We start from the raw sequence: 112995 nt of genomic DNA on the forward strand, positions 1-112995 counted from the left end.
GTGGTCGCGTGGCACGGCAACTACGCTCCGGTGAAGTACGATCTGCGCACCTACTGCCCGGTCGGCGCGATCCTTTTCGACCACCCGGACCCATCAATCTTCACCGTTCTCACCGCGCCCTCTGGCACGCCCGGTACAGCCAATATCGACTTCGTCCTGTTCCGCGAGCGCTGGATGGTGGCGGAGGATACGTTCCGCCCGCCCTGGTACCACAAGAACGTCATGTCCGAGCTGATGGGAAACATCTATGGCCAGTACGATGCCAAGCCGCAGGGATTCGTCCCGGGTGGCATGAGTCTGCACAACATGATGCTGCCGCACGGACCGGACCGGAACGCCTTTGAAGGCGCGTCCAATGCGGACCTGAAGGCCGAGAAGCTCGACAACACCATGTCCTTCATGTTCGAGACGCGGTTCCCGCAGCACCTGACGGCATTTGCCGGCAAGGAGGCACCGCTTCAGGACGACTACATAGACTGCTGGACGTCACTGGAGAAAAAGTTCGACGGGACGCCGGGCAAGAAGTGAAGACCGCCATCGTCCTCGCGCTTGGCATCCTGATTGCCGGGATGATCGTCTACGGGGTGTTGCTTTACCGCGACGCCCCGTGGGACGAAGCGGGCGACGAAAGTGCTGACTGACAGGGAATCGCGATGCTTCTGAAATCCTGGATCGCCTCGGCGAATTCGGCCGAAACCGAATTTCCGCTGAACAACCTGCCTTACGGCGTATTTTCCGTAGGCGACGGCGACCTGCGCTGCGGTGTGGCTATCGGGGACCGGATCCTCGACGTCACCGGGCTGGAAGAATCCGGCACGCTTCGCTCCGACCCGGACGTTGACGTGCTGGACGTACCCTTCTGGAACGACTTCATGGAAATGGGCCCGAAGGTCTGGACGGAGTATCGCGCCAAGCTTCAGGCGTTGCTGGCCGTGGGAGCGGAAGAACAGACCCAGGAAACCTGTACCTTCTATTCCGTCCCGATGTCCGAGGCGACGCTCCACATGCCATTCCGGGTTGCGGAATACACCGATTTCTATGCCGGCAGGAACCACGCCTTCAACGTCGGCACCATGTTCCGCGGGCCGGAGAATGCATTGCCGCCGAACTGGCTGCATATTCCCATCGGCTATAATGGGCGTGCTTCGTCTGTTACGGTCTCGGGAACCGATGTGCGGCGGCCATGGGGGCAACTGAAAGCGCCGGATCAGGAGATGCCGGTTTTCGGACCGTGCAAGCGGTTCGATATCGAACTGGAGATGGGCGCCATAGTCGGCCAGCCCTCCGACGCACCGGTCACGGTGCAGGAAGCCGACGATATGATCTTTGGCTACGTCCTGCTCAACGACTGGTCGGCGCGCGATATCCAGGCTTGGGAATACCAGCCACTGGGTCCGTTCCAGGCGAAAGCAACGGCGACGTCGATCAGCCCGTGGATTGTGACCAAAGCAGCGCTGGAGCCGTTCCGCTGTTCCACGCCGGAACGTGAGAAGGAGTTGCTGCCTTACCTGAGCGAACCCGGGCCAATGCTGTACGACATCCCCCTTTCAGTCTCTATCAAGACGGAAAAGGCCGAGGTGCCGGAGGTTCTGTCGCGGACGAACTATCGCGAGATGTACTATTCCGCGGCCCAGCAGCTGGCGCATCACACCACGGCGGGGTCGCCGATGAATGTGGGCGATCTGCTGGGATCCGGAACGATTTCCGGCGCCACGAAGACGGAGCGCGGCTCGCTGCTGGAGCTTAGCTGGGGCGGCAAGGAACCGATTGAACTGGCATCGGGCGAGACCCGCAGCTTCATCGAGGATGGAGATATGCTTACGCTTTCGGGCGCCGCGCAGGGTGACGGTTACAGGGTTGGTTTCGGCGATTGCACCGGGAGAGTGATCCCGGCGCTGGACGATCCCTACGCGAGGGGCAAATGACCCTAGCCGCCCTGCTGCCATTGCAAGACGCTGTCGAGCGGCCAGACCAGCATAAGGATGTTGAGCGCCAGCCCGTCGCGGATCAGGTACATCGTCAGCACCTCGAAGCCGATCACGATAGCGACGCTGGCCCAGACCGGAATGCGGCTTGCAAGGAAGAAGCCGAGCACCATCGCCAGAACATCGACCAACGAATTGATGATGCTGTCACCGTTGTAATCGAACGACACCGTGTGTGTGCGATAGCGCTCGATCACCCAGGCGGAATTCTCGACGATTTCCCAGGCGACCTCGACCGCAACAGCGATGGCGAGACGCGTGCCGAAGGGCAGGCGGCGGGCAAAAAGCCAGAGAATTCCGTAGAACAGGATGCCGTGCAGCAGGTGGCTGGGTGTGTACCAGTCAATCAGATGCTGGCTGCTCTGTTCGGTCGGGACATTCCCGCCCCAGAGCTGCACGTATCCGCAGGGGCAGATCAGGTTGCGGCCGTTCAGGTACAGAATGACAACCATGGCCATCAGGATGGCCAACGATATCCAGTAGGGCAGCGCGCGTTTCGTCATTCGCGCGAGGCAAGCATATGGGCGCAGCGGCGTCCAGAGAGTTGAAAGGACCACAGGCATGGCCAAGGCATTCGCGTCGCAAGGCGACATGGCGGAGAAGGACATCAGCTTTACCGAGATCGGTGACGGGCTTTATGCCTTTACCGCGCAGGGCGATCCCAACTCCGGCGTGATCATCGGCGACGAGTCGGTGATGATCGTCGAAGCGCAGGCGACCCCGCGGCTGGCACGGAAGGTGATCGAGTGCGTGCGGACCGTGACGGACAAGCCGATCTCTCACCTCGTTCTGACCCACTACCACGCCGTCCGGGTACTCGGTGCCTCCGCCTTCATGGCGCCTCAGGTCATCATGTCGGAAAACGCCCGCGCGCAGGTAGTCGAACGAGGGCAGGAGGATTGGGACAGCGAATTCGCCCGGTTCCCGCGGCTTTTCCAGGGGCACGAGGAGATCCCCGGCCTGACCTGGCCGACGACCACGTTCAACGGGCGAATGAGTGTCTATCTCGGGCAAAGGCGCATCGACATCATGCAGGTGGGTCGCGCGCATACTGCCGGGGATTCGGTAATCTATGTACCGGATCAGAACGTGATGTTTACCGGCGATATCGTCGAATACAAATCGGCCTGCTATTGCGGCGACGGGCATTTCCACGACTGGCCCGGTACCGTTGAGAACATCCGGGCCTGGGATCTGGACGCCATCGCACCGGGCCGCGGCGATGCTCTGGTCGGGCGCGACATGGTCAACGCGGCGCTCGATTCCACGACCGATTTCGTTCGCTCCACCTATCGCCCCGCCGCGAAGGTCGCGCTTGCGGGCGGGTCATTGAAAGACGCATGGGACGCGGTGCGCGCGGAATGCGATCCGAAGTTCAGCGACTATGCAATCTATGAACATTGCCTGCCGTTCAATGTTGCCCGTGCCTACGACGAAGCCCGTGACATCGACACGCCGCGCATCTGGACCGCCGAGCGCGACAAGGAGATGTGGGACGCATTGCAGGGATAGGGATGCATGGAACCGTACCGGACAATGGCGCTGAACAACGCCTGGGCGAATTCGACATTTTACAGTGCGATGGCGGGACTGTCGGAGGCCGAGTTCACGGCACCGCGTCCGGGGTTCTTTCCGTCGATCTGCAAGACGATGAACCATATCTATGAGGTCGATCTCTTCTACGTCGACGCCTTGGTCGAGGGCGGTCTGGGCCGGTCGGTCTATGACCGCGACCCGGTCACGGAAATCGGCTTGCTTGGAGAGCTTCAGGCAGATGTCGACATGCGCCTCGCCGTGTTCTGCTCAGGGCTAAACGAAGATGACCTTTCACGGCGTGTACTGACGGAGCGGGGCCACGACCCGAACGTGACCGAAGAGATTGGCGCACTCCTGCTGCATCTGTTCCAGCATCAGATCCACCATCGTGGCCAAGCGCATGTGCAGCTTCAGGACGCGGGGGTCGCGCCACCGCAGCTGGACGATTTTCATCTGGAGGACGGACGCGTGCCGTCGGCAATGGCGTACTTCGGTTAAATTAGGGACTGTCGGAGAGGGGTAGGTGCCGTGCATCGGGCGTTGACCCTAATGATCCGAAATCTTGGGAGGACCATCGATGCCCTACGACTACCAACCCTTTCCCTATGTCGCTCCACCGGGTTTGAGCCGCCCGGAACCGCGGCATCGTGTCGTGATTGTCGGCGCTGGTCCTATCGGACTCGCCATGGCACTTGAGTTGGCGAACCACGGCGTGGAGAGTGTCATCATCGATGACAATGACGTCGTCTCCGTTGGCAGCCGCGCGATTTGCTGGTCGAAGCGCAGCCTCGAGATTCTCGACAGGCTGGGTGTCGGAGAGCGTGCCGTCGAAAAAGGAGTTACCTGGAAGGTCGGCCGGACATTCCATCGGGATGCGGAAGTCTTCAATTTCGACCTGTTGCCGGAAGAGGGCCACAAGATGCCGGCCTTCGTGAATCTGCAGCAGTATTACGTCGAGCAGTATCTGGTGGAGGCGGTGCAAGCCAATGATCTGATCGACCTGCGCTTCAAAAACAAGGTTACGGGTATCGAGCAAAATGCCGACTTCGCGCGCGTAGAGGTCGAGACACCGGATGGCACCTATTCGCTGGAGGCCGAATACCTGATCGCATGCGACGGTGCGCGCTCTCCCGTCCGCGGAATGATGGGGTTGGAATTCGATGGCGAGTTGTTCGAAGAACGGTTCCTGATCGCGGATATCGAGATGAAAGCCGACACGCCCCCGGAACGCTGGTTCTGGTTCGAACCGACATTTCATACGGGTCAGTCGGCTCTGCTGCACAAGCAGCCGGACAACATCTATCGCATCGACCTGCAGCTTGGATGGGATGCCGATCCGGAAGAAGAGCGGAAGCCCGAGCACGTGATCCCGAGGATCGAAAAAGTCGTCGGACATTCCGATTTCAAGCTCGACTGGGTCAGCGTCTACACGTTCCAGTGCCGTCGGCTGCAGCGTTTCGTGCATGACCGAGTGATCTTTGTCGGCGACAGTGCTCATGTCGTCTCCCCCTTCGGGGCGCGGGGCGGCAATGGAGGCCTGCAGGATGTCGACAACCTGGGCTGGAAGCTGGCGGCTGTGCTGGAGGGGAGTGCCGAAACAGTTTTGTTAGAGACTTATGACACCGAGCGCATTCATGGCACTGACGAGAACATCATGAATTCGTCGCGGTCGACCAAATTCATGACTCCCGCGGACGGTGCGGAGCGGCTGTTTCGTGATCAGGTGCTCGCGCTGGCGGCCAAAGCGCCCTTTGCCCGGAGTTGGGTCAACTCCGGCCGCCTGTCGATTCCCTGCGTCTACCCCAGCCACGGAAATGACGATCCCGCAATGCCAAGAGCCTCACGACCGGGCACTGTGGCGCCAGATGCGCCGTTGGGCAACGACTGGCTGCTCAGCCAGTTGGGCGGCCGGCTGGTATTGCTGGTCCTCGGCGCCGAACTCGACAACATCGATGGTGCGGAGATCATTCGCCCCGAAGTCACCGACACGATCCGCAGACGCTACCTTGGTAGCGAACAGCGTGCCATCTACCTGATCCGCCCGGATCAGGTCGTGGCTGCACGCTGGCCCTATACCGACAAGACGGCGATTGAGCGCGCCATTGCAGATATCTGGAGAGGCGCATGAGCCATCTGCTCGATACACCAAACCTCACCGATCATGACGGGTTCTACGCCGAGTTGCTCGCGGCGCATAAGGGGCTGAGCGAACCTGAAAGCCACGCATTGAATGCACAGCTTGTGCTGATCCTTGCCAACCATATTGGCGACCGTCAAGTATTGAGCGAGGCCCTGGTGCTGGCCAGAAAGGTCTAAAGGACCACGCGGCCCGAGTTCGTCAGCACCCAGGCATCGCGGCCCTCGAAAACCGCGGCTGTCATCGGCCGGCCGTATCCCGCACCAGTGTCGAGATTCACGCGATTCCCGTGATGCTCTGGCTGTTCCGCCGGGGTGTGACCGTGGATGATCAGCTTTCCGTGGTCGCGGCTGTCGTCGAGAAACTCGTACCGAATCCAGATCAGATCATCCTTTGCCTGCTCATGAAGCGGTACACCGGGGCGAATGCCGGCGTGGACACAGAACAGGTCCTCGGTCTCGTAGTACAATGGCAGGCTGTTCAGGAACGAGATGTGCTCTCCGGGGATAGCCTTCAGCGCCTCTTCCTGAACAGCCTTCGGATCGGCGTTATCGCCCATCTCCACGCCGTAGGACGCAAGCGTCGCGGGACCGCCAAGGTTAGGGCGAAGCCAGAACTCTGCCATGTCGAAGAGCGGGTCGTCATGGTCTTCGAAATTCAGGAAGTCGAGAAACATCTGGTCGTGATTGCCGCGGATCACCTCCCACGGTTCGCCTCGTTCGACACCTGCTATCAGGTCGGTGATGACACCCGCCGAGTCGGGCCCGCGATCAGTCAGATCGCCCAAATGGACCAGCGGCGCATCCATATCGCCGAGCACATCACGATCCGCCGCAACGCGGGCATGGGCAGCGCGAAGCATTTCTCGCTGCCCATGAATGTCGCCAATGGCATATAGCCGCATTCGGTGTCCTCTCAGGGTCTAGTCGACATCGAACCGCAACGGACGAACCTGCTGGAACAGCCCGGTTTCATTGAGCGCCTTGATCGCCTGCTCCGACGGTTGCTCGTCAAGATAGAGCAGCGCGATGGCATTCTTACCGCGCTCGGACCGGCCCAGAGTGAAGTTCGCGATATTCACACCGTTGGTTCCGAGGGTCCCGCCCAGCGTACCGATTATTCCCGGAACGTCCTTGTTCGTGGTGTAGAGCATATGCTCACCGACTTCGGCATCGATATTGATACCCTTGATCTGGATGAAGCGTGGCTTGTGATCTGAGAACACGGTGCCTGCGATGGAGCGTTCGCGCGTGGGGGTGACCACCGTCAACTTCATGTAGCCGTCAAAAACACCGGATTTTGTCTGCGTGGTCGTGGCGATGTCGATGCCGCGTTCTTTGGCGACGACGGGGGCCGAGACCATGTTCGCATCCGGGTTGGTGGCCTTCATGATCCCCGCCAGCGCGGCCGAGGTCAGTGCGGCGACGTTCATGTCGGCCGCGTGGCCGTCGTAGAGGATGTTGATAGCCTCGATCGGTTCATCGGTCAGCTGTCCGGCGAAGCCGCCAAGGTGACCCGCAAGCTTGATCCACGGCCCCATCACCTTGGCCTCTTCGGCGGTGACGGAGGGCATGTTCAGCGCGTTCTGAACCGCACCGGTCAGCAGGTAATCCGACATCTGCTCGGCGATCTGCAGGGCGACGTTTTCCTGCGCCTCGGTTGTGGACGCACCGAGGTGCGGAGTGCAGACGACATTCGGCAGGTCGAACAGCGGGTTCTCGACGGCGGGTTCCTCCGCGAAAACATCGAACGCTGCGCCAGCGACATGGCCGGATTTCAGCAGTTCAGCCATCGCCTCCTCATCCACCAATCCGCCACGAGCGCAGTTGATGATGCGCACACCTTTCTTGGTTTTCGCCAAGTTCTCGCGCGAAAGGATGTTCCGGGTCGAGTCTGTCAGCGGCACATGTAGCGTTATGAAATCGGCGCGCTTCAGAAGCTCGTCGAGTTCCACCTTCTCGACGCCCATGTTGTCGGCCTTCTCCTGACCGAGATAGGGGTCATACGCGACGACCTTCATTTTCAGGCCCAGCGCCCGGGCGCAGACGATGCCGCCGATGTTCCCGGCGCCGATCACGCCAAGGGTCTTGCCGGTCAGCTCGACTCCCATGAACTTCGACTTTTCCCATTTGCCGGCATGGGTCGATGCGGATGCCTCGGGGATCTGCCGGGCCACCGCAAACATCAGTGCGATGGCGTGTTCCGCCGTGGTGATCATGTTCCCGAAAGGCGTGTTCATGACGATCACGCCTTTTTTAGAAGCTGCTTCCTTGTCGATGTTGTCCGTGCCGATCCCGGCACGGCCCACGACCTTCAGCTTGTCCGCCTTTTCCAGGATGGTCGGCGTGACTTTGGTGGCCGAGCGGATCGCGAGGCCATCATACTGCCCGATGATTTCGGCCAGTTTTTCTTTGTCCTTACCCACGTCGGGCAGGAAATCCACGTCAATCCCGCGGTCGCGGAAGATCTGAACGGCGGTTTCCGACAGCTTGTCGGAGACGAGTACTTTGGGAGCCATATTCGATGGTCCTTTGAAACAATTATCCGGGGGAGGAAGGTGCGCCGGTCCGGCGCACCTGAATTTGTAAGTTGGAATACTGACGCGTCAGGCCGACGCTGTCTGATCCTCGAGCACCTGTTCGAAGGCCCATTTGAGCCAGAGCGTCAGCTTCTCGATATCCGCCGATTCGATCGTGCCGCCGCACCAGATCCGCAGGCCCGGAGGCGCATCGCGGTAGGCGCCGATGTCGTAGGCGGCGTTGTAGTCGTCCAGCTTCTTGGCGACCGCCTTGGCGAAAGCCGCCCCGTCCTTGATCCGGTCGTCAGTGAACTTGAGGCAGACACTTGTGTTCGACCGCGTTGCAGGATCGACGGCGAGGTTCGAGAGCCAATCGTTCCGGTCGCAGAAATCCCAAAGCACTTTGGCGTTGGTATCTGCACGTTCGATCAGCTTCGGAAGGCCGCCAATCGATTTCGCCCAATCCAGAGACTGCAAATAGTCTTCAACAGCCAGCATCGACGGTGTGTTGATCGTCTCTCCGACGAACACTCCTTCGATCAGCTTACCGCCCTTGGTCAGGCGGAAAATCTTCGGCAGCGGCCAGGCGGGTGTATAGCTTTCCAGCCGCTCTACGGCACGCGGGCTGAGGATCAGCATGCCATGCGCCGCCTCACCACCCAGCACCTTCTGCCAAGAGAAGGTAACGACATCCAGCTTTTCCCACGGCAGGTCCTGCGCGAAAGCAGCCGAGGTCGCGTCGCAGATCGTCAGACCGGCACGGTCGGCCGGGATCCCATCGCCGTTCGGAACGCGCACGCCAGAGGTGGTTCCATTCCAGGTAAAGACGACATCGGTATCGAAATCGACGGTAGCGAGGTCGACGATCTCGCCATAGTCGGCGGTCTTGACCTCGGCATCCAGCTTCAGCTGCTTGACCACGTCGGTCACCCAGCCGGCGCCGAAGCTCTCCCAGGCCAGCATCGTGGCCTTGCGCTCGCCCAGCAGCGACCACATCGCCATTTCCATCGCGCCAGTATCGGAAGCAGGAACGATGCCGACGCGGTAGTCATCCGGTATACCAAGGATTTCGCGCGTACCGTCGATGGCAGCCTTCAGCTTGGCCTTGCCGACTGCGGCGCGATGCGAACGGCCAAGTGCGGCGTCCGACAGCTTATCCAGGGAAAAATGCGGGGGTTTGGCACAGGGGCCAGAGGAGAACCGCGGATTTGCCGGCCGCGATGCCGGTTTTCTCGTATCCATCTATGGATATCCTTCCAGATATACGCCCCTCGTTGGGGAGGGGTGTCCCGCCGCCGCACATACGCCCGCGACACGTGTCTGGCAAGATGGCTCGTGCTGTCGCGTTTCGGAAAAGTTTTCACGATCATCATTAGGCGCAACAATTATGCCCCGGCTGCAGACGGGACAGGCGCTCGACTGCCAATGCGTTGGCCATGGCGGGAAACCGGAAAAACCACCATGTTCGCCTTACCGTCGTGTCCGGTTGACATGCCGCCAGGGGCTTGGTGATGAAACGTACGAAGCAAGAGACGCGTTCCGAGCGCGTTTACCAGTAAGGACCGGACCCACTTTTACCCTTTGTTAATCGCGGCTATAGGCCGTGCGGTCTTCTGCAGCAGCTACACCTACGGCAAACCGCGTATGTTCATCGTTTCCCTGATATCCGGCACCAACAGTCCCGGCCTCGACCCCGCACTTTGCAGTTCGCTTCGCAATGCGTGGGGCGGTGGCGATCTTGTCTGGCTTTCGCGCGGCGAGGCGGCCGAGTTTCCGGTAGAAGAAGTGCCGGAGAACCGCTGGGATGTCTGGAAAGATTGCCAGGCGCTGGGCGTGGACCTGAACGTCCTGCCGGCGGTTGGTCGGCGCAAGAAAATGCTGCTGGCAGATATGGATTCGACACTGATACAGCAGGAATGCGTCGATGAACTCGCCGAGGAGGCCGGTGTCGGCGAGCGCGTGGCGGATATCACCGCGCGAGCCATGAACGGCGAACTGGAATTCGAGGCGGCGTTACGCGAGCGTGTGGGCCTTTTGAAGGATCTGCCAGTCGCCGTCATTGGCAAGGTTCTGGCCGAGAGGATCACTTATACGCCCGGCGGCAAGGCGCTGGTCGCGACGATGAAAGCGAACGGCGCATTCGCGATTCTGGTCTCTGGCGGTTTCACCGCGTTCACCGAGGACGTCGCAGCAACCCTGGGATTCGACAAGCACCGCGCTAACACACTGCTTGTCGAGAACGGCAAACTGACCGGCGAAGTGGCGGAGCCAATCCTTGGCCGTGACGCGAAGATAGCATCACTCCGGGAGCAGGCGCAGAGGCTGCAAATGGCGGAAACCGACGTGGTCGCGGTGGGCGATGGAGCGAACGATCTGGGGATGCTGGGCCTCGCCGGACTGGGGGTTGCGCTTCACGCGAAGCCGTCCGTGCAGGAGCAGTGCGACATTCGGGTCAACCACGGTGACTTGTCTGCGCTGCTCTACCTGCAGGGCTATTCCAAGGACGAATTCGTCACTGACTAAGGTCAGAATAGTCCCGAAACTGGCCGGATCTCTCCAACAGAAAGACCACGCCGGTTCGGAATCGGTGGGTTGCGCCGCGCAATTGTTGCTGGATGGTTTGGATCCAGTACCCCAAGGCGCACGAGAATCGCGGCGATCACACATTCACTCGCACGCGTCGTGCCGTCCGAAATCTTCACCGCGACGCCCATCTTCCGTTCTGGGATGATCGCGATAAAGACCGCTTCAGCACCGGTCTTGATTGGAACCCGGCCACCCATCGCACGCATCAGTTCCGTGCAGGCCCTGCCTTCGCCGGCCACGAGACTTGGATGCAGACCCATTGCGTCGCGAAGCCGTACAGCGGCCCTTTCTCGCACCGAGCCATCGGGATTTGCCGATGCAAAGAAGGCCATCGCCCGCGCCATTCCGTGGACCGTGGTCGCAAAGTTGGGGGCAGAACAGCCGTCAATTCCATATCCCGGCGAGGCTGCCCCGGTCACATCCTCGAACGCTTCCCGCACGGCGAGCTGTACCGGATGCTCGGGGAACGTGTACTCCGGGCCGGCCCCAAGGTGCTGCGTCAGCGTCAGAAAGCCGGTGTGTTTTCCCGAGCAGTTATTGTGCCACTGGCATGCGCTGCCGTAGGCGCGGATCATCTGGTTCGCGGTTTCCGTATCGCGCGGAAACTCCGGGCCGCAGCGCAGCGCGTCATCGTTCAATCCGAGGTCTGACAGCCATGTCTGCACGCGTTCCGTATGTTCCGCGGCCCCATTGTGCGAAGCACAGGCCAAAGCCAGATGCTCTGTGACAAGTCCCCGTGCATCGGCCGCACCGCTCTCTATCAACGGCAGAGCTTGTATCATCTTGGCGGACGAGCGCGGCAAAATGACCTGATCGGGATCGCCCCAGGATTCAACGATATCTCCACGTGAATCACATACAACGGCATGTCCCGTATGAATCGATTCAAGGAACTGTCCGCGCCAAACCTCTACCAACGGCACCGCGTTACTCATGAATTCTCCTTCAACCCTGCGCGATTTTTCGCTGCCAGCCCTTTTAAATATCAGCAACAATCCGTTAAAGTCTGGCCAGATGAGGAAAAACATCGCATGTCCGCTCGGGAAGGTCACGAAAGATAGATCGCCGAGGGCAGCGAGAGGCAGAATTGGCTGGAGGCTGTGAGACGAATGCATTCACGTCTTGTCCGCGGTTTAATGTACGCCGCCGTGGTGGCATTGCCCGCGATGGCGGGCGCACAGGAGGAGTCGCGCAATCGTGTCGCGGCGCATACCGACTGGAGCGTATTCGAAAAGCCCGAGAGCTGCAGCACGGACGTCGGTGATGGCGGCGAATGCCCCGCGGATTCGGTGCTGCCGCATCAGTGCTGGAGCGTAAGCGCGCCTGAAGAGACGGTGAACACTCGCGATGGCCGCGTCGTGGCAGTTCGTCGCGGCGATATCCTGCTGTTCGTGTCGTTCGTGCCGAATTCCAACGTGGCCGGGCAAATTTCCTTTACCGGCGGGTATCCTTTCGACGACGGATCCACAGTGACGCTGACTGTTGGCGACAACAGTTTTGACCTGTTCACTCAAGGCGAGATGGCCTGGGCGCAGGACGAATCGGACGATGCGCGCATCATCGAAGCCATGAAGGCCGGTGCGGAAGCGGTGCTGGTCGGTGAGTCGTCTCGCGGGACGAAAACCGAGGACACGTTCTCGCTGTTCGGCTTCACGGCCGCGGTGGACGAGGCTGCCGAGCGCTGCAGCAGTTAGGTTGCGCGGATTGCCGCGCTTGGCCAGACTGCGGCCATGAACGCTTCGTTGACATTCCAGTCTCCTGAAGAGACCGCCGCATTCGCGGCGGCCCTCGCGCCTCTACTGAAGCCAGGAGACGCGATCTTGCTTCAAGGCGGTCTGGGTAGCGGCAAGACGCATTTCGCGAGGTCTTTGATCCAGGCTCGACTGTCGGCAGCCGGGTTGGCCGAGGATGTTCCGTCGCCAACTTACACGCTTGTACAGGTCTACGATGACGGCCTGTCCGAGATCTGGCATTGCGATCTCTACCGACTGAGCGGGCCGCATGATGTCGTGGAACTGGGACTGGAAGAAGCGTTCTCTTCGGCGATCTGTCTCATCGAGTGGCCTGACAGGCTGGACGATTTTGCGCCCAGGAGCGCGTTGACCCTGGAACTGTCGATGACTGACGCGCCGGGCAAACGTACCTCTCACTTCACATCGGACTCGCCGAGATGGCGGGAGTTAATGACCCGAGTTTTACCGGACACCGTCAATGGCTGACCGCATGTTCCTGATTCTGGATTTTTTGACGCGCGAGGGATGGAGGGACGCGTTGCGAACGCCGTTGGCCGGAGATGCATCTGCGCGCCGTTACGAACGGCTGCAAGGGGCGAAAGGTCCCGCGATCCTGATGGACGCGCCGCCGGATAACGGGCAGGACGTGAGCCTATTCATCAGGGTTGCCACGCATTTGCGCCGCTCCGGTTTCAGTGCCCCGGAGATCTATGCCGCCGACGAGGAAGCCGGCCTGATACTGCTTGAGGATCTGGGCAACGAGGTTTTTGCCAAACTTGTCGCCGACGACCCCTCGCGGGAGGCCGATTTGTATCGGGCCGCGACCGACATGCTCCTGTCGGTACGCAATGTCGAGATCCTGCCGGAGCTACACGTGTTCACGCCAGCCCGGCTTTCCGAGATGCTCGACCCGTTCTTCGACTGGTATGTGGATCCACAGGGTTGCAATGTCTCCGTTGCCGCGCGAAGCGACATCACCGGCATGTTAGAGAAGCTTTTTTCCGAATTCCTCTCTGATGAGGTCGTCTTCTGCCTGCGCGATTGCCATGCCGAAAACCTTATGTGGCTTGGCGATCGGGCAGGGTTGGCTCGCGTCGGACTGCTCGACTTTCAGGATGCTGTGGCGGCCCATCCTGCCTATGATGTCGTGTCAATGCTTCAGGACGCACGGCGGGACGTTTCGCCGAACGTGAGCGAGGCGGTCCTTGATCGTTTCATCCGGGAAAGCGGTGCGGACGCAGAACGGTTTCGGACCGCATTCGCACTGCTCGGCCTGCAGCGGAACCTCCGAATACTCGGCATATTTGGCCGGCTTTCCTTGCAACTTGGCAAACCGGGATATGTCCGGCTGATCCCGCGAGTCTGGAACCATGTACAGACAAATCTTGCGCATCCAGTCTTGTTGCAGCTCGCCGATCGACTGGCCGGGGCGCTTTCAGAACCGACAGACACCAGTCTGCAAAGGTTAACGCCTCATGTCCCGGCCTGACGCCGCGTTGCTTTTTGCCGCAGGTCTCGGCACACGAATGGCGCCCCTGACCGACCGTTTGCCCAAACCTCTGGTAAAGGTGGCCGGACTGGCGCTGTTTGATCACGCACTGACGCTTCTGCAACAGGCAGGTATCTCCCGCATCGCTGCGAATACACATTATCTCGCCGACCAGATGTCTGCTCACCTGCGCGCAAAAAGTATCGTGGAAAGCCATGAGCCAGACCTGCTGGATACTGGTGGCGGTCTGAAAGCGGCAATGCCCCTGCTCGGAGGCGACTCTGTCATTACCTTGAACACCGATGCGATCTGGACCGGGCCGAATCCTGTGCCGGCGTTGCTGGATGCCTGGGATCCGGACGAGATGGACGGGCTTTTGGTAATAGTTCCCAGAAACAACGCGACGGCGCATCCGGGTAAGGGCGATTTTCTGATCGCGGATGACGGGCGCCTGACGCCCGGGCCGGGGCCTGTTTACACCGGTTTGCAGATCATCAAGACGAAGCCGTTTGCCGATGCTACGGCAGCCGCATTCGGCATGTACAGTGTCTGGACTGACATGCTGGCAGCAGGACGTCTGTACGGCGTCGTCCACACCGGCGGCTGGTGCGATGTAGGGCGGCCGGAAAATATCCCGATGGCCGAAGCACTTTTGGAACAGGCGCATGTTTGAACCCGGGGACAGCCCGCGTTTGTTCGGCCTGCCCCCCGGCGCCGACTTTCCAAAAGCTGTCGTCAATGGCGTCCTGCGCCGGATGGAGGGCAAGCCGCCAGACGCGCTCGCCCGTATCGAGATCTTCGTAAACACCCGCCGGATGCAGCGCAGGATGAAGGCGCTGTTCGACGCGGGACCTGCCCGGCTCTTGCCCCGCATCCGACTTGTCACCGACCTCGCGACCGAAGCCGCGTTGGCCGAGATTCCGCCACCGGTTTCGCCGCTACGTCGTCGGTTGGAATTGACCCAGCTCGTCGCGAAGCTGCTAGAGAGACAGCCGGACCTTGCCCCGCGTTCTGCGCTTTTCGATCTGGCCGACAGCCTCGCCGACCTGATGGCGGAAATGCAGGGCGAGGGCGTGCCGCCGGGAACGCTTGCTAATCTGGATTTGACCGACCAGTCCGGACACTGGCAGCGCAGCCTGCAATTCGTCACACTGGTCGAAGCCTTTCTTGATCGTTCGCATGATGCTCCTGATAGTGAAGCCAGGCAACGCATGGTGGTCGAGCAGCTATCGGACCGCTGGCGCAGCGATCCACTGCAGCATCCCGTGATTGTCGCCGGCTCCACAGGTTCCCGCGGAACCACCGCAGCGTTCATGCGGGCCGTGGCAAGGCTACCACAGGGCGCGCTGATCCTGCCGGGATACGACTTCGATCTGCCACGCGATGTCTGGGAACGGCTGGACGATGCGATGAGTTTCGAAGATCATCCGCAATTCCGTTTTGCGCGGCTGGCGCACGATTTAGAGACCGATTTTCGGGTCGACCGGTGGGATACTGCACTGCCCGAGCCAAGCCCCGCGCGCAATCGGCTGGTTTCTCTGGCGCTGCGACCGGCCCCGGTCACCGACCAGTGGATGGAAGAGGGATCCGCGCTGACCGGCTTAGCCGACGCGACCAGCGACATGACGCTGATCGAAGCGCCATCGTCCCGCGAGGAAGCTGGTGCAATCGCATTGGTCCTCCGCGAAGCGGCAGAGCGGGGCAAGATAGCTGCGCTGATCACGCCCGACCGGACGCTGACCCGCCAGGTCGCCGCTGCACTGGACCGATGGGGCATCGTGCCAGATGACAGCGCGGGGCGCCCACTTCCGCTGACGGCACCGGGACGGTTCCTGCGCCATGTCGCCGGGCTGTTCGGGGAAAAGCTGACGGCTGAAGCGCTGCTGACCCTGCTAAAACACCCGCTCACCAATACCGGATCTGCTGAACGCGGGCCGCACCTGCTGCACACCCGGGAGCTGGAACTGTCGCTTCGCCGAAACGGGCCGCCATTCCCTTCGCCGGCGGACCTATTGAATTGGGCCGGGGCCGATAACCCGGCGAGGCAGGCCTGGGCGGCATGGCTGGCCGGATTGATGGTCGGATTACAGGATATTGGCGCGCAACCACTTACGAAGCATCTGGAGCAGCACATCCGGCTTGCTGAAAGACTTGCCGGTGGTCCGGAAACGGACGGCAGCGGTGAGTTATGGGAAAAGGAGGCCGGCCGCGAGGCCTTGCGATGGGTGGAAGCCTTGAGTCGTGAGGCGGAGCACGGCAGTGTCCTCGACGTTTCCGACTATCGGTCTCTGTTCCAGTCGGTTTTGCAGCGCGGTGAAGTGCGTGAAGCGGTTGGCACACATCCCGGCGTCATGATCTGGGGCACGCTAGAAGCGCGTGTGCAGGGGGCCGACCTCATAGTTCTGGGCGGGCTGAACGAAGGCGTCTGGCCCGAAGCCGCCAAGGCCGATCCATGGCTCAATCGCCGGATGCGGCATGATGCCGGGCTCTTGCTGCCGGAGCGGCGCATTGGTCTGTCAGCGCATGACTTTCAGCAGGCGATTGCAGCGGCGGAGGTCGTCCTGAGCCGGTCCGTCCGCGATGCCGAGGCACAGACGGTTCCGTCGCGCTGGCTGAACCGACTGACCAACCTGCTGGATGGCCTGTCGGATGAGAGCCGTGTGTCGCTTGGCGAAATGCGAGCGCGAGGCAACACGTGGCTCACGCTGGCTAACCGGCTCCAAGCGCCGGCCGTCATCGAAGCTCCCGCCCCGCGGCCTTCGCCGCGGCCGCCACTTGCAGCACGTCCGAAGTCGCTGTCGATCACCGAGATCCAGACACTTATCCGCGATCCCTATGCGATCTATGCCCGGCATGTACTTCGCCTGCGCCCGCTCGATCCCCTGCGTCAGACGCCCGATGCGCCGTTGCGTGGCACGATCCTTCACAAGATTTTGGAACGGTTCGTCAAAGATGCCGAGTTTGATGACGCCGACACCGCAATGGCAAGACTGCGTGCAATAACTGACACGGTGCTCGCCGAGGATGCTCCCTGGCCTGCAGCACGGCGGATGTGGCGGGCAAGGCTGATGCGGGTGGCCGACTGGTTTGTAGCTGGTGAAATTGCGCGTCAGGCGGACCGCGATGTGCTGGCACTGGAACGGCGTGGTCAGCTGGAATTCCCCGAACTGAAGATGGAACTGCGAGGCAAGATCGACCGGATCGACCGCCTGCCAGACGGACGCGTGGCAATTTACGACTACAAGACCGGTAATCCGCCCAGCAAAGATCAGCAGGAACATTTCGACAAGCAACTCGGGCTTGCCGCGTTGATGGCGGAACGCGGCGCACTTTTGGATCTGGATCCCGCACAGGTGGCCGAGACTGTCTATATCGGGCTCGGTTCCTCGCCAAAAGTCGAATCCAAGCTGTGGGACGCGGCAGAAACGGCTGCCGTTGCCGATGGGTTCATCCAACTCATCGCCGCATATCGCGATCCGGCGCGCGGATACACGTCGCGCCGCGCGGTCGACCTGCAAAGCTTCGGCGGCGATTACGATCACCTTGCCCGTTATGGCGAGTGGGACGAAAGCTGCGACCCCGAGGGTGAGGCGGTCGGCGAATGAAGCTCGACGCCGCCACGATCAGCCAGAACCGCGCCGCGGAGCCGGGAAACTCGACCTGGCTATCGGCCAACGCCGGCTCCGGCAAGACCCGGGTTCTGACGGATCGTGTGGCGCGGCTTTTGCTCGACAAGGTGCCGCCGCAGAACATCCTGTGCCTGACCTATACCAAAGCCGCCGCGTCCGAGATGCAGAACCGCCTGTTCCGCCGCCTCGGTGACTGGGCCATGAAGCCCGACGGCGCGCTGGCCGAAGAACTCCAGCGCATGGGCGAAACAGAGGTCTTCGCGCCGGAGCGGCTTGCCGAGGCGCGGCGGCTTTTCGCCCGCGCAATAGAAACGCCCGGCGGTCTGCGGATACAGACGATCCATTCATTCTGTTCCTCGCTGCTGCGGCGCTTTCCGCTCGAGGCCCGGGTGTCGCCAGCATTCGTGGAAATGGACGACCGCGCCGCTGACCGGCTGAGAGAACAGGTCGTCGAAGACCTCGCGAGTGGTCCTCATGTGGCGGCCATCGACGCCGTGGCGGCGCAATTCACAGGGGAAGACCTTGGCGCTCTGAGCGCCGCGGTAGTCGGTGCGAGGGCACAGTTCGCCGGAGAAATCGAGGTGGCGGAGGTGCTCGGCTGGTTTGGGCAGCCAGCGGAACTTTCTCTGTCGCGCATTCTCGCAGAAGCGTTCGATGGATCCGAGGCGGCGCTGGTGAAGATGCTGGTGCCTGTGCTCCAGCAAAGCAGCAAAGTTACGGACGCACGCACTGCGGAAAAGCTGGAGGGGCTGAACTGGTCCGATCCGGGTATTGCTGAATTAGAGACCGCAATCTCCACATTCCTCACCGGTGCCGGCGCTAATGAACCATTCTCGGCAAAAACCGGGAAGTTGCCAACAAAAGACTGCCGTCAGGCCCTTGGCGCCCTGGCTGATGAGCTCGACGACCTGATGCTGCGAGTGGCCGATGCAAGGCCAAAACTGGTTGCACTGCGCGCTGCGGAAAAGACGGCGGCACTGCACCAGTTCGCCGAGGCTTTCCTGCCCGCATACGAAAGAAGGAAGCAACTCCACGGTTGGCTCGATTTCGACGACCTGATCCTCAAGACTCTGGAACTGCTCTCCGATCCCGCCGTCGCCGACTGGGTTCTTTATAGGCTGGATGGTGGCCTAGACCACATCCTGGTGGATGAGGCGCAGGATACCAGCCCGGTGCAGTGGCAGGTAATCCAGCGTCTGGCGCAGGAATTCACATCTGGTCGCGGCGCGCGGGACGACAGGGTGCGAACAATCTTTGTCGTCGGCGACAAGAAGCAGTCGATCTATTCCTTTCAGGGGGCAGACCCGGAAGAGTTCGACCGTATGCGCGACCATTTCCGTGAGCGACTCGAGTGGGTCGGGCAGGCACTGCAACGACGCGAGCTGGAGTATTCGTTCCGCTCGTCCGACGCGATCCTGCGTCTGGTCGATACGATCTTTGGCGATATCCCTGAGGCCCGTCTGGACATGGATACGTGGCACCGGGCCTTTCGCGATGAACTGCCGGGGCGCGTTGATTTGTGGCCAGTCGTGGCGCCGGCCGAAAAGCAGGACAAGCTTCCCTGGTACGAACCAATGGACCGCATGGGCGAAGACCATCACGAGGTCCGGCTGGCCCGGGAGATCGCCGGTCACATCGCTCGAACCATTGGAACAGAGACAATTCCAACCCCGGATGGCACGCGACGGAAGGTGCGTGCCGGGGATTTCCTGATCCTTGTGCGCCGACGCTCCGGACTGTTCGCCGAGATCATTCGGGCCTGCAAGGCCGCAGGAATGCCGGTCGCCGGCGCCGACCGCCTGAAACTGGGCGGGGAACTGGCGGTTAAGGACCTTGCCGCCGTTCTGAGTTTCCTCGCCACGCCGGAGGATGACCTTTCGCTCGCCGCAGCGCTGCGTTCACCGCTCTTTGGCTGGACAGAGGCACAGCTCTACCAACTCGCGGCGGGCCGGGAAGAAACCTATCTCTGGACTGCGCTTCGCAAGCGCACCGACTGCCCGGAAACACTGGCGATCCTGGACGATCTGCGAAAACAGGCGGATTTTCTGCGGCCCTACGACCTGATCGAACGCATATTGTCGCGTCACGATGGACGCCGGCGACTGCTGGCCCAGCTGGGAGCCGAGGCCGAGGACGGAATCGACTCGCTGCTGAACCAGGCGCTTTCCTACGAGCGGATGGACGTACCAAGTCTCACCGGCTTCCTCACCTGGCTCGAAACTGACGATGTCGAGGTGAAACGGCAGATGGACAATGCCGGTGACCAGATCCGGGTGATGACAGTACACGGCGCCAAGGGCCTGGAATCGCCCATCGTGATCCTGCCCGATACCGCCAAGCGACAGCTTCGGATGCGTGACGAGATCGTCATCGGCGAAGACGGCGCACCGATGTGGAAGACGCCTTCGGGCTGGCAACCGGACGAGATGGTGCGCGCGCTTGATAGCCAGCGAGCCGCGCAGGAAGCGGAGGCGTTGCGTCTCTATTACGTGGCAATTACGCGCGCGGAGACATGGCTGATCGTCGCTGCAGCGGGAGACACAGGCAATTCCGGCGAAAGCTGGCACGATCTGGCACGGCAAGGGCTGGAGCGGCTGGGGGCCTTGCCGCTGGACACTCCGGTGGGTGAGGGGCTGCGTTATGCCCATCTCGATTGGGATGCAGGCCCGCTGGAAGACGTTCATTTCACGGAGCCGCCCGACGTCGAGCTTCCGGAGTGGATTACCACGCATTTGTCGCTGCCGCCCAAGCTCCAGATTCTCAGCCCAAGCGATCTTGGTGGCGCGAAGGCACTCGGGATGGAAGGTGAGGAGTTCGACCTTGACGCATCGCTCCGCCGCGGCCGGCAGGTTCATCTGTTGCTGGAACATCTTCCCGGTGTGCCCGCAGAGCGTTGGAACAGCGTCGCCGCATCTCTTCTGGCCCAGGGCAAAGACGCGGCCGAGGGATCAGAGCTTGAGTCGCTGATCGCCGAGGCCCGGGGTGTTTTAATCGCCCCGGATCTCGACTGGCTCTTCGCTCCGGACGTCCTTTCCGAAGTCGATGTTTCCGCCGCCCTCACGGAAACAGGTCTGCGGATCCACGGCACGATCGATAAGCTGATTGTTTCCGATACCCAAGTTCTGGCCGTGGACTTCAAGACCAACCGCATCGTACCGAACCGGGCAGAGGACGTCCCAGACGGCATCCTCCGGCAGATGGCGGCCTATGAGGACGCGCTGCGGCAAATATTTCCGGACCGGGCTGTTGAGTCGGCCATTTTATGGACAAACGTCCCACGACTGATGCGATTGCCCCACGAGATCGTGAGGGCAGCGATGCATATGACGACCACATCTTGACGGTATGGCAGTGCCTGCCTACCTTCCCAACCCGACTCATATGGCGCAGAGGAGAACTCGCATGGCCACCGTCGCAGTCACAGACGACACCTTCGAATCAGAGGTGGTGAATTCCGAGGTCCCCGTCGTGGTGGACTTCTGGGCCGAATGGTGCGGCCCCTGTAAGCAGATCGGCCCGGCGCTCGAAGAGCTGGCGGTCGAGTATGATGGCAAGATCAAGATCGCCAAGGTGAACGTGGACGAAAACCCGTCGATGCCGGCCCAGCTGGGCGTTCGCGGCATTCCGGCGCTGTTCCTGTTCAAGGGCGGTCAGGTTGTTTCGAACAAGACCGGCGCCGCGCCGAAGGCCGCTCTGAAAGGCTGGATCGACGAAGCCGTCTGATCCACCACCGGATTTGCAAAAGGGGCGTCCTTCTCGGGCGCCCTTTTTCTATTCGTCAAAGACCCGGTCGATCAGCGGCTTCAGCCCCTGCATCCGCCGCTTCTGCGCCGGGCGCCTGTCCTGCGGTCGCGCGGGCAGGGCGATCCAATCGGTCAGAATACGCATCGGTATCAGGAACCCTACGCTTGGGTCGTCGGGCCCGACCAGGTCATAACCTTCGAAGAACCCCGCATTCGTATCAGCCGACAGGATCACACCCTTGGGCGCGTCTGCACCGAACAAGGTGGCATAGTCGACCAGCAGGCGCGAAAGATCGTGGCCCACCGGCGCGCTGTTTCCGCCTGCAAAGTCGATGCCGGATACCGAGCCGGGCGCAATCACTATATTGCGCAGATGAAGGTCGCCGTGGGTCATCGACGAGACGGTCTCTCGACCTTCAAACTCAGGCGCCAGCTGGTGCAAGCGGTTTACGCATTTCAGAAAGCGGTTCGGCCGGCTCACCTGTCGCGCGCCTGACCGAACTTCGGTCGCCAATTCGTCAAGATAGGCAAGGCTGTACCTTGGCTGGAAGGCACGGCGTTCGCGAAAAAGCGATCGATGAAAGGTCGATGCCCATCGTCCCGTCCGGCGCAGCAGGTCCCGATGATCGGCATCCGGCCGGGACAGCGCTTCCGTCAGGATTTCTCCCGTCTCCCACGTCGTCAGGCTGGCCTGCGTATCTCGATCAAAGGCCAGTACCCGCGCCAGCCGCAGATCATCGGACTGGGGAAACACATCCTGCGCCGCCAATTGCGAAGTTATGGCTTTCTCAACGACATCCGCCTCGCTCGGATGAATTTGCCGTTTCAGAACAACCCGAAACTCCCCACGCTCCATCAGAAGAACGATACGCCGGTAACGTCGCCCGTGCTGCCGCGACAGAACCTGTGGCGACCAGCCGTCTTCCGGCAATCCGGCTCGCTCACGTAACCCCGGCCAAACCGCCATAGCGCCATCAAACAGATCGTCTTCGCTCATGTCCCGGGCACTCTACCGCCTGTCCCATAGGGCGCCACGGCAAAGGTTAAACCCTTGCCCTCTCATTTCCGGGCTTCCATATACGGCCGGACCTGAACAGGAGGCCCGAATGGCAAGCGAAGAGTTTCCCGGCTGGCACGGCACGACGATCATCGGCGTCAAGAAAGGCGGCGAGGTGGTGATTGCGGGCGACGGGCAGGTGAGCCTGGGCAACACGGTGATCAAGGGAACCGCGCGCAAGGTACGGCGGCTTTCGCCGGGCGGTTATGACATCGTGGCCGGATTCGCGGGATCGACCGCAGATGCCTTTGCGCTGCTGGAACGGCTGGAAGCGAAACTCGAGGCGACGCCGGGCCAGTTGCAGCGCGCCGCTGTGGAACTGGCCAAGGACTGGCGCACCGACAAGTACTTGCAGAAACTGGAAGCGATGCTGATCGTGTCGGATGGCAAGGAAATGTACGTCATCACAGGTGCTGGTGACGTGCTGGAACCTGAGCACGACGTGACCGCAATCGGATCCGGCGGCAACTACGCGCTGGCGGCGGGCAGGGCGCTGATGGACAGCGACCTCTCGGCCGAGGAAATCGCACGCCGCGCCATGGCCATCGCTTCGGATATCTGCGTCTTCACCAACGGCAGCCTGACGGTGGAAACCATCCGTTGATCCAAACCGACGACATCCGCGCCGCTGTCGGCGCCGGCATCCTGTCGGAGCGGCAAGCAGCACAGCTGACCGCGCTGTCGGACAGTCGCCGCGGTGCGCGCGAGGACCTGTCTGCCGGCGATGAACCGTTCGAACTGTTCCGCGGCTTCAACGAGATTTTCATCATGGTCGGCCTCGGGATCCTGTCCGCGGGATACGTGGCCGTCGTCGGCTGGTACGTCGCCGGCCGGATCGAGACCTGGCATACCGCACTTCTTTGGATCAGCGTGGCCACAGCGGCTCTGGTCTGGCTGTTCTCCGAATACTTCATCCGCCGCCGCCGGATGGTCGGCCCGGCAATCCTGTTGACCATCATGTTCGCGGCAGTCGCGGCGTTCGGCTTCGGCAACTGGCTGGCGCAGGTCTTCATGATTGCGCAGGAGGATTACGGCAGCCTGATTGGACCCGGCCTGCTGTCGGTCGCCGCTGTTCTGGTATTCTGGCTGCGCTTCAAGGTGCCCTTCGCGCTGGCCGTCGTGGCGCTCGGACTCTTCGCCACCGCGCTGCTCACCGCCGCGACACAGTCCGGCAATCCCGAGAACCTGAACGACATCTTCGTTCTGTCCGAGGAAAGCGGCTTTGCCTGGATCACGCTGGCCCTCGGCCTTGCCACCTTCGCCGCGGCGATGGCATTCGATGCCAGCGATCCGCATCGTGTGACACGCCGTGCTTCACAGGGGTTCTGGCTGCACCTCGTCGCAGCGCCGATGATCATCAACACTATCGCGCTGTCGGTGCTTTCGAATGAAACCGACAATGCCCGGCTTGCGCTGATCGCAGTGATGGGCATTTTCGCGCTGGTCGCCGTGATCATCGACCGGCGATCTTTTCTGCTCGCCGCGATTGCCTATGTCGTTGGCGTCATCACCACGCTGTATCCGGTGACCGAGGGCGGCAACTTCGGTTGGCTGATCCTGTCGCTTGGTCTCTTCCTCGTCGCGCTCGGAGCGTTCTGGGCACGAATCCGGGCAGTTCTTCTTGGCATCCTGCCGCTCGGCGGGTTGCGCAAATACCTTCCACCCGCTCACTGAACAGGGCCCCGTATGACTGACCTGACACCCCGCGAGATCGTCTCGGAACTCGACCGCTTCATCATCGGCCAGAAGGATGCCAAGCGCGCCGTCGCCGTGGCGCTTCGCAACCGCTGGCGGCGCAAGCAGCTTGATGCCGAGCTGCGGGACGAGGTCTATCCGAAGAACATCCTGATGATCGGGCCCACCGGGGTCGGCAAGACGGAGATTTCCCGCCGGCTGGCAAAGCTGGCGCGGGCGCCGTTCATCAAGGTCGAGGCGACAAAGTTCACCGAGGTCGGCTATGTCGGGCGGGACGTTGAGCAGATCGTGCGTGATCTGATGGACACGGCCATTGCCATGACTCGCGAGTACATGCGGGAAGAGGTGAAGGCTTCGGCACATCAGCAGGCGGAAGACCGGGTGATCGAGGCGATTGCCGGTGAGAATGCGCGCGAGCAGACGCGGGAGATGTTCCGGCAGAAGCTGAAGAAGGGCGAACTGGACGATACGGTCATCGAGCTGGACCTGGCCGACACGTCCAACCCGATGAGCCAGTTCGAGATCCCGGGGCAGCCGGGGCAGAATGTCGGGATGATGAACCTGGGCGATATCTTCGGGAAGGCGTTCGGCGGGCGGACGGTCCGGAAGAAGATGACCGTGGCGGAGAGCTACGAGATCCTGATCGGAGAAGAGGCCGACAAGCTGCTGGACGACGAGGTCGTGAAGAATGCGGCGCTGCAGGCGGTGGAGCAGAACGGGATCGTCTTTCTCGACGAGATCGACAAGGTCTGCGCCCGGCAGGAGGCGCGGGGCGGGGATGTCAGCCGCGAGGGCGTGCAGCGGGACCTGCTGCCGCTGATCGAGGGGACGACGGTTTCGACGAAGCATGGGCCGGTGAAGACGGACCATATCCTGTTCATCGCCTCGGGGGCGTTCCACATCGCGAAGCCTTCGGACCTGCTGCCGGAGCTGCAGGGGCGGCTGCCGATCCGGGTGGAGCTGCGGGCGCTGACCGAGGAGGATTTCGTACGGATCCTGACCGAGACGGACAATGCCCTGACCCGGCAGTATACGGCTCTGATGGGGACCGAGGAGGTGACGGTCGACTTCACCGAGGATGGGATCAAGGCGCTGGCGAAGATCGCGGCGGATGTGAACCAGTCGGTCGAGAATATCGGGGCGCGGCGGCTTTATACTGTGATGGAGCGGGTGTTCGAGGAGCTGAGCTTTACGGCGCCGGACCGGGGCGGGGAGAGCGTTACGGTGGATGCCGAGTTCGTCGAGAAGAACCTGGGCGAGCTGACGCGGTCGGTGGATGTGAGCCGGTACGTTCTGTAGGCTCGAAACCGGGCGTCCCCATGGGGACGGGGGGTCAAGTGATTGATTTCAGGCGTGTTAGCGCTAACCTCGGTATGGGGACGGCCTGATTACAGGACGTGACGGGACGGCGCGCCAACGATCTGGCGCCTCCGGAGGCATCGCGTTATCTAGGGGCGGAATTCAATTGGGAATTGCGCCGGTGACCAGATTTCTTGCGTTATTGTCGCTGGCTGTTTTGACCAGCTGCACCCCGCGCGCGGAGTTGATCTTTCGTCCTGACCTTGCAGCGGACATCGAGACACGCACGATCTTCATCGCCTCGACCCGGCAGGTCGAGAACGGACGGCTGGGTCGCGGGCGGTCGCCCGACACGACATTCCTGACCTTCGACATGACCGTACCCCCGGCGCGGCAACCCGGAACAATCCCGTCGTTCCGAAGGGACGTCCGGCCGGACGAACAGTTCATCGTCGGAAACCATGCCACGCTCGCCGGGGCCGCGGGATTCCGTGCCGCCCTTGCAGCGGAGCTGGCGGAATCCCCGGCCGGCCGACGCGAAGCGATCATCTATGTCCACGGATTCAACAACACCTTCGACGAAGGCGTTCTGCGGCTGGCACAGCTTGCCGACGATTTCGGGTTTGAAGGGTCCGCGATCCATTATTCGTGGCCAAGTGCCGGGCAGGTGTTCGGATATGTTTACGACCGGGACAGCGTGCTGTTTGCCCGAGACGGGCTGGACAACCTGATCACAGACATCAAGCGTGCCGGTGCCGACACGATCATCCTCGTCGCCCACTCCGTCGGTTCGCATCTGGTGATGGAAACCCTGCGGCAACGGGACATCGCCCATCCCGGTTCCGTCGCCCGCGACCTGGCGGGCGTGATGCTGATCTCTCCCGATATCGACGTGTCGCTGTTCCGGTCCCAGGCCAAGCGCATCGAAAAGCTTCCCGACCCGTTCGGCATCTTCGTGTCCGACCGGGACCGGGCCCTGCGCCTGTCTGCAAGGCTGACGGGGCAGAAGGACCGGCTGGGCAGTGCTTCAGCGCAGGAAGTCGCCGATCTGAATGTAACGCTTGTCGATGTCACCGAGTTCTCCGAAGGTACCGGTCACTTCACCACAGCGGAGTCTCCGGCCCTGATCAGCATGTTCAACAACGCAGGCAATCTTGAAGCCGCGTTCCAGGGTGACAGCGCCGGTCGCGCCGGTCTGCTGCCCGGAACAATCCTGACGGTTCAGGAAGCGACCGAAATCATCCTGTCGCCCGCGGAGTTGCTGCTTTCGCCGGACGGTGCGTTCGAATGACGTCATGAGCATTCTCCAGTTCATTCGGGCGAACGCGCCGTTCCTTGCGACGGGCGCGATCCTCACCTTTTGCTCCAGCTTCGGGCAGACCTTTTTCATCTCTGTCTTCGCCGGTGAGATCCGCGCGGATTACGGGCTTAGCGATGGCCAGTGGGGCGCGATCTATTCGGTTTCCACCATGGTATCCGCAGCGGTCATGCTCTGGGCCGGTGTTCTGACGGACAAGCTGCGCGTTCGGGTTCTGGGCCCCTCGATGCTGGTGTTGCTGGCTGCCGCCTGTCTTGGCATGGCGTTCTCGCCCGCCGTCTGGACGCTGGCCGTCGTCATCTTCCTGCTGCGGTTCCTTGGCCAGGGGATGATGAGCCATATCGCCTTTGTCGCAATGGCCCGATGGTTCGTGGCGACACGGGGGCGCGCGATCGCGCTTGCCGCGATGGGTTTTTCGCTGGGCGAGGCGGTGTTGCCGGTATCCTTCGTGGCGATGATGGGCGTTGTCGACTGGCGCTGGCTATGGGTTCTTGCCGCCGTTCTGCCGCTGCTGATGGTGCCGGTCGTCCGGCATCTGCTGAAACTGGAACGAACGCCGCAGAGCATCGCCGCCGAGGATCCGTCACCGGGAATGGGCGGACGTTACTGGACCCGAGGCGAAGCACTGCGCCATCCGCTGTTCTGGATGATGGTGCCGGCGCTGATCGGACCACCCGCCTTTGTCACGGCCTTCTTCTTTCAACAGGTGCATATCGCGTCGGTGAAAGGCTGGGAGCATGTGGAACTGGTGGCGATGTTCCCGGTCTATACCCTGACCGCCGTCTTCGCCGTTTTCGGTACCGGCGCACTGATGGACAGGGTCGGTTCGGGCAGGCTGCTGCCGTTCTACCAGTTGCCGCTGGCCGCCTTTTTCCTGATCGTCCCGATGGTCGACTCTCCGATCTGGCTGATCGGGCCGCTGATCCTGTTCGGTATATCGCAGGGCGCACAGGGGCCGGTCGTTACCGGATTCGGCGCCGAGTTCTATGGAACGCGGCACCTTGGCGCGATCAAGTCGGCGGTGACGGCGGTGCTGGTGCTTGGCTCGGCGCTGGGGCCGGGTCTGTCGGGGATGCTGATCGACCTTGGCATCGATTTCGTCGAGCAGATGCCGTGGATCGCGGCGTATCACATCGCGTCGTCGGTGCTGGTGTGGTTCGCTGTGCGCGGGGTGCGCCGGGAATCAGCGGCGCCGGCGTAGATAGACGTAATACGCGCCGGTTCCGCCGTGTTTCAGGTGCGCTTCACTGACCTGAAGCACGGCCTGATTCAGTGGCGGCGTGTTCAGCCAGTGTGGTACCTGATGTTTCAGGATGCCGCGCCGCTGCGGGATCGGGCCATCATCCTCTCCGCTTCGTCCCTTGCCGGTGATCACCAGCACAAGACGCCGGTCCTTTGCCTGGCTGTCGAAGATGAAGCGGGTCAGCGCGGGATGCGCCTGTGCAAGGGTCATGCCGTGCAGGTCGATCTTTCCTTCCGGCGTCAGCTTGCCGCGCTTCATCCGGGTGTGCGCCTTGCGGTCCATTCGGACCGGGCCGGCATTCAGGCTTTCGCCGATGCCGGGGGACAGATCGTGGGGGAGCGCCGTGTCGGTGCGTTTCTCGCCGACGCGGAAGGGTTCGATCTCCTGTTTCGGTTTCGGTTCGGGCGCCGGTTTCTGCAGAACCGGGGCGGCGTCTGCCGGATGTTTGCGTTTGGGGTGCAGCGGGGCGGTCTGGCCGGCGATCTTGTTCCAGAGGGCTTCTTCTTCCGGCGTCAGGCGCCGGCGTCGTGTCATATGCTGCCCTCGGGGGCGAATGCATAGGCGTGCTGGATCGGCATCAGGACGACCATGCGGCCGGGGTCACGGACCTTGCCCGCCTCTCGCCCCGCGTCGTCGCCGGTTCCGAAGAAGATGTCGGCGCGCTGGGCGCCCTTGATGGCCGATCCGGTGTCCTGAGCGATCATCAGGCGCCGCATCGGCATCTCGCCGCCCTTTTCGATCCAGACCGGCGCGCCGAGGGGGACGTATTCGGGATCGACGGCGATGGATCGCAGGGTGGTGATCGAGCGGTTCATCGCGCCGAGCGGGCCACGGCTGGGCGGAACCTGCGAAACCTCGCGGAAGAAGACATAGGACGGGTTGCGGCGGAGAAGATCGGCGCCTTCGGTGGGGTGGCGGCGGACCCAGTTGGCGATGACCTGCGCCGAAACCTGGTGCGCGTTGTAGATGCCGCGGCGGACGAGGATCTGGCCGACGGACTGGTAGTTGTGGCCGTTCTTGGCGGCGTAGCCCACGCGCATCAGGCTGCCATCCTCGAACCGGACGCGGCCGGAGCCCTGCACGTGGAGGAAGAAGACCTCGACCGGGTCGTCGATCCAGGCGAGTTCGAGGCCGCGGTTGTCGAGGATTCCGTCTTCCTCGATCTCGCGCCGGGTGTAGAAAAGCTGACCGTTGAGTTCGGGGGGTTTGCGGTAGATCGGGTAGCGGTACTTGTCGGTTTTCACGCGGGAGCCGCGGAGTTCCGGTTCGAAGTAGCCGGTGAAGAGGGCCGGCTCGCCGTTCTCGATCAGGACGGGGCGGAAGAACAGTTCGAAGAAGGTGCGCGGGTTCTTCTGGTTGGTGGCCAGCGCGCAGAGCGACAGCCAGTCGGGATCGCGCATGTCCGGGCAGGTTTCCTTGAAGACCTCGAGCGCGGCGGCGTGATTGTCGTTTTCCCAGCCCTTCAGCTCGTCGAAATCGAGGACGGTATAAGACGGTTCCGCCGCGCTGGCCGGGCCCGTCACGGCGAGACCCGCGACAAGCAGCAGAGCCCGGCCAAATCCGGTCATTCCCCGGTGGCGACCAGTTTCCAGTTGGGATCGTCCGCGCCCATGATGCGGGCAAACGTCCAGCTGTCCTTCTGGCGCTTGATCTGGTTGGGGTCGCCTTCGACGATCTCGCCGGCCTGGTTGCGGACGCAGGAGGTCAGCTCGCCCACGAAGCGGACGGTTATCTCCGCCTCCTGGCTGTCGCGGTCGAAGCTGGCATTGGTCAGCGCCACTTCGCGGACGCCGACGAAGTTCGCCTCGATGATCAGGCCCTGATCCTCGCGCTCGCCGACGACATCGACGAAGGTCTGGTGCACCTCGTCGCCGAGGAAGGGGGCGATCTGGTCGATCTCTCCTTTTTCGAAGCCCATCAGGATCATCTCGTAGGCGCCGCGGGCGCCCTGCAGGAATTCGGTGACCGAGAAACCGGGTTCCACCAGTTTCATCGCCGCCAGCGCGTGCGCCGCGTCGGAGCCATCATCGACGTGGTCGGTGATGTCGCGGTCGGGGCCGCCTTCGATGACTTCGAGGTTCGGACCCTTCCGCCGCTGCTGATCCTGGACCGGCACCGGCGGTTTCTCGAATCCTTCCCGCGTACCGAGCACGCTGCGGAGACGCAGAATCAGGAAAACCGCAATCCCAGCCAAAACCAGAAGTTGTATAATAGCGGAACTCATCGGACCTCTTTCTTGGGGGCGTCAGTGGCAATCGGCGCCTTCCGTCCATATGTAGGCATAGGCGGTTGGCAAGTCCACCGCCGCCAAGAGGAGATACACGAGGATTTCATGGGCCTTTTCGCGTTATTTGTCGCAGTTCCCCTGATCGAAATCGCCCTGTTCATTCAGGTCGGCGGATTGATCGGGCTGTGGCCGACCCTTGCGATCGTGGTTATCACGGCCGTCGCAGGTACCTGGCTGATGAAACAGCAGGGGCTGCGCGCGATGAATGATCTGCGCCGTTCGATGAACGAGTTGCAGGATCCGTCCGAACCTCTGGCAAATGGCGCCATGATCCTGTTTTCCGGTGCGCTTTTGCTGACGCCGGGCTTTTTTACCGACACTGTCGGATTCCTGCTGCTGATCCCGCAGGTGCGCCACGCGCTGTTCAACTATCTTCGCAAGCGCATTCACGTCCAGCAATTCGAGATGGGCGGTGCCACCCGGCCCCGGCAACCGCGCGGTCCCGGTGTGATCGACGGCGACTATACGGATGTGACGCCGCCGAGCGGCGGGACTCCGGGAAATTCCGGCTGGACTCGGCATTGAGGCCCGGCAGGGTTGCTGCTAGAGCCCTGCCAACGGTTTTCAGCCAAGGAGAGACGTGATGGCGGAGAATGGCGAAAGCGCACCCGCTGCGAACGGCGAAGCGACCAACCCGCAGCAGACCCAGGTTCAGATGCGCATCCTCGCGCAGTTCATCCGGGATCTGTCTTTCGAGAACATCCTGTCGCAGAAGGGTATCACCGGCGAGGTGAAACCCCAGATCCAGGTTCAGGTTGCCCTGGACGCCAAGAAACGCGGCGCGCCCAACAATTACGAAGTCTCCACCAAGTACACGGTGACCTCGAAGAACCAGGGCGGCGACGATACGCTGTTCATGCTTGAACTGGACTATGCCGGCCTGTTCCACATCGAGGGCGTGCCGGAAGAACAGCTGCATCCGTTCCTGATGATCGAATGCCCGCGCATGCTGTTCCCGTTTGCCCGGCGCATCGTGTCCGACATGACCCGCGACGGGGGTTTCCCGCCGGTCAACCTCGACACCGTCGATTTCGTCACGCTGTACCGTCAGCAGCTTGCGCTTCGCGCGCAGCAGCAGCAGCCGGAACAGCAGCCCTCCTGATCAGGAGAGCTTCGTCCACAGAGCGTCGGGGCCCAGTGCCTCGACGAATTTCGTGTGGGCGGCGCGTTCTTCTTCGGTGACCAGAGACGGCAATGGCTGAGGCCGCTTGCCCGGCCGCCATTCCGCGTCTCCGGTCGCGGTGCCGCCCTGACCCATGGCCGCTGCCAGCGTCAGCCCGGGCTGGCGGCCACCGATCAGCTCCAGATACACATCCGCGAGAATTTCGCTGTCGAGCAGGGCGCCGTGCAGCGTTCGCGCGGTGTTGTCGATGTTGAAGCGGCGGCACAAGGCGTCCAGCGACGCGGGCGAGCCGGGAAATTTTCTGCGCGCGATCAGCAGCGTGTCGAGCGCGCGTTCCATCGGCAGCACCGCCCGGCCCATCCAGCCCAGTTCCGCATTCAGGAATTTCATGTCGAAGGCGGCGTTGTGGATCACCAGTTTCGCGTCACCGATGAATTCGAGAAAGGCATCGCCGATCTCTGCAAACTTAGGCTTGTCGGACAGGAATTCATCGCCCAGCCCGTGCACCTCGAACGCTTCCTGCGGCATGGACCGTTCGGGGTTGATGTACTGGTGATAGGTCGCGCCGGTCGGCACGTGGTTCCACAGTTCGACCGCACCTATTTCGACGATCCGGTCGCCGGCCTCGGGTTCAAACCCCGTCGTCTCGGTATCGAGAACGATTTCCCGCATTTAACCTGTCCCTGATGTCCCGCAGGCAGGTTTGCACCTGCTGGCGGGCAGCTTCAAGAGTCAGGGTCTCTATGACGTAATCTGCCTGGGCGCGTTTTTCGGCGTCGGGCACCTGCTTATCCAGGATCGACTGGAACTGCGTATCTGACATGGTGCCGCGTGACAGGACCCGTTCGCGCTGTACCTCTGCCGGGGCGGAGACGACGACGATCGTATCGACGCGCGCCTGACCGCCGGTTTCGAACAGCAGGGGAATGTCGAGCAGAACGATGTCGGCCTCGGTCGTCTCGAGGAATTTCTGCCGGTCCTGTGCGACGAGCGGGTGAACGACGGCTTCGATCTGCTTCAGCGCCTGCGAATCCCCGGCTATCCAGTCTTTCAGCGCGTCACGGCTGACGGTGTCGTCGATCACGGCCTGCGGGCGCAGGGCACGCATCGGTTCGACCGACGCGCCGCCCTTTGTGTAAAGCCGGTGCACGGCATCATCCGCATCCCAGATGGGAATGCCTTCATCGGCAAACATCTTTGCGGTCGTGCTCTTGCCCATGCCTATGGAGCCGGTGAGCCCGATCACGAAGGGCCGTGTCACGACAGGACGACCCGGCGCGTTTCATCGTCGATCTCGGGCCGGACACCGAACCAGCGTTCAAAGGCCGGCGCGGCCTGGTGCAACAGCATGCCAAGGCCATCGACCGTTGTGCAGCCAATCTCTGCCGCGCGGCGCAGGAATCCGGTTTGCAGTGGGTTATAGACGAGGTCGTTGACCACGGCGTGGGGCGACAGCGCATCGAGGGGAACGCGGAATTCCGGCTTGCCCGCCATGCCCAGCGCGGTGGTGTTCACTACCGTCACCGCATCTTCCATCATGTTGGCCGCCTGCACCCATTCGAACACGGTGACCTTATTGCCGAAATCGCTGCGCAGAGCATCGGCGCGGGCTCGGGTGCGGTTGGACAGGCGGATTTCGGGAACGCCGGCCTCTATCAGCGAGGCGACGACGGCGCGGGCCGCACCGCCGGCGCCGATCACGGCGGCGGGGCCGGCGGACGGTTCCCAGTAGGGCGCGCGCTGGCGCAGGTTTTCCATGAAACCGTAGCCATCCGTGTTGTCCGCGTGGATCTTACCGTCCTGACGGAAGATCAGCGTGTTCGCCGCCCCGATCAGCGCGGCGCGGTCGGTGACCAGATCCGCCAGCGTCAGCATCGTTTCCTTGTGCGGGATAGTGACGTTGACGCCGACGAAGCCCATCTTCGGCAGCAGGCGGATCGCCTCTGCCAGATCGGTATGGGCGATATCCATCGGTATGTAATAGCCGGGCAGGCCATAGCGCCGCAGCCAGTATTCATGCAGAAGCGGCGACCGGCTGTGTGCGATCGGCGAGCCGATGACCCCGGCCAGCGGAATTTTCGGCAGTTCGTTCATCCAGGCAAAGCCTCCCTCGCCATCAGATATCCCAGGATTTCGAGAAGCGGCAGCCCCAGAACGGTGAAATAGTCGCCATCGATGCGCTGGAACAAGCGGGCGCCTTCCTCTTCGAGTTTGTAGCCGCCCACCGCGTGGCGGATGCTGTCCCAGTTCCGTGCGACATAGTCGTCCAGGTACGTGTCGGTGGCGTGACGCATCTGCATTCGGACCGTTCCGATATGGCGCCATTGCGGTTCGCCGTCCTTGTAGATCACGGCGGCGGAGATCAGCTGATGCCGCTTGCCGTTCAGCTCGGCCAGCTGCGCGCGGACATGGTTTTCGCTGTCGGCCTTGGCGAGGACCCGGCCTTCGAATTCCAGAACCTGATCGCAGCCGATGACCAGCGCGCCGGGATGACGGGCGCTGCCGCGGCGCGCCTTGGCCTCTGCCAGGGCATCGGCGATTTCGCGGGGCGATGCGCCATCCGCCAGCATCGAGTCGCGGATGGTTTCCTCGTCGACGCGGACCGGATCGGTGGTGATGGAAACGCCGGCATTTTCGAGGAGCTGGCGACGGATTTCCGAGCCCGAGGCAAGGACGATTGGGGGGGTCATGTCGATAAAGGTGTGGATGAAGCCTGTACCAGGCAAGGGACTGGCCTCGGGTAACAGGGCTATGACGGACTGTCACGGGGCTGCGCACATTTCACGCCCAGATTCGGCGGATTTCGTCCTTCGTGGACGGGCGGAGGCGATGCGATGGGGACTGTCGGTCTGCCCGAAAATCTTACCACCAGTTTTCCACAGGCCGTCAACAGGCGATTTTTCCGTTAAATATTTGTTTTTGATATGAAAACTTGTATATCAAAATGATTATGCGCGGTCATCTGCGCATTCTTTTCCCCGCTGGATAACTCGCTGGACGAAATGCCAATCCACAGTATCCACAGGGTCTACAGAACCATCATCTTTTCTTTCTAATATAATTCTTTTTTAAGAGGGCCGGACGGGACGGGAGCGCTGCCATGATCCGGGATTTCCTGCTTGAAGCCTATCCCTGGGCCAAGAGCCTGCATGTGATATCGGTCATCGCCTGGATGGCCGGGATCTTCTATCTGCCGAGGCTGTTCGTCTATCACGTGGAACAGGTCGAGACGGGTTCCAAGACCGACGAGATGTTCCAGGTGATGGAGCGGCGACTGCTGAAAGCGATCATGAACCCGGCGATGATCGGGACGTGGATCTTCGGGCTGATGCTGGTCTTTACACCGGGGATCATAGACTGGTCTGCGGTCTGGCCGTGGACGAAAGCCGCGGCCGTGATCGCGATGACGTGGTTTCACCACTGGCTGGGCTTGCGGCGAAAGGACTTTGTTGGCGGCACCAACAGCCGCACCGGCCGGACCTATCGGATGATGAACGAAGTTCCGACTCTGCTGATGATTGTCATTGTTATCTCTGTGATTGCACGACCGTTCTGAGAAGCAATTGACTTAATGCGCGCTCATGCTTATGTGAGCGCCACCGCGGCCGTCCGGCCGTAGAGGTTTCCCATTCGAGACACCATCGAGCGGCCCGGCTTGGGTCGCCTATTCGGATATATCCCAAATGAACTTAGAACGTCTTAACCTGTCCGACCTGAAGGCGAAGAGCCCCAAGGATCTTCTGTCTATGGCGGAGGAACTGGAGATCGAGAACGCCTCGACCATGCGGAAGGGCGACATGATGTTCCAGATCCTGCGCGAGCAGGCGGAAGACGGTTGGGAGATCGGCGGCGATGGCGTGCTTGAGGTTCTGCAGGATGGCTTCGGCTTCCTGCGCTCGCCCGAAGCGAACTATCTGCCCGGTCCCGACGACATCTACGTGTCGCCCGACATGATCCGGCAGTATTCGCTGCGCACCGGCGATACCGTTTCCGGCGTGATCCGCGCGCCGTCCGAGACGGAACGGTATTTCGCGCTGACCAAGGCCGAGTCGATCAACTTCGAAGAACCCGAGCGCGCGCGCCACAAGGTTGCCTTTGACAACCTGACGCCGTTGTATCCCGACGAACGCCTGAAGATGGAGATCGAAGATCCCACCATCAAGGACAAGTCGGCCCGCATCATCGATCTGGTCGCCCCCATCGGGAAAGGCCAGCGGTCGCTGATCGTGGCACCGCCGCGGACGGGTAAAACCGTCCTGCTGCAGAACATCGCCCACTCGATCGAGGCGAACCACCCCGAGTGCTACCTGATCGTCCTGCTGATCGACGAACGTCCCGAAGAGGTGACGGACATGCAGCGGTCGGTGAAGGGGGAGGTTATCTCCTCTACCTTCGACGAACCCGCCACCCGCCACGTCGCCGTGTCGGACATGGTGATCGAAAAGGCCAAGCGGCTGGTCGAGCACAAGCGCGACGTCGTCATCCTGCTGGATTCGATCACCCGCCTTGGCCGCGCCTTCAACACCGTGGTTCCGTCCTCGGGCAAGGTGCTGACCGGCGGTGTTGACGCCAACGCGCTGCAGCGTCCGAAGCGGTTCTTTGGCGCCGCGCGGAACATCGAGGAAGGCGGGTCGCTGACCATCATCGCCACCGCGCTGATCGATACCGGCAGCCGGATGGACGAAGTCATCTTCGAGGAATTCAAAGGTACGGGTAACAGCGAGATCGTGCTCGACCGCAAGGTCGCCGACAAGCGCGTCTACCCCGCGATGGACATCCTCAAGTCCGGCACCCGGAAAGAGGACCTGCTGGTCGATGCCAAGGACCTGCAGAAGACCTTTGTCCTGCGCCGGATCCTGAACCCGATGGGCACAACGGATGCCATCGAGTTCCTGCTGTCCAAACTGAAGCAAACCAAGACCAATGGCGAGTTCTTCGAGTCGATGAACACGTAACTTATTGTTTAAAAACAATGAGTTGATCCTATGGACACCATTTTTGCCCTTGCCAGCGCCCGCGGAAAAGCGGGCGTTGCCGTTATACGGGTCTCGGGTCCGCTGGCGCATGAGGCGGTGCAGATTCTGTGCGGCGATCTGCCGGTGGACCGGCGCGCCTCTGTCCGGGAGATCCGGGATGGCGAGGGTGCGCTGATCGACCAGGCCCTGGTACTGGTCTTTGGCGAGGGTCACAGTTTCACCGGAGAGAAATCGGCAGAGTTTCAGCTGCACGGCAGCCCGGCGATTGTCGGGGCTGTCCTGCGGCTGCTTGGCGACATGGATGGGTTGCGCATGGCGGAGCCCGGCGAGTTCACGCGCCGTGCGCTTGAGAACGAGCGGATGGACGTGGCCGAGGTCGAGGGGCTTGCGGATCTGATCGAAGCCGAGACGGAAGCGCAGCGCATCCAGGCGGTGCGCGTTTTTTCCGGTGCGCTAGGCGAGAAGGTCGAGAGCTGGCGTGTCCGGCTGATCCGTGCTGCCGCGCTGATCGAGGCGACCATCGACTTTGCGGATGAAGAGGTGCCCGAGGATGTGACGCCAGAGGTGGCGTCGCTGCTGTCCGGGGTTCTGAATGAGCTGCGGGCAGAGGCGGAAGGGACGCGTGTGGCGGAGCGTCTGAGGGAAGGTTTTGAGGTTGCTATCGTCGGACCTACTAATGCTGGTAAGTCGACGCTGCTTAATCGGCTCGCCGGGCGCGATGCTGCGATTACTTCCGAGATCGCCGGGACGACGCGCGACGTGATCGAGGTTCGTATGGACCTGCGGGGAATTCCGGTGACGGTGCTGGATACCGCCGGCCTTCGCGAAACTCAGGATGTTGTCGAAGGTCTGGGTATCCGCCGCGCTCGGGAACGGGCGGAGCAGGCGGACCTGCGGGTGTTCCTGCTGGCCGGTCCTGACGACACGCCGCAGCTTGAGGTCGGCGCCGAGGATATCGTCGTCACCGGAAAGGCTGATCTTGGGATTGGCGAAATCTCGGGGAAAACCGGGCAGGGCGTCGACGACCTAGTTGACCGAATCGCCGGAGTGCTGGAGAAGCGGGTCTCCTCTGCGGGGATCGCCTCGCGGGAACGTCACCGTGTTGCCATCGTCGAGGCGGTTGGTTTCATCGAGGCGGCGATGCGCCAGTTGGAGGCCGGCCTGGAATTGCCGGAACTGGCGGCGGATCAGCTGCGCCGGGGAATTGCTGCGCTCGACGCCCTTGTCGGACGCGTGGATGTTGAACATATACTCGACGAGATTTTCGCGAGTTTCTGTCTGGGAAAGTGAGGAGTGTTTCACGTGAAACATTCTGATGTCGATGTCGCCGTGATCGGCGGCGGTCATGCCGGTGTCGAGGCTGCCATTGCCGCGGCCCGTATGGGCGTGCGTACCGTCCTGATCTCGCTGACCCGCGAAGGGATCGGCGTGATGTCCTGCAACCCGGCGATTGGCGGGCTGGGCAAGGGGCATCTCGTGCGCGAGATCGACGCGATGGACGGGGTGATGGGCCGTGCCGCCGATGCGGCGGGGATCCAGTTCCGTCTGCTGAACCGGCGCAAGGGGCCGGCGGTGCAGGGGCCGCGGGCGCAGGCGGACCGGAAGCTGTATCGCGAAGCGATTCAGCGCGAGGTCGATGCGACGCCGAACCTGACGGCGGTGTATTCCGAGGCGATGGATTTCCTGGTGGACGGCGGCCGTGTCTGCGGTGTCGTGCTGGCGGACGAGTCGGAGATCCGTGCCGGGGCGGTGATCCTGACCACGGGGACCTTCCTGCGCGGCGTGATCCATATCGGGGACGTGTCGCGGCCGGGCGGGCGTATGGGCGACAAGCCGTCCGTCGCGCTGGCGGAACGGATCGACAGCTTCGGCCTGCCGCTTGGGCGTCTGAAGACCGGCACGCCACCGCGTCTGGACGGGCGCACGATTGACTGGGATGCGCTGGAAATGCAGCCGGGGGACGAGGATCCGGTTGTTTTCTCGTTTCTTTCCAAGGGGCCGCAGGTGCGGCAGGTGTCCTGCGGGATCACCCATACGAATGAGAAGACGCATGAGGTCATTCGGGAGAACCTGACGCGGTCCGCGATGTATGGAGGGCATATCGAAGGCGTTGGCCCGCGCTATTGCCCGTCTATCGAGGACAAGGTGGTGCGGTTCGCCGACAAGACGTCGCACCAGATCTTCCTGGAGCCGGAGGGGCTGGACGATCACACGGTGTATCCGAACGGGATCTCCACGTCGCTGCCGGCGGATGTGCAGGAGGATTACGTACATTCGATTGCGGGGCTGGAGCAGGCGAAGATCCTGCAGCCGGGATATGCGATTGAATATGATTACGTCGATCCGCGTGCTTTGAAGTCCTCGCTTGAACTGCATGATGTGGCCGGGCTGTTCCTGGCCGGGCAGATCAACGGGACGACCGGGTACGAGGAAGCGGCGGCGCAGGGGCTGGTTGCCGGGATCAATGCGGCGCGGCTGGTGCGGGGCGAGGATGCGGTGCAGTTCACCCGTGACCGGTCTTACATCGGTGTGATGATCGACGATCTGGTGACGCGCGGGGTGTCGGAGCCTTATCGCATGTTCACGTCGCGGGCCGAGTTCCGGCTGTCGCTGCGTGCGGATAATGCGGACCAGCGTTTGACGCCCTTAGCGATGGAACTTGGCTGTGTGTCCGATACTCGGCGTGCGGCATTTGACCACAAGATGGAGGCGTTGGAGCGGGGACGGGCACAACTGGATGGGTTCAGTCTGTCGCCGCGGGAGGCTGGTACGCATGGTCTGCCGGTCAGCCAGGACGGGCGGCGGCGGTCGGGGCTGGCGCTTCTTTCGTTCCCGGACATCACCTTCGTGAATCTGGCGGAGATTGATCCGGCGCTGAATGACATCGAGCCGGAGATCCGGGCGCAGCTTTCGCGGGACGCGCTTTACGCGAACTACATCCAGCGGCAGGCGCAGGACGTTCAGGCGATGAAGCGTGATGAGGAAACCGTTATTCCGGTGGCGTTCAGCTATGACGACCTGCAGGGGCTGTCGAACGAGCTGAAAGCCAAGCTTAAGGCGAGCCGCCCGGAAACGCTTGGGCAGGCGGGGCGTGTCGAGGGGATGACGCCAGCGGGGCTGACGCTGATCCTTGCCAAGATCCGGCAGGCAAGCCGCAAGAAATCCGCATGAGTGCTGGCGCAGAGGCGTTCGCGGCGCAGGTAAATGTTTCACGTGAAACACTCGAGCGGCTCGAAACCTACGATTCCCTGATCCGCAAGTGGAACAAGGCCATCAACCTGGTGGCCAATTCCACACTGGATGACCTCTGGAACCGCCATTTCCTCGATTCCGCTGCGGCCTTCTCTGCCGTGCCCACCCCAAGCGGCCGCTGGGTGGACCTCGGTTCCGGCGGCGGTTTCCCCGGGGCTGTGGTGGCGATCATGGCTGCGGAAGTTGCGCCGGATCTGAGCGTGACCTGTATCGAAGCAGATATCCGCAAGGCGTCGTTCCTGCGAACACTGTCGGTTGAAACCGGAGTGCCGATCAACGTGCTGTCGCGCCGGATCGAGCAGGCGCCGCCGCAGAATGCGCAATACCTTTCGGCCCGCGCGCTGGCTCCGCTGACCCAGCTTCTGGCCCATGCCGAGCAGCATCTGGACCCCACAGGAACCGCGATCTTCCTGAAAGGCGAAAGTTGGCGGCAGGAGGTCGAAACAGCGCTTGAAACGTACCGGTTCTCGGTCGAAAACATCCCAAGCCCCACACAGCACGGGGCCGCGATTCTCGTTATCGGAGGCATCTCGCGTGCTTGACGCTCTTCGTCAAAACACCCCTCGAATCATCGCCATCGCCAACCAGAAGGGCGGCGTGGGCAAGACCACGACCGCGATCAACCTTGGCGCGGCGCTGGTGGAAGAGGGATTCAACGTCCTGTTGGTGGATCTAGATCCGCAGGGCAACGCCTCGACCGGCCTTGGGATCGATGCCGAAGACCGCTCCCTGACCACCTATGACTTGTTGCTGGAAGACGCCGACATACGAGAGGTTGTGCGTCCGACCGGAATCGACGGGCTCTGGATCACGCCGGCGACGACCGACCTCAGCTCTGCAGACATCGAAATGGTGTCGAACGAAAAACGCAGCTTTCTGCTGCACGACGCGCTGCGCCAGCCGTCCATCGACAAGTTCGACCTCGACTACATCCTCATCGACTGTCCGCCGGCGCTGTCGCTGCTGACGGTCAACGCCATGGTCGCGGCGGATTCCGTGCTGGTGCCGCTGCAGTCCGAATTCTTCGCGCTGGAAGGCCTGTCGCAGCTGATGCTGACGATCCGGGACGTGCGTGCCTCGGCGAACCCGAATCTGCGGATCGAGGGCGTGGTGCTGACCATGTATGACGGTCGGAACAACCTGTCGCAGCAGGTCGAGGCCGACGCGCGCGACAACCTGGGCGACCTGGTGTTCAAGACCATCGTCCCGCGCAACGTCCGGGTCAGCGAGGCGCCGTCTTTTGCCATCCCGGTTCTGGACTACGATCCGCTGTCCAAAGGCAGCTTCGCCTATCGCGCGCTGGCACAAGAACTGGTATCAAGGCACCAGGTAACTACGAAATAAAGGGCGGAACCATGGCGGAGAAGAAAGCGGAACGGCGTGGGCTGGGGCGCGGTCTGTCGGCTTTGATGGCGGATGTGCCGCCGTCACCGCCCGCCGGTGCGGGGCCGGTGCGCACGGCTGCGCCTGAGCGGTCGATCCCGGTGGAGCAGATCCGGCCCAATCCGGACCAGCCGAGGCGGCGGTTCACCGAGGATCAGCTGACCGAGCTGGCGAAGTCGATCGAGGAAAAGGGGATCATCCAGCCGCTGATCCTGCGTCCGGTTGGCGATGCCTCCTACGAGATCGTTGCGGGGGAGCGGCGGTGGCGGGCGGCGCAGCTTGCACGGCTGCACGAAGTGCCGGCGATCGTGCGCGACTATGACGACACCGAGGTGCTGGAGGTGGCGATCATCGAGAACATCCAGCGGGCCGACCTGAACCCGGTGGAGGAGGCGGCGGGGTACCGCGCGCTGATGGATCGCTTCGGGCATACGCAGGAGAAGATCGCCGAGGCGCTGGGCAAAAGCCGGAGCCATATCGCCAACTCGATGCGGCTGCTGACCCTGCCGCGCGAGGTGCGGGAGATGATGGAAGAGGGGCAGCTGAGCGCGGGGCATGCGCGGGCGCTGATCACCTCGGAGGATCCGCTGGGGCTGGCGAAGCGGGTGGTGGCCAAGGGGCTGTCGGTTCGGGAGACCGAGAAGCTGGTGAAGAAGCCCGCGGCAGCGGAGAGGAAGCCCCGGGCCGGGGGCGATGCGGGCGAGAAGGATGCCGATACGAAGGCGCTGGAGGGGGATCTTTCGGCGGCCATCGGGATGACGACCCGGATCGATCACAAGGCTGGCGGGGAGAGCGGCGTGGTGACCATCGCGTACAAGTCGCTGGATGAGCTGGACGAGATCTGCCGGATCCTGTCGAGAGGGTGATTTCCGGGTGTCCGCGTGCGGACACCTTGTAAGTCTTTGAAAATTATAAACTAAAGTGTGAGCGCGATGTTAACCCGCGAGAAGATCGCGGAGGATCGCGTTCAGAAGCGGGCGGCCGGCGCGGGTGACGCGCAGGGTGTCGCCGTCGATCTCCAGAAGATCCAGGTCCTGCAGGCGGGTGAGGCCGTCTTCGTCCAGCGCAGCGGGGTCGTAGCCGTGCAGGCGGGGCAGGTCGATGCCTTCGGCGAGGCGTAAACCCATCAGCGCGTATTCGACGGCCTGCTCCTGCGGCGGGACGGGAACGCGCGTGCGTTCACCGCTGCCGGTCTGTTCGACCTGCCGCAGCCATGCCTCTGGGCCAAGCTCGGTGTCGGTGCCATAGCGGGCGCCGTCGAAGCTCAGCCGTCCATGCGCGCCGGGGCCGATGCCGATCCAGTCGCCGCCGCGCCAGTAGATCAGGTTGTGCCGGGATTCGGCGCCGGGGCGGGCGTGGTTGGAGGTTTCATAGGCGGGCAGGCCGTGCGCCTCGGCGATCTCCTGCGTGGCGAAGTACATGTCGGCGGCGGAGTCGTCGTCTGGCAGACCGCGCAGCAGGCCGCGCGCGTGACGGGCACCGAAGACTGTGCCGTCCTCGATGGTGAGCTGGTAGAGCGACAGGTGATCCACGGCCATCGACAGGGCTTCGGTCAGTTCGGCACGCCAGGTGTCCAGGGTCTGGTTCTGGCGGGCATAGATCAGGTCGAAACTGACACGGTCGAAGGTGTCGCGGGCGATGCCGAAAGCGGCGCGCGCCTCTGCCACGGAATGCAGGCGGCCGAGCGCCTTCAGGTCGGCGTCGTTCAGCGACTGGAGACCCATCGAGACGCGGTTGACGCCGGCCTCGCGGTAGCCGCGAAAGCGGCCGGCCTCGACGGAGCCGGGGTTCGCTTCGAGCGTGACCTCGAAATCGTTGGCGATTGTCCAGCTGTCAGAAACAGTCTCTAACAAAGCGGAAACAAGTTCAGGCAGCATCAGGCTGGGAGTGCCGCCGCCGAAGAAGACGGTGGACAGGATGCGGCCTTCGGTTTCGGCGGCGTAACGGCGGATCTCGGAAAGATAGGCGGTTTCCCATCGCTGCTGGTCGACGGAATCCGAGACGTGCGAATTGAAATCGCAGTAGGGGCATTTCGACTGGCAGAAGGGCCAGTGGATGTAGAGGCCGAAGCCTCCGACCTGCCAGTTGTCAGGCAAAGCAGCCCGCGACGAGCTTGCGGAAGGCGACGGCGCGGTGGGACATCGGCGCTTTCTTTGCCGGGTCCATTTCGCCGAAGGTCTCTGTCTCGCCATCCGGCAGGAAGACGGGATCGAAACCAAACCCGTTCGTTCCGCGCATCGGCCAGACGACCTGGCCGTCGACCTTGCCTTCGAAGATCTCGTCATGCCCGTCGGGCCAGGCGAGGCACAGCGTGGCGCAGAAGCGGGCGGTGCGCGGCGCGGGGGCGTCCTTTTCCTCGAGCAGTTCCCAGACCTTGGTCATCGCGATCGGGAAATCGCGGCCATTGCCGGTTTCAGCCCAGTCGGCGGTGTGGACGCCGGGCTTGCCGCCCAGCGCGTCAACCTCGATGCCGCTGTCGTCGGAGAGGGCGGGCAGGCCGGTTTCCCTGGCGGTGTAATGCGCCTTGATCCGGGCATTGCCGACAAAAGTTTCCTCTGTCTCGTCGGGTTCGGTCAGGCCGTAGTCGGCGGAAGAGGTCACTTCGATTCCAAACGGTTCAAGCAACGCCCCGATTTCGCGGATCTTGCCCGCGTTATGCGAGGCGATGATCAGCTTGTCGCCGTCGAAACGCCGCATCAGGCCACCGCCGCGTTCTGGGCTCCGACCAGAGCCGAGACGCCGTTTTCGGCAAGCGCCAGCAATTCGCCCATTTCTCCGACGGTGAATGTCGCGCCCTCGGCAGACATCTGCACCTCGATCAGGCGACCGGCACCGGTGAGGACGAAATTGCCGTCAACGCCAGCCTCGCTGTCTTCGGGGTAATCGAGGTCGAGCACCGGCTGGCCGGCATAGATGCCGCAGGACACCGCGGCGACATTGTCGGTCAGCGGGTCGGAGATGATGTCGCCCGCCTTCATCAGCTTGTTCACCGCGAGGCGCAGCGCAACCCAGCCACCGGTGATCGAGGCACAGCGGGTGCCGCCATCGGCCTGAATCACGTCGCAGTCGATGGTGATCTGGCGTTCGCCCATCGCGACACGGTCGACGCCGGCGCGCAGCGCGCGGCCGATAAGCCGTTGAATTTCCTGCGTACGGCCGGACTGGCCGTTTTTGGCCTCGCGGCGCATCCGGGTGTTGGTTGCGCGCGGCAGCATGCCGTATTCGGCCGTGACCCAGCCCAAACCGGTATTCTTGAGAAACGGCGGCACGCGTTCCTCGAGCGAGGCGGTGCACAGCACATGCGTGTCGCCGCACCTGATCAGGCAGGAGCCTTCGGCGTGGCGGGTCACATCGGTCTCGATGGAAATCTCGCGCATCTGATCGAGCGCACGGCCAGAGGGTCGCATTGTGGGGGATCCTTCCTATCCGGGTGGGCGATGCTTACCTGTGGCCTACATCCCAGCGCAACCCCGATTGACGGCAGGGGGACATGGTCTTTAATACGCGTTGCTTGCGAATATGGCCGATATGACGGACACAGCGAAACTCCTGGCCGAAATGAACGACCGCAGCCGAGAGGTGTTCCGGCGGGTCGTCGAGGGCTACCTGGAAAGCGGCGAGCCGGTCGGATCGCGCACGCTGACGCGCACCCTGTCCGAGAAAGTGTCTGCCGCGACGATTCGCAACGTCATGCAGGATCTGGAATACCTCGGGCTGCTGGACAGCCCGCATGTGTCCGCCGGGCGGGTTCCGACCCAGCAGGGATTGCGGATGTTCGTCGACGGTCTGCTGGAGGTCGGCGAACTGGATGCGCTGGACCGCGAGAAGATCGACGCGACCATGATATCCAACAACAACGACGTCGCCGACCTTCTGGACAAGGTCGGGTCGGCGCTTTCTGGCGTGACCGCAGGGGCGAGCCTTGTCCTGGCGCCGAAACACGAAGCGCCTATCAAACATATCGAGTTCGTTTCGTTGTCGCCGGACCGGGCGCTGGCGGTGCTGGTCTTTGCCGATGGCCACGTGGAGAACCGCGTGTTCCATCCGCCGGTGGGGCAGACGCCGTCCTCTCTGCGCGAGGCGGCGAATTTCCTGAACGCGATCGCCGAGGGGCGGACACTGTCCGACCTGCGGGTGCGATTCGACGCCGAGATTGCGAAGCGGCGGCAGGAGCTGAACGACCTTGCGCGCGAACTGGTGCAGGATGGGCTTGCGATCTGGGAGAACGAAGGCGAGCGCTATGAGCGGCTGATCGTGCGGGGGCGGGCGAATCTTCTGGGTCCGGAACGCGAGGCGGAGGACCTGGAACGCATCCGAAACCTGTTCGACGACCTGGAACGTAAACGCGATATTGCCGAATTTCTGGAACTGACCGAGGAAGGCGAGGGAGTCCGCATTTTTATTGGCTCCGAGAACAAGCTTTTCTCACTTTCGGGTTCCTCTTTGGTGGTGTCTCCATATATGAACGCTGACCGAAAGATCGTCGGCGCCGTTGGTGTGATCGGACCGACGCGGCTGAACTACGGGCGCATCGTGCCGATCGTGGATTATACGGCGCAACTGGTCGGGCGGCTGATTTCCGACCGAGGCTAAGAGGGTAAGGATGGCAGAGCAGAAACGCGACGAGATGCCGGAAGAGCTGAGCACGCTGGAAGAGCTGGCGGCGGAAGAGCCGAGCGAAGAGGCGCTGGCATCGGACGAAGCAATGGACGCGCTGCGGGCGGAACGCGACGACATGCGCGACCGTTTCATGCGGGCGCTGGCCGATGCGGAGAACGCACGGAAACGCGGTGATCGAGACCGGCGCGAGGCGGAGAAATACGGCGGGTCGAAGCTGGCCCGTGACATGCTTCCGGTTTACGACAACCTGGCTCGGGCCCTGGAAGCCGCGGACGAGGAGACGCGGGCGGCGAAGGCGGCGCTGATCGAAGGTATCGAGCTGACGATGCGGGAGCTTCTAAACGTGTTCTCGAAGCACGGGATCGAGGTGGTGAAGCCGGAAGTCGGCGACAAGTTCGATCCGCAGCATCACCAGGCAATGTTCGAGGCGCCGGTGCCGGGCACCAAGGCGGGCGAGATCATACAGGTGAGCCAGGTCGGGTTCATGATCCACGACCGGCTGCTGCGGCCGGCGCAGGTTGGGGTGAGTTCTACTCCGGCGTCCTGATCTGCGGTGAGGCGGGGGGCCAGCCCCGTCGCCATTGGGCATTCGGACCATTGGCACGCCACGGGATATTTTCGGCCAGAAGAAGCAAGGGAGGCTCGCCGGTGGCGGGCCTTAATGCTTTCTGGCGAGGTCCTTCAGCTCATAGATGAGGTTCAGCGCCTCTTTCGGGGTCAGTTCGTCGGGGTGAACCTGTGCGAGTTTTTCGTCGAGCGGTGAGGGGCCGGCGGGTTTCGGGGGCGGTGCGGCCGGGGCGGCGGAGAAGAGGGGGAGGTCGTCGAGGAGCTGCTTGGCGCCGGATTTGCCGGAGCGGGCGCCTTCCTCCAGCTGCGAGAGGACGTCGCGGGCGCGGTCGACGACGGAGGCCGGAAGACCGGCGAGGCGGGCGACCTGCACGCCGTAGCTGCGGTCGGCGGCGCCCTTGTGGACCTCGTGCAGGAAGATCACGTCGCCCTCGTATTCCTTGACCGCGACCGTGGCGTTTTCGACGCCGGAGAGGCGGTCGGCGAGCTGGGTCAGCTCGTGGTAATGGGTGGCGAACAGCGCGCGGCAGCGGTTGACGTCGTGCAGGTGTTCCAGCGTGGCCCAGGCGATCGAAAGGCCGTCATAGGTGGCTGTGCCGCGGCCGATTTCATCGAGGATGACGAGCGCGCGGTCGTCGGCCTGGTTCAGGATCGCGGCGGTTTCGACCATCTCGACCATGAAGGTTGAGCGGCCTCGGGCAAGGTCGTCGGAGGCGCCGACGCGGGAGAAAAGCTGGCTGACGACGCCGATATGCGCGGCGCGGGCGGGGACGAAGCTGCCCATCTGCGCCAGCAGCGCGATCAGGGCGTTCTGGCGCAGGAAGGTGGATTTGCCCGCCATGTTGGGGCCGGTCAGCAGCCAGACGGCGCTGTGATCCTCGCCGCCGGACAGGTCGCAGTCGTTGGCGATGAACGGTGCGCCGCCCTGCGCGCGGAGCGCGCGTTCCACGACAGGGTGGCGGCCGCTGTCGATCTCGAAACCGCGGCTGTCGTCGACGGTGGGGCGGCACCAGTTTTCGGCCTGCGCCAGATCGGCGAGGGCGGTGGCGAGGTCTATTTCCGCAAGCGCGCGGGCGAGGGCGCCGAGAGGGCCCGCGTTGTCCAGAACTTTTGCACGAAGCCCTTCGTAGAGACGCTTTTCGATCTCGTCGGCGCGGCCGGCGGCGTTGAGGATTTTCGTCTCCATCTCGCTTAATTCCACCGTCGTGAAGCGCACGGCGTTGGCGGTGGTCTGGCGATGGATGAAGCGGTCGGAATGCGGCGGCGACAGCATCTTTTCCGCGTGGGTCGCGGTGCATTCGATGAAGTAGCCCAGCACGTTGTTGTGCCGGATCTTCAGCGACGTGATGCCGGTGGCCTGTGCGAATTCCGCCTGCATTCCGGCGATGACGCCGCGGCCCTCGTCGCGGAGCTTGCGGGTGTCGTCCAGTTCCTCGTCATAATCTTCGGCGATGAAGCCGCCGTCGCGGACAAGGAGCGGCGGTTCGGCGACAAGGGCCTGATCGAGGCCGTCGAGCAGTTCGTCATGGCCGGTCAGGTCGGTGGCGGCCCTGGCGATCAGATCGGGCAGGTCGCGGCCCGAGAGTTTTCCGGCGATGCCCAGCGCCTGACCCAGCCCGTTGCGGATCGCGGCGAGGTCGCGGGGGCCGGCGCGGTCGAGGGCGAGGCGGGACAGGGCGCGGTCGATGTCGGGGACCTTGCGGAGGTCGTCGCGCAGGCCGTCGGCGAGGCGGCGGTCCTCGGTGAAAAGCGTGACGGCGTCGAGCCGCGCGCGGATCGTGTCGAGCTGGCGTGACGGGCTGGACAGACGGCGTTCCAGCAGGCGGGCGCCGCCGGCGGTGACGGTGCGGTCGATGGCATGCAGCAGCGAGCCGTCGCGGCCGCCGGACAGGGAATGCGTGAGTTCGAGGTTGCGGCGCGTGGCGGCGTCGATCTGGACGGTCTGGCTGGCGGCCTCGCGCACCGGGGCGCGCAGCAGCGGCAGTTTGCCCTTCTGGGTGATGTCGAGGTAATCGACGATGGCGCCCATCGCGGCGACCTCGGCGCGGGTGAAGCTGCCGAAGGCGTCGAGGGAGCCAACCTGAAACAGCTCTGTCAGGCGCCTTTCGCCATTGGTGCTGTCGAAACTGGCACGGGAGAGCGGGGTAGAGACACCGCCGAGATCAGAAACTAACCCGGCCAGTTCCGTTTCGTTCGTCTCGGACAGCACGACCTCTCGCGGGGTGATCCGGGCGAGTTCCGGCGACAGGCGGCTGCGGGCGCAGGGCATGACGCGGAAAGCGCCGGTGGAGATGTCGACCCATGCCAGCGCGCCCTCATCCCGGACCTCTGCATAGGCGGCGAGGAAGTTGTGGCGGCGCGCCTCGAGCAGCGATTCCTCGGTCAACGTGCCCGGGGTGACAAGGCGCACCACGTCGCGTTTGACCACGGATTTGGAACCGCGTTTCTTCGCCTCCGCCGGATCCTCAAGCTGTTCGCAGACGCCGACGCGGAACCCCTTGCGGATCAGGGTCAGCAGGTAGCCCTCGGCCGAATGGACCGGCACGCCGCACATCGGGATGTCTTCGCCCAGATGCTTGCCGCGCTTGGTAAGCGCAATGTCCAGCGCCGCCGCGGCCTGGACCGCGTCATCAAAGAACATCTCGTAGAAATCGCCCATCCGGTAGAACAGCAGCGCGTCGGGGTTCTTCCCCTTGATCTCGAGATACTGCGCCATCATCGGCGTCATCGCGGCTGTCACGCCTTTTCCCCCTGCTCGGATTTCGCAGGACCTTACAAATCCGGGCTGTGACCCGCAATTCGAGTTTCGGTTGAGCGCGCGGGGCGGTGGCGCTAACACTATCCGTCTACGAGGGAGGAGACAGGCCATGGCGATGCAGAAGCATACGCGCCAGGAAGCTTTGACATTTCATCTTGAACCGACGCCCGGCAAGCTGGGCATCCACGCGACCGTACCGATGGCGACGCAGCGCGACCTGTCGCTGGCTTACTCGCCCGGCGTGGCCGTGCCGTGCGAGGTGATCGCCGAGGATCCGGGCACAGCCTATGACTACACCGCCAAGGGGAACATGGTCGCCGTGATTTCCAACGGGACGGCAGTGCTGGGGCTGGGGAACCTTGGCGCGCTGGCGTCGAAGCCGGTGATGGAAGGCAAGGCGGTGCTGTTCAAACGGTTCGCCGACGTGAATTCCGTCGATATCGAGCTGGATACCGAGGATCCGGATGAGTTCATCAAGGCGGTGAAGCTGATGGCGCCGACCTTTGGCGGCATCAACCTTGAGGACATCAAGGCGCCGGAATGCTTCATCATCGAGCAGCAGCTCAAGGAGATGTGCGACATCCCGGTGTTTCACGACGACCAGCATGGGACGGCGGTGATCTGTGCCGCCGGGCTGATCAACGCGCTACACCTGTCGGGCAAGAAGATCGAGGACGTGAAGATCGTGCTGAACGGCGCGGGGGCCGCGGGAATCGCCTGTATCGAGCTTTTGAAGAGCATGGGCGCGCGGCATGAGAACTGCATCGCCTGCGATACCAAGGGGGTCATCTATCAGGGTCGCACCGAGGGGATGAACCAGTGGAAATCCGCGCATGCGATCAAGACCGACCTGCGGTCGCTGGAAGAGGCGATGGCGGGGGCGGACGTGTTCCTTGGGGTGTCGGTGAAGGGCGCCGTGACGCAGGACATGGTGGCGTCGATGGCGGACAAGCCGGTGATCTTTGCCATGGCGAACCCGGACCCGGAGATCACGCCGGAAGAGGCGCATGCAGTGCGTCCGGACGCCATCGTGGCGACGGGGCGGTCGGATTACCCGAACCAGGTGAACAACGTCCTTGGGTTCCCGTACCTGTTCCGCGGGGCCCTGGACGTCCATGCCCGGGCGATCAATGACGAGATGAAAATCGCCTGCGCCTCGGCGCTGGCAGAGCTGGCGCGGCAGGAGGTGCCGGACGAGGTGGCGGTCGCCTATGGGCGCAAATTGTCCTTTGGCAGAGACTATATTATTCCGACTCCCTTCGATCCGCGGCTGATCCACATGATCCCGCCAGCGGTGGCCGAGGCGGGGATGCGGACCGGCGTGGCGCGCAAGGATATCGAGGATATGGATGCGTACCGGCACAGTCTGCGAGCGCGGATGGATCCGACCGCGTCGATCCTGAACGGCATCAACTCTCGCGCGCGGGCGAAGCAGGCGACGATGATCTTCGCCGAGGGCGACGATCCGCGGGTGCTGCGCGCGGCTGTGGCGTATCAGCGGAACGGGTTCGGGCGCGCGCTGGTCGTCGGGCGCGAAGTAGATGTGAAGGAGAAGCTGCAGGCCGAGGGGCTGGCGGATGCGATGCGGGAGCTGCGGATCGTGAACGCGGCGAATACGGAGCATCTGGAGACCTACAAGGCGTTTCTCTACGACCGGCTGAAGCGCAAGGGCGTGGACCAGCAGGATGTGCACCGGCTGGCGGCGCGGGACCGGCACGTTTTCGCGGCGCTGATGCTGGCACACGGGCATGGCGACGGGATGATCACCGGGGCGACGCGGAAGTCGGCGCATGTGCTGCAGCTGATCAACCACGTGTTCGACGTGTCGGATCAGGACGATGCGGTGGGGGTGACGGCGATCCTGCATCGTGGGCGGATCGTGATGATCGCGGACACGCTGGTGCATGAATGGCCGGATGAAGAAGACCTGGCGATGATTGCCGAACGCGCCGCCGCGGTGGCGCGGAGCCTGGGGATGGAGCCGCGGGTGGCGTTCGTCAGCTTCTCGACCTTCGGATATCCGGTGTCGGAACGGGCGGAGAAGATGCACAAGGCGGCGGCCGTGCTGGATAAGCGCGGCGCGGATTTCGAGTACGAGGGGGAGATGACGGTCGACGTCGCGCTGAACACACGGATGCAGGCGCATTACCCGTTCCAGCGGCTGACCGGACCGGCAAATATCCTCGTGGTTCCGGCGCGGCATTCGGCCTCGATCTCGGTCAAGCTGATGCAGGAGATGGCGGGCGCCTCGATCATCGGGCCGATCCTGACCGGCGTCGACAAGCCGATCCAGATCTGCCAGGCATCATCCTCGGTGAACGACATCCTGAACATGGCGGTGTTCGCGGCGGCGGAGGCGGGGTAGGTTCCGGGCTCCGGTTCCGGCGGCGGGTGCGGAGGGGGCTCTGCCCCCGCGCCTGCGGCGCCCCCCGGGATATTTTTGACCAGAAGAAGCGGGATCGGTTTCGGCTTGTGTCCGCGCGGTTCACATTTAGCCTGACCGCGAAGGAGCGTGCCTATGAACGACCATGTCACCACCCACCAGGCCGAGGAAGACGCGCGGAACGAGGCGATCCTGATCTATGTTAACGGGCGGATCGTGCCGAAGGCGGAGGCCGTGGTCAGCGTCTATGACAGCGGCTTCATGCTGGGGGACGGCGTGTGGGAGGGGCTGCGGCTTTATAACGGGCGCTGGGCGTTCCTGGATGAGCATCTGGACCGGCTGTTCGAGGCGGCCAAGGCGATCGACCTGGATATCGGGATGGATCGTAGCGGGATCGAAACAGCCTTGTTAGAGACGCAAATTTCCAACGGGATGGAGACTGATGCCCATGCGCGGCTGATGGTGACGCGCGGGGTCAAGGCGCGGCCGTTCCAGCATCCGTCGCTGTCGCGGCAGGGGCCGACGGTGGCGATCATCATGGAGCATTCCAAGCCGTCGATCCCGCGGCCGATTCGGCTGGCCACGGTGCCGCATATCCGCGGGTTGCCAATGACGCAGGACCCGAAGCTGAATTCCCATTCCAAACTGAACTGCATCCTCGCCTGCATCGCCGCCGAGAAGGCAGGGGCGGACGAGGCGCTGATGCTGGATGTGCATGGTTTCGTGAACACGACGAATGCCTGCAACTTCTTCATCGTGCGGAAGGGGGAGGTTTGGACCTCGACCGGCGATTACTGCATGAACGGGATCACCCGGCGGAAGGTGATTGATTTATGCCGGGAGGACGGGATTCCGGTGTTCGAGCGGAACTATTCGCTGGTCGATACCTATGGCGCAGACGAGGCGTTCCTGACCGGGACGTTCGGCGCACAGACGCCGGTGGGGGAGATCGACGGGCGGGTGATCGGGAGCGGAGAGATGGGGCCGGTGACCGAGCGGATTCGCGGGCTTTACAAGGCACTGATCGAACGGACCTGCGCCTGATGCGGATCGCGATGTGGTCGGGGCCGCGCAACCTGTCGACGGCGATGATGTATGCCTTCGCGCAGCGCGGCGACTGCGCGGTGACGGATGAGCCGTTCTATGCGGCCTATCTGGCGGCAACCGGGCTGGCGCATCCGATGCGCGAGGAGGTGCTGGCGTCGCAGCCGCAGGATGCCGGGGCGGTCGGTGCGGCGCTGGCGGCGCCGGCGCCGGGCGGCAGGGCGAACTGGTATCAGAAGCACATGGTGCAGCACATGCTGCCGGGATTTCCGCGAGACTGGATGGCGGGTGTGCGGCATGTGTTCCTGATCCGGCATCCGGCGCGGGTGGTGGTGAGTTTCGCGAAGGGGTACGAGGCGCTGACGCTGGAGGATGTGGGTTTCGTCCAGCAGGCGGAGCTGTTCGAGTACCTGTCGGAGCGCGGCGAGGCGCCGCTGGTGATCGACAGCTACGACATACGGCAGGACCCTGAAGCGATGCTGACGGCACTTTGCCTGGCGCTTGGTATCAGGTTCGATCCGGCGATGCTGTCCTGGCCGGAGGGCGGCCGCGCGGAAGACGGGGTCTGGGCGGCGCACTGGTACAAGTCGCTGCACCGCACGACCGGGTTCGCCGGACCGGAAGGGGATCTGCCCGTACTGGACAGCCGGCTTGCGGAGATGGTTGAGGCGGCGATGCCGTCCTATCGCGTGATGGAAGCGCGGAAGATCAGGCCAGCGTCGCGCGGGTGACCGGGCATCTTTCGCCTTTGTAGAGACGATTGAGCACCTTTGCGAAGCTATCGGGCGCGCCGGGCGTGGCCTCGAACAGCGTCATAGAGGAGCGGACCTTCAGCGCATCGACCGGCCCGAGGATATCCACCGGATCGGTGCCCTCGTGGATGAGGAGCAGGTCAGCCACTTCAATCAGATGCGGGCCGAGGACAGGGTGGGCAAGATAGTCGGCTGCTTCCTGCAGACCCGACAGGCCGAAATGCCGGGCGCGGGGCGAGCGGCCGAGGGTTTCGAGCTGCGGAAAGACCCACCAGATCCAGTGGGTCACCTTCCGCCCGTCGCGCAGTTCGCGCAGGACCTGCGGCCAGACCTGTTCCTGCGCGTCGACGAATTCCTGAAGGGTTGCCATGGACGTCCCCCTCGCGCCGGATTGCGGGTGTTACTTTTTCAGCCGCCGGTTCCGCGCCGCCAGCAGCTTGAGCCGCAGCGCGTTGAGCTGGATGAAGCCCTGCGCGTCCTTCTGGTCGTAGGCGCCTGCGTCTTCCTCGAACGTCACGTGCGCTTCGGAGTATAGGCTGTGATCGGACCAGCGGGCGACGGTGCGGGCGGAGCCCTTGTAAAGCTTGACGCGGACGGTGCCGGTCACATGCTCCTGGCTCTTGTCGATCAGGGCCTGCAGCATCTCTCGTTCCGGCGAGAACCAGAAGCCGTTGTAGATCAGCTCGGCATAGCGGGGCATGATCGAGTCCTTGAGGTGCCCGGAGCCGGAATCGAGGGTGATCTGTTCGATGCCGCGATGCGCCTCGAGCAGTATGGTGCCGCCCGGGGTTTCATACAGGCCGCGGGATTTCATGCCGACGAAACGGTTCTCGACAAGGTCGAGAATGCCGATGCCGTGTTTCGAGCCGAGTTCGTTCAGGCGGGTAAGGATCGTGGCGGGAGAGAGCATTTCGCCGTTGATAGAGACGGCATCGCCCTTTTCGAACCCGATCTCGACCATTTCCGGCGTGTCGGGGGCATCCTCTGGCCGGGTGATCCGCTGCAGCACGTATTCCGGCGCTTCCTCGGCGGGGTCTTCCAGAACGCGTCCCTCGGACGAGGTGTGCAGCAGGTTGGCGTCGACGGAGAACGGCGCCTCGCCACGCTTGTTCTTGGCGATCGGGATCTGGTTCTTCTCGGCGAAGTCGATGAGCTTCGTCCGCGAGGACAGGTCCCAGAGGCGCCATGGCGCGATCACCTTGATCTCTGGGTTCAGCGCGTAGGCGGCGAGTTCGAAGCGGACCTGGTCATTGCCCTTGCCGGTGGCGCCGTGAGAGACGGCATCCGCGCCGGTTTCTGCGGCGATCTCGACAAGGTGTTTGGAAATCAGCGGGCGGGCGATGGAAGTGCCGAGCAGATACTGGCCCTCGTACAGCGCGTTGGCGCGGAACATCGGGAACACGAAGTCGCGGACGAATTCCTCGCGCACATCCTCGATATAGATGTTCTCGGGCTTGATGCCGAGAAGTTCGGCCTTCTTGCGAGCCGGTTCCAGTTCCTCCCCCTGGCCGAGGTCGGCGGTGAAGGTCACGACCTCGCAGCCGTATTCCGTCTGCAGCCATTTCAGGATGATCGAGGTATCGAGGCCGCCGGAATAGGCCAGCACCACTTTTTTCGGCGCGTCGGACATGCATTGCTCCGCTATCAGGTATCCGGCGCCGTTTAGCGCGGGGCGCGGCGCTGGGCAAGGCGGGGTTGCGGCGCGGGGCGGGCGGTGGTTGGCTGGACCGGCGAAGACGGAGGGCGGAGATGGGCGAGCGGCTGGAAGTTTTCCGGGGGGTGGTGCATCCGTGGCACCACGATCATTTCGGGCACATGAACGTGCGCCACTATGCGCCGTTCTTCGACGACGCGACCTATCACATGTGGACGCTGCTGGGCGTGCCCTATTCCGAGATCATTCCCAAGTTCGGCGTGCATACGGTGTCGGCGAAGGCGACGACGAATTTCATCAAAGAGCTGGTGGCGGGGGATCTGGTGCGGATCGACGGGGCGATCACGCGGATCGGCGGGAAGAGCGCGACGCTGCATTTGCGGATGTTCCATGCGGATACCGGGGAAATGCACGCGACATACGATCTGGTGGAGGTGTTCTTTGATCCGGAGACGCGGAAATCGGCGGAGATTCCGCAGGTGATCCGCGACCGGCTGACGCCCCATCTGGTGGAGTGCGACTAAGCGGCGGCGATGCCGCTGAACCGGGCGAGGAATTCGGCGCGCGAAGTGTCGTGGGCCGAGAACAGGTCGTCCAGCCGTACGTCCTGCCCCTGTCCGGAAGTCGCCATACGTTCGCCCTGCGCGCAGAGGGTGGCCATCGTCGCGAAGCCGAGGTTGAGCGCGGAACCCTTCAGGAAATGCAGTTTCAGGGCAAGGTCCGCCGGAGCCGGGGTGCCGCGCAGTTGATCCAGGACGGCATCCAGTTCTTCCAGGAACAGGCCAGCGACCTCGGCGAAGTCTTCGCTGCCGATTTCGCTTTGAAGTTCGTCGATGCGCTGCCAGTCGATCACTGCCCTCTCCGGCCCGGGGACCGCCACAGAGTAGCGGTGCGGCCTGTGCGGTGGGTAAATGCGCGGCGGAAACTTTGTAAAATCGAAGGTTTATGCGGGTGTTAATCCTGGTGGGGCTAAACGGATGTCGCAACCGCCGTGGCAGACCGACATTTGAGTCCGAAGGGAGATATCGACTGGCCGGAAGGCCCCGCACGCCCGGCACAGGAAACCGTGCTGGTCGTCGATGACAGCCGCGCGCAACGGCGGCTTCTGACGCATTTCCTGACAAAGATGGGCCTGCGGGTATTGGAGGCGCCATCCGGGGAGGCGGCGCTGGCCGTCTGCCAGTTTGAACAGCCGGACCTTATCGTCAGCGACTGGGTGATGCCGGGGATGGACGGGTTGGAATTCTGCCGTGAGTTCCGGGCGATGCAGGGCGACCGATACGGCTATTTCATTCTGCAGACCTCGAATGACGAGAAGCACGAGGTGGCACATGGGCTAGATGCCGGGGCGGACGATTTCCTGACGAAGCCGGTGAATGCCGCAGAGCTGCGTGCGCGGGTACGGGCCGGGCAGCGCGTTTTGCGCATGGAGCGCGAGCTGACCGAGAAGAACCGGCAGATCGGCGCGGCGCTGGAGGAGTTGCGGCATCTGCACCAGGGAATCGACCGGGATCTGCAGGATGCGCACCGTTTGCAGCAATCGCTGGTGCGGGAACGGCACCGGAGGTTCGGGCCGCTCGACGTTTCCCTGCTGTTGCAGCCGGCGGGGCGGATCGGGGGCGATCTGGTCGGCATGTTCGAGGTGAACGCGCGCGAGGTTGGCGTCTTTGCGCTGGACGTGTCCGGGCATGGTATCGCCTCCGCCCTGATGACGGCGCGGCTGGCCGGGTACCTGTCGGGCAGCGAGCCGGAGACCAATATCGCAATCGCCGAAACGGCGAGGGGCGAGCGCACTATGCGCAGCCCGGCGGAGGTTGCGGAACAGCTTAACGACCTCGTTCTGAAGCGGATCGAGACCGATCAGTACCTGACGCTGGCGCTGGCGCGGGTCGAGCTGGACAGCGGAACGGTCACCCTGACGCAGGCCGGACATCCGCATCCGATGCTGCAACGCGCTACGGGCACGATCGAGCCGCTGGGAACCGGCGGCATGCCCGTGGGCCTGCTGCCCGGCGCGAGTTTCTTTGATTCAGTGACTGTTCTTCGGCCCGGTGACAGGCTGTTCCTTGTGTCCGACGGGATCACGGAATGCATGTCGCCGAGGGGCGAGATGCTGGATACCGCTGGATTGAAACGACTGATGCGCTTGCATGCCGACGCGCGCGGGCAGGCCTATTTCGACCGTATCCTGGCGGAGCTGGCGGATTACAGCGGCGAGTGGGAATTCAGCGACGACATTTCCGCCGCCCTGCTGGAATTCGGGCGCTAACCTGTCTGTGTTTCGCGGCGGCGGGAGCGTGACTTCAGGACCCAGCGCAGTGTCAGGCCCAGCGCAATGCCAATTCCGATGCCGATCACGTCGGCGATGAAATCGTTCAGTTCGCGGTGCCGGTTCACCAGCGGCTGGATGATCTCTATCAGTCCTGCCTCTGCCACGATCACCGGCACGGTCCAGACCAGCGCATGCGGATAAAGCAGCGCGCAGGGAAAGGCGACGGCGGCGAAGGCGATGAAATGGTGCAGCTTGTCGCCGCCTGCGGCGGGCGGAAGCTGTGGCAGTGGGATCATCGTGAGCACGAAGATCACCCCCAGCAGCAGCAGCGTCGCCCAGACCGCAACGGAATGGCGAAAGGCGCGGGAGCGGAAGAAGCGGGAAACGGGGTTGCTCATCGGTCAGGCTCAGCCGGGCAGAAGCATTTCGGCAAAGGCGCGGTCGCCTTCGCTGGCCAGAAGTTCAGTCGCGGTCACGACATCCATCCAGAAGGCGGTGTGCCCGGGTTCGGTGGGCGGGCCGTGCCGCCGGACAGGATGGGCCACGTAGATGTGGCAGACTTTTTCCGCCCAGAGATCGTATTCGGGCATGTAGGTGAAGCGGCGATAGGCGCCGACACGGCGCGGCGATGCGATCCGCCAGCCGGTTTCCTCGAACACTTCGCGGTGCAATGCGGCGACCGGCGATTCGCCGGGGTCGATGCCGCCGCCCGGCAGCTGGAATTCCGGCTGCGGTTCCTGCTGATGCGTCACCAGCAGACCGCCGTCGCGGGGCAGCAGGGCATAAACCCCCGGCCTCCGGCGATAAGTCACACCCGGTTTTACCGCCTCGCCATACCGACGGATCATGCCTGCCCTGCCTTTGCTGCTCGGTTGCCGTCCATATATGGACGCGGTATGCCAAAGTAAGGCGCAAGGAAACCCCATGACACTTGGATCACAAATAGCCTGGGATGACACCATCCTGCCGTTTCAGCTTGACCGCTCGGATATCCGCGGGCGCGTTGCGCGGCTTGACGGTGTGCTGGACGAGATCCTGGCACAACACAACTATCCGCCCGCCATCGAGGCGCTGGTGGCCGAAACTGCATTGCTGACCGCGCTGATCGGGCAGACGATCAAGCTGCGTTGGAAGCTGTCGCTTCAGGTGCGCGGCGACGGACCGGCACGGCTGGTGGCGACGGATTACTATGGCCCGACGAAAGAGGGCGAGCCGGCGCGAATGCGCGCCTATGCCAGTTTCGACAAGGACCGGCTGGACCCGAATGGCGATCCGTTCTCTCAGATCGGCAAGGGATATTTCGCGATCCTGATCGATCAGGGCACAGACATGGTGCCGTATCAGGGCATCACGCCGATTGCCGGCGGCTCGCTTTCCGCCTGTGCAGAGACGTATTTCGCGCAGTCCGAGCAGCTTCCGACGCGGTTTTCGCTGGGCTACGGCGACTCGAAGGTGCCGGGCGGCAACGACGGCTGGCGCGCCGGTGGCGTGATGCTGCAGACGATGCCCGAAGCGTCGCCTTTCGCGACCGGCGATGGCGGGTCGGGCGAAGGCGGGCTGCTACAGGCGACCGACATCATGGATGGCGAGGAAGAGGAAAACTGGAACCGCGCCAACCTGCTGCTCGATACCGTCGAGATACTGGAACTGATCGGCCCGCATGTGCAGCCGACGGACCTGCTGGTGCGACTGTTCCACGAGGAATCGCCGCGTGTCTTCGATCCGCAGGCGGTGAAGTTCGGATGCAGCTGTTCCGCCGAGAAGGTACGTGAGAGCCTGTCGATCTATTCGGCCAAGGATATCGCGCACATGACGACGGATGACGGCATCGTGACCGCCGACTGCCAGTTCTGCGGCGCGCATTACGAGTTCGACCCCAGGACTTTGGGCTTCGAGGCTGTGGAGTCCCCCGGTGACGGCAATTGACCTGTTCGACCGGCTGGGTGACGCGCTGGTCGTCGCGTCAGAGGGGTCGTCGGACTTCGACCTGAACCCGGATTTCCGGCCGCCCGCGGGGACAAAGCTGCGCCCTGCGGGTGTGCTGGTGCCGGTGATCGACGGACCGCGCGGGGCGGAGGTTATCCTGACCAAGCGGTCCTCGGCGCTGAAGCATCATCCGGGGCAGATCGCGTTTCCGGGCGGTAAAGTCGATCCGGGCGATGCCGACGTCGTGGCCGCCGCACTGCGCGAGGCGCGGGAAGAGATCGGGCTGATGCCGGAGAATGTCGAGGTGCTGGGGCTGTTGCCGCAGCACCAGACGGTGACGGGGTTCATCATGACGCCGGTCCTGGCCCGTGTCAGGGACGAATTTCAACCCGTGCCCGAGGCGGGTGAGGTTGAAGAGGTGTTCCGTGTGCCGCTGGCGCATGTCACCGATCCGGCGAAATTTCACATCGAGTTCCGGCGCTGGCAGGGGACGCGGCGGTATTACTTCATCGTGCCCTATGGGCCCTATTACATCTGGGGCGCGACGGCGCGGATCCTGCGCGGGCTGGCCGACAGGATGGCAATGCTGTGAAGATCTCGGGCAAGTGGATATCCGACCCGCGGACCCGGCGGGTGTGCGACGTGCTGCAGGATGGCGGGTTCCGGGCGCTGTTCGTCGGCGGCTGCGTGCGGAACGCGCTGCTGGAGGAGCCGGTGGGGGATATCGACATTTCCACTGATGCCCTGCCGGAGAAGGTGACCGAGCTGGCGAAGGTGGCGGGGCTGAAGCCGGTGCCGACGGGGATCGACCACGGGACGGTGACGGTGGTGTCCTCGGGGATGCCGCATGAGGTGACGACATTCCGGCGGGATGTGGAGACGGACGGGCGCCGCGCCGTGGTGGCCTATACCGACCGGATCGAGGAAGATGCGCGCCGGCGCGACCTGACGATGAACGCGCTTTATGCGGAACCTGACGGGACGGTCGTGGACCCGCTGGGCGGGCTGGACGACCTGCTGGCGCGTCGGGTGCGGTTCATCGAGGACCCGGAAGCGCGGATACGCGAGGATTACCTGCGGATCCTGCGGTTCTTTCGGTTTCATGCCTGGTACGGCGATCCGGAGGGCGGGCTGGATGCCGAGGGGCTGGCGGCCTGTGCGGCCCTTTCGGAAGGGTTAGAGACACTTTCCAAAGAGCGCGTCGGGCACGAGATGCTCAAGCTGCTCGCCGCGCCCGATCCGGCGCCTGCGGCGGCGGCGATGCAACAGGCAGGCTGTCTTGCGCGGGCGTTGCCCGGGGCGGATACCCGTGCGCTGCCGATCCTGATCGCGTTCGAGCCGCAGCTTCATGCATCGCCCGATCCGATCCGAAGACTCGCCGCGCTGGGCGGCGAGGACCATGCGGAGCTGCTGCGGCTGTCGAAGAAGGATGCGCGGCGGCTGGAGATTCTTCAGGGTGCGATTGCCGGTGCGGAGGGTCCGGGAGAGCTGGCCTATCGTCAAGGTGCTGGCGTTGCGCGCGACGTGCTGCTGCTGCGCGCTGCACTGCTGGAGCAGCCTCTGCCGCCGGGAGTGGCAGACGATATAGAAACCGGTGCTGCCGCGTCCTTTCCCGTCAAATCCGGCGACCTGATGCCGCGATACGAGGGCGCGGCGCTGGGTGCTGCGCTGAAGGCGCTGGAAGCGGAGTGGATCGCCTCTGGCTTCCGCAAGACGAAGCAGGATCTGCTGGGCTGATCGCCCGCTGCTGTCATCATAGTTTCACCGAACCAGCGGCAGCCGAAACTTCCCTTTCGGGTTTGGCGGGCGTATAGGAAGCGTCTGCTTCTCAAGGATTATGTTCAGGCCGCCCCCCGCGCCATGTTCCGTTATTTCGAAACTCTCGTAGACCCGTACGAACCGTACGAGGCCACCGACCGGCCGCCGCGCAAGCTGCTGCCGTTCATGCTGTCCTATGCGCGGCCGTTTCGAAAGGTGTTCTGGATGGCGGCGGCCCTGGCCGTCATCATCGCGGCGGTCGAGGTCGGCCTGATCTATTACATGGGCCGGGTCGTCGACTTACTGGGCAGCGGCGAACCGGATCAGGTGTGGAGCACCCACTGGCTGGAACTGGTGCTGGCGGCGGGGTTCATTCTGCTGATCCGCCCGGTGATCCAGATGCTGGGAGTTCTGACACTGAACAACGCGATTCTGCCGAATTTCGGAACACTGGTGCGCTGGCGGGCGCACCGGCAGGTGATGCGGCAGTCGGTGGGCTGGTTCGAGAACGATTTCGCGGGACGCATTTCCAACCGGATCATGCAGACGCCGATGTCGGCGGGCGAGGCGGTGTTCCAGGTCTTTGACGCGATCACCTTCGCGCTGTCCTACCTGATCGGCGCGGCGATCCTGCTGTGGGATGCCGATGTGCGGCTGCTGCTGCCGCTGGTGATCTGGTTCGGCCTTTACGCGCTGCTTGTGCGCTGGACGATGCAGCGCGTCGGCCCGGCCTCCAAGGCGGCATCGGACGCGCGCAGCAAGGTCACGGGCCGGGTGGTCGACAGTTACACCAACATCCATTCGGTGAAGCTGTTCGCGCATCACGACAGCGAGCTGGACTATGCCAGGGAGGCCATCGAGGAGGCGCGGGAAACCTTCGCGAAGGAGATGCGCCTTTACACGATCATGGACGTGGCACTGGTGATCCTGAACGGCCTGCTGATCATCGGGGTCGTCGGCTGGGCGATCCTGCTTTGGCGGAACGGCGCGGCCACGGTCGGGGTCGTCGCGGCGGCGACGGCGCTGACCCTGCGCCTGAACGCGATGACCGGCTGGATCATGTGGGCGCTGTCCACCTTCTTCCGCTCGCTTGGCGTGGTTGCCGAGGGGATGGAAACCATCGCGCAGCCCATCGAACTGACAGACGCGGCGGATGCAGAGCCGCTGGCGCTGACCGAGGGCGAGATCCGGTTCGAGACTGTTTCTCACCATTACGGGCGCGGCGCCGGCGGGCTGGATCATGTGTCGCTTACGGTGAAGGCGGGGGAAAAGATCGGCCTGATCGGGCGGTCCGGCGCGGGCAAGTCGACGCTGGTGAAGCTGCTGCTGCGGTTCTACGATACCGAAGGCGGGGAGATCCTGATCGACGGTCAGGACGTGACGAAGGTGACGCAGGAAAGCCTGCGGCGCGCCATCGGGATGGTGCAGCAGGATTCGTCGCTTCTGCACCGGTCGGTGCGGGAAAACATTCTCTATGGCAGGCCGGATGCCAGCGAAGAGGCGATGATCGCGGCGGCGAAACGGGCCGAGGCGCACGAGTTCATCCTGGATCTGCAGGACCCCGAAGGCCGCCGCGGGTATGACGCGCATGTGGGCGAGCGGGGTGTAAAGCTTTCGGGAGGGCAGCGGCAGCGGGTTGCGCTGGCGCGGGTGATCCTGAAAGATGCACCCATCCTTGTGCTGGACGAGGCGACGAGCGCGCTGGACAGCGAGGTCGAAGCGGCGATCCAGCATACGCTTTACGGCATGATGGAGGGCAAGACCGTCATCGCCATCGCCCACCGGCTTTCGACCATTGCGCAGCTTGACCGGATCGTCGTGCTGGATGACGGGAAGATTGTCGAAGAGGGCACGCATTCCGGGCTTCTGGCCATGAACGGCCTATATGCCCGGTTCTGGAACCGGCAGTCGGGCGGGTTCATCGGCACGGAGCAGGCGGCGGAATGACGCTGGAGAAATTTGCGCACTGGTTCGCGGGGCTGATCGACCCGGAACGCCCGGCAAAGGGTGCTCCGCCACGCACGCTTGCGCCCTACATGGCCTGGCTGCTGGAGGGATCTTGGAAGGCGATCGGGCTGGCCGCCGTGATCTCTGCGCTCGCGGGGTGCTTCGAGGTGATGACGGCGATGATGCTGGGCATCGTGATCGATGCGGCTCAGGCGTCCGGGCCCGAAGGGTTCTTTTCGGCGAACATGGGCATGCTGGTGGCGGTGCTGGTGTTCTTCGTCGTGGTCCGGCCGATCACGGTGGGGTTCAACAGCGCGATGCAGTCGCTGGCGCTGGCGCCGAACGTCAACAACCTGGTGCTTTCGCGCCTGCACCGCTGGACGCTGGGCCAGTCGGTGACCTTCTTCGACAACGACTTTGCCGGGCGCATCGCGCAGAAACAGATGCAGTCGGCGCGGGCGGTGACCGATGTGGTCACGGATTTCGTCAGCGCCGTGGTGTTCGGGCTGGCCTCGCTGATCGGATCGGCGCTGCTGATGCTGTCGATCGGGCCGGTGGTGGCGGGGATCCTGGCGGTGTGGATCTGTCTCTATTTCGGGCTGGTCAGCATCTATCTGCCGCGCATCCGCAAGCGTGCGACCGAACGGGCGGCGGCCCGCGCGATGGTGTCGGGGCAGGTGGTGGACACGGTCACCAACATCAAGACGGTAAAGCTGTTCGCGCATCAGGAATTCGAGGATCGCGCCGCGCTGAACGAGATGCGGAAGTTCCGGGACGCGGCGTTTTACTTCGGCAAGGCGGCCTCAGCCTTCCGGTTCCTGCTGATGACGCTGGCGGGCGTCCTGCCGGTGCTGCTTGTCGGCGCGACGCTGGTGCTGTGGAGCAATGGCAACGCGACCGCGGGCAACATCGCGGCGACCGGCGCGGTGGCGATCCGGCTGGCGCAGATGACGGGCTGGATCAGCAACGCGCTGCTGATGATGTACGCCCATGTCGGCGAGATCGAGGACGGCATGCGGACGCTGACGCCGCCGCACGAAATCACCGACCGCGACGGCGCGGGCACGCTGAGCGGGCATCCGGTGGTGCGGTTCGATCATGTCAGCTTTGCCTACGGGCGCCGGACCGGCGGAGTGGAGAATATCGACCTGACGATTCACGAGGGCGAGAAGCTGGCCATCGTGGGTGCGTCCGGGGCGGGCAAGTCGACCTTGGTGGCCCTTCTGATGCGTCTCTACGATACCGAAGAGGGCGCGATCCTTGTCGGCGGGCAGGATGTTCGCGACATCACGCAGGAGAGCCTGCGGCAGAAGATCGGGATGGTCACGCAAGAGACGGCGATGTTCAACCGCTCGGCGCGGGACAACATCCTGTACGGGCGGCCCGATGCCACGGAAGAAGAGATGGTCGCGGCGGCGAAGCGTGCACGGGCGCATGACTTCATACTTGGGCTGAAGGACTACAAGGGGCGCACCGGGTACGATGCGCATCTTGGGGAGCGTGGCGTGAAGCTGTCCGGCGGGCAGCGGCAGCGGATTGCGCTGGCCCGTGCGATCCTGAAGGACGCGCCGATCCTTGTGCTGGACGAGGCGACATCGGCGCTGGACAGCGAGGTCGAGGCAGAGATCCAGGAGGCGCTGGACGAGGTGATGGAGGGCAAGACGGTAATGGCCATCGCGCACCGCCTGTCGACCATCGCGCGGATGGACCGGATCGTCGTGCTGGACGCCGGCCATATCGAGGAACAGGGCGACCACAGCACGCTGTTGCAGCAGGACGGGCTGTACGCCCGCTACTGGAAGCGGCAGTCGGGTGGGTTCATGGGGTTCGCCGAGGCGGCGGAGTGAACCGTGTGATGGTGGTGGGTGCGCCCGGTTCGGGCAAATCCACGCTTGCGGTGACACTGGGCCAGATGACCGGCTTGCCCGTTTTCCACATGGATCACATTCACTGGCTTTCGGGTTGGGTCGAGCGGGAAAAGGCGGACAAGATCGAAATGGCGCGGGAGATCGAGGCGCGTGACGCCTGGATCTTCGAGGGGGGTCTGGCGTCCACCTATGACAGCCGTGCCGCACGGTCGGATCTGATCGTCTGGCTGGATCTGCCGCTTGGCCTGCGGCTGTGGCGCGTGGTCTGGCGCATTGTTCGTACCTACGGCACGCAAAGAAACGATCTGCCCGAGGGCTGTCCCGAGCAGGTCAGTCCGGAATTCTTTCGCTACATTTTGAGTTCGAGCCGCCGGACACAGGCGCGGCTGGCGCGTCTGGTGGCGGAGGCGGGCAAACCGGTCCGGCACCTGACCTCGCCGCGCGCGGTGCGGCGGTGGGTGGCTTCGGTCCGGCAATCCGGGTTGCCGGGCTGATATGGCGGAGGTCACCATCGAGCGGCTGGGCCATCTGGGGGATGGCATCGCACCCGGGCCGGTTTTCGTGCCGCTGACATTGCCGGGGGAAGTGGTCGAGGGCGAGGTGGATGGCGACCGGATCGCGGCGCCGCGGATCGTGACGCCTTCGGCGGATCGGGTGCGGCCGCCTTGCCGGCATTTCAAGAGCTGCGGGGGCTGTGCGCTGCAGCACGCCTCTGGCGGGTTCCTGGAAACATGGAAGGCGGATCAGGTGCGCATCGCTCTGGCGGCGCACGGCCTGAAGGCGCCGATAAGGGGCGTGGCGACGTCACCGCCGCAGTCCCGGCGGCGGGCGACGTTTTCCGGGAGACGCACGAAGAAATCGGCGCTGGTCGGGTTCCATGCGCGGGCGTCGGACACCGTCGTCGAGGTGCCCGACTGCCAGCTGGTGCTGCCCGAGATCGCGGCGCTGCTGCCGGCGCTGGCGGAGCTGACGCAGATCGGCGCATCCCGGCGGGGCGAGCTGTCCTTTACCGTGACGTGGTCTGCGGCGGGTGCCGATCTTGCGGTGTCTGGCGGTGTGCGGCTGGACGGGCCGTTTCGAGTGAGGCTCGCCGAGTTCGCCGGAAAAGCGGGCCTGGCCCGGCTGGTCTGGGACGATGACCTTGTCGTCGAAGCGGCGCCGCCAGTGCAGAGATTCGATTTAATAGAGACTGTTCCGCCGCCGGGCGCTTTCCTTCAGGCCACGGCCGAGGGAGAAAAGGCGCTGCTGGCTTCGGTGAAGGAAGCGGTCGGCGATGCGGCCCGCGTTGCCGACCTTTTCTCGGGTTGCGGCACGTTTGCCCTGCCGCTGGCGCGAAATGCGGAGGTCCACGCGGTCGAGGGACTGCCCGCGCTGCTGTCGGCGCTGGATGTCGGCTGGCGCCGGGCGCAGGGGCTGAAACGGATCACGACCGAGGCGCGTGACCTGTTCCGCCGCCCGCTGCTGGCGCAGGAGCTGGCGCGCTATGACGCGATTGTCATCGACCCGCCACGCGCCGGGGCAGAGGCACAGACGGAGCAGATCGCGGCGGCCGGAATACCAAGAATTGCTGCTGTTTCCTGCAACCCCGTCACCTTTGCGCGCGATGCCGCGATCCTGTGCAAGGCGGGGTATCGGCTGGACTGGATCGACGTGGTGGATCAATTCCGCTGGTCGCCGCATGTGGAACTTGCAGCGCAATTCTCCGGACCCGATATCTGACGGAAATACCGGCCGAACGAGGGGACAGATGAATTTTCGCGAGCGCGTGGCGGGCTGGCTTGCCCGCCCGATTGTCACCAAGGGCATTACCGCCGTCATTATCTTCAACGCCGTGATCCTGGGGATGGAAACCTCGGACGCGATCATGGCGCGCGCGGGCGATCTGATCGTTGCGCTGGACATAGCCTGCCTTGCGATCTTCGTGATCGAGCTGGCGGCGAAGATCTATGCGCAGGGCTGGCGGTTTTTCCGCGACGGGTGGAACGTGTTCGATTTCCTGATCGTCGGCGTCTCTCTGGTGCCCGGCGCGCAGACAATGTCGGTGCTTCGGTCGCTGCGGATCCTGAGGGTGCTGCGCGTGATCTCGGTCGCGCCGCGTCTGCGCCGGGTGGTCGAGGGGTTCATCACCGCGCTGCCCGGTATGGCGTCGGTGTTCATCCTGATGGGTCTGATCTTTTACATCGGCGCGGTGATGGCGACGAAGCTGTTCGGCGACAGCTTCCCGGAATGGTTCGGCCATCTGGGGCGGTCGGGCTATTCGCTGTTTCAGATCATGACGCTGGAAAGCTGGTCGATGGGGATCGTCCGGCCTGTGATGGAGCAATATCCGCAGGCTTGGCTGTTCTTTGTGCCGTTCATCATGGTCACAACTTTTGCCGTGGTTAACCTTCTGGTCGGTTTGATCGTGAATTCTATGCAGGACGCACATCATGCCGAGTCGGACGCGGCCACGGGCACCTATCGCGACGAGGTGCTGCAGCGGCTGGCGGCGATCGAAAAGAAACTTGAAGAGAAGAAGGGATGAAACCCCTTTTCTGACATGTTCGATTTGGGATATGTTGCGCGAAAAAGAACCGCCAACAAAAAACCAGAGGCAAGGGACAATGAAACTTACTCGCATCGTGCTTGTGCTCTCGGTGCTTCTAGCGCTGGGTGCCTGTTCCAAATTCAAGACATACCATGGACCGGCCGTAACGCGCGTCGTCGTGCAGAAATCCGAGCGCAAGATGTACTTGCTGCACTACAACAAGGTGCTGAAAAGCTACGATATCGAACTTGGGTTCCGACCAAACGGGCACAAGCAGTTCGAGGGCGACGGGCGCACGCCTGAAGGGCGATACTACATCGACCGCCGGAACCCGGAAAGCCAGTACCACCTGTCACTGGGGATCTCGTATCCGCGCCCCGTCGACGTCGAGGTGGCACGCGACATCGGCCGGTCACCCGGCGGCGACATCTTCATCCACGGCAAACCGAAGCCCTACCGCAAGTATGTGGGCGACTGGACGGCGGGATGCATCGCTATTTCCGACAAGGATATCGAGCGGGTCTACTCGATGGTGCGCGACGGGACGATCATCGACATTTACCCGTAACGTCACGGCCGTATAAGGCGAATCATCTAACCAAGAAGGGCGCCGCGAACGGGCGCCCTTTTCGTTTCTCATTCAACCAAATGGCAGTTCGCCCGGCGGCGCGGTGACCGCGGGCGGCGCGGGGGAAAGGTTCACCGCCGGTCCGCCACCGCCCATGACAAGCGTCCACCAGATCTTGCCGGCGTTGTCCTGATAGAAGGCGAAGCCGAGGTCCTCGGCATCCCGGTTCATGATCACGTTGCGGGTGTCGGGCTGCTCCATCCAGGCTGCCAGCGTCTCCAACTCGGTCTCGTAGGTCTCGGAGATGTTCTCGCCCAGCATCTGCTTGTCATAGCCAGCGCGCAGCACGCGTTCGACCGGAGAGGAGCCGTCCGAGCTGAAATGCCAGGGCCGGTTCTGGCGCGCCATATCGCGCGAATGCGTCTCTGCGGCGGCGTTAAGTGAGGAATCGAGCGCTACTTCCGGCAGGCCGGAGGCCGATCGCAGTGCATTGATGCCGTCCAGCATGCGCAGTTGTGCGGGGCCCTGATTGATGTTGCTGAGACGATACACATCCTGGCCGCCATAAGCGCTGGCACCGGGCGGTGGTGCGCCGCACCCAGCCAGCAAAAAGGCGCCGGTTACTAGCAAAAGGAAAACGCGCATGGTTGCCACTCACCCTAGACTCCGTTCAGGAACCAACTAGCTCTTTGCGGCGCGGTGTTCAAACCGTTGGCGAAAACTGAAGCGATGTCGCGCCTGTTTGAATTGCGACTGCGGCTTTACGGTCATAAGATGCCGCCGCAGCATTGTTATCTTGGTTGGGAGTGAAAGATGCCCTCGGACTCTAACCGAAACCTGAACCGCCGCTTGTTCCTGGGAACCAGTGCCGCGGCGGCCGCGGGTCTTGCCGCGCCGGCATTGGCGCAGGACGGCACATCCATTGAATTCGAAGACTCCGTCAGCACGACGGTAAGACGGAATATCTCAAGCTTCCGCGCGCTGGACTGGCGGCCGTATTTCTCGAACACGAACAACGGCGCGATCCTGGTCGATACCGCCAGCCGGGCCCTGCATTTCTGGTCCGCGGATCAGACCATCTACAAGTTGTACCCGACCTCGGTGCCGCTGACGGAAGAACTGACACGGCGCGGGCGCACCTCTGTCGTGCAGAAGGTGGTGGCACCGACCTGGCGCCCGACACCGTCGATGAAACTGCGCAATCCAGAATGGCCTGACGTGGTCGAAGGCGGGGCCCCGGATAATCCGCTGGGTCCGCTCGCTCTGTACCTCGGATGGACCTATTACCGCATCCACGGCACACATGATACGCGCAAAATCGGCCGCCGTTCTTCCAACGGTTGTATCGGTCTCTACAATGAGCATATCCGCGAGCTTTTCGATCTTTCGAGCGTTGGTTCGCAGGTGTTGCTTATTTGACAAAATGGCAGACTGTTGCAGCTGTGCGACAGGGTTGCATTTGCCAAGATCCGGGAAAGCTGGTTAGTGAAACTTGTGGGGTACAGGGGCGTTCCACATGTATCCAAAAAAACCAGTCTTTAGATCCTGGAGGATTGAAATGAAAAAAGTCGCGCTTGCTGCCGTCATCGCAGCCACTGCGTCGTCCGCGTTCGCCGGTGCCTACGGTGAAGCTGTCGTCGTGGAACCTGAAGTCGTCGTCGAAGAAGCTTCGGCCACCTCGAGCCATGACCTGATCGTTCCGCTGATGGTGCTTGCGATCATTGCGGCCGCCGTCGCCGACTGATCTCCGGTCGATCGAGATGAGATGCAAAGGCGGTGGATGACCACCGCCTTTTTTCATGCGAGCCAGCCTGCGAGGTTGTTCGCGATTACCTTACCCAGAACCGCGATATGCGCATCGTCGTCGTTTAGGCATGGGATGTAGGTGAAGCTTTCGCCGCCCGCATGTTCGAAGCTCTCGCGGATTTCCTCGTTGATCTCTTCCAGGGTCTCGATGCAATCGGCCGAAAAGGCCGGGGCGAGCACGGCGATGCGTTTCTTTCCGGCCTGCGCCAGCCGCGCAACCTCTTCCACCGTATAGGGTTTCAGCCATTCTTCCGGGCCGAATTTTGACTGGAAGGTTGTGATCACACGTTCCCTGTCCATGCCCAAAGCCTCGCGCAGCAGGCGCGTCGTTTTCTGGCACTGGCAATGGTACGGGTCGCCGACTTCGGTCAGGTAGCGTTCCGGCAGGCCGTGATAGGAGGCGACGATCACGTCGGGTTCGTGATCCAGCGTCGCCAACGTGCGCGTCACGGAACCGGCGAGCACGGAAACATAGTCGGGATCGTCGAAGTAGGGCGGCACTGTTCGGACCGAGGGCTGCCACGCGGCCTTCATCAGGGCGCGGAAGAACTGGTCGTTCGCGGTGGCCGAGGTGGCGCCTGCGTATTGCGGATAAAGCGGGAAAAACAGGACCTTGCGGCAACCCTGTTCGATCATGCGGTTCAGCACGCTCTCGGTGGAAGGGTTGCCGTAGCGCATGCAGAAATCGACGACGACCTGATCGCCGTAGCGTTCCTGCATCTCGGAGGTCAGCTTGGCCGTCTGCGCCTTGGTGATCGTCATCAGCGGGCTTTCCCCCGCCTCGTGGTTCCAGATCGACTTGTAGGCGGCACCGGAGGAGAACGGCCGCTTGGTCAGCACCATGGTCTGCAGGATCGGCTGCCACTTCCATGCGGGGTAGTCGATGACGCGCTTGTCCGACAGGAATTCGCCGAGGTAGCGCCGCATCGACCAGTAGTCGTAGTTGTCGGGCGTGCCGAGATTGGCGAGCAGAACGCCCACCTTTTCCGGCGGGACCGTGGGGTGATCGGCAGGGGCGTTGGCGGGCCGGACGGCTTGCTCGGTCATGACGGGATCCACTCGTGATGCGTTGCGCCTGAGATAACGGGTGCAGCGCCCGGGTCAATCGCGGCGGGGCGTCGCGGGATCGTTCAGGGCGGTTTCCGTCGTGCCCAGCGCGTCGGCAAGGCGCCGCGCGGCGGAACCGGGGCGCAAGGGCTGCTGCTGACCCGGGCCGGGCGCCCAGCCGGTCAGGCAGATGAATTCGAAGGTCGCGGGGATGCGCCCGGTGTCGTCGGAATAGGCGGCCGCATAGCGTGCGGCGGCCTCGAGCAGCACGGCACGGCGGGTGAATGTGCGGGGGCGGGATGCCATTGCATTTGCTTCTCCCATCGCGCGCAGGTCGCGCATCAGGGCGAAGGGATCCGGATAACTGACGGCGCGGATATAGCTGTCGGCCACCGGCAGGGCGAAACCGGCACGCTGCATCAGGCTGCCCAGATCGCGGATTTCGGCCATCGGCAGAACGCGGGGGGACAGACCGCCGGTAACGGCCGCCTCTGCCTCTGCCAGCGCGGCGCGAAGTTCGAAAAGGGTCTGGCCGCCGAACAGGATGCCAAGGAACAGGCCGTCGGGCTTCAGCGCCCGCCGTGCCTGAATGAGCTGCCCGACAGGGTCATTGGACCAGTGAAGCGACAGCGCATGGACGACGAGGTCATGCGCGCCTTTTTCAAGGAATAGCGTCTCTGAATCGGGGATAATGGCCGCGTCCGGAAACCCGTCACGCCACAGATCCGGCCAGACGGTTACAATCGCTGGTGCCGTAAACTGCCTGTTAACCATAGCGAGCCTGTGATGGACCTCGTCGGCTGCTTCCTCCTGCAGGAACAGCGCCGGATCGGTGGCGGCGCGGGCGCGGGCACGGTCGAGCGCGGAGATGTCGGTCAGGAGGGGCTGTGTCATGCGGATGCGGCCTTTCGTCGGCGGTATCTAGGAGGGATCGGCGCGAATGCAAAGCCTGTTGAACCTTGCTTTTCCGCCGCAATGCGTAAGCTGTGGCGCACTGGTGCGGGAGAGTTTCGGCCTGTGCGGGGTATGCTGGCGCGAGACGCCCTTCGTTACCGGGCTGGTCTGCGAACAATGCGGCGTGCCGCTGCCGGGAGAGGCCGGGCCGGATGCCAGCGAGTCCTGTGACGACTGCCTGACCATTGCGCGGCCGTGGAAGCGGGGGCGCGCGGCACTGCTGTACAAGGACAACGCGCGGCGACTGGTGCTGGCGCTGAAACACGGTGACAGGCTGGATCTGGTGCGGCCGGCGGCGCGATGGATGGCGGGCGTGACGGGTCCGTGCCTGGAGCCGGACAGCGTGATCGTTCCGGTCCCCGCGCATTACTGGCGGCTGGTGCGGCGGCGCTACAATCAGGCGGCGGCGCTGGGACTGACGCTGGCGCGGATGACGGGGCGGCCCTGTATGCCCGATCTGCTGATGCGGGTGCGTCGAACGCGGATTCAGGACGGAATGAGCCGGGAAGACCGGTTCCGTAACCTGGCCGATGCGATCCGGCCCGGAAAACAGGCGGCAAAGCGGCTTGCGGGGCGCCCGGTGCTGCTGGTCGACGACGTCATGACGTCGGGAGCGACGCTCGCAGCGGCGACCGAAGCGGCGCATGCAGCCGGCGCGGAGCGGGTCTGCATCGTTGTACTGGCACGCGTGGCAAAGGATGACTAAGTTCTTTGCTTATGCAGCAAACCGGAACGCCAGAGATGCAAGCCGTCGAAATCTATACCTCCCCCTTCTGTGGCTATTGCCATGCGGCCAAGCGGCTGCTGGCGAAGAAGGGTGTGGAATACACCGAGATCGACGTGATGGGCGCGCCGGAGAAGCGGCAGGAAATGATGGGCCGCGCGCACGGGCGACACACAGTCCCGCAGATCTTTGTCGGCGCCACGCATGTCGGCGGCTGCGACGACCTTTTCGAACTGGAGCGCGCGGGCAAACTTGACCCGCTGCTGGCGGGATAGTGGCCGCGGCGATCCGTTGTCTCGCCATCCCGTGTTCGGAGTTGGTGCGCGCATGAACGAGAGTCACGACAATCTGTCGGTCGCGCTGTTCAGCGAGATCTTCATGGCGGACCAATTGGCGCGGGCCAAGCTGGCGCGCGTGTTGCCGCGAGGCATGGAGCTGAGCCATTTCTCGGTGCTGAATCACCTGTCGAAGTCGAAGGTGGAAAAGACCCCCGGAGAGCTGGCGCGTGTGTTCCACGTTACGCGCGGCGCCATGACCAACACCGTCAACAAGCTGGCGTGGTCCGGCTACGTGCATATCCGGCCCGACTGGGACGATGCGCGGCGCAAGTTCGTCGCGATCAGCCCGGCGGGGCGCCGGGCCTGCGACGAGGCGTTCCAGGTGATCGCCAGCATGGTCAGCGAACTGGTGGAGGATATCGGGCCGGACCGGGTGCGCGCGGCGCTGCCCGTGCTACGCGAGGTGCGGTCCCGGCTGGAGGAAGAGTGACGCCTCAGGACGGCTTCACACTGGCGGTCACGTAGTTCACCGACAGGTCGCGGTCCGAGATCGACCAGCTCCATGCGATGGGGTTGAAGATAAAGCCCTTGCCGTCCACCGGGGTCAGGCCAGACGTCTCTAACAAGGCGAACAGCTCATCCGGCGTGATGAACTTGTTCCAGTCATGGGTGCCCTTTGGTAGCCAGCGCATCACGTGCTCTGCCCCGACGATGGCCATCATGAAGCTTTTCGGATTGCGGTTGATCGTCGAGCAGATCATCAGCCCGCCGGGCTTCAGAAGCTCGCGGCAGGCGGTCAGATACGCCTGCGGATCGGCGACATGTTCGACCACTTCCATGTTCAGCACGGCGTCGAACTGCTCGCCAGCCTCTGCCAGCGCCTCTGCCGTGGTGTGGAGATAGTCGATTTCCAGGCCCGACTGTTCGGCATGGATCCTGGCGACGGGAATGTTCCGTTCGGCCGCGTCGGCCCCGACGACTTCGGCGCCGAGCCGCGCCATCGGTTCCGACAACAGCCCACCGCCACATCCGATATCGAGGATGCGCAGGCCCTCGAACGGGCGTTTGTCCGAAAGGTCCCGGCCAAACTCGGCGGCGATCTGAGATGTGATGTAGTCCAGCCTGCACGGATTCATCATGTGCAGCGGCTTGAACTTGCCGGTGGGGTCCCACCACTCGGCGGCCATTGCCTCGAATTTGGCGACCTCTTGCGGGTCGATGGTGTTTGTTTCGGCTGACATCAACGTCACCTCAGTTTTTCGCACTGCCCCGTGGCGGGACCGTCACGGAACCGATATAGGGTGGTTATGGACAAGGTCGCCGGTCGAAGAAAGAGCGCAGAGCACCTGTATCCGCCGATCGACCCGTTTGATCAGCGGATGATGGACGTTGGCGACGGCCACAAGGTCTATGTGGAGCAGTGCGGCAATCCGCACGGTATCCCGGTGCTGGTGTTGCATGGCGGGCCGGGTGGCGGCTGCAGCCCGGCGATGCGGCGCTATTTCGATCCGAATACCTACCGCGTGGTGCTGTTCGATCAACGCGGCTGCGGCCGGTCGCGTCCGCATGCCTGTATCGACAACAACACGACCTGGCATCTGGTGAGCGATATCGAAGCGATCCGCGAGGCGCTGGGCGTGTCACAATGGGCGGTGTTCGGTGGTTCCTGGGGTGCGACACTGGCGCTGATCTATGCAGAAACGCATCCGGATCGGGTGGCGCACCTGATTTTGCGCGGCGTCTTCCTTATGACCCGGCGCGAGCTGGACTGGTTCTATGGCGGCGGCGCCGGCCAGTTTTACCCGGAACTCTGGGCGCGGTTCTGCAAGCTCATCCCCGAGGAAGAGCGCGGCGACATGATCGCGGCGTATCATCAACGGCTGTTCAACGGCGATCTCGTGGCAGAGACGCAGCATGCGCGCGCCTGGACGGCGTGGGAAAACGCGCTGGCTTCGATCGAAACGGACGGACCTGCGGCTGACAGCCCGGCGGACTATGCCCGAGCGTTCGCCCGACTGGAAAACCACTATTTCATCAATAGCGGTTTCCTGGGTGAAGATGACTATATTCTCAAGCGTGTGGAACGGCTTACGGGCATCGGCGGGCATATCGTGCAGGGGCGGTACGACCTTATCTGTCCGCCCTACTCGGCCTACAACCTGCACAAGGCGTGGCCGAAGTCCGAGTTGCAGATCGTGACGCTTGCTGGTCATGCCCTGTCGGAACAGGGGATCAGCGCACAGCTCCTTCGGATCATGGACCGACTGCGGTTCGATCCGGCAATGCGGATCCTGTCCGGAGCTATCGGCTGAAATCACAAGGCTTTACTTGTGAGGCAGACACGTTAAGTTGATTGACGAGTCAATAAAAATAAAAACAGGGAACCAGGGGGACCGGTCACTTTGCACCCGGTACTGAAGATCGTCATCCAACGGCTGTTGCTTGGACTTCTGACCTTGCTGGCCGTTTCTATCATCATCTTCGTGGCGGTCAACTCGCTGCCGGGTGATTTTGCCCAGGCCATCCTGGGCCAGTCCGCGACGCCCGAGGCTGTTGCCGCGATCCGCCGCGATCTTGGCCTCGATCAGCCGGCCGTCACCCGGTACTTCCAGTGGCTGGGCGACATGCTGACCGGCAATCTCGGCATCAGCTTTGCGCAGGCCAATTTTGCCAGTTTCGTGGGGACCAGCGCCGAATCCGGGTCAGGTCCGGTCACGGTGGCGCAGCAGATCGCGCCGCGCTTTGAAAACACTATGTTCCTTGCCGGTGTGACCGCGGTAATCGCGGTGCCGATGTCTCTGACGCTGGGCATTCTGGCGGCCCTGTTCCGCAACTCGGTCTTCGACCGGACGGCAAACATCGCCTCGCTCAGCGCGGTGTCGAGCCCGGAATTCTTTCTTGCCTACATCCTGATCCTGTTCCTGGCGGTGCTGCACCCGATCCTGCCGTCGCTGTCGAACATCTATGAAGGGATGCCCTTCGGCGAGCGGCTGTACCGTACGCTGCTGCCCGCTCTGACGCTGACACTGGTGGTCACGGCGCAGATGATGCGGATGACGCGCGCGGCGATCATCAACCTGCTCGCCTCTCCCTATATCGAGATGGCGCGGCTCAAGGGCATTTCGCCGATGCGGGTGATCGTGAAGCACGCGCTGCCGAATGCGCTGGCGCCGATCATCAACGTGATCGCACTGAACCTCGCTTACCTGATCACCGGGGTGGTCGTGGTCGAGGTGGTCTTTGTCTATCCGGGGATCGGGCAGCTGTTTGTCGACAGCGTTAAGAACCGGGATATCCCGGTGGTGCAGGCCTGCTGCCTGATCTTCGCGGGGGCCTACATCCTGCTGAACCTGATGGCCGACGTGCTGTCGATCCTGTCCAACCCGCGCCTGAGGCACCCGAAATGAGCGCCTGGATTGGACTTCTCATCGCGCTGGTCGTGATCGCTACCGCCGGCTGGGTGTTCCGCTTTGCCGGGCAGACGGTGACGGGCAACAAGCCCTACTTCCGCGACATGTCCTATGGCGTTGCCTTCGGCTTTGCGCTGGGCGTGGCGCTGCTGGCGTGGCTGGTTTGGAGCTACTACCGGTCCTGGGCCATTCCGGCCGGGCAGCCGAACCCGTACTTTTTCCTGCGCATCGCGATCCACGGGTTCATCCTGTTCGCCATCGCGGCCTTCCTGTTCCGGCTGATCGGCCGATATGTCGGCACAGGCACCAGCCGCAAGCTGTTCCGGTCGATGCCGCTGACCGCCTCGTTCGGAATCCTGATCGTGCTGGTCTATGCGCTGCTGGCAATCTTTGCGCCGATGCTCGCCCCCTACGGGCAGGAGCAGGTCTTCGCGCAGGCCAATGTGGTGCCGGGTGGCGACCCGACCCTGGGCGGCAACCCGGACTTTCCGCTGGGAACAGACCAGATCGGCCGGGATATCTTGTCGCGGCTGATCTATGGCGCGCGGAACACCGTGGGAATCGCCTTTGTCACGACGATCATCGCCTTCCTGCTGGGCGGCACGCTGGGTTTCCTGGCCGCGACGCTGGGCGGCTGGGTCGACCAGGTGGTGGGCCGTACCGTGGATGCGCTGATGGCGATCCCGGCGCTGATCTTTGCACTGCTGCTGATCACGGTGGCAAGCGCCTGGGTGCAGGGCAGCGGCCTGACCGTCGCAATGATCTTCATCATGGCGGTGATCGATTCCACGCGGGTGTTCCGCCTGGCGCGGGCTGTGGGCGTGAATATCGTGGTGATGGACTATATCGAGGCTGCGAAGCTGCGCGGCGAGGGGCTGGGATACCTGATCTTTCGCGAGATCCTGCCGAACGCCACAGCCCCGCTGCTGGCCGAATTCGGCCTGCGGTTCTGCTTTGTGTTCCTGACGATCTCGTCCCTGTCGTTCCTGGGTGTCGGCATCCAGCCGCCGCTGGCCGACTGGGGGACCATGGTCCGCGACATGGCGCCGTTCATCAACTACGCGCAGTTCGCGCCGCAGATTGCCGCCGCACCGCTGCTGGCCGCGGGCGCCATCGCACTGCTGACGGTAGCGGTGAACTTCGTGGTGGACTGGATGCTGCACAAGTCCTCTGGGCTGAAGGAGTGACCGGATGAGCGAGACAGACAAGCCCGTCCTGGTGGAAATCAAGGACATCTGGATTGAGGGTCGATCCGACGAGGAATGGCTGCCGATCATCAACGGTGCGTCTCTAACACTGCGCAAGGGTGAAGTTCTGGGCCTGATCGGCGAATCCGGCGCGGGCAAGTCGACGCTGGGCCTGGCGGCGATGGGCTATACGCGCGACGGGGTGCGGATCAAATCCGGATCAGTGACCTTCGACGGCGTCGACCTGATCGCCGCCTCTGCCGCCACCAAGCGTGACCTGCTGGGCAAGCGCATCGCCTATGTGGCGCAATCGGCCGCCGCCAGCTTCAACCCCGCGCACAAGCTGATCGACCAGCATGTCGAAGCGCCGGTTCAGCACCACGTGACATCAAAAAGCGAGGCAACCGACGACGGGATAGAGCTTTACCGCCGCCTGCGGCTGCCGAACCCCGACGAAATCGGATTCCGCTATCCGCACCAGGTGTCAGGCGGTCAACTGCAGCGGGCGATGACGGCAATGGCAATGTCCTGCCGCCCCGACCTGATTATATTCGACGAACCGACGACGGCGCTGGACGTGACCACGCAGATCGAGGTGCTGGCGGCGATTAGGGATATCGTCGAGCAATTCGACACGGCGGCGATCTACATCACCCACGACCTGGCGGTGGTGGCGCAGATGGCGGATCGGATCAAGGTGCTGCTGAAAGGTGACGAGGTCGAAGAGGCAGATACTCGCGTCATGCTGGAATCACCCAAGGACGACTACACGAAAAGCCTCTGGGCCGTGCGCAGCTTCGAACGCCCGGCCAAACCGGCACCTGCGGTGGACGCAACGCCGGTGGTTTCGGTGCAGAACATTACGGCCGCCTACGGCAAATTGCCGGTGCTGCATGATGTCAGCTTCGACATCCATGCCGGAAGAACTGTGGCGGTGGTCGGCGAATCCGGGTCCGGCAAATCGACGACGGCACGTGTGATCACAGGATTGTTGCCGCAGCTTGAAGGCGTGGTCGAATTCAAGGGCGAGGCATTGCCCGCCGATTACCACAAGCGTGACCGCATGCAACTGCGTCAGGCGCAGATGATCTATCAGATGGCCGATACCGCGCTGAATCCGCGCAAGCCCATCGGAGAGATCATCGGGCGGCCGGTGGAGTTCTACATGGGTCTGCGTGGCCGGAAAAAACGCGAACGGGTCCGCGAATTGCTGAACGAGATCGAGCTTGAGCCCGATCAGTTCATCGACCGGCTGCCATCGGAGCTGTCCGGCGGGCAGAAGCAGCGTGTGGGCATAGCGCGTGCGCTGGCCGCCGAACCCGAGTTCATCATCTGCGACGAGGTGACATCGGCGCTGGACCAGCTGGTTGCCGAGGGCATCCTGCGCCTCCTGGCGCGGCTGCAGGACGAACGTGGCCTGTCATACATGTTCATCACACACGATCTGGCGACGGTGAATGCCATTGCCGACGAAGTGGTCGTGATGAAGGACGGACGCGTGGTGGAGCAGGGGCCGAAGGCCGATATGTTCCGGCCGCCACACCACCCCTATACCGATCTTCTGCTCAGCTCCGTGCCGGAAATGGATCCGGACTGGCTGACAGATCTGCTGGCAGAACGCGGAGTTGAGAACATCGGCGATGCCGCAGTTGATAAAATGTAACCGAATCACTTCAGGTGATGACTGATCTCGCGGGGCTGCCGCCTTGCCACGACAAATGACAGGAAAGGGAGTCTACCCATGACACGTTTCACGAGACGCGGACTGCTTCGCACCGGCGCCGCAGCCGGTGTGCTGGCGGCGACCGGCCTGCCCGCCATCGCGCAGGCCAAGCGTGGCGGCCATCTCAAGATGGGCCTGAATGGTGCCAATACGTCGGACAGCTGGGATGGCCGGACCCACTCGGACATTTTCATCATCTCGGCCGCGCTGGGCGCGGTGTTCGACGCGCTGACCGAGGTCGGCGCGGACGGCGCCCTGAAGGGCGAGCTGGCGGAAAGCTGGGAAAGCTCTTCCGACGCCAAGACGTGGACGTTTAACCTGCGCCAGGGCGTGACCTTCCACAACGGCAAGCCGTTCGGCGCGGATGACGTGATCGAATCGCTGAAGATGCATGTCGGCGAAGGCGTGAAATCCGCAGCCCAGCCGATCGTCGCGGCGATTGCCGAGATGAACAAGATCACCGACCACCAGGTCCAGTTCGTGCTGGCCGAAGGCAACGCCGACTTCCCCTACCTGCTGGCCGATTACCACCTGCTGATGTATCCAGCCGGACAGATCGACGAGGCAATTGCCAACGGCATCGGTACCGGGCTTTACAAGGTGGAAAGCTTCGATCCGGGCGTTCGCTTTGTCGGCACCCGCGTCGACAGCCACTACAAGGACGGCGAATCCGGCTGGTTCGACACGGTCGAGCTGATCGCGATCAACGACATCACCGCCCGGATGAATGCGCTGCTGACCGGGCAGGTCGATGTCATCAACGACATCGACTTCAAGACCGAATCGCTGCTGAAAGCGAATCCGATGACCGAGATCTTCGAGGTCACCGGCAACCAGCAGTTCACCTTCCCGATGCTGACCGACGTGTCGCCGTTCGACGACAACAACATCCGGAACGCGATCAAATACGCTGTGAACCGGCAGGAGATGGTCGACAAGATCCTGCTTGGCCACGGTGGCGTCGGCAACGACAGCCCGATCGGTCCGGCGAACCAATACTATTATTCCGACATGGAGCAGACGGCCTATGATCCGGACAAGGCCAAGTTCTATCTGAAAGAGGCCGGACTGGATTCCATCGACGTCGATCTGTCGGTGTCCAACGCGGCCTTCACCGGTGCGACCGACGCGGCGCAGCTGTATCAGGCCTCGGCCAAGGCCGCCGGCATCAACATCAACCTGATCCAGGAACCGGCCGACGGCTACTGGTCGAACGTCTGGCTGAAAAAGCCGTGGTGCGCCTGCTACTGGTCCGGCCGCGCGACCGAGGACCTGATGTTCTCGACGGCCTACGCCACCGGAGCGCCATGGAACGACACCCACTTCGAGAACGAGCGCTTCATGGAGCTGATGTCCGCTGGCCGCACCGAGTTCGACAGCGACAAGCGGCGCGAGATCTACTACGAGATGCAGCAGATCGTTCACGATGACGGCGGCGCGGTGATCCCGATGTTCGCCAACTTCGTCGGCGCCAAGACCAACAAGGTCATGAACTCCGGCAGCATCGGCAACGTCTACAAGGTCGACAACGGCCGGGTCGCCGAGCGGTGGTGGGCGGCTTAAACCACTGACGCCGCACTAGGATTGGTAACGCCTTGCCGGTTGGCAGGGCGTTACCTTTTTACGGCTCGCTGACTCACTTGACGCGCACGACGGCTACCGCACAGGGCCGACGCAACCGGTCGCGTCTGCCCGATGGCGGGATGATTCCATCCCCTCTTGCACAAAGCCCCCTCCCCGCGTATATCCCGTTTCAACAGCGGCGCTTCGGCTTCCACCCCCGAGGCTCCACCGGACAAGTGTGAACGGGCCGCGCGCCCGTTTTTTCGTATCTGGACCCCGGAAACGGACCAATGACAGACCTGATCGCAAAAGCCCCCATCGACCGGCGCCTTGCCGAGATCCTGACCCCGATCATCGAGGGGATGGGCTTCGAACTGGTGCGTGTGCGGCTGCTGGGCGGCAAGACCAAGACCGTGCAGATCATGGCCGAACGTCCCGACGGCGGGATCGAGGTTGACGAATGCGCCGAGATTTCCAACGCGGTCTCCGCCGTGCTGGATGTCGAGGACCCGATCGACGACGCCTATGCGCTGGAAGTGTCCAGCCCCGGCATCGACCGTCCGCTGACCCGGCTGAAGGATTTCGACACCTTCGAAGGCTACGAAGCCAAGCTGGAGACGACCGAGATGATCGACGGCCGGCGCCGCTTCAAGGGCGTGCTGGCCGGCACCGAGGATGGCGAGGTGCTGATCCAGATCGAGGATCAGGGCGAACCCGTCACCATCGGGCTGCAATTCGACTGGCTGAGCGATGCCAAGCTGGTGCTGACCGACGAGCTGATCCGCGAGATGCTGAAGCAGCGCAAGGACGCGGGCGTGATCAATGAACAGGATTTCGATGAAATAGAGACGGAAGACGTCTCGCAGGAGGACTGAAGACATGGCAATCACCTCTGCCAACCAGCTGGAACTGCTGCAGACCGCCGAGGCGGTCGCGCGGGAAAAGATGATCGACCCCGGGCTGGTCGTTGAAGCGATGGAAGAAAGCCTCGCGCGTGCCGCGAAGAGCCGCTACGGCAGCGAAATGGACATTCGCGTGTCCATCGACCGCAAAACCGGCAAGGCGACCTTCACCCGCGTCCGCACCGTGGTCGAGGATGAAGAGCTGGAGAATTATCAGGCCGAGCTGACCGTCGCGCAGGCAAAACAGTACCTCGATGACCCGAAGGTGGGCGACACCATCGTGGACGAGGTTCCTCCCGTAGACATGGGCCGGATCGCCGCGCAGTCGGCGAAGCAGGTGATCCTGCAGAAGGTCCGCGAGGCTGAGCGTGACCGCCAGTACGAAGAATTCAAGGACCGCGCCGGCACGATCATCAACGGTATCGTCAAGCGCGAGGAATATGGCAACGTCATCGTCGACGTGGGCCGTGGCGAAGCCATCCTGCGCCGGAACGAGAAGATCGGTCGCGAAAGCTATCGCCCGAACGACCGTATCCGCTGCTACATCAAGGACGTGCGCCGCGAACCGCGCGGGCCGCAGATCTTCCTGTCGCGCACCGCGCCGGAATTCATGGCCGAGCTGTTCAAGATGGAAGTGCCGGAAATCTACGACGGCATCATCGAGATCAAGGCCGTGGCCCGCGATCCGGGTTCGCGCGCGAAGATCGCGGTGATCTCCTACGACAACTCGATCGACCCGGTCGGCGCCTGCGTCGGTATGCGCGGGTCTCGCGTGCAGGCTGTGGTGAACGAGCTGCAGGGCGAGAAGATCGACATCATCCCGTGGAACGAGGATCAGCCGACCTTCCTGGTGAACGCGCTGCAGCCGGCCGAAGTGTCCAAGGTTGTTCTGGACGAGGAAGCCGAGCGGATCGAGGTGGTGGTCCCTGAGGATCAGCTGTCGCTGGCCATCGGCCGTCGCGGCCAGAACGTGCGCCTGGCGTCGCAGCTGACCGGCCTCGACATCGACATCATGACCGAAGAAGAAGAATCGCAGCGCCGGCAGGCCGAGTTCGAGGAACGGACGAAGCTGTTCATGGATACGCTGGACCTCGACGAGTTCTTCGCCCAGCTGCTGGTGGCCGAAGGCTTCACCAATCTGGAAGAAGTCGCCTATGTCGAGATCGATGAGTTGACCGTGATCGACGGTGTCGACGACGATACTGCAACCGAGCTGCAGGCCCGTGCCCGCGACTTCATTGACGAACAGAATCGCAAGGCTCTGGAGCATGCGCGCGAACTTGGCGTCGAGGACAGCCTTGTGAATTTCGAAGGGCTGACGCCGCAGATGATCGAGGCGCTGGCGCTGGACGATGTGAAGACGCTGGAAGACTTCGCCACCTGCGCGGACTGGGAACTGGCCGGCGGCTGGACCACCGAGAACGGCGAGCGCAAGAAGGACGACGGCATCCTCGAAAAGTTCGATGTGTCGCTTGAAGAGGCGCAGAACATGGTGATGACCGCGCGGATCCAGCTGGGCTGGGTCGATCCTGCCGAACTCGAGGCCGAGGAATCGGTCGAGGAAGGCGAAGAGGGCGAAACCGAGGAGGTCGGGGCCTGATCTCAGGCCCCGGTGGTTTCGGATGGCTCGGGGTGGCCAGCCAAAAGACAGGGCCGACGGCCCCGAGCGACGTTGTATCGCGACCGGAGAAGTCCAGCCGAAAGCCGGGCTGATCCGGTTTGTGACCAGTCCAGACGGTCAAATCGTCCCTGACGTCCTTGAAAAATTGCCCGGAAGGGGTATTTGGGTGGCAGCGGACCGTGCGGCCATTGACCGTGCGGTTCAGAAGCGGCTGTTTTTGCGTGCCGCAAAGCAATCCGTCTCTGTGCCGGACAACCTTGCGGACGAGGTCGAACGCCAGCTGCTGCAGCGGGTGGTCGACCAGATTGCGTTGTCGAGAAAAGCGGGCCATGCGGTGGCCGGCTACGAGAAGGTGAAGTCCTGGCTCCAGACCGGTGAAGCGCTGGTCCTGATCCAGGCCTCGGACGGGTCTGCCCGGGGAAAGTCAAAGCTCAACACGCCGCCGGATGGCAAGTTTATCGGCGTTCTGACGGCTCAGGAATTGGGTTTGGCTTTCGGGCGTGAACATGTGATACATGGCGCGCTTGCGGCTGGCGGACTCACGAGACGTGTAGTAGAGGATGCCGCGCGGCTCTCTGGCCTGCGCATGACGAACGGGGGTGAGGACACCTCCGGAAAGGATTTGAAGACGCGATGAGCGATACCGACGGCAAGAAAACGCTTGGCCTGCGTGGCGGCCCCCGATCGGGCCAGGTAAAGCAGAGCTTCTCCCACGGGCGGACAAAGAACGTCGTGGTCGAGACGAAGCGCAAGCGCGTTGTCGTGCCAAAGCCCGGTGGCTCCGGCAAGGGTGGCGGTGGCGCGGCGGGCGGCGACGCGTCCAAACGGCCAGCCGGGATTTCCGATGCGGAACTCGAACGCCGGATGAAGGCGCTTGCCGCCGCGAAGGCGCGCGAGGCTGAAGAGGAAGAGCGCCGGCAGCGCGAGGAACAGGAGCGCGCCGAGGAACGCGAACGTCGTCGTGCCGAGGCGGAAGCCAAGGAACGCGAAGAGCGCGAGCGCGAGGAAAAGGCAAAGGCCAAGGCCGAAGAGGACGAGCGCCGCAAGCGCGAGGCCGAGGAAGCCAAGGCCAAAGCAGCCGAAGAAAAAGCCAAGCCGGCAGCCCCGGCCGCACCTGCGGCCGCAGCGGCACCGGCGACGCAGTCGCCGGCCGATGCCCAGGCCGAGGAAGCCCGCGGCACCAAGGGTCCTGCGGGAGCCCGCAAGCCCGATCGCGAGCGCGGAGAAACCCGCGAGCGCCAGGGCAAGCGCGGCCGTGACGACGGTGGCCGCCGGGCCGGCAAGCTGACGCTGAACCAGGCGCTTTCGGGCGGCGAAGGCGGGCGTCAGAAATCGCTCGCGGCGATGAAGCGCAAGCAGGAACGCGCCCGGCAGAAAGCCATGGGCGGCGCCGAGCAGCGCGAAAAGGTTGTGCGCGACGTGCAGGTCCCCGAGACCATCGTCGTGTCCGAGCTGGCCAACCGTATGGCGGAACGCGTGGCGGATGTCGTCAAGGCGTTGATGCAAAACGGAATGATGGTCACGCAGAACCAGTCCATCGACGCCGATACAGCGGAACTGATCGTCGAGGAATTTGGCCACAAGGTCGTCCGGGTTTCGGATGCCGACGTCGAAGACGTGATCGATACGGTCGAGGACAAGTCCGAAGACCTGAAGTCGCGCCCGCCGGTCATCACGATCATGGGCCATGTCGACCACGGCAAGACCTCGCTGCTGGATGCGATCCGGAACGCCAACGTGACCTCTGGCGAAGCTGGCGGGATCACCCAGCATATCGGCGCCTATCAGGTGACGACCGACAGCGGCGCGGTGCTGTCCTTCCTCGACACACCGGGCCACGCGGCCTTTACTTCCATGCGGGCACGCGGCGCGCAGGTGACGGATATCGTCGTGCTGGTGGTGGCCGCCGATGACGCGGTGATGCCGCAGACCATCGAAGCCATCAACCATGCCAAGGCGGCGGGCGTTCCGATGATCGTGGCGATCAACAAGATCGACCTGCCGGCCGCGAACCCCGACAAGGTGCGCACCGACCTGCTGCAGCACGAGGTGATCGTCGAGAAACTCTCGGGCGACGTGCAGGATGTCGAGGTTTCGGCGCAAACCGGCCAGGGGCTCGATGAGCTGCTCGAAGCCATCGCGCTGCAGGCGGAGATCCTGGAACTGAAAGCAAACCCCGACCGCGCCGCCATGGGCGCCGTGATCGAGGCACAGCTGGACGTGGGCCGTGGCCCCGTCGCCACCGTTTTGGTGCAGAACGGCACCCTGCGTCAGGGCGATATCTTTGTCGTCGGTGAGCAGTGGGGCAAGGTTCGTGCGCTGGTCAACGACAAGGGCGACCGCGTGCAGGAAGCCGGTCCGTCGGTGCCGGTCGAGGTGCTGGGTCTGAACGGCACGCCCGAGGCGGGTGACGTCCTGAACGTCGTCGAGACCGAGGCGCAGGCGCGCGAAATCGCCGAGTACCGCGAGGATGCCGCGAAAGAGAAACGCGCCGCCGCTGGTGCCGCGACAACGCTGGATCAGCTGCTGGCCAAGGCCAAGGAAGACCAGAATGTCGCCGAGCTGCCGATTCTCGTAAAAGCGGACGTTCAGGGCTCTGCCGAGGCTATTGTTCAGGCAATGGAAAAAATCGGCAACGACGAAGTCCGCGTACGGGTGCTGCATTACGGTGTGGGCGCGATCACGGAAACAGATGTCGGCCTGGCCGAGGCGTCGAATGCGCCGGTGATCGGATTTAACGTGCGGGCCAATGCGCCGGCACGGAACGCCGCGAACCAGAAAGGCGTCGAGATCCGCTATTACAGCGTGATCTACGACCTCGTGGACGACGTGAAGAAAGCGGCCAGCGGCCTGCTGGGCGCCGAGATCCGCGAAAACTTCATCGGCTATGCCGAGATCAAGGAGGTCTTTAAGGTCTCCAAGGTCGGCAACGTGGCTGGTTGTCTGGTCACCGAGGGCGTGGCGCGGCGGTCCGCCGGCGTGCGCCTGCTGCGCGACAACGTCGTGATCCACGAAGGCACGCTCAAGACGTTGAAACGCTTCAAGGATGAAGTGAGCGAGGTGCAGTCGGGCCAGGAATGCGGGATGGCGTTCGAGAACTACGACGACATCCGCCCGGGTGACGTGATCGAGATCTTCGAGCGCGAAGAGGTCGAGCGGACGCTCGCCTGATCCGCGACCGACCGGAATGAAAAAGGGCGGCCACTTGGGCCGCCATTTTTCGTTGCTCAGATGAAAAAGAGGAAGACCGCTGTCCTCCCCCTGTCCGTGTCATGAGTGGTGTTCGCCTTAGGCGGCCAGCGCGTTCACCGGAACGCCCGAAAAAATCTTATCGCCGACGCGAACCGCGATGTACCCGTTCGGCAGGTCCCGCACGAACAGGCCCTGCACCGAAACGCAACTACCGATAACGATCGTCCTTAGCATCCTACAGTCCCCCTTCTTTGTATCTCTCTGCGATACAATAATGGAGTTACAAAATCACCAAGAATCTGTGCAGAAAATTATAACTACTGATTAAACGATGCGCGAATCGCGAAATTTCGCTGAGTGAAATGGTGGATAAATCTGGGGACGGAAATCAAAGCGTCACAGCCAGTCGCGCAGCAGGGGAATCAGCGGGATATCAGCGGCCGGCATCGGATAGTCGCGAAGGTTGTTTGCGGTGACCCACTTAAGTGCCTGGCCTTCCCTGGAATGGGCGATACCCTCCCATTTCCGGCAGGCGTAGAGCGGCATGAGCAGGTGGAAATCTTCGTAGCTATGGCTGGCAAAGGTCAGCGGAGCCAGGCAGCTTTCCCACGTATCGATGCCCAGTTCTTCCTGCAGCTCGCGGATCAGCGCATGCTCCGGCGTTTCGCCCGGTTCGACCTTGCCGCCCGGAAACTCCCACAGCCCGGCCATCGACTTGCCTTCCGGACGCTGGGCCAGCAGGACCCGGCCGTCGGTGTCGATCAGCGCAACGGCGGAAACAAGGACAACCTTCACGACCGGTAGTCAGCGTTGATCTGGATGTAGGCGTGGGTCAGATCGCAGGTCCATACGGTGGCGCGGCCATCGCCAAGCCCCATGTCGACGCCGATCACCAGATCCTGCCGTTTCATGTAGGCAGCGCCATCCTCTTCCCGGTAATCGGGGGACACCCAGCCATCCTGTGCGACCTGGATGTCGCCGAAGGTGATGGCCAGCTTGTCGCGGTCCGCTGCTGCGCCCGATTTGCCGATCGCCATGACAATGCGGCCCCAGTTCGGATCCTCGCCAGCGATGGCGGTCTTAACCAGCGGCGAGTTGGCGACGGCCAGCGCGGCCTTCTTCGCATCGCCGTCGTTTTCGGCGCCGGTCACGGTGATTTCCACGAACTTCGTGGCTCCCTCGCCGTCACGGACCACCTGATGTGCGAGATCGAGCATGACAGTGTTCAGGGCCGACTCGAACGCATCACCGGAGGCGGTGCCAGGGCCGCCGACCTCGGCTTCCGACGCGCCGGTGGCGACAAGCAGCAAAGTGTCGGAGGTGGAGGTGTCGCTGTCGACGGTGATGCAGTTGAAGCTGGTATCGGTCAGCTTCGACAGCATCCCCTGGAGGTCAGCGCGCGCAATCTTCGCATCGGTGAAGATGTAGACCAGCATCGTCGCCATGTCGGGGGCGATCATGCCCGACCCCTTGGCGATACCGGCGATCTTCACAGGCTTGCCGCCGATCTTGACCGTCGCGGTGGCGCCTTTGGGGTAGGTGTCTGTCGTCATGATCGCCCGAGCGGCGTTGGCGATGCCGTCCTCGGCAAGGGCAGCTTTCAGCTCGCCCAGCTTTGCCGTGATACGCTCATGCGGCAGCGGTTCGCCGATGACTCCTGTGGACGAGGTAAATATGCGCGACCCCGGCACGTCAAGAATCGCCGATATCTCCTTTGTCAGAGACGAAACCGCGCTCATTCCGTGCGTGCCGGTAAAGGCGTTGGCATTGCCGGAATTCACAAGGATCGCGGCACCCTTGTCGGAACTGCCGCCGATCTTGGCCTGCCCGTCCAGCACCGGGGCGGAGCGTGTGGCGGATTTCGTGAACACGCCCGCGATTTCGGAGCCCGGCGCCAGCTCGGCCAGCATCACGTCTGTGCGGCCGGAATAGCGGACACCTGCGGATACGACGGCGAACTTTACGCCGCCGATTACCGGCAGGTCCGGGAACCCGCCGGCGGGTGCGAGGGGAGAGACCGAGGGGGTCTTCTTGCGCATCGTCGCGGCCAGTGCCGTATCGGATGCGTGGAGCAGCGCCTGAAGCTCTTTTACCTTCTGCTTCAGGTGCTTTATCTTCTTCTTGCCGGCCATCGCCCCTCCCGTGTCCTGTCAGTAGCCGATCAGAGACGTGTCTTTCAGGATCGCCGGGTCGATACCGGACACATCCGGGCGTTCGATCTCGGCGCCATCGACCAGCGCGGCCACTTCGGCGCGCAGCTTTTCGTCCCAAAGCTTGGCTTCCAGCTCGTCTTTCACTTCTTCGAGCGCGGGCGCCTCTGGCAGGCGGGTCTCGTTCAGTTTGATGACGTGCCAACCGAATTGGGTCTGAACCGGCTCGGAAATCGCACCGGTTTCCATGGCCATCACGGCGTCCTCGAACGGCTTTACCATCATACCGGGGCTGAACCAGCCGAGCTCGCCGCCGTTCGGGCCGGAGGGGCCGGTGGACTTCTCCTTGGCCAGCTCCGCGAAATCGGCGCCGCCCTCAAGCTCCTCGGCAAGTGCCTGCGCCTCTTCTTCGGTCGCAACAAGGATATGCGACGCATTGAATTCCTTGATTGGCGTGTAGTCGGCATATTCGGCGTCATAGGCCGCCTGCAGTTCGTCCTCCGACACCACGATCGCTTCGGCCAGGTCGGTAACCTTTTTGCTGGCGATCAGCGCGCTTTCCTCGTTTTCGATGGCCAGCTTCGTGCCCTCGTCAACCTCGTCGACCGAGGCCGACACGGCGCGTTGCTGGATCAGACGTTCCAGCAGACCCTCGAAGATCACGTCATCAGGAAGTTGCTGGTTCTGTTCCGACAGGCTCAGGCGCATCGCGATCATGTGGCCGACCGTGATATCAAACCCGTTCACCGTCGCGACGACGGTGTCTCGGGTGACATCGGCCGGTGCCTCGGTCGTATCCTGCGCCAGGGCGGGCAGGGACAGCGAGAGACACAGCGCGGCGGCACCAAAGAGGGTGTTTTTACAGGCCATAACGGATCCTTTGAGCTTGGCCGCGGTATCCCGCGACGTTGACACCATACTAGCGGCCCCTTACATCGCCTTGTGGCGCGCGACCGCTTCCTCCCGGCATTCCCTACGGGCTTGGGCGAGGGCGGGCAAGCACTCCACACACACGAAGAGATCAAAAAACATCCAGGCGGAGAAGACATGCTGGGTATCGGAACTATCGCCAAAAAGGTCTTTGGGACGCCCAACGACCGCAAAGTGAAGGCGACCCGACCGATCGTCGAGAAGATCAACGCCCTGGAACCGGAATTCGAGGCGCTCGACGACGAGGGCCTCAAAGCGAAGACCACCGAGCTGGTTGAGCGTGTCGCGAACGGCGAGAAGCTGGACGCGCTCCTGCCGGAGGCCTTCGCAAACTGCCGAGAGGCGGCCAAGCGTGCGCTGGGCCTGCGCGCCTTTGACGTGCAGCTGATGGGCGGCATTTTCCTGCACCAGGGCAATATTGCCGAGATGAAGACGGGCGAGGGCAAGACGCTGGTCGCCACCTTCCCCGCATACCTGAACGCGCTGACCAAGCGCGGCGTGCATGTCGTTACCGTCAACGACTACCTGGCCAAGCGCGATGCCGAATGGATGGGCAAGGTCTATGGCGCGCTGGGCATGACGACCGGCGTCGTCTATCCGCAGCAGCCGGATGCCGAGAAGAAGGCGGCGTATGCCTGCGACATCACCTATGCCACCAACAACGAGCTGGGCTTTGACTATCTGCGCGACAACATGAAGTCGGAGCTGAGCGAGATCTACCAGCGCGATCACTACTTCGCGATTGTGGACGAGGTCGACTCGATCCTGATCGACGAGGCGCGGACGCCGCTGATCATCTCGGGGCCGTCTCAGGACCGCTCGGAACTTTACATGACCATTGACAAGGTTATCCCCGAGCTGACGGACGAGCACTACACCCTCGACGAAAAGTCGCGGAACGTGACCTATACCGAGGAAGGCAACGAGTTCCTGGAGAACCGCCTGCATGCAGCGGGTATCCTCCCGGAGGAGCACACGCTCTACGATCCGGAATCCACGACCATCGTTCACCACGTGAACCAGGGCCTGCGCGCGCACAAGCTGTTCACCAAGGACAAGGACTATATCGTCCGTGATGGCGAGGTAATCCTGATCGACGAGTTTACCGGCCGAATGATGCCCGGCCGGCGGCTTTCGGATGGTCTGCACCAGGCAATCGAGGCCAAGGAAGGCTGCAAGATCCAGCCCGAGAACGTAACATTGGCGAGCGTAACGTTCCAGAACTACTTTCGTCTCTATGACAAGCTTTCCGGCATGACGGGCACCGCGTCGACCGAGGCGGAAGAATTCATGGAGATCTACAAGCTGGGCGTCGTCGAGGTTCCGACGAACCTGCCCATCGCCCGCGTCGACGAACATGACGCGGTGTACCGGACCGGCAAGGAAAAATACGACGCGATCATTGAAGAGATCAAGAAATCGCATGAAAAGGGCCAGCCGGTGCTGGTGGGCACGACCTCGATCGAGAAGTCGGAGGTCCTGTCGCAGCTGCTTGAGCAGGCGAAGATCAAACACAACGTCCTGAATGCGCGCCAGCACGAGCAGGAGGCGCAGATTGTTGCCGATGCCGGTAAGCTGGGCGCGGTGACCATCGCGACGAACATGGCCGGCCGCGGGACCGACATCAAACTGGGCGGCAATGTCGAATTCAAGATCATGGAAGCCATCGCTGCCGAACCGGAGAAGGACCCAGAGGAAATCCGTGCCGGGATCGAACAACAGCACCAGTCCGACGAGCAGGCGGTGAAGGATGCGGGCGGGCTTTTCGTACTGGCCACCGAGCGCCACGAAAGCCGCCGTATCGACAATCAGTTGCGCGGCCGGTCTGGCCGTCAGGGCGACCCGGGGCGGTCGGCCTTCTTCCTGAGCCTGGAAGACGACCTGATGCGCATCTTCGGCTCGGAGCGGCTGGACAACATGTTGGGCAAGCTTGGCATGAAGGAAGGCGAGGCCATCGTTCATCCATGGGTCAACAAGTCTCTGGAACGGGCACAGGCGAAGGTCGAAGGCCGCAACTTCGACATCCGTAAGCAGTTGCTGAAGTTCGACGATGTGATGAACGACCAGCGGAAGGCGATCTTCAGCCAGCGGCGCGAAATCATGGAAACCTCGGACCTGTCCGAGATCGTGCAGGACATGCGCCATCAGGTGGTCGACGATCTGGTCGATTTCCACATACCGCCGCGTGCCTACGCGGACCAGTGGGATACGGAGGGACTGTATGCCGCCGCTCTGGAGAAGCTGGGTGTCGACGAAAAGATCATTGCCTGGGGCGAAGAAGAAGGTGTCGATGCCGAGGTGTTCAAGGAGCGTCTCTACAAGGCTTCCGACGAGATGATGGCTCAGAAGGCGGTGCAGTTCGGCCCCGAAAATATGCGCTCCATCGAGAAGCAGATCCTGCTGCAGTCGATCGACGGCAAATGGCGCGAGCACCTGCTGACCCTGGAGCACCTTCGGTCCGTCGTCGGTTTCCGCGGATATGCTCAGCGAGACCCGCTGAACGAATACAAGACAGAAGCCTTCCAACTGTTCGAAAGCATGCTGGATTCCCTGCGTGCCGAGGTCTCGCAGAAGCTGTCACAGGTTCGCCCGCTTTCCGAAGAGGAGCGGGAGGAAATGATGAAGCAACTGATGGCGCAGCAGCAGGCGATGCAGAAGGCGGCGCAGCCTCAGCGGCAGCCCGAGCCGGTGGGCGCCGATGCAGGGGCAGGGGCCGCGGAGCCGCAGGCAGAGGTGCAGGCCGCCCCCGGCTTTGTAGAAAGCGACCCGACCACCTGGGGCAATCCCGGGCGGAACGAGCCGTGCCCCTGCGGATCGGGCAAGAAATTCAAGCACTGCCACGGGCGGCTGGTCTGACCGGTCATTGTTTCCCGTATTGACAGATTGAGCGACGAAACCCAGCGTTTCGCCGCCGACTGTTTCACATATGCAACAAGTTTCCTAGGCTAGGCCACAGTGTCACCGCAATTGACCGCCACCTGCTATGCTGTGTGGATTGAGGGCTTGGGCGATGAAATCCCGAAAGAAAATTGCAACAGCAATCATCTCGGTCTCGGCGATCCTGGTTACCGCGCACGTGATGCAGCGGTCCGGGGACGCACAGGAGAAAACTGTCCCTGAAGCGGCCGTTGCGGCCGTGAGCCCGATCCCGGCAGAAGGGTTGCCGCCCGCCAGTCCGGGCGTGGCGGTAGAGCAGCCGGCGCCTTCGGCCCCTGATGCAGCCACGGTAATGGCCGGACCGGCCGATCCCGCAAGGACCGACAATCCGGTAGCGCTCGACGTCAGCGGCCCGGCCCTGCCCGCGGATACTGCCTCGCCCGAGCCGTTGTCGATCCCGGACCCGGCGCCGCGCATGCGGCTGACAATGAACGACGGAAGCGAAGCGATTACCCCTCAGCCGCCGCATAATGCTTTCGGCCTGACCTGCGGTGTGGAGCTGGCCACCGCCGAGAAATCCGCCGGGATGGTGGAACTGACCGTTACCGCACCTTGCCGGAGCGGCAAGACGTTCACCGTCAGCCATTCTGGGCTGCGGTTCTCTGACCAGACCGACCGGTTTGGCCGCTACAAGTCCGACGTGCCCGCACTGACCCGGGACGCGACCTTCCGCGTGGAATTCGACGACGGCGCGAGTGCAGAGATGACCCTGGATGTCGAAGGCGCCCGCCTGGCAGAGCGTGTGGCGCTGCAATATGCCGGGGAGACCGGTCTGCAGATCCATGCCCTGGAATTTGGCGCGGGTTACGGCGACGCGGGCCATGTCTGGGCCGGCAATCCCGGAGACGCAGAGGGTGCGTTCAGGTCCGGCGGCGGGTTTCTGACAGTGCTGGGCAATACCGACTTGCCTGACGCGCAGGTCGCCGAATTCTACACGCTGCCCGCCAACACATCCGGCCGCGACGGCGTCGTGCGCCTGACTGTCGAGGCGCGGGTGACACAGGCGAACTGCGGGCATGAAGTCTCTGGCCAGACGATCCAGCGGCAGGCCGATGGCGAGATGCGTCCTGTGTCCCTGACGCTATCCATGCCCGACTGCGGGGCCGTGGGCGAGTTTCTGGTGTTGAAAAACCTGCTGCGAGACCTGAAGATCGCCTCTAAATGAGGCCATCGCGGTAGCCCGACATGTTCCATTCCCGTGCGGCGGTCCTCGCCGCACTTTTCTTGTTGGCGGTCTGCACAGTTGCCCGCGCCGAGGACGTGACGCTGACCTCGCGGGATGGTTCTGTGGAGATCACCGGGAACCTTCTGGGATATGACGGCGAATTCTACCGTGTGGACACCGTCTATGGCGTGCTGACGGTGGACGGGTCCGGGGTGATCTGTGACGGACCCGGCTGCCCCGACCTGACGGCCTTCGTGGCGCAGTTCACCTTTTCCGGGGCGCGGACCATGGGCGAGGTACTGTTGCCGCTGCTGGTGGAAAGCTTCGCCGCACGGTCGGGCTATGCCGTGGAACGGCGGCTGATCGACGATACACACTTCACCTACATCCTCACCGACGAAGCCACCGGCGCGAAGGCGGCGGAGATCGGGTTCCGGGTAACCTCGACCGCCGAAGGTTTCGCCGACCTCTTGGCCAACGAGGCTGACCTTGTGCTGTCGACGCGGCCAGTCCTGCCGCAGGAGGCAGAGCGCGCGCATGACGCCGGGATCGGAGACCTGACCGATCCGCGCAGAAGCCTGATCCTGGCGCTGGACGCGATGGCGGTGATCGTGTCGCCGGAGTCGCAGTTGACCGGGCTGACGCTGGACCAGATCGCGCGGATCTTCGCGGGCGAAATCGGAAACTGGTCGGAACTGGGCGGGCCGGATGCGCCGATTGCGCTGCATCTGCGCTCCAGGCAATCGGGGATCGCCCAGGCTTTTGCCTCTGCGCTGCAAGATATGGCGGGACTTGCACCCGCCGACAGCGTGATCCGCCACGACAGCAACGGAGGGCTGGCCGACGCGGTTGCGTCGGACCCGCTTGCGATCGGCATTTCGCCTTATTCAGAGACTGGAAATGCGCGGGTGCTGGCAGTTGAAGGTTCCTGCGGAATGGTCTCGGAGCTCGACGATCTGACGCTGAAGACAGAAGATTACCCGCTGCCGCTGCCGCTTTTCGTCTACACCCCGGCGCGGCGTCTTCCGCTGCTGGCGCGGGAATTCCTCAAATTCGCCCGTTCGCCCGCCGCGCAGTCCGTTGTGGCACGGGCCGGGTTCGTGGACTTGCGGCTGCTGAAGGTTCCGGTGGCGGAGCAGGGGTTGCGCCTTGCCGGTGCCATTGCCGAAGCGGGCGGCGAGGTGACGCTTGATGAACTGCAGCGCATGGTGACGGCGATGGACGGGACGGAGCGTCTGACCCTGTCGTTCCGCTTTGAACCGGGCGGCACGCGGCTGGACGCGCCGTCACGCTCGAACGTGGAGATCCTGGCAGAGCAGATCGAGGCCGGGGCGTTCGACGACCGGCCATTGGTTTTCGTCGGGTTTTCCGACGGGGTCGGCGCGGCAGAGGCGAATGCCCGGCTTGCCCGCCGCCGCGCGGTCGCAGTACGTGACGCGGTTCTGAAGGCGGCGCCAACGGCGGATCGAAGCCGGCTGAACGTGTCTGTCGAAGCGTTCGGCGAGGCGATGCCGATGGCCTGCGACGAGGATGCCTGGGGCCGAGAGATCAACCGGCGCGTCGAGGTCTGGGCCGCTCAGAGATAGCCTTGGGCGCGAAAGCTGAGTTCCGTGGATTTGCCGATGATCAGGTGGTCGTGCAGCGTAACGTCGACCGCGCGAAGGGCGTCTTCGATTTTCTGGGTCATCGCAATATCAGCGTCGGACGGCGTCGGATCGCCGGACGGGTGGTTGTGCACCAGGATCAGAGCCGAGGCATTGAGTTCCAGCGCGCGTTTCGCCACCTCGCGCGGGTAGACGGGAACGTGGCTGACAGTGCCCTTCGCCAGTTCCTCGTCTGCGATCAGCACATTCTTCCGGTCGAGAAACAGGATGCGGAACTGCTCGATCTCGCGATGGGCCATAGCGGTATGGCAATATTCGATCAGCGCGTTCCAGCTTGAGACCACGGGCCTTTGGAGGATCTTTGACCGGGCGAGGCGGTGCGCGGCCGCTTCGACGATCTTCAGTTCCTGCACCACCGCGTCGCCCACGCCCTGCACCGTCGCCAGACGGGTGGCTGGGGCAGAGAGTACGCGGTTGAAGTCGCCGAAGTTTTCCAGCAGGCGGCGGGCCAGCGGCTTCACGTCCTGCCGCGGAATGGCGCGGAACAGGATCAGTTCCAGCAATTCGTAATCCGGTAGCGCGTTGGCCCCGCCCTGCATGAAGCGGTCGCGCAGGCGTTTGCGGTGATCCCGGATATAGGAGGGCAGGCGCGCGCCTTTGGCGAGGGCGTCAGTATGCCCCTCATCCGGATCGAGGGGGAAGAGGGGCAAAGACGCTTCGGACAGCTCGCGTACCATTGGGAAAGGTTAGGGTCACTTAGGTTAACAGGCCGTGAATCGAGGGGGACATTCCGTTTCCTGCGCATTGGCCCGGGATGGCCGATCAAGGCGCAGGAAACGGGTCGAGAGGTCGCCGCACCGCCGCCATGGTCCGCGCGTGAAACACGCGAAACGGAGTTCGACATGATCTTGGAAAACAAAACGGTCATCATCACCGGCGCCAGTTCCGGCATCGGTGCCGCCGCTGCCCGCCTGTTTGCGCGCGAAGGGGCCAATCTGGTACTCGGCGCCCGGCGGGCGGAACGGCTGGAAGTGCTGGTGGCGGAACTTTCGAGCAGCGGCGGCCGCGCCGAGTATCTGGCGGGCGATGTGCGCGACGAAAAATTCGCCAAGGCGTTGGTGGAATTGGCGCGCGCACAGTTCGGCGGGCTGGACGCGGCGTTCAACAATGCCGGGATGACGGGGCCGGCCGGACCGGTGCCCGAGATGGCGACAGAAGACTGGAACGCTGTCTTCGAAACCAACCTGACCAGTGCCTATTATGGGGCAAAATACCAGGTTCCGGCGCTGATCGAACGGGGCGGTGGGTCGATCGTGTTCACCTCTTCTTTCGTCGGTCAGACGGTGGGGCTGCCGGGCATGGGCGCTTATGCGGCGTCGAAGGCGGGGCTCGTCGGGTTGGCTCAGGTCCTGGCGGCGGAGCACGGGGCGCAGGGCGTCCGGGCCAATACGCTGATGCCCGGCGGGACGATGACGGAGATGGCCGGCGACGATCCGGCGTTCCACGAATTCGTCCGGGGTCTGCATGCGCTGAAACGGATGGCGGAGCCGGAAGAGATTGCCGAGGCGGCGCTGTTCCTGGTGTCGGACCGGTCAAGCTTCGTCACCGGATCGGCGCTTTATGCCGATGGCGGAAACTCGATCTGCAAGACATGAAAAACCCCGCCGTGCGGATGCGTGGCGGGGCCATATCAGTCTATGAAAAGGGCCTAGCCCTTCATCCCGTCCCAAAAGCTCTTCACCTTCGAAAAGAAGGTGGAGGACTCGGGGTTGTTGTCCTCGCCCAGCTTCTCGAACTCTTTCAGAAGCTCTTTCTGGCGCGCAGTCAGGTTGACTGGCGTTTCCACCGCCAGCTCGATGAACATGTCGCCGTGAGCGCCGCCGCGCAGGGCCGGCATGCCCTTGGAGCGCAGGCGCATCTGGCGGCCGGACTGGCTTCCTGCCGGGATCTTCACCCGGCTGCGGCCACCGTCGATGGTCGGAACCTCGATATCGCCGCCGAGTGCTGCCGCGGTCATCGAGACGGGGACAAGGCAGAACAGGTTGGAGCCGTCACGCTGGAACAACGGGTGTTCTTCGACATCGATGAAGATGTAGAGATCGCCCGTCGGTCCGCCGCGCAGCCCGGCTTCGCCTTCTCCGGCCAGCCGGATACGGGTACCGGTTTCGACCCCGGCCGGAATGTTCACCGACAGAGAGCGGTCTTTTTCGACCCGGCCCGAACCGTGGCAGACGTGGCAGGGGTTCTTGATGATCTGGCCGATGCCGTTACAGGTCGGACAAGTGCGTTCGACCGTGAAGAATCCCTGCTGCGCGCGGACCTTGCCCATGCCGGAACAGGTCGGGCACACGGTGGGTTCCGCACCGCCCTCCGCCCCGGTGCCGTTACAGGTGGTGCAGGCAACCGAGGTCGGCACCTTGATCGTCTTCTGCAGGCCCCTGTAGGCATCCTCGAGCGTGACGCGCAGATTGTAGCGCAGGTCGGAGCCGCGCGTGGCGCGCTGCCGCCCGCCACCGCCACGGCCACCCATGAAGTCGCCGAACAGGTCGTCGAACACATCGGAAAAGGCGCTGGCGAAATCCCCCTGGCCTTGCCCGGGGCGCGGACCGCCACCCATTCCGCCATCGAAGGCTGCATGGCCGAAACGGTCATAGGCCGCCTTCTTCTGCGGATCCTTCAGTGCATCGTATGCTTCGTTGACTTCCTTGAACTGCGATTCGGCATCCGGGTTGTCCGAGTTCCGGTCGGGGTGCAGTTCCTTGGCCTTCTTGCGATAGGCTTTCTTGAGTTCTTCCGCGGTCGCGCCCTTCTGGACCCCCAGAACCTCGTAATAGTCGCGCTTTGCCATTGGATCAGTGTCTCCTAACGCAAGGACCGGCCCCTACAGTGGCGAGGCCGGTCCCAACGCATCTTGGCGGCGCTTACGAGGCGCGCTTGTTGTCGTCGAGGTCCTCGAAGTCGGCGTCGACGATGTCGTCATCGACACTGCGAGGCTCGTCATCGTCATCCGAACTGTCGTCGCCACCTTCGGCCTTGGCTTGCTCGGCCTTGTAAATGGCCTCGCCCAGCTTCATCGCGGCTTCGGTGACGTTCTGGATGCCGCCCTTGATCTTGCCGGCATCCTCGGTCTCGAGCTGTTCCTTCAGGTTCGCGATGGCAAGCTCGATCGCCTCGATCGTGGTCGGGTCGACCTTGTCGCCATGCTCTTCCATCGACTTCTCGGTCGAGTGGATGAGCGATTCGGCCTGGTTCTTGGCCTCGACCAGCTCCTTGCGCTCCTTGTCGGCCTCGGCATTCGCCTCGGCGTCCTTGACCATCGCTTCGATCTCGTCGTCCGACAGACCGCCGGAGGCCTGGATGGTGATCTTCTGCTCCTTGTTGGTGCCCTTGTCCTTGGCAGCAACATGGACGATGCCGTTTGCGTCGATGTCGAAGGTCACCTCGATCTGCGGCATACCGCGCGGTGCAGGCGGGATGTCTTCGAGGTTGAACTGACCCAGAAGCTTGTTGTCCGCGGCCATTTCCCGTTCGCCCTGGAACACGCGGATCGTCACCGCGTTCTGGTTGTCCTCGGCGGTCGAGAAGATCTGCGACTTCTTGGTCGGGATCGTCGTGTTGCGGTCGATCAGGCGGGTGAACACGCCGCCCAGCGTCTCGATGCCCAGCGACAGCGGGGTCACGTCGAGAAGGACCACGTCCTTCACGTCGCCCTGCAGCACGCCGGCCTGGATGGCGGCGCCCATGGCGACCACTTCGTCCGGGTTGACGCCCTTGTGCGGTTCCTTACCGAAGAAGCTGGTGACTTCCTGGATGACTTTCGGCATCCGCGTCATGCCGCCGACCAGTACCACCTCGTCGATATCAGAGGTCGACAGGCCAGCGTCTTTCAGCGCGTCCTTACAGGGCTTGATCGACTTCTTGATCAGGTCGTTGACGAGGCTCTCCAGCTTGGCACGGGTCAGCTTCATGACCATGTGCAGCGGCGTGCCGTCCGAACCCATCGAGATGAAGGGCTGGTTGATCTCGGTCTGCGAAGAGGAGGAAAGCTCGATTTTCGCTTTCTCGGCCGCTTCCTTCAGACGCTGCAGCGCCATCTTGTCCTTGGTCAAGTCGACGCCGTGCTCTTTCTTGAACTCTTCGGCGAGGTAGTTGACGATCCGCATGTCGAAGTCTTCACCGCCAAGGAACGTGTCGCCGTTGGTGGATTTGACCTCGAACAGGCCGTCGTCGATTTCCAGGATGGTGATGTCGAACGTACCACCGCCAAGGTCATAGACCGCGATGGTCTTGGATTCCTTCTTGTCGAGGCCATAGGCCAAGGCGGCCGCGGTCGGTTCGTTGATGATCCGAAGCACCTCGAGACCGGCGATCTTGCCGGCGTCCTTCGTGGCCTGACGCTGGGCGTCGTTGAAATAGGCGGGGACGGTGATGACGGCTTGCGTCACGTCTTCGCCAAGATAGCTCTCGGCGGTTTCCTTCATCTTGCCCAGGATGAACGCAGAAATCTGCGACGGCGAATATTTCTCGCCCTTCACTTCGACCCAGGCGTCACCATTGCCGCCGTCGACGATGTTGTAGGGAACGAGTTTCTTGTCCTTTTCCACCTCGGCGTCACCCAGGCGACGGCCGATCAGCCGTTTGACGGCGAATACGGTGTTGGACGGGTTGGTGACGGCCTGCCGTTTGGCGGGCTGGCCGACAAGACGCTCGTCGTCGGTAAAACCGACGATGGACGGCGTGGTCCGTGCGCCCTCGGAGTTTTCAATCACGCGGGGCTGCGAGCCGTCCATGATGGCGACGCAGCTGTTGGTGGTTCCGAGGTCGATACCGATGACTTTAGCCATGCTCTATATCCTCTCTTTGGCGATCTGGCGGGGCTCGGCCCTATGAGGCGCCTGGCCCCTATCCCATGGATGAGCGAAGGGGAAATGCCCTTCGCGGCTTCACGGGCTATATAGGGAGGGGCAAATTGGGCTGCAAGCGAGTCTGGCTTTGAAAAATGACGCTTTCTGACAGATACGTGACAATGTGACGGATGCGCCGCTGACTGTGCGGGGATTCCGGATCTACAAGGGTTTCCTCTACGGAAACACACAGGCTGCGATGGCAGCGGATATCCGCGCTGTGGCTGCGTCGGCCCCGTTGTTCTCGCCGATGACGCCCTACGGCAAGCCGATGTCGGTGCGGATGACATCCGCCGGGAAATACGGCTGGTTCGCGGACCGGCGCGGCTATCGCTACGTGACGGAGCATCCCTTGGGCACGGAATGGCCGCCTATCCCGGACAGCGTGCTGTCGGTCTGGCGGGCGGTGACGGGGCTGGAGCGAATGCCGGATTGCTGCCTCGTCAATTTCTACGGGCCGAAGGCACGGATGGGTCTTCATCAGGACCGGGACGAGGCGGATTTCAGCTTTCCGGTAGTGTCGATATCGCTTGGCGATGACGGGCTGTTCCGGATCGGTAGTCAGGAGCGCGGCGGGAAGACGGAGTCGGTCTGGCTGACATCCGGCGACGTGGTGGTCATGGGCGGCGAGGCACGGCTGACCTATCACGGGGTGGACAAGATCCGGCCCGGATCCTCAACCCTTTTGGAAGGCGAAGGCCGCCTGAACCTGACGCTGAGGGTGGTAGATTAATCCACAGGCAACACAACCCCTTGTCCGCGGACACGCATTGGGTGTAGACGAGTCTTGGGGGCGTAGCTTGGGCAACTGCCAAGACGGGCTGAAGAATGGCCATACCCTCTAATCTCGAGACAGTACTGTCCAAGTTCCTGTTCGATACCTGTGTAAAGCATGGTTTCTGCCTTACCCATGACCGCAAGAGCCACCTTCTTGCGCAGCCGGGTTTCAACGCCACGACCTTCGTCAACCGGCTGATGCTGGCAGCCGGTATGTCGCCGACAGAGCGCGCCGAGCGGTTCGAGGCATTGCACAGCGATCTGATCGCACGGCTGGCGCGAAGACAGGGCAACGTGGCATAGCGGAACCGCCCGCAGCTTGGGCTGCCGGCCTTGTTCCTGTTCTTTCATCTATGAAAGGCTGTCGTTGGAATCGGCGGCGCCGCCAATGGATAGATCCCGGGATTCCCCGATGCCCGGACACGCGCCAGCGCGCACCCGTTCCGTCTTTGGCCGTCCCTGCACCCAATGAAGAGGTGGTCTGAGGGACAGGATCATTCCGATACACGCTTGTCGCGCGGAAGCTTCGGCGCCGGGTATAGGCGGGCGCGGTTAGGGCGGCGTTAACCTTGCGTGCGCTACTTGCCGGCGCCCCAGCTTATCGAGGCGTGGCGGCGGGTGTAGAATTCGCCCATCATTCCGATCACGATCAGGGAAAGCGAGACGATCACGGGATACAGTACGCTGGAATAATGCGGGTTGTAGTTGATGAAGACGAAGCCCCGTGCCTGGTCGATGCAGTGGAACAGCGGGTTCCAGTCGAAGAAGGCGAGGATCGCCGTTGGCACATTGTTCGCCACGAACATCTTGCCGCTCGCGATCATGTTGGCGCGGGTATAGATCTGCGCGATGATGTTCACCGCATTTGGCGCCCAGGGCTTCATCGCCAGCAGCACCAGCCCGATCGACAGGCCGGAGAACCAGGCCAGCAGGAACATCCCATAGGCCGCGGCCGGCCTGTCGATTTCTATTCGCTGAAAGCCGACATGGTAGACGAACAGCACCACGACGAGCGACAGCGTCTGGATATAGAGCGTTGCCAGTGCCGCCGAGGCGATGACAATCGGGGTGTTCATCGGCCCGTGATGCATCATCGGCGAAGCCGGTCCCTCGGAACTGAGGATCGCGGTGACGGCCTTGTTGTGGGTCAGGAACAGGAAGATCCCTGACATGATGTAGAGCAGGAAATCACCCCTAAGCGCGCTGCCACGCAGGCCGAGAACGGCGAACATGACGTAGAAGACCGCGACTAGGATGACCGTCTGGAAAATGCTGAGCAAAAGACCCATCAGCGCGTTGCCGTGGGTCTTGCGCACATTGCGGACGGTAGCAAAAAAGATCAGCTCGACCGTGCTGAAAGCCGAGTGAAGCATCGACCGATTCGATGGCGGCTGAAACATTCCGGCCTTTCGACTGTCTGCCCGCGGATCGGTCCCCGTCATTTTTCGCGGGGATATGTTGCCGTTCCCTTATCGGGAAAGCATAAGAGGGGCCGAAACAACATTCAATCTCGCGCTGTGTGCCAGAGGCAGAGAAGGAGCATTCTTTGGATTACGATACACTTGTGGCGGTGATGCGGCGCCTGGCGCTGGAAGCCGGCGATGCAATTCTCGAAGTCTACAATTCCGACGATTTCGAAGTGAAATCGAAATCCGACGCCAGCCCGGTGACCGAGGCGGACGAAAAAGCCGACGCTCTGATTTCTGCCGGGCTGCGCGCGGCGTTTCCCGATGTACCGCTGGTAACCGAGGAACAGGCCGCGTCGCACGGGCAAGAGGTGTCGACTTTCCTGATCGTGGACCCGCTGGACGGCACCAAGGAATTCGTTCAGCGCCGCGGCGATTTCACCGTGAACATCGCCTATGTGGTCGACGGGGTGCCGGTGCGTGGCGTGGTCTATGCGCCGGCGAAGGAGCGGCTGTTCTATACCGGTGCCGACGGTGCGTCGGTTGAGGAAAGCGGAGACTTCGCCAAGGACGCGGCAGGGCCGGTGACGGCCATGTCAGTCTCTGATCCGGACAATTCGGCCCTGATGGTCGTTGCGTCGAAGTCCCACCGCGATCAGGCGACAGACGACTACATCGGCAAGTACGGAGTGAAGGACATGACCTCTGCCGGGTCGTCGCTGAAGTTCTGCCTTGTCGCGACGGGGGAGGCGGATCTGTATCCGCGCCTGGGCCGCACCATGGAATGGGACACGGCCGCTGGCGATGCCGTGTTGCGCGGTGCTGGCGGCAAGGTCGTGCGGTTCGACGACCACAGAGACTTTACCTATGGCAAGCCCGGGTTCGAGAACCCGTTTTTCATCGCCTATGCGCCCGGCGTGGAGCTGAAGCCCGCCGAATGAGCACGCTTGTCGTCATCCCCGCACGCTATCCGTCGACGCGCTATCCGGGAAAGCCGCTGGTGGAGCTGAAAGGCGCCACCGGTGAGAGCAAGAGCCTGATCCGGCGCACCTGGGACGCCGGGATGTCGGTGAAGGGCGTGGACAAGGTGGTCATCGCCACTGACGACGACCGCATCCGCGAGGCGGCAGAGGCGTTCGGTGCGGAGGTGGTCATGACGTCCGGCCATTGGCGCAACGGAACGGAGCGCTGTTCCGAGGCGCTTGAGATGCTTGGCGGCGGCTACGATATCATCGTCAACCTGCAGGGCGACGCGCCGCTGACACCGCCATGGTTCGTCGAGGAACTTGTGGCGCAGCTGTCCGCGGACCCGACCGCCGAGGTCGCGACGCCGGTGCTGCGCTGCGACGGTCAGGCGCTGAACGAGTTTCTGGCCGACAGGCGCGAGGGGCGGGTCGGTGGCACAACGGCTGTCTTCGCCCATGATCGCCATGCGCTCTACTTTTCGAAGGAGGTGATCCCCTACACCTCCAAACCTTACGCCGATGATGCGGAAACGCCGGTGTTCCACCATGTCGGTGTCTACGCGTACCGTCCCGCGGCGCTCGCCGCGTATTCCGGGCTGGCGATGGGCCCGCTGGAGGACCTGGAGGGGCTGGAGCAGCTGCGCTTTCTCGAGCACGGGCATCCTGTTCTGTGCGTGGAGGTCGAGGCGCGCGGGCAGAAATTCTGGGAACTCAACAACCCCGGCGACGTCCCGAGAATAGAGACTATGCTGGCCCAGATGGGCCTTGAATGACGGCACCGACAGTCAGTGTCATCGTCGTCAGCCGCCATCGTCCGGAACTCCTGCTACGCTGCCTGACCGGCATCGAGCAACTTGATTACCCGTCTTACGAAGTCATCGTCGTGGCCGATGATGAGGGGTTGGCAACCCTTTACGCCGCCGGCTTCGGCGGGCGGATCAAGTCTGTGGAATTCGATGAGCCGAACATATCCGTCGCACGAAACCTCGGGATCGCCCGCGCCGGCGGCGAGATGATCGCTTTCATCGACGATGACGCCGTGCCGGAACCTACCTGGCTGCGGCACCTCATGGGTCCGTTCGCGGACAAGACCGTTTCGGTCGCCGGCGGCTATGTGATCGGACGGAACGGCATCAGTGTTCAATACAAGGGGCGGCGCGTCGATGCGCTGGGCCGGCACCAGTCGCTGACGATTGCCGGCGACGATCCGCAGGTGTTTGCGGGAGAGCCTGGGCTGGCGATCAAGACGGAAGGCACGAATTGCGCTTTCCGCGCCGATGCGCTGCGCAATGTCGGCGGGTTCGATCCCGCCTTTCGCTTCTTTCACGACGACGCCGACCTGAATCTGCGTCTCGCCATCTCAGGGGCACGCACCGCCGTGGTTCCACTGGCTCAGGTGCATCACGGCTTCGCGGCGTCGGAAAGGCGAATGGCGAACCGGATGCCGCGCACCTTGCACGATGTTGGGGCGAGTCAGATGATCCTGCTGCGAAAACATGCGTCTGCCTCGCAAGTTGAGGCCGCGACCGAATCGTTGCGCCGGGAACAGCGCGTTCGATTGCTGCGGTTCATGGTGGCTGGACTGTGTGTGCCGGGCGATGTCGGGCGTCTGATGCAAAGCCTCGAAGAGGGGATCGCCGCGGGATGGCAGCGAAAGATTGCTGCGGCGCAGCAAAAAATCGTGACAACCGAGGGATTTGCCGGCTTCGAACCGCGCCGACCATTCCGGGGAAGCCGAGTTCTTGCAGGCAAAGCGGAAAGACGCCGCCGTTTGAAAAAGGAGGCAGTGAACCTTGTCGCGGCAGGAAACAGAGTTACAGTCTATCAATTAACCAGAACATCATTCTACCATAAGGTGTATTTCGAAAAGCTGGGATATTGGGTTCAAACGGGTGGAATATACGGCCGCTCGGCCCGCAGCGATCCACTCTTCCGGTGGTTCAAAGCAACAGATCGCGTCGCGGTTGAGGCGAATCGTGTTCGAAATGTCCGCGAAAATGCCGCAGACGCATAAATGTTGAACAGGAGGCGAAAATCCTTGAACGGCGTCGGCGAAAACCCGCAGGGTGTGGTACCATCCCGGAAGACAATGCTGCGGCTGCATGATAGGCGTCGGGCAAACAACCTGAGGTGAAGCTATGGCACGTAAGGTAACGAAAGCAGTCTTCCCGGTCGCAGGCCTGGGAACGCGCTTTCTTCCCGCGACGAAATCGATTCCGAAAGAGATCATGACGCTGGTCGACCGGCCGCTGATCCAATACGCGATCGACGAAGCCCGCGCGGCTGGGATCAAGGAATTCATCTTCGTCACCTCCCGCGGCAAGAGCGCGCTGGAGGACTACTTCGACCACGCTCCCGAGCTTGAGACGTCGCTGCGCAAGAAGGGCAAGGACGACCTGCTTGAGGTGCTCAAGGATACGAATATGGATTCGGGCGCGATCGCCTATATCCGCCAGCACAAGGCGCTGGGTCTGGGCCACGCGGTCTGGTGCGCACGCCGTCTGATATCTCCGAACGAGCCCTTCGCGGTTCTGCTACCGGATGACGTGATCGCGGCGGAAACGCCCTGTCTGCAGCAGATGACCGAAGCCTACGAGGAGACCGGCGGCTGCATGGTCGCCGCAATGGAAGTTCCGCCCGAAAAGGCCTCTGCCTACGGTCTGCTGAAGGTGTCGCAGGATATCGGCCAGAAGGTGAAGGTTGCCGGCATGGTCGAAAAGCCGAAGCCGGAAGATGCCCCGTCGAATCTGGCGGTGATCGGGCGCTACATCCTGAACAACAAGGTGCTGCAGAACCTGAACAAGATGAAGGGCGGCGCCGGCGGCGAGATCCAGCTGACCGACGCGATTGCGCAGGAAATCGAACAGGGCCGCGATGTCTGGGGCTACCGCTTCCGCGGGCAGCGGTTCGACTGTGGTTCCAAGGCGGGCTTCCTGCAGGCGACCGTGGCCTTTGGTCTGTCGCGCCCGGAGCTTCAGGAAGAATTCAGCGAGTACCTGAACGAGCTGATCTCGGTCCAGCGAGCCGCACAATAAACGGAAAGAAGGCCGCCGCCCGATGAAGAACGTTCTGGTCACGGGCGGCGCCGGCTATATCGGCTCGCACGCGTGCAAGGTGCTGAAGGCGGCGGGCTATATGCCCGTCACCTATGACAACCTGTCCACCGGCTGGTCCGATGCCGTGAAGTTCGGGCCGTTCGAGCAGGGCGACCTGTCGGACCGGGCGCGGCTGGATGAAGTCTTCGCGAAACACCAGCCGGTCGCGGTGATGCATTTCGCGGCCTTCAGCCAGGTCGGCGAGAGCATGCGCGATCCTGGTATGTACTGGCGCAACAACGTGGTCGGCTCGCTGACGCTGGTCGAGGCGGCGGTGGCGGCAGGGTGCCTGGATTTCGTGTTCAGCTCGACCTGCGCGACCTATGGCGATCAGGACGGGGTGGTTCTGGACGAGGACACGCCGCAGGTGCCGATCAACGCCTACGGGGCGTCGAAGAAGGCGGTGGAGGAGATCCTGTCGAATTTCGGGGAGAGCCACGGGCTGCGCTCGGTGATCTTCCGGTATTTCAACGTGGCGGGGGCGGATCCGGACGGCGAGGTGGGCGAGTTCCACCAGCCCGAGACGCACCTGATCCCGCTGATGCTGGATGCGATCGACGGGAAGCGGGCGGGGCTGACCGTTTTCGGGACCGATTACGATACACCGGACGGGACCTGCATCCGGGATTATGTCCACGTGATGGATCTGGTTGATGCCCATGTGGCGGGGGTCGAGTGGCTGGCCGCCGGGAAGGGCAGCCGGGTGTTCAACCTGGGGACCGGGACGGGATTCTCGGTGCTGGAGGTGATCGAGCACAGCCGGGCGGTGACCAATCGCGAGGTGCCCTACGAGGTGGGCGCGCGGCGGCCCGGGGACTGCGTGAAGCTGGTGTCGGGCTCGGTCCGGGCCGGGCAGGAGCTGGGCTGGAAGCCGGAGAGATCGACGCTGGAATCGATGATCACGGATGCCTGGCGGTGGCATCAGAACGGGCATTATGACGGGTGATTCAGGGCGTCCCCATGGGGACGCCTCGCAAGCCTCTGTAATCGTTACATTAAAGTTCTAACTCGATTTTAACCCTGGCTGGCAGGGGAGGGGGGCTGTCTGCCCCCCGCTTGCCTGTGGCAAGCCCCCCCCGAGGATATTTTCGACCAGAAGAAGAATGGACGGGAATCACGGGGCGGGCTGGAGTAGGTTTGCCGCGATGGGATGGATGGACGGTGCGCCTGCGAGATGCCTTGACCTGACGCGGCTGGTGTCGCGACTGGGGCGCGGGGCGTGGACCGGGGTGGACCGGGTGGAACTGGCCTATCTGCGGCACCTGGCAGGCGAAGAGGTGCCGCTGTACCTGCTGGTGCGGACGAGCCTGGGGTTCGTGCTGGTCGCGCCGGACCGGACGGCGGACGTGCTGGCGCGGCTGGAGGGGCACGCGGACTGGGGGACGCCGGACCTCATCGGACACCTGTCGCGCAGGGCGCATCCGCTGAAGCGGCGGGCGGTGGCGGACCTGCGGCGGTTCGCCGTGGCGCGGTGCCTGCGCGGCGGGCTGGCGCGGATGCTGGCGCGGCAGGTCCCCGCGGGCACCGTCTATTTCAATGTCGGGCACAGCGACCTGAGCGAAGAGGTGCTGGCGGCGTGGAAGGCGCTGCCGGGCGGGCGCATCGTGGCGATGGTGCATGATACCATCCCGCTGGATTATCCGGAGTACCAGCGCGCCGGGATGGTGGAGGCGTTTCTCGGCAAGCTGCGGCGGCTGTCGGTGCGGGCGGACCTTATCGTCTGTTCCACGGACGTGGTGCGGAACGACATCGCACGCTGGATGGCGCCGATGGGGCGGGTGCCGCCGGCCGTGGTGGCGCATCTGGGGGTGGAGGTACCCGAACCCGGATCGCTGCCGCCAGAGCTGGAGTTTGACCGGCCCTATTTTGTGACCGTGGGAACGATCGAACCGCGGAAGGACCACGCTCTGTTGCTGGACGTGTGGGAAAGCCTTGGCGAGGACGCGCCATTCCTGGTCATCGCGGGGCGGCGCGGGTGGCGGAACGAGCAGCTTTTCCAAAGGTTAGAGACGTCCAGTGTCGTCAATCGAACCGTGTTCGAACGCGGTGACCTGGATGACGAAACACTGGCCGCGCTGTTGCTGCGATCGGCCGGATTGCTGTTCCCGAGTTTTTCAGAGGGTTTCGGGTTGCCGGTCCTGGAGGCTACCGCTCTGAATGTGCCTGTTTTGACACGGAAATTGCCTGTTTACACCGAGGTTCTGGGCGACATACCCGTTTACGTGGAGTCGGGCGATGTGTATTCATGGAAATCAAGCATAATACGCTTGGCAGTGGGAATTCAGGCAGGACAGAGACGGATCGCCGAGGCTCCGCGCGTTCCGACGTGGCAGGAACACTTCAACCGGGTATTGAACGCGGTATGATGCGCGGGCCATAAGAGCGAACCGAGCCTCTGCTGAAGGGGACGTATTGGGTGCCTTGAGGTCATATCGGCTGAGGCTTCAGCGTAAACGCTGGCGTATTCGTGCGTTCCGCAAGAGACGCGAACTGCACTGCATTGCGGACCGGACAAGGCAGATCGGACCCGGTGATGTTCTGGTATTCTCGACATTGCGGAACGAGAAGATCCGGCTGGAATATTTCCTGAAGTACTATCGGCGGCTTGGCGTCAACCACTTCGTGATGGTCGACAACGACAGCGACGACGGCGGCCGCGAATACCTGGCCGATCAGCCTGACGTATCCCTGTGGCACAGTACGGCAAGCTACAAGCGTGCCCGGTTCGGGATCGATTGGCTGAACTGGCTGCAATGGCAGCACGGGCACGGCCACTGGTGTCTGAACGTCGATCCGGACGAGTTTTTCGTCTACCCGTTCTGTGACACGCGGCCGATACGGGCGCTGACCGACTGGCTGGATGCCTCCTCGATCAAGTCTTTCAGCGCGATGCTGCTGGACATGTACCCGAAGGGGCGGCTGGACGGGTTTCCCTATGTCGAGGGGCAGGACCCGTTCGAGATCGCGAGCTGGTTCGACAGCGGCAATTACACGATTTCCAAGAACCACCAGTTTGGCAATCTGTGGATCCAGGGCGGGCCGCGTGCGCGTGCGTTCTTTCCCGACAATCCGGACCGGGCCCCGGCGCTGAACAAGATCCCGCTGGTGAAATGGCACCGGCAATATGCCTATGTCAGTTCCACGCACATGCTGCTGCCCCGCGGGCTGAATGCCGTGTACGACGAGTGGGGCGGCGAGAAAGCGTCTGGCGTGCTGCTGCATGCAAAGTTCCTGGATACGTTCAGCGTGAAGGCGGAAGAGGAGTTGGAGCGGCGCCAGCATTATGCGCGGAGCCACGAGTACAAAGCCTATGCAAGGCGGCTGCAGAAGGACCCGGACCTGTGGTGCAACTGGTCCGAGAAATACATCAACTGGCGGCAGCTTGAGATCCTGGGGCTGATGTCGAAGGGGAACTGGGCGTGACGGTGGGAATCGTCATGCTGTGCCACGATGCCCTGGACCGGGCGGAACAGGTGGCGCGGCACTGGTCCGCGCATGGATGTCCGGTGGTGATCCATGTCGACAAGAAGGTGAAGCGCGACGCGCATGACGCCTTCGTCAAGAGCCTGTCCCGGATTGAGAACGTGCGATTTTCCGAGCGGCACCGCTGTGAGTGGGGGACATGGTCGCTGGTGGCGGCATCGCAATCGGCCTCGGAGCTGATGCTGCGGGACTTTCCCGAGGTTCGGCACGTGTTCCTGGCATCGGGATCCTGCCTGCCGTTGCGGCCGGTCGAGGAGCTGAAACAGTTCCTGGCGGAGCGGCCGCTGACGAACTTCATCGAGTCGGTGACGACGGAGGATGTGCCCTGGACAGTGGGCGGGCTGAGCCTTGAGCGGTTCACGCTGCGGTTCCCGTTCTCGTGGAAGCGGCGGCGGAAGCTGTTCGATGCCTATGTTCTGCTGCAGCGGCGGGTCGGGTTCCGGCGGAAGATCCCGGACGGGCTTGAGCCGCATCTGGGCAGCCAGTGGTGGTGTCTGACACGATCAACCCTGCAGGCGATCCTGGAAGATCCGGAGCGGCCGGTCCACGATGCCTATTTCAAGAAGGTCTGGATCCCGGACGAGAGCTATTACCAGACGCTTGTGCGTCTCTATTCCGGGGATATCGAAAGCCGGTCGCTGACACTGTCGAAATTCGATTTCCAGGGCAAGCCACATATCTTCTACGACGATCACCTGCAGCTGCTGCGGCGATCGAACTGTTTCGTCGCGCGGAAGATCTGGCCGCGGGCGAACCGGCTTTACGATACCTTCCTGGCGCCGAAGGAAGGCGAGCCGGGGACGGCGGAACCGAACCCGGGCAAGATCGACCGGATCTTCGCCAAGGCGGTAGAGCGGCGGACGCGGGGGCGGTCCGGGCTTTACATGCAGAGCCGGTTTCCGAATTCGGGCTGGGAGAACGGGACGACCTGCGCGCCCTATTCGGTGTTCGAGGGGTTCGCGGACCTTTTCGAGGATTTCGAGGGCTGGCTGGGCAAGATGGTGGGCGCGCGGGTGCACGGGCCGCTTTACGCGCCGGACCGGGCGCATTTCGCCGGGGGGCAGGCACATTATGCGGGAGCGTTGTCGGATTGCGCGACATTGCGGAACTACAATCCGGTGGCGTTTCTGACCAACCTCGTCTGGAACACGCGGGGCGAGCGGCAGTGCTTTCAGTTCGGGCCGCGCGACAACCAGGAGCCGTCCTGGTTCATGGCGACGGATTCGAACGCGCAGATTTCGGTGGTGACGGGGGCGTGGGCGGTGCCGCTGTTCCATTCGAAACGCAACTTTTCCGAAGTGCGGAAGGAGGCGGCGCGCTTGCAGAAGATCGAGGTCGAGCATCTGGAGATCCTGCGGTCGCCCTATACCAAGGCGCGGGTGCGGGTCTGGACGATGGCTGATTTCGTGGAAAGTCCGATGGAGCCGCTGCAGACGATCATCGACGAGATCGGGCTGCGGCATCCGCGGCGGCTGACGGAGGTGCCGAGAATGGTGGATCTGAAGGGGTTCGGGCAGTTCCTGCAGAACCTGAAGAACCAGGGGATGCAGCCCCACGTGATGGGTGATTTCCCGGTGACGGACAGGGGTGACGGCGCGCCGGACACGCCGCGCAAGCCCTACCTGGTGAAGCAGTAGCATGGGCGCGCGGTTCGATTATTTCGTGGTGTTCGCGGGGATGCGGACGGGGTCCAATTTCCTGGAGGAAACCATCAACGACTATCCCGGGCTGGAATGCCTGGGGGAGTTGTTCAATCCGCATTTCGTGGGCCATGCCGGCCGGTCCGAGAGCCACGGGATCAGTATGGCGCAGCGGGAGGAGGACCCAATGCAGCTGCTGGCGGCGATCCGGCAGGAAAGCGCGGGGCTGCCGGGGTTCCGGTTCTTCCACGACCATGACCCTCGGATCCTGGCGCATGTTTTGCCGGACAGGCGATGCGCGAAGATCATCCTGACGCGAAACCCGGTGGAATCCTACGTCTCGCAGAAGATCGCGGAGAAGACCGGGCAGTGGCGGCTGGGCGACATGACCGGGTCGCGGGTGGCGAAGGCGGATTTCGACGAGGCGGAATTCGCGGCACATCTGGAACAGGTGCAGGCGTTCCAGATGGCGCTGTTGCGCGGGTTGCAGGTGAGCGGGCAGACCGCCTATTACGTGGGCTACGACGACTTGCGTGACCTGGACGTGATGGACGGGCTGGCGCGGTTCCTGGGTGTCGAGCACCAGAAGAAGCGGGAAACGAAGGCGACGAAGGTCCAGAACCCGCAGGCCCTAGATGAAAAGGTCTCTAACTATGGGGAAATGGAGGCTGCACTGTCGAAGCTCGACCGCTTCGACCTGAGCCGGACGCCGAATTTCGAGCCACAGCGCACACCTGTGGTGCCGACCTATGTGGCGGCCGCCGAAGCGCCGTTGCTGTATCAGCCGATCCCCTGCGGGCCGGAACCGCGTATCCTGCCTTGGCTGGCGGCGCTGGACGGGGTGGAAGTCGAAAAGCTGAAAACCGGATTCTTCCAGAAGGCGTTACGCCAGTGGAAACGACAGCATAAGGGGCACCGGGCATTCACGGTTGTGCGACATCCGGTGATGCGGCTGCATGTGGCGTTTTCCCGGCATATCCTGCCGGCGGAAGGGGCGGAGGTTTATTCGGAAATCCGTGCGACCTTGCGGAAGCAGTACAAGATCCCGATCCCGGCGGGAACGCCCGGCACGGACTGGACCGCCGAGCTGCACCGGGTGGCGTTTGTCGATTTCGCCCGGTTCGTGGCCGGGAACCTGAACGGGCAAACGAGCCTTCGCGTGGACGGCAGCTGGGCATCGCAGGAGGTCATTCTACAGGGAATGGCAGAGGTTCAGCTTCCCGACATGATCCTGCGCGAGGACAGCCTGGAACAGGGGCTGGAACAGCTGGCGGACCAGGTGGGACTTGGCGACATACCGGAACCGCCGCCATTCGTGGATCCGGGGCGGGTGCCGCTGGCGGCGTATTACGACGACGAGGTCGAGGCGGCTGTGCGGGCGGCGTATCAGCGGGACTACATGATGTTCGGCTTTGGCCAGTGGGCGCAGCCCTGGGGCGGCGAAGGGCCGTTCTGACGCCACAGAGGCGTACAGCGGGTGTGCACAGGGTTCGGTAGACCGTTCCGCACCCAGACAGGACGACCGCGTCAGGCGGCCTCGCTGGCGGGGAGTTCCGTCAGAACGGTGTGCAGGGTGGCCGGATCGGAATTCGCGCGCAGCTTGGCGCAGACATCCTGATCGCGCAGCGTGCGCGAAACCAGAGCCAGGGCGCGCAGGTGGTCGACGCCGGATTCCGCCGGCGCGAAGAGCGCGAAGACCAGATCCACGGGCTGCCGGTCGACCGCATCGAAATCCAGCGGCTTCTCGATCTTCAGGAAGACACCGAGCACCTCGTGCAGATCCTTCAGACGGGCATGGGGCAGGGCGATGCCCTGGCCCACCCCGGTAGGCCCGAGAGATTCACGTTCCATCAGGGCCTCGACCACATCGGTGTAAGGCAGGCGATAGGTGCTTGCAGC

At 63.1% G+C, this 112995-nt stretch carries 108 protein-coding genes (2 of these 108 cut by a window edge); 73 read left to right on the forward strand and 35 right to left on the reverse strand.

Annotation, left to right across the window (positions count from 1 at the left end; all coding sequences use genetic code 11):
- Both hmgA and fahA read left to right on the forward strand, forming a co-directional pair.
- On the forward strand, window positions 1-528 hold the 3' portion of the coding sequence (hmgA, locus tag HCO70_RS15515) for a homogentisate 1,2-dioxygenase (RefSeq protein ID WP_172297784.1). The gene continues 834 nt to the left of window position 1, outside the view; the window shows 528 of its 1362 coding nt (coding positions 835-1362); the start codon falls outside the window, past its left edge; it ends in the stop codon at window positions 526-528.
- Window positions 529-653: 125 nt separating this feature from the next.
- On the forward strand, window positions 654-1925 hold the full coding sequence (gene fahA, locus HCO70_RS15520; RefSeq protein ID WP_172297786.1) for a fumarylacetoacetase: 1272 nt from the start codon (window positions 654-656) through the stop codon (window positions 1923-1925).
- Between the two features lie 2 nt (window positions 1926-1927).
- On the opposite strand, the gene HCO70_RS15525 is transcribed toward fahA, so the two are convergent.
- Window positions 1928-2488 (reverse strand): DUF2585 domain-containing protein, encoded by a 561-nt coding sequence (locus tag HCO70_RS15525; protein ID WP_172297787.1) that lies wholly within the window; start codon window positions 2486-2488, stop codon window positions 1928-1930.
- Between the two features lie 58 nt (window positions 2489-2546).
- On the opposite strand from HCO70_RS15525, the gene HCO70_RS15530 reads away from it, so the two are divergent.
- The 4 genes from HCO70_RS15530 to HCO70_RS15545 all read left to right on the forward strand — a co-directional run bounded on the left by HCO70_RS15530 (window position 2547) and on the right by HCO70_RS15545 (window position 5837).
- Entirely contained in the window at window positions 2547-3497 is a 951-nt protein-coding gene (locus tag HCO70_RS15530) for an MBL fold metallo-hydrolase (protein WP_172297789.1), read from the forward strand.
- Between the two features lie 24 nt (window positions 3498-3521).
- Window positions 3522-4019, forward strand: coding sequence for a DinB family protein (locus HCO70_RS15535; protein WP_253913325.1), 498 nt, complete (start codon window positions 3522-3524; stop codon window positions 4017-4019).
- A gap of 79 nt (window positions 4020-4098) precedes the next feature.
- On the forward strand, window positions 4099-5649 hold the full coding sequence (locus tag HCO70_RS15540) for an FAD-dependent oxidoreductase (RefSeq protein ID WP_172297792.1): 1551 nt from the start codon (window positions 4099-4101) through the stop codon (window positions 5647-5649).
- Window positions 5646-5837, forward strand: a complete 192-nt coding sequence (locus tag HCO70_RS15545) for a DUF2783 domain-containing protein (RefSeq protein ID WP_172297793.1) — start codon at window positions 5646-5648, stop codon at window positions 5835-5837. The genes HCO70_RS15540 and HCO70_RS15545 overlap by 4 nt, the downstream gene beginning before the upstream one ends.
- Here HCO70_RS15545 and HCO70_RS15550 read toward each other — a convergent pair.
- The 3 genes from HCO70_RS15550 to HCO70_RS15560 all read right to left on the reverse strand — a co-directional run bounded on the left by HCO70_RS15550 (window position 5834) and on the right by HCO70_RS15560 (window position 9418).
- Window positions 5834-6562, reverse strand: coding sequence for a metallophosphoesterase family protein (locus HCO70_RS15550; protein WP_172297795.1), 729 nt, complete (start codon window positions 6560-6562; stop codon window positions 5834-5836). The two genes, HCO70_RS15545 and HCO70_RS15550, sit on opposite strands and share 4 nt — an antisense overlap.
- 18 nt (window positions 6563-6580) lie before the next feature.
- A complete protein-coding gene (serA, locus tag HCO70_RS15555) occupies window positions 6581-8176 on the reverse strand; it encodes a phosphoglycerate dehydrogenase (RefSeq protein ID WP_172297796.1) in 1596 nt (531 codons plus the stop codon).
- An 87-nt stretch (window positions 8177-8263) separates the two neighbouring features.
- Complete coding sequence (locus HCO70_RS15560; protein WP_172297798.1) at window positions 8264-9418, reverse strand: phosphoserine transaminase; 1155 nt, start codon at window positions 9416-9418, stop codon at window positions 8264-8266.
- A gap of 402 nt (window positions 9419-9820) precedes the next feature.
- Here HCO70_RS15560 and serB point away from each other — a divergent pair, with 402 nt between their 5' ends.
- Window positions 9821-10699 (forward strand): phosphoserine phosphatase SerB, encoded by an 879-nt coding sequence (serB, locus tag HCO70_RS15565; protein ID WP_172297800.1) that lies wholly within the window; start codon window positions 9821-9823, stop codon window positions 10697-10699.
- A gap of 2 nt (window positions 10700-10701) precedes the next feature.
- Here the strand turns inward: serB and HCO70_RS15570 are convergent, their stop codons facing one another.
- Entirely contained in the window at window positions 10702-11697 is a 996-nt protein-coding gene (locus HCO70_RS15570) for an asparaginase (RefSeq protein WP_172298259.1), read from the reverse strand.
- Window positions 11698-11898: 201 nt separating this feature from the next.
- Between HCO70_RS15570 and HCO70_RS15575 the strand changes: the two genes are divergently transcribed.
- The 7 genes from HCO70_RS15575 to trxA all read left to right on the forward strand — a co-directional run bounded on the left by HCO70_RS15575 (window position 11899) and on the right by trxA (window position 21336).
- Window positions 11899-12456: an invasion associated locus B family protein gene (locus HCO70_RS15575; RefSeq protein ID WP_253913326.1), complete on the forward strand. Its 558-nt coding sequence runs from the start codon at window positions 11899-11901 to the stop codon at window positions 12454-12456.
- 36 nt (window positions 12457-12492) lie between these two features.
- Window positions 12493-12981, forward strand: a complete 489-nt coding sequence (gene tsaE, locus HCO70_RS15580; RefSeq protein WP_172297804.1) for a tRNA (adenosine(37)-N6)-threonylcarbamoyltransferase complex ATPase subunit type 1 TsaE — start codon at window positions 12493-12495, stop codon at window positions 12979-12981.
- Window positions 12974-13984 carry an aminoglycoside phosphotransferase family protein gene (locus HCO70_RS15585; RefSeq protein WP_172297806.1) on the forward strand — a complete coding sequence of 337 codons (1011 nt, stop codon included), beginning with the start codon at window positions 12974-12976 and terminating at the stop codon, window positions 13982-13984. Before tsaE ends, HCO70_RS15585 begins: the two co-directional genes overlap by 8 nt.
- A gap of 37 nt (window positions 13985-14021) precedes the next feature.
- On the forward strand, window positions 14022-14657 hold the full coding sequence (locus HCO70_RS15590) for an NTP transferase domain-containing protein (protein WP_253913327.1): 636 nt from the start codon (window positions 14022-14024) through the stop codon (window positions 14655-14657).
- Complete coding sequence (addB, locus tag HCO70_RS15595; RefSeq protein ID WP_172297810.1) at window positions 14650-17589, forward strand: double-strand break repair protein AddB; 2940 nt, start codon at window positions 14650-14652, stop codon at window positions 17587-17589. The genes HCO70_RS15590 and addB overlap by 8 nt, the downstream gene beginning before the upstream one ends.
- Entirely contained in the window at window positions 17586-20954 is a 3369-nt protein-coding gene (addA, locus tag HCO70_RS15600) for a double-strand break repair helicase AddA (RefSeq protein ID WP_172297812.1), read from the forward strand. The genes addB and addA overlap by 4 nt, the downstream gene beginning before the upstream one ends.
- Before the next feature lie 61 nt (window positions 20955-21015).
- Window positions 21016-21336 (forward strand): thioredoxin, encoded by a 321-nt coding sequence (gene trxA / locus HCO70_RS15605; RefSeq protein ID WP_172297814.1) that lies wholly within the window; start codon window positions 21016-21018, stop codon window positions 21334-21336.
- Between the two features lie 48 nt (window positions 21337-21384).
- Here trxA and HCO70_RS15610 read toward each other — a convergent pair whose 3' ends face one another.
- Window positions 21385-22353: a phosphotransferase gene (locus HCO70_RS15610; protein ID WP_172297816.1), complete on the reverse strand. Its 969-nt coding sequence runs from the start codon at window positions 22351-22353 to the stop codon at window positions 21385-21387.
- A 109-nt stretch (window positions 22354-22462) separates the two neighbouring features.
- On the opposite strand from HCO70_RS15610, the gene hslV reads away from it, so the two are divergent.
- From hslV to HCO70_RS15635, 5 genes are all read left to right on the forward strand, one after another.
- Window positions 22463-23017 (forward strand): ATP-dependent protease subunit HslV, encoded by a 555-nt coding sequence (hslV, locus tag HCO70_RS15615; protein WP_172297818.1) that lies wholly within the window; start codon window positions 22463-22465, stop codon window positions 23015-23017.
- On the forward strand, window positions 23014-24087 hold the full coding sequence (locus tag HCO70_RS15620; protein ID WP_172297820.1) for a hypothetical protein: 1074 nt from the start codon (window positions 23014-23016) through the stop codon (window positions 24085-24087). The genes hslV and HCO70_RS15620 overlap by 4 nt, the downstream gene beginning before the upstream one ends.
- 12 nt (window positions 24088-24099) lie before the next feature.
- Window positions 24100-25407 carry an ATP-dependent protease ATPase subunit HslU gene (hslU, locus tag HCO70_RS15625; protein ID WP_172297822.1) on the forward strand — a complete coding sequence of 436 codons (1308 nt, stop codon included), beginning with the start codon at window positions 24100-24102 and terminating at the stop codon, window positions 25405-25407.
- 181 nt (window positions 25408-25588) lie between these two features.
- Window positions 25589-26698, forward strand: a complete 1110-nt coding sequence (locus HCO70_RS15630) for an alpha/beta hydrolase (RefSeq protein ID WP_172297824.1) — start codon at window positions 25589-25591, stop codon at window positions 26696-26698.
- 4 nt (window positions 26699-26702) lie between these two features.
- Window positions 26703-27926: an MFS transporter gene (locus HCO70_RS15635; protein ID WP_172297826.1), complete on the forward strand. Its 1224-nt coding sequence runs from the start codon at window positions 26703-26705 to the stop codon at window positions 27924-27926.
- Here HCO70_RS15635 and HCO70_RS15640 read toward each other — a convergent pair.
- The 3 genes from HCO70_RS15640 to HCO70_RS15650 are packed head-to-tail and all read right to left on the reverse strand — an operon-like array spanning window position 27909 to window position 30192.
- Window positions 27909-28502 (reverse strand): Smr/MutS family protein, encoded by a 594-nt coding sequence (locus tag HCO70_RS15640; protein WP_172297828.1) that lies wholly within the window; start codon window positions 28500-28502, stop codon window positions 27909-27911. The genes HCO70_RS15635 and HCO70_RS15640 overlap by 18 nt on opposite strands.
- Window positions 28499-29536: a murein transglycosylase A gene (locus HCO70_RS15645; RefSeq protein ID WP_172297830.1), complete on the reverse strand. Its 1038-nt coding sequence runs from the start codon at window positions 29534-29536 to the stop codon at window positions 28499-28501. Before HCO70_RS15645 ends, HCO70_RS15640 begins: the two co-directional genes overlap by 4 nt.
- Window positions 29533-30192: a Tim44/TimA family putative adaptor protein gene (locus HCO70_RS15650; RefSeq protein WP_172297832.1), complete on the reverse strand. Its 660-nt coding sequence runs from the start codon at window positions 30190-30192 to the stop codon at window positions 29533-29535. The genes HCO70_RS15645 and HCO70_RS15650 overlap by 4 nt, the downstream gene beginning before the upstream one ends.
- Before the next feature lie 108 nt (window positions 30193-30300).
- Between HCO70_RS15650 and HCO70_RS15655 the strand changes: the two genes are divergently transcribed.
- On the forward strand, window positions 30301-30780 hold the full coding sequence (locus tag HCO70_RS15655) for an FxsA family protein (protein ID WP_172297834.1): 480 nt from the start codon (window positions 30301-30303) through the stop codon (window positions 30778-30780).
- Window positions 30781-30838: 58 nt separating this feature from the next.
- On the forward strand, window positions 30839-31357 hold the full coding sequence (secB, locus tag HCO70_RS15660; protein WP_172297836.1) for a protein-export chaperone SecB: 519 nt from the start codon (window positions 30839-30841) through the stop codon (window positions 31355-31357).
- Here the strand turns inward: secB and dnaQ are convergent, their stop codons facing one another.
- Genes dnaQ through HCO70_RS15680 form a run of 4 tightly spaced genes read right to left on the reverse strand, consistent with a single transcriptional unit; the run spans window position 31358 to window position 34068 of the window.
- Window positions 31358-32050 carry a DNA polymerase III subunit epsilon gene (dnaQ, locus tag HCO70_RS15665; protein WP_172297838.1) on the reverse strand — a complete coding sequence of 231 codons (693 nt, stop codon included), beginning with the start codon at window positions 32048-32050 and terminating at the stop codon, window positions 31358-31360. It abuts the gene before it with no gap.
- Window positions 32010-32639, reverse strand: a complete 630-nt coding sequence (gene coaE / locus HCO70_RS15670; RefSeq protein WP_371742239.1) for a dephospho-CoA kinase — start codon at window positions 32637-32639, stop codon at window positions 32010-32012. The genes dnaQ and coaE overlap by 41 nt, the downstream gene beginning before the upstream one ends.
- Window positions 32636-33472: a shikimate dehydrogenase gene (locus HCO70_RS15675; RefSeq protein ID WP_172297840.1), complete on the reverse strand. Its 837-nt coding sequence runs from the start codon at window positions 33470-33472 to the stop codon at window positions 32636-32638. Before HCO70_RS15675 ends, coaE begins: the two co-directional genes overlap by 4 nt.
- Window positions 33469-34068, reverse strand: coding sequence for a nucleoside triphosphate pyrophosphatase (locus HCO70_RS15680; protein WP_172298263.1), 600 nt, complete (start codon window positions 34066-34068; stop codon window positions 33469-33471). Before HCO70_RS15680 ends, HCO70_RS15675 begins: the two co-directional genes overlap by 4 nt.
- 410 nt (window positions 34069-34478) lie before the next feature.
- Here HCO70_RS15680 and hemJ point away from each other — a divergent pair, with 410 nt between their 5' ends.
- From hemJ to HCO70_RS15715, 7 genes are all read left to right on the forward strand, one after another.
- The gene (hemJ, locus tag HCO70_RS15685; RefSeq protein ID WP_172297842.1) at window positions 34479-34934 is read left to right on the forward strand and encodes a protoporphyrinogen oxidase HemJ; all 456 of its coding nucleotides are present in this window, start codon (window positions 34479-34481) and stop codon (window positions 34932-34934) included.
- Between the two features lie 127 nt (window positions 34935-35061).
- The gene (gene rho / locus HCO70_RS15690) at window positions 35062-36333 is read left to right on the forward strand and encodes a transcription termination factor Rho (protein ID WP_172297844.1); all 1272 of its coding nucleotides are present in this window, start codon (window positions 35062-35064) and stop codon (window positions 36331-36333) included.
- A gap of 30 nt (window positions 36334-36363) precedes the next feature.
- Window positions 36364-37644 carry a tRNA uridine-5-carboxymethylaminomethyl(34) synthesis GTPase MnmE gene (gene mnmE, locus HCO70_RS15695; RefSeq protein WP_172297846.1) on the forward strand — a complete coding sequence of 427 codons (1281 nt, stop codon included), beginning with the start codon at window positions 36364-36366 and terminating at the stop codon, window positions 37642-37644.
- Window positions 37645-37647: 3 nt separating this feature from the next.
- Entirely contained in the window at window positions 37648-39525 is a 1878-nt protein-coding gene (mnmG, locus tag HCO70_RS15700; protein WP_172297848.1) for a tRNA uridine-5-carboxymethylaminomethyl(34) synthesis enzyme MnmG, read from the forward strand.
- On the forward strand, window positions 39522-40148 hold the full coding sequence (gene rsmG, locus HCO70_RS15705; protein WP_172297850.1) for a 16S rRNA (guanine(527)-N(7))-methyltransferase RsmG: 627 nt from the start codon (window positions 39522-39524) through the stop codon (window positions 40146-40148). Before mnmG ends, rsmG begins: the two co-directional genes overlap by 4 nt.
- Window positions 40141-40950 (forward strand): AAA family ATPase, encoded by an 810-nt coding sequence (locus HCO70_RS15710; RefSeq protein ID WP_172297852.1) that lies wholly within the window; start codon window positions 40141-40143, stop codon window positions 40948-40950. Before rsmG ends, HCO70_RS15710 begins: the two co-directional genes overlap by 8 nt.
- 11 nt (window positions 40951-40961) lie before the next feature.
- On the forward strand, window positions 40962-41855 hold the full coding sequence (locus HCO70_RS15715; RefSeq protein WP_172297854.1) for a ParB/RepB/Spo0J family partition protein: 894 nt from the start codon (window positions 40962-40964) through the stop codon (window positions 41853-41855).
- A gap of 69 nt (window positions 41856-41924) precedes the next feature.
- Here HCO70_RS15715 and hemW read toward each other — a convergent pair whose 3' ends face one another.
- Genes hemW through rph form a run of 3 tightly spaced genes read right to left on the reverse strand, consistent with a single transcriptional unit; the run spans window position 41925 to window position 44396 of the window.
- Entirely contained in the window at window positions 41925-43085 is a 1161-nt protein-coding gene (gene hemW / locus HCO70_RS15720) for a radical SAM family heme chaperone HemW (RefSeq protein ID WP_253913328.1), read from the reverse strand.
- Entirely contained in the window at window positions 43078-43686 is a 609-nt protein-coding gene (locus HCO70_RS15725) for a non-canonical purine NTP pyrophosphatase (protein ID WP_172297858.1), read from the reverse strand. Before HCO70_RS15725 ends, hemW begins: the two co-directional genes overlap by 8 nt.
- Window positions 43686-44396 carry a ribonuclease PH gene (gene rph / locus HCO70_RS15730; protein ID WP_172297860.1) on the reverse strand — a complete coding sequence of 237 codons (711 nt, stop codon included), beginning with the start codon at window positions 44394-44396 and terminating at the stop codon, window positions 43686-43688. The genes HCO70_RS15725 and rph overlap by 1 nt, the downstream gene beginning before the upstream one ends.
- A gap of 121 nt (window positions 44397-44517) precedes the next feature.
- On the opposite strand from rph, the gene hrcA reads away from it, so the two are divergent.
- Entirely contained in the window at window positions 44518-45582 is a 1065-nt protein-coding gene (hrcA, locus tag HCO70_RS15735; RefSeq protein WP_172297862.1) for a heat-inducible transcriptional repressor HrcA, read from the forward strand.
- Window positions 45583-45592: 10 nt separating this feature from the next.
- Window positions 45593-46156 (forward strand): nucleotide exchange factor GrpE, encoded by a 564-nt coding sequence (locus HCO70_RS15740; protein ID WP_172297864.1) that lies wholly within the window; start codon window positions 45593-45595, stop codon window positions 46154-46156.
- 111 nt (window positions 46157-46267) lie between these two features.
- On the opposite strand, the gene mutS is transcribed toward HCO70_RS15740, so the two are convergent.
- Window positions 46268-48895, reverse strand: coding sequence for a DNA mismatch repair protein MutS (gene mutS, locus HCO70_RS15745; RefSeq protein ID WP_172298265.1), 2628 nt, complete (start codon window positions 48893-48895; stop codon window positions 46268-46270).
- Between the two features lie 148 nt (window positions 48896-49043).
- Here mutS and HCO70_RS15750 point away from each other — a divergent pair, with 148 nt between their 5' ends.
- From HCO70_RS15750 to HCO70_RS15760, 3 genes are all read left to right on the forward strand, one after another.
- A complete protein-coding gene (locus tag HCO70_RS15750; RefSeq protein ID WP_172297866.1) occupies window positions 49044-51299 on the forward strand; it encodes an NADP-dependent malic enzyme in 2256 nt (751 codons plus the stop codon).
- Between the two features lie 153 nt (window positions 51300-51452).
- Entirely contained in the window at window positions 51453-52361 is a 909-nt protein-coding gene (locus HCO70_RS15755) for a D-amino acid aminotransferase (RefSeq protein WP_172297868.1), read from the forward strand.
- Entirely contained in the window at window positions 52361-53092 is a 732-nt protein-coding gene (locus tag HCO70_RS15760) for an HAD family hydrolase (RefSeq protein ID WP_172297870.1), read from the forward strand. Before HCO70_RS15755 ends, HCO70_RS15760 begins: the two co-directional genes overlap by 1 nt.
- Here HCO70_RS15760 and HCO70_RS15765 read toward each other — a convergent pair.
- Both HCO70_RS15765 and HCO70_RS15770 read right to left on the reverse strand, forming a co-directional pair.
- A complete protein-coding gene (locus HCO70_RS15765; RefSeq protein ID WP_172297872.1) occupies window positions 53070-53483 on the reverse strand; it encodes a DUF1810 domain-containing protein in 414 nt (137 codons plus the stop codon). The genes HCO70_RS15760 and HCO70_RS15765 overlap by 23 nt on opposite strands.
- A 30-nt stretch (window positions 53484-53513) precedes the next feature.
- The gene (locus HCO70_RS15770) at window positions 53514-54743 is read right to left on the reverse strand and encodes an argininosuccinate synthase (RefSeq protein WP_172297874.1); all 1230 of its coding nucleotides are present in this window, start codon (window positions 54741-54743) and stop codon (window positions 53514-53516) included.
- A gap of 119 nt (window positions 54744-54862) precedes the next feature.
- Between HCO70_RS15770 and HCO70_RS15775 the strand changes: the two genes are divergently transcribed.
- Window positions 54863-55291, forward strand: coding sequence for a thioesterase family protein (locus HCO70_RS15775; RefSeq protein WP_172297876.1), 429 nt, complete (start codon window positions 54863-54865; stop codon window positions 55289-55291).
- On the opposite strand, the gene HCO70_RS15780 is transcribed toward HCO70_RS15775, so the two are convergent.
- On the reverse strand, window positions 55288-55620 hold the full coding sequence (locus HCO70_RS15780) for an Hpt domain-containing protein (protein ID WP_172297878.1): 333 nt from the start codon (window positions 55618-55620) through the stop codon (window positions 55288-55290). The genes HCO70_RS15775 and HCO70_RS15780 overlap by 4 nt on opposite strands.
- A 153-nt stretch (window positions 55621-55773) precedes the next feature.
- Between HCO70_RS15780 and HCO70_RS15785 the strand changes: the two genes are divergently transcribed.
- The gene (locus HCO70_RS15785; RefSeq protein WP_216665464.1) at window positions 55774-57036 is read left to right on the forward strand and encodes a PP2C family protein-serine/threonine phosphatase; all 1263 of its coding nucleotides are present in this window, start codon (window positions 55774-55776) and stop codon (window positions 57034-57036) included.
- On the opposite strand, the gene HCO70_RS15790 is transcribed toward HCO70_RS15785, so the two are convergent.
- Window positions 57033-57437: a hypothetical protein gene (locus HCO70_RS15790; protein ID WP_172297880.1), complete on the reverse strand. Its 405-nt coding sequence runs from the start codon at window positions 57435-57437 to the stop codon at window positions 57033-57035. The genes HCO70_RS15785 and HCO70_RS15790 overlap by 4 nt on opposite strands.
- Before the next feature lie 9 nt (window positions 57438-57446).
- Window positions 57447-57887, reverse strand: coding sequence for an NUDIX hydrolase (locus tag HCO70_RS15795; RefSeq protein WP_172297882.1), 441 nt, complete (start codon window positions 57885-57887; stop codon window positions 57447-57449).
- A gap of 76 nt (window positions 57888-57963) precedes the next feature.
- On the opposite strand from HCO70_RS15795, the gene HCO70_RS15800 reads away from it, so the two are divergent.
- From HCO70_RS15800 to HCO70_RS15840, 9 genes are all read left to right on the forward strand, one after another.
- The gene (locus HCO70_RS15800; protein WP_172297884.1) at window positions 57964-58965 is read left to right on the forward strand and encodes an Hsp33 family molecular chaperone HslO; all 1002 of its coding nucleotides are present in this window, start codon (window positions 57964-57966) and stop codon (window positions 58963-58965) included.
- Window positions 58952-59557 carry a CoA pyrophosphatase gene (locus HCO70_RS15805; protein ID WP_172297886.1) on the forward strand — a complete coding sequence of 202 codons (606 nt, stop codon included), beginning with the start codon at window positions 58952-58954 and terminating at the stop codon, window positions 59555-59557. Before HCO70_RS15800 ends, HCO70_RS15805 begins: the two co-directional genes overlap by 14 nt.
- Window positions 59554-60702, forward strand: a complete 1149-nt coding sequence (locus HCO70_RS15810) for a CCA tRNA nucleotidyltransferase (RefSeq protein WP_172297888.1) — start codon at window positions 59554-59556, stop codon at window positions 60700-60702. The genes HCO70_RS15805 and HCO70_RS15810 overlap by 4 nt, the downstream gene beginning before the upstream one ends.
- 123 nt (window positions 60703-60825) lie before the next feature.
- Window positions 60826-62670 carry an ABC transporter ATP-binding protein gene (locus HCO70_RS15815; RefSeq protein WP_172297890.1) on the forward strand — a complete coding sequence of 615 codons (1845 nt, stop codon included), beginning with the start codon at window positions 60826-60828 and terminating at the stop codon, window positions 62668-62670.
- Window positions 62667-64517: an ABC transporter ATP-binding protein gene (locus HCO70_RS15820; RefSeq protein ID WP_172297892.1), complete on the forward strand. Its 1851-nt coding sequence runs from the start codon at window positions 62667-62669 to the stop codon at window positions 64515-64517. Before HCO70_RS15815 ends, HCO70_RS15820 begins: the two co-directional genes overlap by 4 nt.
- The gene (locus HCO70_RS15825; RefSeq protein ID WP_172297894.1) at window positions 64514-65032 is read left to right on the forward strand and encodes an AAA family ATPase; all 519 of its coding nucleotides are present in this window, start codon (window positions 64514-64516) and stop codon (window positions 65030-65032) included. Before HCO70_RS15820 ends, HCO70_RS15825 begins: the two co-directional genes overlap by 4 nt.
- Window position 65033: 1 nt before the next feature.
- Window positions 65034-66257 (forward strand): class I SAM-dependent RNA methyltransferase, encoded by a 1224-nt coding sequence (locus HCO70_RS15830; RefSeq protein WP_172297896.1) that lies wholly within the window; start codon window positions 65034-65036, stop codon window positions 66255-66257.
- Between the two features lie 28 nt (window positions 66258-66285).
- On the forward strand, window positions 66286-67062 hold the full coding sequence (locus HCO70_RS15835; protein WP_172297898.1) for an ion transporter: 777 nt from the start codon (window positions 66286-66288) through the stop codon (window positions 67060-67062).
- A 79-nt stretch (window positions 67063-67141) separates the two neighbouring features.
- On the forward strand, window positions 67142-67633 hold the full coding sequence (locus HCO70_RS15840; RefSeq protein WP_172297900.1) for a murein L,D-transpeptidase family protein: 492 nt from the start codon (window positions 67142-67144) through the stop codon (window positions 67631-67633).
- Between the two features lie 72 nt (window positions 67634-67705).
- On the opposite strand, the gene HCO70_RS15845 is transcribed toward HCO70_RS15840, so the two are convergent.
- Entirely contained in the window at window positions 67706-68278 is a 573-nt protein-coding gene (locus tag HCO70_RS15845; RefSeq protein ID WP_172297902.1) for a CAP domain-containing protein, read from the reverse strand.
- A 168-nt stretch (window positions 68279-68446) separates the two neighbouring features.
- Here HCO70_RS15845 and HCO70_RS15850 point away from each other — a divergent pair, with 168 nt between their 5' ends.
- Both HCO70_RS15850 and HCO70_RS15855 read left to right on the forward strand, forming a co-directional pair.
- Window positions 68447-69052 (forward strand): L,D-transpeptidase, encoded by a 606-nt coding sequence (locus tag HCO70_RS15850; RefSeq protein WP_172297904.1) that lies wholly within the window; start codon window positions 68447-68449, stop codon window positions 69050-69052.
- Window positions 69053-69191: 139 nt separating this feature from the next.
- A complete protein-coding gene (locus tag HCO70_RS15855; protein WP_172297906.1) occupies window positions 69192-69377 on the forward strand; it encodes a ferrochelatase in 186 nt (61 codons plus the stop codon).
- Between the two features lie 53 nt (window positions 69378-69430).
- On the opposite strand, the gene hemH is transcribed toward HCO70_RS15855, so the two are convergent.
- The gene (gene hemH, locus HCO70_RS15860; RefSeq protein WP_172297908.1) at window positions 69431-70486 is read right to left on the reverse strand and encodes a ferrochelatase; all 1056 of its coding nucleotides are present in this window, start codon (window positions 70484-70486) and stop codon (window positions 69431-69433) included.
- Window positions 70487-70540: 54 nt separating this feature from the next.
- Window positions 70541-71380: a methyltransferase domain-containing protein gene (locus tag HCO70_RS15865; RefSeq protein ID WP_172297910.1), complete on the reverse strand. Its 840-nt coding sequence runs from the start codon at window positions 71378-71380 to the stop codon at window positions 70541-70543.
- Between the two features lie 46 nt (window positions 71381-71426).
- Between HCO70_RS15865 and HCO70_RS15870 the strand changes: the two genes are divergently transcribed.
- Genes HCO70_RS15870 through HCO70_RS15880 form a run of 3 tightly spaced genes read left to right on the forward strand, consistent with a single transcriptional unit; the run spans window position 71427 to window position 72932 of the window.
- On the forward strand, window positions 71427-72146 hold the full coding sequence (locus tag HCO70_RS15870) for a double zinc ribbon domain-containing protein (protein WP_172297912.1): 720 nt from the start codon (window positions 71427-71429) through the stop codon (window positions 72144-72146).
- A 35-nt stretch (window positions 72147-72181) separates the two neighbouring features.
- On the forward strand, window positions 72182-72439 hold the full coding sequence (gene grxC / locus HCO70_RS15875) for a glutaredoxin 3 (protein ID WP_172297914.1): 258 nt from the start codon (window positions 72182-72184) through the stop codon (window positions 72437-72439).
- Between the two features lie 52 nt (window positions 72440-72491).
- Entirely contained in the window at window positions 72492-72932 is a 441-nt protein-coding gene (locus HCO70_RS15880) for a MarR family winged helix-turn-helix transcriptional regulator (protein WP_172297916.1), read from the forward strand.
- A gap of 4 nt (window positions 72933-72936) precedes the next feature.
- Here HCO70_RS15880 and ubiG read toward each other — a convergent pair whose 3' ends face one another.
- Window positions 72937-73683, reverse strand: coding sequence for a bifunctional 2-polyprenyl-6-hydroxyphenol methylase/3-demethylubiquinol 3-O-methyltransferase UbiG (gene ubiG, locus HCO70_RS15885; protein ID WP_172297918.1), 747 nt, complete (start codon window positions 73681-73683; stop codon window positions 72937-72939).
- Between the two features lie 66 nt (window positions 73684-73749).
- Between ubiG and pip the strand changes: the two genes are divergently transcribed.
- From pip to infB, 9 genes are all read left to right on the forward strand, one after another.
- Window positions 73750-74754, forward strand: a complete 1005-nt coding sequence (gene pip / locus HCO70_RS15890; RefSeq protein WP_172297920.1) for a prolyl aminopeptidase — start codon at window positions 73750-73752, stop codon at window positions 74752-74754.
- 90 nt (window positions 74755-74844) lie between these two features.
- A complete protein-coding gene (locus HCO70_RS15895) occupies window positions 74845-75849 on the forward strand; it encodes an ABC transporter permease (RefSeq protein ID WP_172297922.1) in 1005 nt (334 codons plus the stop codon).
- Window positions 75846-77039, forward strand: a complete 1194-nt coding sequence (locus tag HCO70_RS15900; protein ID WP_172297924.1) for an ABC transporter permease — start codon at window positions 75846-75848, stop codon at window positions 77037-77039. Before HCO70_RS15895 ends, HCO70_RS15900 begins: the two co-directional genes overlap by 4 nt.
- Window positions 77040-77043: 4 nt before the next feature.
- A complete protein-coding gene (locus HCO70_RS15905; RefSeq protein WP_172297926.1) occupies window positions 77044-78702 on the forward strand; it encodes an ABC transporter ATP-binding protein in 1659 nt (552 codons plus the stop codon).
- Window positions 78703-78780: 78 nt separating this feature from the next.
- On the forward strand, window positions 78781-80325 hold the full coding sequence (locus tag HCO70_RS15910) for an ABC transporter substrate-binding protein (RefSeq protein WP_172297928.1): 1545 nt from the start codon (window positions 78781-78783) through the stop codon (window positions 80323-80325).
- A 290-nt stretch (window positions 80326-80615) separates the two neighbouring features.
- Window positions 80616-81200: a ribosome maturation factor RimP gene (gene rimP, locus HCO70_RS15915; RefSeq protein WP_172297930.1), complete on the forward strand. Its 585-nt coding sequence runs from the start codon at window positions 80616-80618 to the stop codon at window positions 81198-81200.
- Between the two features lie 4 nt (window positions 81201-81204).
- Complete coding sequence (nusA, locus tag HCO70_RS15920; RefSeq protein WP_172297932.1) at window positions 81205-82827, forward strand: transcription termination factor NusA; 1623 nt, start codon at window positions 81205-81207, stop codon at window positions 82825-82827.
- A gap of 22 nt (window positions 82828-82849) precedes the next feature.
- Complete coding sequence (locus tag HCO70_RS15925; protein WP_172297934.1) at window positions 82850-83485, forward strand: RNA-binding protein; 636 nt, start codon at window positions 82850-82852, stop codon at window positions 83483-83485.
- The gene (gene infB, locus HCO70_RS15930) at window positions 83482-86019 is read left to right on the forward strand and encodes a translation initiation factor IF-2 (protein WP_172297936.1); all 2538 of its coding nucleotides are present in this window, start codon (window positions 83482-83484) and stop codon (window positions 86017-86019) included. Before HCO70_RS15925 ends, infB begins: the two co-directional genes overlap by 4 nt.
- A gap of 117 nt (window positions 86020-86136) precedes the next feature.
- Here the strand turns inward: infB and HCO70_RS15935 are convergent, their stop codons facing one another.
- The 4 genes from HCO70_RS15935 to HCO70_RS15950 all read right to left on the reverse strand — a co-directional run bounded on the left by HCO70_RS15935 (window position 86137) and on the right by HCO70_RS15950 (window position 89060).
- Complete coding sequence (locus tag HCO70_RS15935) at window positions 86137-86274, reverse strand: hypothetical protein (RefSeq protein ID WP_172297938.1); 138 nt, start codon at window positions 86272-86274, stop codon at window positions 86137-86139.
- A 162-nt stretch (window positions 86275-86436) separates the two neighbouring features.
- Window positions 86437-86835: an 8-oxo-dGTP diphosphatase MutT gene (mutT, locus tag HCO70_RS15940; RefSeq protein ID WP_172297940.1), complete on the reverse strand. Its 399-nt coding sequence runs from the start codon at window positions 86833-86835 to the stop codon at window positions 86437-86439.
- Entirely contained in the window at window positions 86832-88172 is a 1341-nt protein-coding gene (gene argJ, locus HCO70_RS15945; protein ID WP_172297942.1) for a bifunctional glutamate N-acetyltransferase/amino-acid acetyltransferase ArgJ, read from the reverse strand. The genes mutT and argJ overlap by 4 nt, the downstream gene beginning before the upstream one ends.
- 18 nt (window positions 88173-88190) lie before the next feature.
- Window positions 88191-89060, reverse strand: coding sequence for a peptidylprolyl isomerase (locus tag HCO70_RS15950; protein ID WP_172297944.1), 870 nt, complete (start codon window positions 89058-89060; stop codon window positions 88191-88193).
- 177 nt (window positions 89061-89237) lie between these two features.
- Here HCO70_RS15950 and secA point away from each other — a divergent pair, with 177 nt between their 5' ends.
- From secA to HCO70_RS15965, 3 genes are all read left to right on the forward strand, one after another.
- Window positions 89238-91976 carry a preprotein translocase subunit SecA gene (gene secA / locus HCO70_RS15955; RefSeq protein ID WP_172297946.1) on the forward strand — a complete coding sequence of 913 codons (2739 nt, stop codon included), beginning with the start codon at window positions 89238-89240 and terminating at the stop codon, window positions 91974-91976.
- 154 nt (window positions 91977-92130) lie between these two features.
- Window positions 92131-93222: a hypothetical protein gene (locus tag HCO70_RS15960; RefSeq protein ID WP_172297948.1), complete on the forward strand. Its 1092-nt coding sequence runs from the start codon at window positions 92131-92133 to the stop codon at window positions 93220-93222.
- A gap of 20 nt (window positions 93223-93242) precedes the next feature.
- The gene (locus HCO70_RS15965; protein WP_172297950.1) at window positions 93243-94808 is read left to right on the forward strand and encodes a substrate-binding domain-containing protein; all 1566 of its coding nucleotides are present in this window, start codon (window positions 93243-93245) and stop codon (window positions 94806-94808) included.
- Here the strand turns inward: HCO70_RS15965 and radC are convergent.
- Window positions 94799-95563 (reverse strand): DNA repair protein RadC, encoded by a 765-nt coding sequence (gene radC, locus HCO70_RS15970; RefSeq protein ID WP_172297952.1) that lies wholly within the window; start codon window positions 95561-95563, stop codon window positions 94799-94801. The two genes, HCO70_RS15965 and radC, sit on opposite strands and share 10 nt — an antisense overlap.
- 165 nt (window positions 95564-95728) lie before the next feature.
- Between radC and HCO70_RS15975 the strand changes: the two genes are divergently transcribed.
- On the forward strand, window positions 95729-96481 hold the full coding sequence (locus HCO70_RS15975) for an SDR family oxidoreductase (RefSeq protein ID WP_172297954.1): 753 nt from the start codon (window positions 95729-95731) through the stop codon (window positions 96479-96481).
- A 53-nt stretch (window positions 96482-96534) separates the two neighbouring features.
- Here the strand turns inward: HCO70_RS15975 and dnaJ are convergent, their stop codons facing one another.
- Together dnaJ and dnaK are read right to left on the reverse strand one after the other, a co-directional pair.
- Window positions 96535-97674, reverse strand: coding sequence for a molecular chaperone DnaJ (dnaJ, locus tag HCO70_RS15980; RefSeq protein ID WP_172297956.1), 1140 nt, complete (start codon window positions 97672-97674; stop codon window positions 96535-96537).
- Window positions 97675-97747: 73 nt separating this feature from the next.
- The gene (gene dnaK / locus HCO70_RS15985) at window positions 97748-99670 is read right to left on the reverse strand and encodes a molecular chaperone DnaK (protein WP_172297958.1); all 1923 of its coding nucleotides are present in this window, start codon (window positions 99668-99670) and stop codon (window positions 97748-97750) included.
- Window positions 99671-99854: 184 nt separating this feature from the next.
- Here dnaK and HCO70_RS15990 point away from each other — a divergent pair, with 184 nt between their 5' ends.
- The gene (locus HCO70_RS15990; RefSeq protein ID WP_172297960.1) at window positions 99855-100463 is read left to right on the forward strand and encodes an alpha-ketoglutarate-dependent dioxygenase AlkB; all 609 of its coding nucleotides are present in this window, start codon (window positions 99855-99857) and stop codon (window positions 100461-100463) included.
- 95 nt (window positions 100464-100558) lie between these two features.
- Window positions 100559-100810 carry a hypothetical protein gene (locus tag HCO70_RS15995; protein ID WP_172297962.1) on the forward strand — a complete coding sequence of 84 codons (252 nt, stop codon included), beginning with the start codon at window positions 100559-100561 and terminating at the stop codon, window positions 100808-100810.
- Between the two features lie 275 nt (window positions 100811-101085).
- Here the strand turns inward: HCO70_RS15995 and HCO70_RS16000 are convergent, their stop codons facing one another.
- On the reverse strand, window positions 101086-101907 hold the full coding sequence (locus tag HCO70_RS16000; protein WP_172297964.1) for an ABC transporter permease: 822 nt from the start codon (window positions 101905-101907) through the stop codon (window positions 101086-101088).
- A gap of 146 nt (window positions 101908-102053) precedes the next feature.
- On the opposite strand from HCO70_RS16000, the gene cysQ reads away from it, so the two are divergent.
- The 9 genes from cysQ to HCO70_RS16045 all read left to right on the forward strand — a co-directional run bounded on the left by cysQ (window position 102054) and on the right by HCO70_RS16045 (window position 112552).
- Window positions 102054-102854 (forward strand): 3'(2'),5'-bisphosphate nucleotidase CysQ, encoded by an 801-nt coding sequence (gene cysQ, locus HCO70_RS16005; protein ID WP_172297966.1) that lies wholly within the window; start codon window positions 102054-102056, stop codon window positions 102852-102854.
- Window positions 102851-103651, forward strand: coding sequence for a 3-deoxy-manno-octulosonate cytidylyltransferase (locus HCO70_RS16010; protein ID WP_172297968.1), 801 nt, complete (start codon window positions 102851-102853; stop codon window positions 103649-103651). The genes cysQ and HCO70_RS16010 overlap by 4 nt, the downstream gene beginning before the upstream one ends.
- On the forward strand, window positions 103648-104892 hold the full coding sequence (locus HCO70_RS16015) for a glycosyltransferase family 2 protein (protein WP_172297970.1): 1245 nt from the start codon (window positions 103648-103650) through the stop codon (window positions 104890-104892). Before HCO70_RS16010 ends, HCO70_RS16015 begins: the two co-directional genes overlap by 4 nt.
- A 124-nt stretch (window positions 104893-105016) precedes the next feature.
- Window positions 105017-105913 (forward strand): UTP--glucose-1-phosphate uridylyltransferase GalU, encoded by an 897-nt coding sequence (gene galU / locus HCO70_RS16020; RefSeq protein WP_172297972.1) that lies wholly within the window; start codon window positions 105017-105019, stop codon window positions 105911-105913.
- 22 nt (window positions 105914-105935) lie between these two features.
- Window positions 105936-106919 carry a UDP-glucose 4-epimerase GalE gene (gene galE / locus HCO70_RS16025; RefSeq protein WP_172297974.1) on the forward strand — a complete coding sequence of 328 codons (984 nt, stop codon included), beginning with the start codon at window positions 105936-105938 and terminating at the stop codon, window positions 106917-106919.
- A gap of 157 nt (window positions 106920-107076) precedes the next feature.
- Window positions 107077-108339, forward strand: coding sequence for a glycosyltransferase family 1 protein (locus HCO70_RS16030; RefSeq protein ID WP_172297976.1), 1263 nt, complete (start codon window positions 107077-107079; stop codon window positions 108337-108339).
- 46 nt (window positions 108340-108385) lie between these two features.
- A complete protein-coding gene (locus HCO70_RS16035) occupies window positions 108386-109396 on the forward strand; it encodes a glycosyltransferase family 2 protein (RefSeq protein WP_172297978.1) in 1011 nt (336 codons plus the stop codon).
- Window positions 109393-111093, forward strand: coding sequence for a beta-1,6-N-acetylglucosaminyltransferase (locus tag HCO70_RS16040; protein WP_172297980.1), 1701 nt, complete (start codon window positions 109393-109395; stop codon window positions 111091-111093). Before HCO70_RS16035 ends, HCO70_RS16040 begins: the two co-directional genes overlap by 4 nt.
- Before the next feature lies 1 nt (window position 111094).
- Window positions 111095-112552, forward strand: a complete 1458-nt coding sequence (locus HCO70_RS16045) for a nodulation protein NodH (RefSeq protein WP_172297982.1) — start codon at window positions 111095-111097, stop codon at window positions 112550-112552.
- 71 nt (window positions 112553-112623) lie between these two features.
- On the opposite strand, the gene HCO70_RS16050 is transcribed toward HCO70_RS16045, so the two are convergent.
- On the reverse strand, window positions 112624-112995 hold the 3' portion of the coding sequence (locus tag HCO70_RS16050) for a PTS sugar transporter subunit IIA (protein WP_172297984.1). Its footprint extends 93 nt past the window's final position; only the last 372 of its 465 coding nucleotides appear in the window; its start codon lies beyond the right edge, outside the window; the stop codon is at window positions 112624-112626.

This window comes from Pseudoruegeria sp. HB172150, assembly GCF_013184805.1.
Classification (GTDB): domain Bacteria; phylum Pseudomonadota; class Alphaproteobacteria; order Rhodobacterales; family Rhodobacteraceae; genus Psychromarinibacter.

Coding starts and splice junctions, on each gene's coding strand:
- HCO70_RS15635 (WP_172297826.1), top strand. CDS start 26,703: ATGAGCATTCTCCAGTTCATTCGGGCGAACGCGCCGTTCCTTGCGACG.
- HCO70_RS15675 (WP_172297840.1), bottom strand. CDS start 33,472: ATGAACGAACTGCCGAAAATTCCGCTGGCCGGGGTCATCGGCTCGCCG.
- HCO70_RS15820 (WP_172297892.1), top strand. CDS start 62,667: ATGACGCTGGAGAAATTTGCGCACTGGTTCGCGGGGCTGATCGACCCG.
- HCO70_RS15740 (WP_172297864.1), top strand. CDS start 45,593: ATGGCAGAGCAGAAACGCGACGAGATGCCGGAAGAGCTGAGCACGCTG.
- HCO70_RS16030 (WP_172297976.1), top strand. CDS start 107,077: ATGGACGGGAATCACGGGGCGGGCTGGAGTAGGTTTGCCGCGATGGGA.
- HCO70_RS15870 (WP_172297912.1), top strand. CDS start 71,427: ATGCAAAGCCTGTTGAACCTTGCTTTTCCGCCGCAATGCGTAAGCTGT.
- HCO70_RS15815 (WP_172297890.1), top strand. CDS start 60,826: ATGTTCCGTTATTTCGAAACTCTCGTAGACCCGTACGAACCGTACGAG.
- hemJ (WP_172297842.1), top strand. CDS start 34,479: ATGATCCGGGATTTCCTGCTTGAAGCCTATCCCTGGGCCAAGAGCCTG.
- HCO70_RS15560 (WP_172297798.1), bottom strand. CDS start 9,418: ATGGATACGAGAAAACCGGCATCGCGGCCGGCAAATCCGCGGTTCTCC.
- HCO70_RS15845 (WP_172297902.1), bottom strand. CDS start 68,278: ATGCGCGTTTTCCTTTTGCTAGTAACCGGCGCCTTTTTGCTGGCTGGG.
- argJ (WP_172297942.1), bottom strand. CDS start 88,172: ATGGCCGGCAAGAAGAAGATAAAGCACCTGAAGCAGAAGGTAAAAGAG.
- hrcA (WP_172297862.1), top strand. CDS start 44,518: ATGACGGACACAGCGAAACTCCTGGCCGAAATGAACGACCGCAGCCGA.
- HCO70_RS16045 (WP_172297982.1), top strand. CDS start 111,095: ATGGGCGCGCGGTTCGATTATTTCGTGGTGTTCGCGGGGATGCGGACG.
- HCO70_RS15790 (WP_172297880.1), bottom strand. CDS start 57,437: ATGAGCAACCCCGTTTCCCGCTTCTTCCGCTCCCGCGCCTTTCGCCAT.
- HCO70_RS15525 (WP_172297787.1), bottom strand. CDS start 2,488: ATGACGAAACGCGCGCTGCCCTACTGGATATCGTTGGCCATCCTGATG.
- infB (WP_172297936.1), top strand. CDS start 83,482: ATGAGCGATACCGACGGCAAGAAAACGCTTGGCCTGCGTGGCGGCCCC.
- HCO70_RS15655 (WP_172297834.1), top strand. CDS start 30,301: ATGGGCCTTTTCGCGTTATTTGTCGCAGTTCCCCTGATCGAAATCGCC.
- HCO70_RS15715 (WP_172297854.1), top strand. CDS start 40,962: ATGGCGGAGAAGAAAGCGGAACGGCGTGGGCTGGGGCGCGGTCTGTCG.
- HCO70_RS15610 (WP_172297816.1), bottom strand. CDS start 22,353: ATGAGCGAAGACGATCTGTTTGATGGCGCTATGGCGGTTTGGCCGGGG.
- HCO70_RS15830 (WP_172297896.1), top strand. CDS start 65,034: ATGGCGGAGGTCACCATCGAGCGGCTGGGCCATCTGGGGGATGGCATC.
- HCO70_RS15900 (WP_172297924.1), top strand. CDS start 75,846: ATGAGCGCCTGGATTGGACTTCTCATCGCGCTGGTCGTGATCGCTACC.
- addB (WP_172297810.1), top strand. CDS start 14,650: ATGTTTGAACCCGGGGACAGCCCGCGTTTGTTCGGCCTGCCCCCCGGC.
- HCO70_RS15800 (WP_172297884.1), top strand. CDS start 57,964: ATGACACTTGGATCACAAATAGCCTGGGATGACACCATCCTGCCGTTT.
- HCO70_RS15965 (WP_172297950.1), top strand. CDS start 93,243: ATGTTCCATTCCCGTGCGGCGGTCCTCGCCGCACTTTTCTTGTTGGCG.
- dnaJ (WP_172297956.1), bottom strand. CDS start 97,674: ATGGCAAAGCGCGACTATTACGAGGTTCTGGGGGTCCAGAAGGGCGCG.
- HCO70_RS15540 (WP_172297792.1), top strand. CDS start 4,099: ATGCCCTACGACTACCAACCCTTTCCCTATGTCGCTCCACCGGGTTTG.
- HCO70_RS15570 (WP_172298259.1), bottom strand. CDS start 11,697: ATGAGTAACGCGGTGCCGTTGGTAGAGGTTTGGCGCGGACAGTTCCTT.
- HCO70_RS15645 (WP_172297830.1), bottom strand. CDS start 29,536: ATGACCGGATTTGGCCGGGCTCTGCTGCTTGTCGCGGGTCTCGCCGTG.
- grxC (WP_172297914.1), top strand. CDS start 72,182: ATGCAAGCCGTCGAAATCTATACCTCCCCCTTCTGTGGCTATTGCCAT.
- rimP (WP_172297930.1), top strand. CDS start 80,616: ATGACAGACCTGATCGCAAAAGCCCCCATCGACCGGCGCCTTGCCGAG.
- rho (WP_172297844.1), top strand. CDS start 35,062: ATGAACTTAGAACGTCTTAACCTGTCCGACCTGAAGGCGAAGAGCCCC.
- dnaQ (WP_172297838.1), bottom strand. CDS start 32,050: ATGCGGGAAATCGTTCTCGATACCGAGACGACGGGGTTTGAACCCGAG.
- HCO70_RS15535 (WP_253913325.1), top strand. CDS start 3,522: ATGGCGCTGAACAACGCCTGGGCGAATTCGACATTTTACAGTGCGATG.
- galE (WP_172297974.1), top strand. CDS start 105,936: ATGAAGAACGTTCTGGTCACGGGCGGCGCCGGCTATATCGGCTCGCAC.
- ubiG (WP_172297918.1), bottom strand. CDS start 73,683: ATGTCAGCCGAAACAAACACCATCGACCCGCAAGAGGTCGCCAAATTC.
- secB (WP_172297836.1), top strand. CDS start 30,839: ATGGCGGAGAATGGCGAAAGCGCACCCGCTGCGAACGGCGAAGCGACC.
- HCO70_RS15960 (WP_172297948.1), top strand. CDS start 92,131: ATGAAATCCCGAAAGAAAATTGCAACAGCAATCATCTCGGTCTCGGCG.
- HCO70_RS15770 (WP_172297874.1), bottom strand. CDS start 54,743: ATGTCCGACGCGCCGAAAAAAGTGGTGCTGGCCTATTCCGGCGGCCTC.
- HCO70_RS15640 (WP_172297828.1), bottom strand. CDS start 28,502: ATGACACGACGCCGGCGCCTGACGCCGGAAGAAGAAGCCCTCTGGAAC.
- HCO70_RS15550 (WP_172297795.1), bottom strand. CDS start 6,562: ATGCGGCTATATGCCATTGGCGACATTCATGGGCAGCGAGAAATGCTT.
- HCO70_RS15835 (WP_172297898.1), top strand. CDS start 66,286: ATGAATTTTCGCGAGCGCGTGGCGGGCTGGCTTGCCCGCCCGATTGTC.
- rph (WP_172297860.1), bottom strand. CDS start 44,396: ATGCGACCCTCTGGCCGTGCGCTCGATCAGATGCGCGAGATTTCCATC.
- HCO70_RS15530 (WP_172297789.1), top strand. CDS start 2,547: ATGGCCAAGGCATTCGCGTCGCAAGGCGACATGGCGGAGAAGGACATC.
- serB (WP_172297800.1), top strand. CDS start 9,821: ATGTTCATCGTTTCCCTGATATCCGGCACCAACAGTCCCGGCCTCGAC.
- HCO70_RS15545 (WP_172297793.1), top strand. CDS start 5,646: ATGAGCCATCTGCTCGATACACCAAACCTCACCGATCATGACGGGTTC.
- HCO70_RS15585 (WP_172297806.1), top strand. CDS start 12,974: ATGGCTGACCGCATGTTCCTGATTCTGGATTTTTTGACGCGCGAGGGA.
- HCO70_RS15575 (WP_253913326.1), top strand. CDS start 11,899: ATGTACGCCGCCGTGGTGGCATTGCCCGCGATGGCGGGCGCACAGGAG.
- radC (WP_172297952.1), bottom strand. CDS start 95,563: ATGGTACGCGAGCTGTCCGAAGCGTCTTTGCCCCTCTTCCCCCTCGAT.
- HCO70_RS15850 (WP_172297904.1), top strand. CDS start 68,447: ATGCCCTCGGACTCTAACCGAAACCTGAACCGCCGCTTGTTCCTGGGA.
- HCO70_RS15905 (WP_172297926.1), top strand. CDS start 77,044: ATGAGCGAGACAGACAAGCCCGTCCTGGTGGAAATCAAGGACATCTGG.
- HCO70_RS15995 (WP_172297962.1), top strand. CDS start 100,559: ATGGCCATACCCTCTAATCTCGAGACAGTACTGTCCAAGTTCCTGTTC.
- HCO70_RS15865 (WP_172297910.1), bottom strand. CDS start 71,380: ATGACACAGCCCCTCCTGACCGACATCTCCGCGCTCGACCGTGCCCGC.
- HCO70_RS15750 (WP_172297866.1), top strand. CDS start 49,044: ATGGCGATGCAGAAGCATACGCGCCAGGAAGCTTTGACATTTCATCTT.
- HCO70_RS15855 (WP_172297906.1), top strand. CDS start 69,192: ATGAAAAAAGTCGCGCTTGCTGCCGTCATCGCAGCCACTGCGTCGTCC.
- HCO70_RS15950 (WP_172297944.1), bottom strand. CDS start 89,060: ATGGCCTGTAAAAACACCCTCTTTGGTGCCGCCGCGCTGTGTCTCTCG.
- HCO70_RS16000 (WP_172297964.1), bottom strand. CDS start 101,907: ATGTTTCAGCCGCCATCGAATCGGTCGATGCTTCACTCGGCTTTCAGC.
- hemH (WP_172297908.1), bottom strand. CDS start 70,486: ATGACCGAGCAAGCCGTCCGGCCCGCCAACGCCCCTGCCGATCACCCC.
- fahA (WP_172297786.1), top strand. CDS start 654: ATGCTTCTGAAATCCTGGATCGCCTCGGCGAATTCGGCCGAAACCGAA.
- HCO70_RS16015 (WP_172297970.1), top strand. CDS start 103,648: ATGACGGCACCGACAGTCAGTGTCATCGTCGTCAGCCGCCATCGTCCG.
- serA (WP_172297796.1), bottom strand. CDS start 8,176: ATGGCTCCCAAAGTACTCGTCTCCGACAAGCTGTCGGAAACCGCCGTT.
- HCO70_RS15975 (WP_172297954.1), top strand. CDS start 95,729: ATGATCTTGGAAAACAAAACGGTCATCATCACCGGCGCCAGTTCCGGC.
- addA (WP_172297812.1), top strand. CDS start 17,586: ATGAAGCTCGACGCCGCCACGATCAGCCAGAACCGCGCCGCGGAGCCG.
- pip (WP_172297920.1), top strand. CDS start 73,750: ATGGACAAGGTCGCCGGTCGAAGAAAGAGCGCAGAGCACCTGTATCCG.
- HCO70_RS15910 (WP_172297928.1), top strand. CDS start 78,781: ATGACACGTTTCACGAGACGCGGACTGCTTCGCACCGGCGCCGCAGCC.
- hslV (WP_172297818.1), top strand. CDS start 22,463: ATGGCAAGCGAAGAGTTTCCCGGCTGGCACGGCACGACGATCATCGGC.
- HCO70_RS15680 (WP_172298263.1), bottom strand. CDS start 34,068: ATGACCCCCCCAATCGTCCTTGCCTCGGGCTCGGAAATCCGTCGCCAG.
- trxA (WP_172297814.1), top strand. CDS start 21,016: ATGGCCACCGTCGCAGTCACAGACGACACCTTCGAATCAGAGGTGGTG.
- HCO70_RS15650 (WP_172297832.1), bottom strand. CDS start 30,192: ATGAGTTCCGCTATTATACAACTTCTGGTTTTGGCTGGGATTGCGGTT.
- rsmG (WP_172297850.1), top strand. CDS start 39,522: ATGAGTGCTGGCGCAGAGGCGTTCGCGGCGCAGGTAAATGTTTCACGT.
- nusA (WP_172297932.1), top strand. CDS start 81,205: ATGGCAATCACCTCTGCCAACCAGCTGGAACTGCTGCAGACCGCCGAG.
- hslU (WP_172297822.1), top strand. CDS start 24,100: ATGACTGACCTGACACCCCGCGAGATCGTCTCGGAACTCGACCGCTTC.
- mutS (WP_172298265.1), bottom strand. CDS start 48,895: ATGATGGCGCAGTATCTCGAGATCAAGGGGAAGAACCCCGACGCGCTG.
- HCO70_RS16010 (WP_172297968.1), top strand. CDS start 102,851: ATGAGCACGCTTGTCGTCATCCCCGCACGCTATCCGTCGACGCGCTAT.
- HCO70_RS15765 (WP_172297872.1), bottom strand. CDS start 53,483: ATGGCAACCCTTCAGGAATTCGTCGACGCGCAGGAACAGGTCTGGCCG.
- mnmE (WP_172297846.1), top strand. CDS start 36,364: ATGGACACCATTTTTGCCCTTGCCAGCGCCCGCGGAAAAGCGGGCGTT.
- tsaE (WP_172297804.1), top strand. CDS start 12,493: ATGAACGCTTCGTTGACATTCCAGTCTCCTGAAGAGACCGCCGCATTC.
- HCO70_RS15880 (WP_172297916.1), top strand. CDS start 72,492: ATGAACGAGAGTCACGACAATCTGTCGGTCGCGCTGTTCAGCGAGATC.
- dnaK (WP_172297958.1), bottom strand. CDS start 99,670: ATGGCTAAAGTCATCGGTATCGACCTCGGAACCACCAACAGCTGCGTC.
- HCO70_RS15755 (WP_172297868.1), top strand. CDS start 51,453: ATGAACGACCATGTCACCACCCACCAGGCCGAGGAAGACGCGCGGAAC.
- HCO70_RS15725 (WP_172297858.1), bottom strand. CDS start 43,686: ATGCGGCGTTTCGACGGCGACAAGCTGATCATCGCCTCGCATAACGCG.
- HCO70_RS15935 (WP_172297938.1), bottom strand. CDS start 86,274: ATGCTAAGGACGATCGTTATCGGTAGTTGCGTTTCGGTGCAGGGCCTG.
- HCO70_RS15760 (WP_172297870.1), top strand. CDS start 52,361: ATGCGGATCGCGATGTGGTCGGGGCCGCGCAACCTGTCGACGGCGATG.
- HCO70_RS15590 (WP_253913327.1), top strand. CDS start 14,022: ATGGCGCCCCTGACCGACCGTTTGCCCAAACCTCTGGTAAAGGTGGCC.
- HCO70_RS15925 (WP_172297934.1), top strand. CDS start 82,850: ATGGCTCGGGGTGGCCAGCCAAAAGACAGGGCCGACGGCCCCGAGCGA.
- secA (WP_172297946.1), top strand. CDS start 89,238: ATGCTGGGTATCGGAACTATCGCCAAAAAGGTCTTTGGGACGCCCAAC.
- HCO70_RS15840 (WP_172297900.1), top strand. CDS start 67,142: ATGAAACTTACTCGCATCGTGCTTGTGCTCTCGGTGCTTCTAGCGCTG.
- HCO70_RS15775 (WP_172297876.1), top strand. CDS start 54,863: ATGGGCGAGCGGCTGGAAGTTTTCCGGGGGGTGGTGCATCCGTGGCAC.
- HCO70_RS15795 (WP_172297882.1), bottom strand. CDS start 57,887: ATGATCCGTCGGTATGGCGAGGCGGTAAAACCGGGTGTGACTTATCGC.
- galU (WP_172297972.1), top strand. CDS start 105,017: ATGGCACGTAAGGTAACGAAAGCAGTCTTCCCGGTCGCAGGCCTGGGA.